Origin of the sequence: Acetobacterium malicum subsp. dehalogenans DSM 11527, assembly GCF_000472665.1 — a bacterium.
Lineage (GTDB): Bacteria > Bacillota > Clostridia > Eubacteriales > Eubacteriaceae > Acetobacterium > Acetobacterium malicum.
The window spans coordinates 1-115,343 of the sequence record NZ_AXAC01000007.1; the positions used below are offsets into that span (position 1 = coordinate 1).

Below are 115,343 nucleotides of genomic sequence, written 5' to 3' on the forward strand. Positions count from 1 at the left end.
TCAGGTACAGTACTTCCGAGGTTAAGTTGCTCCGCTTGTTGTTAAAACGACCATCTCAATATATATGACTCAGCTAATTTTCGGACGTCCCCACTTTTGGAAAGGTTATCCTTCATATATACCATCACTGGTTCACTTGCGTTCCGTTCCAACAACCGCCATCAGCTTCCTTCAGACCCTTCCGTCGCCGGAAACGCCCTTGCTTACAGCTTGTCTTCCCAATTAGCCAGGTGACAGGTCTTCTTTCAGACCATTAGCTCGGCAACATGCCTCGCAAACCAAAAAAGACAGCTATCACTAGCTGTCTTAACTATTTTTTAATGGTCGGAGTGAGAGGATTTGAACCTCCGGCCTCATGGTCCCGAACCATGCGCTCTACCAAGCTGAGCCACACCCCGTAATATGTTGCATTTCCGACTCAAATATTGTACACTATAATAGACAAAAATACAATCTCAAATATAAAATTTTTTCTATGTTAAGGAGGAACCCACCATGCACAAAAGAAATCCACTTTATCGTGTTGGCGCATTGGTTTTAGTCGCTGTTATTGTTCTGAGTCTTCTCGTTGTTTACAGTTTCTAATCTGAATGAACATTCGTATTATTGCTGTTGGAAAAATAAAGGAAAAATACTTGACCCAGGCTATCCTGGAATACACCAAACGATTAAATGCCTATTGCCGTCTGGAGATCATTGAGGTTAAGGATGAAAAAATTCCCGAAAACGCCAGTGAAGCTCAACGACGAAAAGCCGTCGAAATTGAGGGCGGTCGAATTCTTTCCTATTTAAAGGACGAGGAAATTCTGGCCACCCTGGAAATACAGGGCGATCAACTGGACTCACCGACTTTTGCCAGGAAAATCGAAAATTATGGAATCCAGGGAAAAAGCCAGATCACCTTTGTCATCGGCGGATCAATCGGCCTTTCCCCTGAGATTACCAGCCGCTCAAAATGGAAATGTTCCTTTTCTAAAATGACATTTCCCCACCAGTTATTTCGGGTTATGCTGCTAGAACAAATTTACCGTTCTTTTAAAATAATCCGTGGCGAAACGTATCATAAATAACAAATACAAATTATAAAATGGAGAGGTAAAACATGCCGGACTATGTACTAAAAGCCACCGCAGGAAACGGACAGATCCGGGTCTTTGCGGCGACAACACAAGGGCTCGCTGAAACTGCCCGGAGGCTTCATCAAACCAGCCCCGTCGTTACCCAGGCGCTGGGTCGATTACTCACAGCAGGTTCCCTGATGGGTTCAATGATGAAAAATGCCGATGAACTAATCACTTTAAAAATCGCTGGAGACGGACCTTTGAGCGGCTTATTGGTAACGGCAGATGCCAAGGGCAATGTCAAAGGCTATCCTTATGTCAATGATCTTCACGATACGATGGAATCTCCCCTTCCTGTTTCCGAAGCGATTGGTGGCGGTGCCTTAAATATCATGAAGGATATTGGCCTGAAAGAACCCTACGTTGGCTATTCACCACTTATCAGCGGGGAGCTTGCCGAAGATTTAACCTATTACTATGCTCAGTCTGAACAGATTCCCACCTCGGTATCACTGGGAGTTTTATTAAACAACGACGGCACCGTCCGACAGGCCGGCGGGTTTATCATTCAATTAATGCCTGACACCGATGATGAGGTTATCGACGCCCTGGAGGCCGCTCTGGCCGATACCCCTTCTTTAACCAAGCTGCTGGACGAAGGAAAATCCCTTGAAGCAATTATGGAAGACTTGTTTAGAAACCTGAGTTTAAAGGTTAATAAAACAGAAATCACCCGGTTTAGCTGTGATTGTTCCCGACAACGTATTACCAAAGCGCTGACATCGATCGGTAAAGAAGATCTCATTGACATGATCTCGGATCAGGAAGATATTGAAATCAATTGTGACTTCTGCAAAGAAAAATATCTTTTTTCGACCGCTGATCTCGAATCAATCCTGACGCGGATTGAAGAAAACGAGGGCTGATATGTCTTTAAAATCCCGTTCCAGTGGTGTTCTAATGCCCGTTTCCTCCTTACCGGGGGACTACGGCATTGGAACCTTAGGTGCAGAGGCCCGACATTTTGTCGATCTTCTCCAGTCGATGGGCTGCAGCTATTGGCAAATTCTGCCAATCGGGCCGGTAGATGACTATTTCTCTCCTTATAATAGCACCTCGGCTTTTGCCGGAAATCCGTTTTTTATTGACCTGGAACTGCTATTTAAATGGGGCTTATTAACAGCGGATGAATTGACTGCCAGCAAGTCAACAGATCCTCCCTATTCCATCAACTATACTAATCTCATCGACAATCGCAACGCTATCTTCAAAATCGCCTATTCCCGATTAACGACCTCATTAAAAAACGATATCCACCAATACTGCCTTGCCAACCATGAATGGCTGCCCGATTTTTCTTTATACACGGTACTGTCTCAGCACTTTTCAGAAAAAAACTGGACCAAATGGAATAACCCGGATCTGGTCAAGCGCCAGCCCGCTGCACTACAGTCAATTACCAGTGCCTATCAGGATGAAATCAATTTTCAGAATTTTCTGCAATATCTTTATGATAAACAGTGGACCGCTCTAAAGACCTACGCCAATGGGAAAGGCATCCGAATCATTGGCGACATGCCGATCTATTTGGCCCACACCAGTGCCGACGTGTGGTGTCATCCCGAACTTTTCCAGTTGGACGCCGATGGTTGTTGCATTGAAGTGGCTGGTGTACCGCCGGATTATTTTGCCAAAGATGGCCAGCTATGGGGCAATCCGTTGTATCACTGGGATATCATGAAAGCCGACAATTACAGCTGGTGGATGCGGCGAATCAAGCGCGCGTTGGAAAGTTTTGATACCGTCAGGATTGATCATTTTCGGGCCTTTTCGGCTTATTGTTCGATTCCGGCAACGGAGGAAACCGCCCGAAATGGCCGCTGGATTCCCGGCCCGGCGATGGATTTTTTTGCGCAATTGCAAAAAACCTTTCCCGAACCCAACATCATTGCCGAAGATCTGGGTCTGCAGGATGAAGACCTGGTCAAACTGTTAAAAGACACCGGCTTCCCCGGCATGCGGATTATGGAGTTCGCCTTCATCGACGACCAGAACAATATTCATCTGCCCCATAACTACAGCGCCAATACCGTGGCCTACTCGGGGACCCATGACAATAATACGCTGCTGGGGACTTTTTTTGACTACACCCCAGAACATCGTCGTTATGCTTTTGACTACTGCGGCTACACAGATGCCTGGGAAAACCAATGGCAGATCGGTGGCCACCAGAGCCCTTCCTGTCGGGCCTTTATTCGCACGCTTTTTCAAAGCGCCGCCAATTTAGTGATCCTGCCGATTCAGGATGTTTGTGGTTATGGCAGCGATACCCGCATGAACGAACCCGGTACGAAAGAACGCAATTGGATTTTTCGCATGACCCGGGAAGGTTTATCTCAAATTGATGTCAATTGGTATAATCACATCAATCAGCTTTATCAACGAAAAGACTCATCTGTCATCTAATCACGGACGATTGTGCTCCGCAGTCGCTACTTTAATTTATCACTTTAGCGTACTGATGCGTTCTTTTCATAATTTGCCAATCAGCGTAATTAAAACAAGTGTCCGTAACATTCAAACATTTCTTAATATAAACTTGCAATAAAAGCTTAACCTTTGGTATAATAAGCCCAGGTAAAAATTAGGAAAAAAAGAAAAAGGAGGACTTTACCTTGAAAAAAACTCTAGCATTATTGTTGTCTTTGGCGATGGTTGTTACCATGGTCGCTGGCTGTTCCAGTGGATCAACTACATCTTCCGCTGACAGCGACGTCATTAAAATTGGCGTGTTCGAACCATTAACCGGTGCCAATGCGGCCGGCGGTGAACTGGAAGTTGAAGGGGTTGAATTGGCTAACCAATTACGTCCCGAAGTATTAGGCAAAAAAGTTGAGCTGGTTATTGCTGATAACAAATCAGACAAAGCTGAAGCAACAACTGCTGCCGCTCGTTTAATTGAAAAAGATAAGGTTGTTGCAATCTTAGGTTCCTGGGGATCTTCACTCTCCATCGCTGCTGGTGACGTTGTTAAAACCAACCAGATTCCTGCTGTGGCTCTTTCTGCCACCAACCCACAGGTAACTGCCGGAAATGATTACTACTTCCGTGTTTGTTTCCTTGATCCTTTCCAGGGTACAGTAATGGCTAACTATGCATCCAAAAAACTGAATGCTAAAAAAGTTGCCATCATTCAGGAAGTATCCAATGACTACTCAGTTGGTCTGGCTAAATTCTTCACTGATTCATTTGTCAAGTTAACTGGCGATCCAAATGCTATCGTTGCAACTGGTAACTACAACACTGGTGACCAGGATTTCAATGGTATCTTAACAAATATCAAAGCGGCTAACCCCGATGTAATTTTTGCCCCAGGTAACTTTACTGAGTCGGCATTAATCATCAAACAAGCTCGTGCCCTTGGTATTACTGCTCCATTTATTGGTGGCGATACCTGGGAAACCAATGAATTTATTACCGTTGGTGGTGCTGACGTCGAAGGCGCTGTTATGTCAACATTCTTTGATGACACCAACCCACTGACTGAAGCTGGTAAAACATTTGTTGCTGAATACAAAAAAGCCTACCCAGACCGTGAAAACATTGCTGCTGTAACCGCTCTTGGTTATGACGGTTACATGATGACCCTGGATGCCATCGAACGTGCTGGATCTGCTGATCCTGTTGCTATTCGTGACGCATTGGCAGCTACCAAAGATTTTGAAGGCGCTACCGGCATGATCACCATTGATGCCAACGGCGATGCCACCAAGAACGAAGCAATCATCAAAACAGTAAAAGATGGTAAATTCACTTACCTTGATTCTGTAACGATTGACTAGTTTATTACAATAGTTTTACATAAAGAGGCCGTTGTTCAGTATGACGCTCTTTTATACGCAAGGGTGCGTAACTAAATACAGTTTAGTTTGCGTACCCGTCTAAAACAAACATTGAGGGTATTTGTTATCAGATACCCTCAATTTAAATTAAATGATATAACGAGGTTTTAATTATGGTCGTTGGAATGACAATGGAAACATTCTTACAGCAACTTATCAATGGTTTATCAGTCGGGAGTTTGTATGCCTTGATTGCCATAGGCTATACCATGGTTTATGGTATCCTGAGACTGATCAACTTTGCTCATGGCGATATCTTTATGATGGCTGCCTATTTCACATATTTTGGGATTGCCGTATTTTTTCTTCCCTGGTATGTCACATTTATTATCACGATTGGTTTAACCATGCTACTGGGTGTCACAATCGAACGGGTCGCCTATCGTCCCCTGCGGGATGCGCCCAAGACATCGCTTCTGATTTCAGCAATCGGGGTTTCGTTCTTACTGGAAAATGTTGCCACCTATTTATTTTCGGGAAAACCACAAGCATTCCCAGAATTTCCACTGATGACAACACCTTTCTTTATTGGCGGACTGTCTTTTCAGCCGGTTTCTATTGTTATTCCAATTGTTGCATTTATCCTGATGTCCGCACTCCTTTTTATCATTAATAAAACTAAAATAGGGATGGCCATGCGGGCTGTGGCTGTTGATTATGACACTGCCAAACTCATGGGAATTAAGATCAATGGGGTTATTTCTTCAACCTTCGCCATCGGCTCGGCGCTGGCCGCAGTTGGCGCTATTTTATGGTGTATGAAATACCCATCGGTGTTACCCCTCATGGGCGTTGTTCCAGGACTTAAGTGCTTTATCGCTGCTGTTATCGGCGGAATCGGCAACGTTAAGGGCGCCGTTCTCGGTGGTCTGATCCTGGGCTTTTCCGAAGTACTGATGGTCGCCTTCTTCCCAGCACTGACCGGATACCGCGACGCTATTGCATTTGTCATCTTGATTATAATCCTGCTGTTTCTTCCCAATGGACTCCTTGGTAAGAAACAAGTGGAAAAGGTTTAGGGGAGGTACCAGAAATGAAAGAAACTCAAAACAGTATCGGTGCCTACTTAAAACTCCACTGGAAAACAGCCGTATTCTTAGTTGTTCTCCTCATTGGGATCGGTTTAGCCGACATTTTTGTTGATTCCTATATGCGCCGGCTTTTAAATTTGTGCGCTATTTATGTTATTGTCAGTCTGGCAATGAATCTGGTCAACGGTTTTACCGGCCAGTTTTCTTTAGGACAGGCTGGTTTTATGGCTATTGGTGCCTATACCGTAGCGGTTTTCACCGTTCCTATCGAATCCCGGGCCGCTATTTTCTACCTGGAACCAATGGCGCCTTTTTTAGCCAATATTCAATTGCCCTTTATTGTGGCATTAATTCTCGGTGGACTGGCTTCGGTAGTCGTGGCCTTTTTTATCGGATCGCCCTGTTTACGGCTCCGAGGGGATTATCTGGCGATTGCCACCCTTGGTTTTTCCGAAATTATCCGAATTGTCTTCACCAATACCCAGTCGATCACCAATGGTGCCCTGGGCATTAAAAGCATTCCCACCATCAGCAGTCTCTGGTGGACCTACGGAACGGCCCTGCTAATCATCATCGCAACCGTCCTGCTGATTAACTCCACTTATGGACGGGCCTTTAAATCCATCCGTGAAGACGAAATCGCAGCTGAAGCGATGGGGGTCGGACTGTTTAAGACAAAGATGACCTCATTCCTGATTGGTGCCTTTTTCACCGGTATCGGCGGCGGTTTATTTGCCGCTTTATTGGGAACTGTTGACCCCAAACAATTCTATTTTACCCTGACCTATAACTTTTTACTGATCATTGTGCTTGGTGGTATGGGCAGTATTTCTGGTACCATCATTGCCAGCTTTGTCGTCACATTGGGTCAGGAAGCTCTACGTTTTCTGGATGAACCAATGGCCTTCGGCCTGGATCTGCCAATCTTCAGACCTGGTCTGAGAATGGTTGTCTTCTCCTTCCTGCTGATGGTCATTGTCCTCTTCTATCGAAAGGGCTTAATGGGTACCAATGAGCTCACCTGGGACTTCATCGCTCAGAAATACCGCTCTATCAAGAAGAAGCTGAGCGGAAAAAAGACATCAACTGAAGGAGGTGGCAATTAATGAGTCTTCTGCGAACAGAGAATGTCATCATGCAGTTTGGCGGTGTTGTTGCCGTCAACGATTTAAATATCGATATTAAAAAAGGTGAGCTGGCCGCTCTGATCGGACCGAATGGCGCCGGTAAAACCACCGCCTTTAATGTCATCACCGGAGTCTATACACCCACCAGCGGAAAGGTACTTTTTACCCCGACCGATAAAAATGGTGCCACTACCGAGATCGATATTACCGGGAAGAAACCAGATAAAATAACCGGAATGGGCGTTGCCCGAACCTTTCAGAACATCCGACTGTTTAAGGAACTTACGGTTCTTGAAAATGTTCTGGTAGCCACTCACCTGAATGCCGATTATAGTTTTCTGTCAGCCATGCTGCGCGCACCAAAAGCCCGCAAAGGCGAACGTCAGGCTAAAATGGATTGCGAATTCTTATTGGAACGGCTGGGCCTCATCGATCTGAAAAATGAAAAAGCCTCATCCCTCCCCTATGGACAGCAACGCCATCTGGAGATCGCCCGGGCCCTGGCAACCAAGCCGCAGTTGCTATTGCTTGATGAACCGGCGGCGGGGATGAATCCTCAGGAAACAGATGAATTAACAGATCTGATTTTTAAACTGAAAACTGATTTTGATCTGACTATTTTTATGATTGAACATCATATGGATCTGGTTATGGAAATTTCTGATCATATTTATGTATTGGATTTTGGATGTACCATCGCAAAAGGAACCCCGGATGAGGTTCAGAATAATCCAAAGGTTATTGAAGCATATTTGGGGGTAGACGCTGATGTTGAAGATTAGTAATTTACAGGTCGCCTATGGTGGTATTGAAGCCGTCAAAGGGATTGATCTGGAAGTGCCGGAAGGCAAAATTGTAACCCTGATCGGAGCTAACGGGGCCGGAAAAAGTACCACCCTCCGGGCTATTGTCAATCTGGTTAAATCAAAAGCTGGAAGCATTACCTATCACGGCGACGAACTCCTGGGCCTGGACACCACAAAGGTTGTCGATAAGGGTATCACCCTGGTTCCCGAAGGACGACATGTATTTCCGGATCTGACAGTGCTGGAAAATCTGAAAATTGGCGCTTATATGCGTAAGGATAATCTGGATGAAGATATTCAAAAGATTTACGGACTCTTCCCTCGTCTGGAAGAACGCTCCTGGCAACAAGCTGGAACCTTATCCGGTGGTGAGCAGCAAATGCTGGCGGTAGGCCGGGCAATGATGAGCCGACCAAAACTGCTGATGATGGATGAACCTTCCCTGGGTTTGGCCCCACTGGTCGTTCAGGGTATATTTGATATCATCGAAACCCTCAATAAAGAAGGGATGACCATTCTTCTGATTGAACAAAATGCCAACATGGCTCTCCGGGTTGCCGATTATGCCTATGTGCTGGAAACTGGAAAAATTACCAAAGAAGGAACTGGCCGGGAATTACTGGCTGATGATAGTATTAAAGAAGCATATCTGGGCAAAAGCCACAGAAACAAATAAGAAAAACTCCAATTATTCATTTTCGAATAATTGGAGTTTTTTTATCGCCGGGAAATAATAACCTTATTATTAATCGTCAGGGTTTTGTTAAAGACTCGCTTGAATTTTTTGCCACATTCGTTGATGATCATGTTATCAAATACTGAATGCCCCGTCGTCAGGACATTAAGCTGGACTTCTTTTTCCATAATCACGCAATTCACATCTTTGACGACGCCATCCATGCTGCGGTCCAGATACTCGGATATTTGCAGGAACAGACTCAGCTGATCAATGAGCTGCCGTTCTTCATTCTGAAGCAGTCCCATGTACTCTTCAGAAATATGGATTTTCTTGTTGGTCCGATGGTTAAGGGCAATAAAGGCGCTCATTAACAGCTCTTTCTGCTCAATACCCAATAGTCCCGAGTTTAAAATAATATAAAAGCTATGTTCATGATGATTGCCAAACTGGAGTTTGATACCGACATCATGGAGCATGGCCGCGGCGCGAATCATTTTCCGGACATCCTCTTTTATGCCATGCAGCGGTTTCAGCTGTTCAAACAGGTTTTCGGTCAGCTTAAGTACATGGTAAGCATGAGGAATGTTCACATTAAAGTTAAGCATGATATTCACCAGTGACAGCTCAAAAATATCATAAACCAGATTATCCTCATTGTAACCAAAGTAGTCATAAATAATACCATCTCGCAAGCCGGCGTTGCTGATAATCAGTTCTGGTGAATCGATGTGCTTCATCACCCGTTCCAGGGTATGACTGGACCCGACAAAAATATCAATTCGTCCTTTTGACAAACCTTTGAGATTTGAGCGTTCCGCTAAATTCATACTGGCAGCCATTTCACAGATCCGTTTAACATCATTTGAACCCATCTTGTAATTATGGGCAATCTCCATCGGGTAATCATTGAAGCTGCGGTGGATCCGTCCGACGTTTCGAATGGTTCCGCCCACACCAATCACTGGCAGACCAACGGCCTTTTTTAGGATTGGGGTTTCATTAAAGGCTTCCTTCAAAAACTCATCCAGCGCCTTCAGTTTTTTTTCTGAAACCTCGTCGGTTAAATCAAACTTTTCTGCCAAATCAATGGACCCAAAGGGCAGACTGACAACCTCCACTTTTTTGCGGTCTTTGATGAGTACAAATTCCGTACTCCCACCGCCGATATCCATCAGCAGTGCATCCCTGATATCGAGGGTGTTGATGGCACCGAGGTAGTCCATTGAGGCCTCCACTTCCCCGGGGATCACAGTGACGTCCAGACCCACTTCAGCTTTGATTCGAGCGACATAGTCTGTTCCGTTTGATGCTTTTCGAACCGCTGCTGTTGCCACGGCAATAACCTTTTCAATGCCATAGGCATCACACATACTGACAAACATGGCCAGGGTTTCGATCCCGAAATCCATCCGATCCTGCTGCAGTTTTCCAGTTTCTGCCAGTCCGTCGTTTAAACGGACATTTACTTTCACGTCATCTATAATCTGAAAATACTCATTGTTATAATATTCGCCGATAACCAGATGCACACTATTCGAGCCAATATCAATGACCCCGATATTTCGTCTTTCCACGTCTATTCTCCCTCAATATTATGTTTTAAAACGGCTTTCTTAGCCTGTTCAAATTCTGCTTCAGCTTCTTTGCAGAAGTAGTCCTGACAGGAAAGCAGTTCTTTGCCACGTTTGTCAATACGGATGTATTCTCCGGTTTCGGTCATTAACCGGGTTTTTATGGTATCTTTCAAGGTAAGATCCAAAATATGTTTCAATTTCTTCTTGAGGCTCTCTTCTTCAATCGGAAACAAGGTTTCAATTCGCCGGTTCAGATTTCGTTCCATCCAGTCCGCGCTGGAAAGAAAAATATCTTCCTTGCCCTGATTGTAGAAATAATAGATCCGGCTGTGTTCCAGAAAAGTTCCGACAATGCTGTGAACAGTGATGTGTTCGCTGACGCCTGGTAAACCAGGTTTCAGTGAGCACATCCCTCGGACAATCAATTGAATTTCGACTCCTGCCTGGGATGCTTCATACAATTTATTGATGATCCCTTCATCCACCAGGGCATTCATCTTCCCAATTATTCTGCCTTTTTCACCCATTCTGACATTCTCAATTTCCCGGTCAATGGCAATGTAAAAGGCATTTCTCATGGTTTTGGGGGCGACTTCAATTTTTTTCCACAAGGTGTAATGGCTGTAACCAGATAATAAATTAAATAGGGTTGAAACGTCAGAACCATAATTCTCTTTGGCGGTAAACATTCCCAAATCGGTGTAGAGACCAGCGGTGACATCATTGTAGTTACCGGTTCCCAGGTGGACATAACGCCTGATTCCATCGGACTCTTTTCGCACTACCAGGATCATTTTACAGTGAATCTTGAGACCCACCAGGCCATAAATGACATGGCAACCAGCCTGTTCCAGCTTTTTCGCCCAGACAATATTATTGGCTTCATCAAAACGCGCCTTCAATTCAACCAGAACGGTGACCTGTTTACCATTCTGAGCGGCCTGGATCAATGCTTCAATGATGGGTGAATCGCCGCTGACCCGGTAAAGCGTTTGCTTGATGGCCAGTACGTCCGGATCTTTTGATGCAGCTCTGACAAAGTCAACCACTGTCTGAAAGGACTGGTAGGGGTGATGAAGCAGCCGGTCTTTTTCGCGGATGACTTCAAATATATCCTCGACCTCATAAAATTCATTAGAGATTAGAGGGGTATAGCGGGGTTCACGGAGTTCATTAAATTCACTGCGATTCTGAAACTTCATAAAACAGGTCAGATCCAGATTACCCTTGAGCTCATAAAGTTCGCTTTCAACAATTTCCAATTCATGCATTAACCATTTTTTCATTTTTTTGCTCATGTCTCTGGTAACTTCCAGTTTGATACTGGCGCCCCATTTACGCTGTTGAATTGATTTCTCAATTTCAATCAGTAAATCCTCGGCTTCATCTTCGTCAATAGCCAGGTCACCGTTACGGGTAATGCGAAATTCATTAACCTGTTTGACGTCATAACCAGTAAAGAGCTCATTGACAAAGGGGCTGATCAGATCCTCGACAAAAATATAGTTAAGCACCTCGGAATCTTTAGCCTTTGGCAACGCAATGATCCGATCCAGAACCTTGGGAATCTCAAGGATGGCTATATAATCTTTTTCATCTTTTACCTTGGCTTCGGTATCATGGAGCATGATACACAGATAAACCTGATTATTTTTCACCAGTGGAAATGGCCGGCTGTTGTCAATGGCCTGCGGAGTCAGAACCGGGTAACACTCGTGCCTGAAATAATGCAGGGCAAAGTCTTTGCCTTCTTCATCCAGCTCATCATAACGCAAAAAAAAGATGTTATTCTGATTAAGCTCCGGAATGATGGATTTTGACAAACAGGTATACTGCCTGGACATCATTTCCTGGGTTATGCTGTTGAGGGTTGCCAACTGTTCAATCGGGGTTAATCCATCCACCGATTTTTTATTGTAACCAACATTTATCTGATCCATGATCCCAGCCACCCGAACCATAAAAAATTCATCCAGGTTAGAAGCCGTAATCGCCAAAAATTTCAGGCGATCCATAACCAGATTGCATTTATCATAGGCCTCATCCAGGACCCGGTAATTGAAATCCAACCAGCTGATCTCTCGATTTATAAATAAATTACTTTTCATGATTCAACCCTCTTAATCTTTAGTATCGGTTTAATGCCATAGACGTTTTCCATGGTTGTCCGACTTGCTTTGAAAAAATATTCTTCCAATTGAAAATTTTTCCCCGTTGTCACATCAATAATCAGTTTCTCATCTTTGACATGACAGGAAAGATTTTGGATTTTTTGCTGATAACTTTTATCCAGCGCAATGGCCAGTTTCAGGATCGCCGCCAGTTTGGCAACCAGTAACTGTTCTTTTTCATCACTTGAATGAATTTTTTCTTCGCTTTTGATAAAATTCGTTTTAACCGCTTCAGCCACCTTACCCATCACCGCTTTTTCTTCCTGATTTACGCCGATGATGTCGGTGGTTTCAATAATATAATGACTTTGAACCCAAAAATTTTTATGATCGATAAAGCTTCCTACTTCCATCAGATAACAGAGCATCGATAAAAGCTGCCGCTCTCTTTTCCCCAGTTGATGATACTTTTTTAAGGAGTCGAAAATTTTCAGGCTGATCTTTTCCACAAATTCTGAATGCCTGAGGCTGGTATGATATTTTTTTCCAATGGTTTTGGCCGAAAGATAACTGCCTTCTTCGATCCAATCGATGAGCTGCTGTTTTTTGGTAATCTGAAATTCAAAATCCAGAAAAGCATCCCCGATGATCATCGGAATCAGTATAAATGTTTCAACCCCAGTTTCAGCCAACAGCTTTAAATAGAGCATCAGGGTATGGTTCAGGGTTTCTGCTTCACTTTGATCCAGAAGCGGGTACTTTTTCAACAATTGGTTAACTGTGAGATCTCCAGCTACCTTGCATAGCTTGCCAAAGTCCTCGGCATTGATAACATAATAATCCTGCCGCTCTGTATAACCACAAAGCTGGGCAATCACATCCACTTCATGGGAAGATACAAACAGTCTTTTGATACGTCGTTTTCTGATATTTTCGACGATGTCCTGGGTATTGATCGAAATGAACTCCATCAGCAGGGTTTCGAATCGTTCCGAATTCTCTTCGATGGATTTCAGGATTTCCTTCATTTTGAGATAGCCCAGTTCGGCTGTCTGATGATAGTCGATAACTCCATTTTTCAGCAAAGCAACCGACACATTTCCACTGGAAATAGAAGCCAGCATCTGATCTTCTTTGGTTTCATTCAGAATATTAAATTCAGGATCACATTTTAATACCATATGGCGGTAAATAAGATGGGTTTCTTCTTCCTTATCCAGAATTTCAACCTCATAGCCGCCGGTATTAATTTTTATTTGTTCAAGAATATAAAGCCGGTTTCGCGCTTCCCGGAGGGCTGTTGTTCCGAAAATCTTAATCGATTCAACCCCATATGTTTTAGACATTTCGATATATTCGTTAATCGTCTGACACAATGCATAAACAGATTTAAATGAAATCTCACCTTTAGTAAAACTCTGACTCCCAAAATTTATAGGAAACATGGCTCGATCTAATATTTTAATGCATCCTTTTCCCCTTTGTCCCACAATCAGTTCGCATCGGATTGAGCCAATATAAATAACTGAAAACCGCTTTATCATAAACGTCACCTCACATTCTTTTTTCTATTCTATCACAATTTTAAAAAAAATTATGTTAAAACTCATCGAAACTCTGATTTTTTTTCAATAAATCAGCTTGTCAGGGCAGTTATGATTTCAGCTCTTTCGCTTTTATGTTACAATAGTTAAAGATATCACTTCAGGAGGAAAAATCTTTGCTTGGAACCATTATTAATGCCGCCGCCATCGTTGTTTGCGGCTTGATCGGACTTTTATTTAAACGGGCTTTACCCCAGCGTCTCTGTGAAACCATCACCCAGGGCCTGGGCCTGGGTGTCGTGGTCATTGGTATCACCATGACCATCGAAACTGACAACATCATGCTGATGCTGCTGAGCCTATTGTTTGGCGGAATCCTGGGTGAACTGGTTAATATTGAAAAACAGTTAAAACGGGTCGGCGACAGCCTGGAATCAAAGATGAAAAACAATAACAATAATATCTCTCAGGGCTTTGTCAGTGCCTCCCTACTTTTCTGCACCGGCTCCATGGCCATAATGGGTGCTCTGGAAAACGGACTGACCGGAACCTTCAGTATTCTTCTGAGCAAGTCGCTTTTGGATGGGATTTTTTCAATGATTCTGTCCTCGACTTTAGGCCTCGGAGTTGTCTTGTCGGCTATTCCGGTACTTCTCTATCAGGGCAGTATTTCGCTTTTGGCCGGCTCAGTCAAAACCCTGCTCTCGCCACAGATGATCACCGAAATGAACGCCGTCGGCGGCGTTCTGATTATGGCCATTGGCATTAATATGCTAAAAATCAAAGAACTCAAGGTTGGCAATCTGCTGCCGGCGGTTTTTATGCCAATACTATTTATCTGGCTGATGGGGTTACTGGGAATTTAATGCAAACAAAAGCCGGCAATAACGCCGGCTTGAGGTTGTCAATAACTACCGTACCGACCAATTGTTAATCTGTTGTTCGCCGCGGAATCGGACAGGCTCTACCGTGTCCGCTCCGATGCGTACAACATGATGTAACAATTGTCGGTACTGGGTTATCTTTTTGACAGTCTGAAGCCGGCAATAATGCCGGCTTTTGTTTTGCAAAAATTGGAGTTAATAAATAGATGTTAAATATTAACCAAGCAGACCGCTACGATGGGCTTTGATGTAGCCGCCACAGTAATTATCCATGCCCAGCAAGGCCCGGGAGGTGACAATATCCGCCATAGTTTTATTGTTGGTTGGGTCCAGAACATATCCATCCATACCCAGGGTCATGGTCTCAACAACGAAGAGCCGATTCAGAATCGCCCGATTGGGCAGTCCGTAAGAAATATTACTGAGTCCACACATGAAATGCACATCTGGATAATCGGTTTTTATTTTCTTGATCGTTTCCAGCACTTCAATCCCAGCCGTACCCACACTGCTTACCGGTTTCACCAGTGGATCAAAATACATATCGTCATCTTTGACCCCTTCGCTGGCTAATTTATCGTGGAGAGTATGGACAACCTTCATACGATCATCGGATGTAACCGGCATTCCGGTACTGTCCATGCAAAGCACGACAATTTTGGCGTTGTATTTTTTGATCAGCGGCAGCACCGAATCATAGCGCTCATCTTCGTCCGAAATGGAATTAATCATCGGACGGCCATACTTACAGAGACTCAGCCCCATATCCAGCGCGGTGGCGCTGGGACTGTCGATACATAATGGCACTTCGACCTCACTTTGAATGGTATTTACCAGCCATTCCATGGTTTCTTCCTCGTTATTGATCATGTTGCCACAATTTACATCGATAAATGTAGCCCCAGCCTTGGCCTGACGGATGGCAAGATCAATGATCATATCTCTATCCCGATTCATAGCCGCTTCTTTGACAGCGGGTCGGCTGGTATTGATTAATTCACCTACAATTGTTAGCATCGCTATCGTCTCCTCCCGTTCTTTTTAATTTTATGCACTCAATTCTTCTGGACGGCTTTGGTCACACATCATCTGATCACATAATTCGACTGCGGTGGATGCATCCTCAGAGTAGCCATCGGCCCCGATATCATCTGCGAATTCCTGAGTAACCGGGGCACCGCCGATTATAATTTTCACCTGATTTCTTACTCCATCAGCAACCAGTTGTTTAATCGTTGATTCAATCTTCATCATCGTTGTAGTCAACAGTGAGGACATTCCGACAATATTTGGCTTATGTTCTTTAACGGCTGCCGAAAATACTTCTTCCTTAACATCCACGCCCAGATCGATGACTGTATATCCCCGGCTTTCCATCATCATCACCAGCAGATTTTTGCCGATGTCATGCAAGTCACCATTTACCGTACCAATGATTATTTTTCCTTTGCTGGGAATGTCATCATCAGTTATCAGCGGTTTTACCAGCTTCATCCCTTCGTTCATGGTATCAGCTGATTCCATGACTTCCGGTACAAACATTTCACCGCTTTTAAACAGGGGCGCGACAATGTTCATTCCAGCAATCAAACCATCATTGATAATTACTATGGGGTCTGTTCCATCATCAATCAGCGCCTGGACCAATACTTTGATTCCATCTAAATCACCATCCAAAACACACTGGGATACATCATTCAAAGTTGCCATCGTAAACCTCCTAAGTTTTATCTCATTTTCTTATTGCTTATTTCCATTTATTTAATCATCATCTCAAATTTTCAGTTTTATCCTTGGCTTATAAGCCGTACTCGCTGGGAATGAATTTGTCCATATCCAATTCCGATTTCATCTGATGGTAGAATTCGTTGGGATCATCAGGAATCGATTCAATCGCTTTTTCCATTTTATCCAGCCACTTCATGTCCCGCTTATCGCTTTTTACCTTGCCTTCGACAATTGCTTTTTTGAGTTCAGCTACCGTCAGTTGGGCCGCTAACCTGGTTCTCAGGAAATTATCCTGGATTTTAACAAGCTCGGCACTGATTCGCATCACCACATCGGGGCGGAGCACATAGGCCTGAACATCAAGAGCTGAATCAGACTGAACCAATAGATCGCGAAACATCAGTTGCTGTCCATTTAAGGTGGCTGCGTTCATCAGTCGACAATCATAGATCAATTGTTCCATTGCCACTACCGGGGCCATTTCAGATAATAGCTTCACTTGCTGAATCGATTCATTACTCCAGGTATCGGCAACGGCTGCGGCAATATTGCCAACCGGGCTCAAATGGGCACCAGCTGCAGTTTTTCCTTCCATCGAAATAGGACTACCGGTAATCGCTTTAAGGTACGGTCCTTCATAAGCACAATCTTTACTCGGTCCCACGGCGCCCTGTTCAAACGCTACCAAGGCCCGGGGAACCGCGGTTACCCGAATAACCGCAGCAAATACATGGGGGATAAAGCCTTTTTCGGCCAGGACCATGGCAGTATTGGCAAACCCGCAGGCTGAATCACCAGCGGCAAAACAACAGTTGGCATTGGCTAAATCGACCAGGTGTTTCCATAAGAATTCCATGTCATTGACACCCAAAACACCCAGGGCAAAAATCGCTTTGCGGATATCCGCTTTGACCAGCGCAGTATCATGGATTTCCTTCCCTCCGGTTGATTCAATCGAGAAGAAATCAGAGCCATCTTTGGCACATTGTTCATACAGTTCCAGCATCGTTTCCCAATATTTTCCACTGCGCATAATGGGTGGCCGGCTGAACTCCCGCAAATCGTTGGGAGTTGTTCGAATCGCTGTTTTTAAGCCATATTTTTCAGCGGCTTCTTTCATGCCATTCAACAGAATCCGATTAATCTCAATCCCATATTTGGGATGCTCAGTAAAGTCAGGCAAGGTTTCAAATTCAACTAAAACCCCAGGTGCATAGAGTTCCGCCGCCCGTTTGAGAACCCCTTCGATAATATTGGAATAAATCGTGGCTGCTTTTGGCATCGTCACATCATTAATATCCATACCGGGTAATGTGAAGTTGATTTCCGGATACACCACTCCTCCGCCGATCACCATACCACTTTTCGTAGTTACCGGATTGGGACAGGAACCGTATACAAAATCATCCAAGTTTGTGTATGCTAATTGATTAAACTTCTTCGCCATTTTTTCCTCCTCTTTTTTTTGATTTCAGCACCTGCAGGATTGCTAAAATTTATTCTATGCTCTAATCATACGCCTGCTTTGTCAATGTGTCTTTAGACGATTTTTGTGATATTTGGTATTATATTGCTTTTTAGTCTTTATAAAAGAATTAAACAAGCACAATATGTATTATTTATTGTATAAAATACATATTGTGCTTGTTTAATTCCGAATACTCAATGATGATGGCCATGACAGATTGGACAATCATTTCCGTCGCCATGATGGTGATGGTTGCTCTGCCGATCGTGCTTTGCATTGATTTGAATCTTGATCTCAGAATCCCGTTTTATCATCGTCTGGCATGATCGTTCAAGAAAAACATGGCTTTCTTTCTCACTGATATTGGAAACCAGCGAGTTAATAATTACATTTATATCGAAAAGATCCTGATGATTACCATGAAAGTTGCTATTAATGGCATTTGAATTGCCGACACAACTGAATTTTATAAAATCCTTTTCATCAATCTGTGCCAGCGCTTTGATATGACCAATCATCCGATTATCGTCTTTGCAAATTTGATTCACATAAAGATGCAATACATCTTGAATCCGGGAGCGCCATTTTTCAACAGGCAAAGCCTGGTTCGATGAAAACCGGATATTGAAAACAACCGGCAGAAATTCTTCCTGATACATTCATTTTACCTACTTTCTCACAAATATTGATGAAGCTCCTGACTCAGCGCTTCGTTTAAATTCATTTTATATGTTTTTAAGCCTGGTCTTATGGTCTCCACCATCTTCACTGCTGTTTCAATTTCACTCTGGTTAACCTGATCAAGCTTATTGATTACCACACATTTCGCCAGATTGATCGAATCATTAAACAACTGGTTCATCCGTTTTTGATATAAAGCAATCCGGGTTGGATCAAAAACAAACACATTTTGAATCTCTTCTTCCCGGTATCCACAATTCATAATGGCTGGATACAGCGACAATGGATTGGCCATTCCCGACGGTTCAAAGAGAATATAATCCAGATCCTCATAGTCTTCCAGCAGATGATTGACGGTCGCTTCCAGTGTCACCTTCATGGTGCAGCAGACACAGCCGCCAAATAAATCCAGCACGTCATAGCCCATCATCCGCATCTGCCGATTATCAATTCCCACTTCCCCGATTTCGTTAATGATAATCGCACATTTTTTATCAGCCGCTGACAGCATTTCTATGGTTTTAAGCAGCATGGTTGTTTTACCCGAACCCAGAAATCCAGAGAACAGTATAACTGGCGGCCGATCGCTTAATAATTCGCGATTTTTATTACACATTAAAATACCCCGCTTTGTTCCCCAGCAATTGATTGACAATTTCAATGGCTCCGAAAACGTCTTTGCCATAGCCATTTGCACCAATTTCATCAACATAATCCTGGGTGACTGGACCACCACCAACAACAATTTTAACCCGATCCCGGATCCCTTCGTTGACAATTGCTTGAATCACATGTTTCAATTCGCCAATGGTTGTGGTCAAAAGTGCTGACATCGCCAGAATATCCGGTTTATAGCGCTGTATAGCCGAAATAAATGATGAGGATGGCACATCGATTCCCAGGTCAATGACCTCATAACCGTCACCTTGAAGGGTCATTGATACCATATTCTTGCCAATATCATGAAGATCTCCGGCAACGGTTCCAATAACGATTAGTCCTTTTTTTCGTTTGAGGTTGGATTCAACAAGCAGTGGCTTTAACACATATAGGCTTGCATGCATGGCACGGGAAGACATTAGTACATCCGGAATAAAGATATTGCCGTTTCTAAACTCTTTACCGATTTGTTCCATCATCGGAATCAGGGCGGTGGCAATAATCACATCGGCTGAAATTCCCATCTTCAGCGCCTGCTCTGTTGAATTTTTGACTACTTCGGCGTCACCATCATTTAAGCCGTCTTGAATTTCTTTTATATAACCATCCATTGTGACCCTCCTTTTAGAGATTTTGCCTGAATTGTGTTGGGGTCATTCCCTCGTTGCGACGAAAGACCTTGGAAAAATAGGAACCGTCGCTATAACCCAACGACATGGCAATTTCTTCAATCTTATAACGGGGATTGCTGAGCATTTTTTTCGCTTCATCCAACTTTACCTTGGTGACATAATCCATCACCGTCATGTTTTGACTTTCTTTAAAAATTCTACTGACATAAAAAGGGCTCAGATAAACCGAATCCGCGATTTCTTCGAGTGAGCTGTTGTTTGCATAATTATTGCGGATAAAGCCTTTAATACCTTCAACCGCAGCCCGATTTTTTGATTTACTGTGATGGTGAATTTCATCCAAGTATCGTTCCAGCAGCGAATTAGCAACAATATTAATTTCCCGAATGCTATAACAGTTATTCAGTTCCTGCAATAAATTGGCATTGAATCCCATTGATTTTTCTATGTCAACCCCAGCTTCGACACAAGCCCGGGACATGACCACCACCAATTCGAAAACCCGTCCCTTCATAATCAAGAGCTTTTCTCCGTCACAAGAGAAAATATCGGCCAGCATAACCTTAAAGAGCTTACGGCACTCATCGAGATCACTGAGTTTGATTTTTCCGATCAGGGCTTTTTCTTTTTCTAAAAAAAAGTTTAGGCTCTGACTATTGAGTTTTTCTTCCAGATTCTTACGGGTTTGAATTTCTTCATTCAACAGGAGTTGCTGCAATTCAATTTCTTTTTTCTGGTGCAAGCTTTCGCCACCGGTTTTGATAATGTAGTTGGCAATCACATGAAGCAGCGATGCCGCCCCCTGCACCTTTTCCCCTGACACTACCTGAAGCTTCTTGGCGGCTTCAAATAGTGCTTTAAAATCGTCGGTCAAAAAACGATTCATTTCTTCCAACTCAATCCAGAAAAACTCTTCCGGTTCCCACATCAAAACCTGTCCACAAATGATCGTTCCCAAATGCTCTTCATCAAAAATAATCGGTGCTGCCCACTCAATCAACCCGGCCGGACAACGGAAAATATAGGGTTCATCAAAAATAGCCGCCTGTTTTCCGGCCCGAGCATATGCTCCCACACAACGACTGATCCCCTTTTGTTTTTCCATTTTCCAGATCATGTGGCAAAATTCACAATTCTTTTGGGCATCTTTCCTGGAAAAGATCGAGTGTCCTTCCACATCAACGATATTTGCAGTCAATCCCGTTACATTGGTAAATGCATCTAATATTTTGATAATAATTTCTTTGTCCACAAGTTGGATTAAATGCGCCCGGCTGGATACATTTCCGCATTTTTTATTAGCAAACGTTTCGTTCACCATTCTCCCCCCTTTACGCAGCAGATTGTAATCGTATAAACACTTCTATAATTAAGAGTATAACATTTTATAAATAAATAATAGGTACAATATTGCTATTTTAGGTATTTTTCTGTATGGAGTACCAAGTAAATAAAATAAAATAATTTGAGCAAAAAAAAGTGTAAAATTCAAACCTCAATTGGTTTAAATTTTACACTTATGGAGCTACTTTTAAACGCGCAGCTTCTTTTCGCTAAAATTTATTAACTTTGATCAAACTTCTGAAAATGAGCTTTTATCAACACCACATTCTGGACATACCCAATCTTCCGGAATATCCGCAAAAGCAGTTCCTGCTGCTACCCCGTTGTCTGGATCACCTAATTCCGGGTCATATACATAACCACAGATATCACATTCATATTTTTGCATTGTATTTCTCCTTTATTTATAGTATGACTTATTTCTATTATAATCATTCTAACCAGTATTACAATGTTTTTTTTTTATTATCCAATCATTTCATGATTTAAATCTCTGAAAAACGAACCCATTAAATAAAATGGCAAAGATTGGCCGCACCAATCATCCCCGCTTCATTTCTAAAAGTGGCCAGGACAATTTCGGGCATCGCAGTTGCGGGATAGGTTAGACGGCTTTTGGTCTCAGCTTTGACCCGCTCCAGCAAAAATTCTCCAGCACCGGATAAACCGCCACCAATGGTGAAAATTTCAGGATCAATCAGATCACTGATATTGGCAATCGCCCAGCCCAGATATCGGGCCAGCCGATTAACCGCGGCTAAGGCCAGTGAATCCCCGGCTTTAGCCGCCTCAAAAATACGTCTGGCATCAAAATTTTCAGCTGCTTTTAAATCTGATTCGACACCCTCAGCAAGCTGCTTACGACAGTAGCGGATCAGTGCTGTTGCTGAAGCAAAGGTCTCCAGACAACCGTTTTTTCCGCAGTTGCAGTTATAAAAATTTTCGGCCATGATCATATGGCCAATTTCTGAGGCCACCCCATGAGCACCCGAAATAACCCGATCATTGATGATCACGCCACCGCCCACCCCAGTGCCGAGGGTCAACATCACCGAGCTGCTCCGGCCCCGGGTGCTTCCGAAAGCGGCCTCCGCAATACAGGCAGCGGTAGCATCATTAACCAGCAGTACTTCAAGCGTCAGCAATCTTTCGAGATCCTGCTTTAATGCCCTGTTTTGCCAATTGAGGTTGGGACAGGAAACAACCGTTGTACCATCTCCCGAGAGGATTCCGGGAATACCGATGCCCACCGCTGTTTCTGCGGGCGATAGTTGCTGCAGTTCTTTAATTAATAAAACCAGATCGTCCAGCACCTGGGCATAACCCAATTGACTTTGGGTTCTTAACATCCGCTCTTCCTGAATGACGCCCAGCTGATCAACGATACCGCCTTTGATGGCAGTGCCGCCTAAATCGATGCCAATTCCCATCCTTGTCCTCCTATTTCCTAGCTGATCGCCGTGGTGGATAAGCCAGCCATGGAATTAAGGCTGATCAATGATACCCCCAGGCTGAGTCCGGCTGCCACCACTTCCAGTCCAATCACGGGAATAGCGGTTTTTTTGTAGCTCACTCCGTAGACAATGGCCAGACCAATAATGGTCAGGACAAGCTGCCAGATGTTGAAGACACTGAAGATCCCTCCCAGAAAGGCTACCCAATCCATTTCATAAACCTTGGTCATATCGATTGGTTTTTGAAAGAAAATATTGAGGATGTTCTGAAAGATTTTAGGAAAATAACTAAGCCCTACCACGTATACGGCGGTTTTAAAGGAACCTTCGCCCCCCATTTTCTTTAACACCAGGTTAAAGATGGCGGCCTTCACCACCATGGCAACCGCCACACTGATGATTCCGGAGATAATCCCGGTGACAATACTGATGGTTTTAACCATACCCATCTGGTCAGCGGGAAGATCCATGCTGCCCACCACGTTTCCGGCAATGACACCGGTTAAGCACCCAATAATGGCAATAATCAAAATCGGGATTAACAGCGATACTTTTTCTTTTTCTGCAACCTGCTTAAAAAATTTAACAGGATTAATTAATAGGTATAAATAGCTCATCCTTACTCCTTCGCGTTTTAATTTTTGGTACTGTTTCGGCAACTGATCATTCACACACTTAAAATCGCCTCCACTGTTATTGTTTTTCTCATTTGATTTTTTAATTAAATAACCGGATTTGTCACGCCGTTTCATTATTCACTGCGGATCGCATCCAATGAGCTGAGATTGGCAGCTTTGATGGCCGGACGAACCCCGGATAAAAGCCCCACCAAAGCCGAAAACACCAGCGCAAAAATTACCAGCCCCGGGGTAATAAAGGAAATCGTCACACCACCTTCGCCACCGATAAAAAAGCCGGCAACCAGGTTGATCAGAACCGAAAGCACCAGGCTGATGACAATCCCCACCAGACCACCGATCAGTCCAATCATCGTCGACTCAGCAATAAACATGTTCCTAATATCCGAAATCGAAGCCCCAATGACCTTCATGATCCCGATTTCCTTGGTGCGTTCATAAATAGACATGGTCATCGTATTGACAATGCCGATACAGGCAACCAGCAGGGCTACCCCGCCGATACCACCCAGCAGAATCTGCAGCATCTGGAACACCGAGCCCATGGAATCAAGAATCTGCTGCATTGAAAAGACCGTAAACTGCATCGCTTCAACTTCTGTAGTAACGGCATTAACCACTGAGGAATCCTCGACGGTCACCAATGCCTGGGTATAGCCCTGCTTCTTGACATTGGCTTTCCTGCCGGTCTGCCATTCGTTAAGCTCTGTCACCAGATTATAGTCGGCGATGATCGAATAATCCTCATTGCCGCCGGTAGCTTCCAGCACGCCGGTCACCTTCAGCTTCTGCGTCTTCATCTCTTCTTCGCCATTGGCATTAGTTCGTTTGATCGTCATGGTAATGTTCTGGCCAATCAGATCTTCCGGTTTCACCTCACTTTCGGTAAGCTGGGTTGAAGCACCGGTATAGGTTATGCTGGTTAAAACATCCTTGCCAAGGATGACACTGTTTTCATCATTGGCCCCGGGCTTTTTACCACTGGTCGTGACATACCGCATGTCTTCCAACACGGCATAGTCGACTCCCATCAGGGAAACCCCATACTGCTCGCGATCAACCTCAATTTCGCCACCATTGAGATTCACCACGGGAGTGACCGCTACAACCCCATCGATTTTTTTCAGATCTTTAATGGCATCATCATTAAGGATCGCTTTATCATCGGTTTTTCCACCACCCATGGAGGTCATGCCCATCGATGAAAGATCCTGATAGACCTGCAGGGTAGTCACTGAACCAATCCCGGACAGTTCATCCGTAATACTTTTCTGAGCCCCATTTCCGATTGAAACCATCACAATAATCGAGGAAGTTCCAATGACTACGCCGATGATGGTGAGAATGGTCCGAAATTTCATGCGCCAGAGATTCTCCCATGATAATCGCAGGAGTTCTTGCTTATTCACACCCGCACCTCGCTAAGCGCCAATGCCAAAGACGACTCTGAGAAATTTCTGGAAAAAGTTTTCTTCTCCGGACTCGGTAGATTGCGAAGTCGCTTCCTCAGACACAATGGTGATGGCTTTTTCAATCATGCGTTCGTTATTGAAACTGTCCATATATTTCACCGTTATTTTTCCCGGAAATTCACCAGTTTCTGGGGTGGTGACATCGGCTGAAAAATCATCGTTATCATCTTTTTCAAAGGTGCCGTAATACTGATAGTCTTTGGTGAAGTCAACCCCATCGGCGGACATACTAACCTGCACCCCACGCACCGGATTGGAACCAAAATTGGCTATTTCAAACTCAACGGGCGTCACGCCCTTGTCATTTTCGGTTAAGACAAAACGATCCGGAGCAATAATCGACATCGAATCACTTTCATTAATCACGATACCAACGGTTTCAGTAAAATTATAGACACTCCCGCCACTGGTTTCACAATTAATCTGGAGATTTAAGTTGTAATTTTTTGCCTCAGCATTAGGAGAAGTAACCATAGGAATTTCAATGGTCGCGCTTTCTGCTGAAGGAATCTCTTCCCGATAAAAATGGCTGCCGCTGCCGACCATCGAAAAGACCCCCAGATCGGTGGCGCCAGATTGAGATAAGACATCCAAAGTCACGTTATGGGCATCGTAGTCACCGTGATTGGTCAAGGTAACCACCATCTTGAATTCCTTACCGGGTGACACTGTTGCCGGATTGAAGGCGACTGAACTGATCTGCAGTAAAGGTTGTTCCGGTGCCGCCAGTGCGGTTGGTGTAAAACATAATAATAGCAGTATAACCACCAGGAGGACCGAAAGCAGGGATTTAGTCTTCATTTCGGTTTTTGTTCTTTCTTTCATAATTTCTCCATTTCTTTGAGTTTTGATTCTGATCAATGTTTATTGATTGACTTCGGATTCAATCAGGCCATCGCGCATATGAATAACCTTGGTACAATATTTGGTGGTATCTGGATCGTGGGTGACAATGACAAAGGTCTGATTCTCTTCCCGGTTGAGGCGATAGATCATTTCCATGATGTCCGCACTTGTTTTTGAATCCAGATTCCCAGTGGGCTCATCGGCGAGAATAATTTCCGGATGGTTCACCAGTGCCCTGGCAATGCTCACCCGTTGCTGCTGTCCTCCTGATAGTTCACTGGGCTTATGCCCCATCCGATCCACCAGTCCCACCACTTCCAGGGCTTCGATTGCCCGTTCTTTGCGGATTTCTTTTTTGACACCAGCAAAGGTCAGGGCCAGGGCGACATTTTCCATAGCGGTCATGGTTGATATTAAATTGTAGGACTGGAAAATAAAGCCAAGGTGCTCCCGTCTGAACAGACATAGTTCATTTTCCGTCATTTCGCTGATCCGATAATCCCGAATCATGATATCTCCGGAGGTGGGCGGAACTAACCCCCCCAGCACGTTCAAAAAGGTGGATTTGCCTGATCCCGAAGGACCAAGCAGGGCCACCATTTCCCCTTGTTCAATATCCAGATTGATGCCTTTGAGGATGTTGATATCTTCTTTCCCCAACTTGAAATCTTTGTGCAAATCTCTGACTTGAATAAAAATTTAGATCGACCCTCTTTCTTTTTTTTCTCTGATTTCAACCAATCAATTGCTGATTATTATAACACAAATCAACACAAATTATTCCAGATTTAGACGTTTTTTCATAATTGTATGAGTCACGTAATAGAAACCAATGCCCAGCACCACATTGAGTACCGTTGACCCATTAATAAGCCATTGAACGGTTGTCATGGCCTCACTGCCATTTAGCACCATGTTTTCCAGATTGCCGATGGCAAAAACCGCCATCGCAATCGACATAATAATCTGCATCGCAATGGTTATGACAATATAGGCACCAAAGGCTGCTACGATCCGGTGTTGATTGAAAAGCTGACCAATCGCAATGGAAACATAAATCATCAGGATCGAAGCAACGGTTTGAACCAGGATAAATAATATCATTTCAGCCATAAAGAGATTAAGCTCCATCCCCGTTTGCAGGTAAAACATCGAATAGGCCGAGCGGATCGTCTGCGACAATTCCATCATCGAAAAAGCACCCAGCGAAAAAATGAAAAAGGTCAGAACAATCATTACGGTGCAGACTGCCGACCAGATCATCCCCACCAGTAGTTTGGATAAAACCAGTTCCCAGGTTTTAACCGGCAGACTGAACATCAGATAGCCCTCATCGGTGAAGAGATTTTTATAAAAACGCTGAATGATCATCACCAGGGTCATCACGCAAATACCAACGATCAGCACAAAATAGAGGGTAAAACTGATCCCCAGAATAATTTCAGCAATATTGTTGTTATTTGACGCTGCCTCGGAAAAGAAATCCGGTGCGCCGATCGCCATCACCAATTTAGTAAAAATTGTTAAAATCAGCAGGGCACCGTAAAGGGGCAGAAAAATTCGACTGGTGGCCCTGGTTTCATGTTTGATCAGTTTTCCTAACATTTAAACACCTCCCTGAATAATCCATCCACCGACTTGTTATGAGTTTCCCGTATTTCATCGACACTGGAACTCAGCACCAGTTCACCCTGATTAATAAAAATAATGTCATCCAGAATCTGTTCAATATCAGCAATCAGATGGGTGGAAATAATGACTGATGCCTCTTCTTTGTAATTAGTGATAATGGTATTTAAAATATAATCCCGGGCCGCCGGATCTACCCCGCCAATGGGCTCATCAAGGAGATACAGCTGGGCTTGACGACTCATCACCAGAATTAGCTGGACCTTTTCTTTAGTTCCCTTGGACATGGTTTTCAGCCGATCATCAGGATTGATATTCAAATCCTTCAACATGTTTTCCGCTTTAATCCGATTGAAATCGGTATAAAAATCTTCAAAAAAGGCAATGATCTCACTGACCCGCATCCAGTCATTGAGATAGGTGCGCTCAGACAGATAGGAAACCTTCGCTTTAGTATCGACTCCCGGGGCATCACCATCGATGGTAATCTCCCCTGCTGTTGGCACCAGCAAACCGGCAGCCAACTTGATAAAGGTACTTTTGCCGCTGCCGTTGGGCCCCAGTAAGCCAATGATCCGGCCCCGGGGTATTTCCATATTGATGTTGGCTAGGGCTGTTTTTTTTCCATAGCTTTTAGTCAGATTCTTAGTGCTTAATATGGTCATCGTCTTTTTCCCCCTCCTCTATCTTTTCCATTAATACCAATATTTCATTTCGGCCCATGCCCAACTTTTTCATTTTTTCTAGAAATGCGCCAATTTCCTGGACTGCCAAGTTTTTTTTCGCTTCTTCTATCACTTTCAAATCCTCCGTAATAAATCTGCCGCTGGTTCTTTGTGCAAAAACGAGTTCCATTCTTTCCAGTTCTGCCAATGCTTTCTGCATGGTATTGGGATTCACTCCAGCATCCATTGCCATCTCTCTCACTGATTCAAGTTTATCGCCCGGTGCATATACACCGGAGATGATTCTGAGCTCTATCTGTTCCACCAACTGTTTATAGATGGGGCGATCGGAATCGATGTACCATTTCATCGCGGTCCTCCTTTGTATTATTGTATTACTTGATTAATACAATAATACTATTTCATTTAATTGTCAAGCGTTATTAATGAAATCACAAAAAAAAGAACCTCGAAAGGTTCCGTTTCATGGTAAACGACCGTACTGTCACCATTTTTGCCTAATTACACTGCGCGAATCTCAAAGGCACATACCATTTGTTTAAGTAGTTGCGCCTGTCCCGAAAGTTCTTCGCTGGCGGCAGCACTTTGTTCGGCTGTGGCCGAATTAGTCTGCACCACCATCGACACTTCTTCGATACCCCGGTTGATCTGAGCAATCGAAAGTGCCTGATCGTTAGATGCCACGGCTATGTCACCCACCAGAGCAGCCACCTTTTCGATCTCATCGAGAATTCCTTTGAGGCTGAGTGACGTTTGATTGGCGATCGCTGTGCCAGCTTCCACCTTTTCCAGCGATCCTGCAATCAGTTGGGTCGTCTCTTTTACTGCCTGACTGCTACGAATCGCCAAACTTCTGACTTCCTGCGCTACCACGGCAAAGCCTTTGCCGTGTTCCCCGGCTCTAGCCGCTTCCACAGCCGCATTTAAGGCCAGAATATTAGTCTGGAAAGCAATATCATCTATGACCTTGATAATCTGTGAGATCCCATTGGAGGCTTTACTGATCTCAGTCATGGCTTTCGTCATGGTTTCCATCTGAGCATTCCCAACTCTGGCATTTTCGCCGACTGCCACCGCCCGCTGATTGGCTTCGTCGGCTCTGATCGCATTTTGTCTGGTTTCATCGGCTACTTCTTCGATCGAGGCCGTCAGTTCCTGGATCGAGCTGGCTTGTTCGGTTGTTCCCTGGGCCAGCGCCTGGCCACTATCAGATATTTGGATAGCCCCCGACTCTACCTGAGCAGAAACCCCATCGATATCTGAAAGGGTCGTACTAAGCTGCCTATTAATATCATTTAATGACTTTTTAATGGCTGAAAAATCGCCTCTGAATTCTGAAGTAATATCCTGATTAAGATTCCCGCGTCCCATTTCCTCAAGCGTACCAGTAATTTCCCCCACATAGGCTTCCAGCGAAACAATGGTCTGGTTAAGATCTTCTTTTATTTTAGCGTGATCGCCTTTGTATTCCCCCATAACCTTAACATGAAGATTGCCCTGGGCTAATTCCTGAAGTACCTTTGATGCTTCCCTGATTGGTTCAATAACGGCATCCAGGGTATGATTAAAACCGTCAATGACTGTCGCATATTCACCGCTGAATTTGCTGCTGTTGCCGCGATGACTTAAATCCCCTTCCACCGCAATCTGGGCCATGGTTTCGGTTTCGGCCACCAACAGATAAATATTCTCCATCATCGCCACCAGAGTTGGCATCAGGCGATCATTTTCACTGCGTTTCCTCTCCTGTTGCAGGTTCGGCAAATCACTGAGATTGCCCTGACTGATATTTCCGGCAATCTTTGTAATCGTCAGGAGCAGTCTGCGAATACCATTAATGGATTCGGCAATTTCCGCGTAAATGCCCAGATAATCACCCTGAATCGACTGGCTAAAATCATTCTGATTCATCAGTCCCAAAACATGGTTTCCTTCTTTCAGCGCCGTCAAACCATCAATACAGGCATTAATACTGTTCTTAAAGGTTTCAAAATCACCATAGTAGGTGTCCTCAATTTTTTCCGGGATAATCCCGCAGCCGATCTGACTGACACACTCAGCCGCCGCATGCAATGGCACGACCAGGGCATCCAGGGTATGATTAAAGCCAACCAGAATTTCTCTGAAGCCGCCTTCAAAATCATCGGTGTTGCCGCGGATTTCCAATCGACCTTCAACGGCGGCTTGAGACAACAAAACGGATTCGGCAATCAGTCCGCGAATGGTTTCAATGGTCTGCTTTAACGCCGGCATTATTTCATCCTGATCATCCTTGGGTTCAATGTCTGCCGACACATTCCCGGCTGAAATCTGATGCATGGTTTCAATGACCACATGTTGCAGATCATCGGCAAAGTGATCCATTGCCACCGCCATTTCGCCAACTTCATCCTGGTAATCCATGTTTAATCGCATCCCCAGATGGCCCAAACTCATTTCTTTGATCATCTTATTGATTCTGGCAATGGGTTTGGTGATGGTTGAGGCAATCATAAAACCCAGCAACAGCGAGAGAATGAGTCCCACCACCAGTAAGACAATCATCATCATCGTTGATGATGCCGCAATGGCCTGATTACTTTTGCCGGTATCCTTAACAATTACCAGTTTCAACTCCATCATTTCCCGGTAATTAGTCTCTATTTGACTGTGAATCGCATCAAACTCGCTGCTTCTTGCTAAAACAGCCGCTTCGGCTGATTTCCCCTGATGAACCAAATCAACCATTTCGGTAACCATCACATCAAATTGATCTTTCAGCAAATAGGTCTCATCCGCAATTTTAATGGCTTCCGGGTCCATCAGGGTCGTTTGAAAGGTTTTAAGGTTGGAGTCAAAACGGGAATTCTTTTTAAGGATTTCCTTCTCAATGGCATCAATGTCTTCTGGCGTCGTTGCCAGGATTAAATCATCAATACTGCCGATAATGCCCTGAAAAGAGTCGACGATATTAACCAGTTCTCCCAACGGTTTAGCCATTTTCTCATAAAGATAAATATCTTGCTGACTGATTTTTTGAATACCCACCAACCCCATGGCTCCAATCCCTCCAGCTATGGCGGCAATGATCAGATATCCCAGAATTATTTTTCGGCCTATTTTTAAATTATAAAACCATTTCATTTACTTTTCTCCCCATCTGCTAACTGATTTATATCATTAAAGCTCATACAAACTAAATAACAGCGATTGAGATATAGGTTTCCCTATTATCTTCATCGCTGTTAAAGTCTAACATGCTCTGCAGTACCATATGTTAACGGCCTGGAAAGATTATATTAAGAGTCTGTTAATTTATCGTCATAATTATTTTAATTAAGGATCGTTCCGATTGTCAAAATAATAATTATCGGAACTAATGAGATCACCAGGTTTTGCACACTCAGTGGAAATGTCTTTGTCTTGGACTGCTGTTTTCTGAATTTTGAAATATTTTTATGAATAGGGATTAAACCCACAATTGCAATTAATCCATAAATTGGCACTAATCCAAGCATTACCATTATTATAGTGGCAGCAAACCCCAAGTAATAAAGCGCTGCAAAAATATTCAGGGCATTTTTTACACCAGTGTAATAAGGCAGGGTAAAGCGGTTTACTTTAACATCATCGTCAAGATCACAGATGTTATTTGCCAACATAATATTGGCAATCCCTGTGATCGCCGGGATTGTAACAACGCCCAATTTCAGTAGGTCCAGGATGTTAAATGACACTTGCAGAAGCCAGTTCGTAAAGGTAAAATAAATTAGACTAGCTTCAGGGGCATTAATAAAAACCACTAAGAAGGGAATAAACAAGCCCATAAATAATCCCGAGAATATTTCGCCTAACGGCATCCGGGAAATCGGTACTGGACCGAAGGTATAGAAAATCCCCACGCCAAAACAGAGGGCGCCCAATACTAGAACAATCACTCCGGTATAAAATACCAGGGCCAGCCCCAATAATATCGCCAGAATCAAAAGGAAATACAATATCTGCTTCGCAGTTCTTTTAGAAAATTCCAAAATCTTGCCATTTGCTTTCACATCGATGTAATTATTTAAGGCGGTTGTTGCCATATCAAAGCTCAGCATTGATGTGAAAAATAGCAGTGTATTGCGAATATCAACCTGTTTATAGGTATACAAAACATAAGTCAAGCCCAGTAAAAATGGCAACAAACTGGCTATTTTTGTCCGAATTTCGACATAATTTAAAAACCGTTGGATCATCCGTTAATTCTCAACTTTCCAAATTCGCCCCAAAATCTTACCCATTAATTGTCGCTGATGCTTATTCGGCAGGGTATTGATCATTTTTTTTGTCTTGCGATAATATTTTTCGGCCACATCATGGGCCATTGAAACGCCACCAACATCGACCACCTCAGCAATGATTTCGTTAATCTCTGCCACACTCAATTGTTGCTGTCGGATTCGCTGTTTGAGTTCCGGTTTTTTCAGAAAAGCAAAAATTAACGGCAAGGTGATGACTTCTTCGGCCAGGTCATGCTTAACCGATTTTTTAGTTTCCACTACATCAGCTTCATAATCTGCACAATCATCGAGGATCTGAAAAGCCAAACCCATATTGTGACCAATCCGCCCCATAAAACGGGCTTCTTTATCACTGCTTCCATTGATGATGGCCCCGGAATACATCGCCAGCGCAAAGAGTGCCGACGTTTTACCAGCAATTATTTTCAGGTAATTTAAAACACTTAGATCGGTGTCTGAGTTATGTTTAAATTGACGCAGTTCGCCTAAACATATTTTTGTCATGGCCTGGGTAAATTCTTTCAGCTTTTCGGGATAGTGATTGGAAATCTCAGCCACCATGGCAATCGCAATGCAGAAGAGGTAATCACCACAGATTACCGCTTCTTTTTTGCCAAACTTTTTTTGCAGACTGGCTTGTCCCCGACGGATATCAGCCTCATCAATGATGTCATCGTGAACCAGGGTGGCAAGGTGCAGAATTTCCACTGCTGCTCCGGCAATAACAGCATCCTGTCGGACAAGCCCTTCTTCATCCATTGCCGACCCCAACAATAACATCGCTCTCAAATTTTTTCCAGTTCCCAATGTCAGGTGTTGCATCATCGCCTGGATTAATTCATCAGTATCCAACAAGGTCTCATCGATCAATCGTCTAACTGCTTCAAGAGCAGATTGGTGGTCCAGTCGTGGTGATAATTCACTCTTAATCATGATAAATATATAGTTTTCGGACGATTTTGATATTCTTATAGTGCTCTTTTAACCAGGGTATTGCATAGTAATCAAGTCCGAATACGCTCCCTCCGCCAAAAATAACTGCCACTGCCGCAAAAATCATCCACCATGTACTCAGATAAAGCCCGGTAGTTGTCACAAACATCCCCTGGAGAACGATTGAATATAGGGCGGAAATGGTGGTGAACAGACCTAGAATCAACAAGACTCCGACAAGTATTTCAGAATAGACGATCACCGACTGAAAAAACACTTCTGAGCTCCCACTACTAAGAATCACAGTGTTGGTAAACCAATCCATAAGACCCATTTGTAATTTAATGGCAATATCCGATGTCTGAATTACAATAATTTTAAACAACCCTAAGATATTCCAATTGATGAGCAGATTTCCGGCCGCTTCAGCACCCGCTCCGGCTGCAGTAGCACTTGATACCGCATCGCCGCCACCAGTACCAGCCTGGAGAATCGAGTAATACAAATCATTTGCGCCTTTAAAAAACGGTGTCAGCATCGGCTTTTGGAGCCAACCTTCATTGACTTTCTTGATTCCCTCATAGACCCAGAAGGCGCCCAGAAAAACCCGTAGGGGCACCAATAAGAAACTGGGGGTTCGATTTGAAAAATGGCCGCCAACGAAACTCCGGCAATTTCGGATCGTAAAAAACTCATGTCGCATATAACTAAAGACCTTATTCCATCCCAAAATTTGGATAAAGTAAATAATATTAATAAAATGTTTTACAAACTGAGAGAGAAACGAAGGTAAGGCAAATTTCTTTTTGTCGGTGCCGACATAAGAAATCCCATAACGCCCGCCGATACTAACCATTACCCCATGGAACTTGGGCGCATATTTCTCCATTTTTCCAGTTCCGGTAATGACACTGGTTAGATTATGGGCGACAGTAGCTGCGGATTGTTCACAGTTTTCGACCATTTGTGGTACTGGCGTTGATTCACCCTCAGGAATATAGAAAATATTATCCCCGGCGATAAAAACATCATCTTTTCCTTCCGCTCTGAGAAATTCATCGGTTTTAATGCGGCCACGACCAACCTGGGTAAGTTGAACGGCCTGGTTGGCAATATCTGAACTCTCAATGCCAGCCGCCCAGACAACCGTGTTGGTAGGCAGTTCCTGATGCTGATCAGCCTGTTTGAGGCCAATGAAGTCGGCGCCAATACAATCAACAGCTGTTTTTAACCTTACTTCCACGCCCATTTTTTCCAATCGTCTTTTTGCTTTTTCTGAAAGTTCCTCTGACAAATTAGGGACGACTCTGTCCATCATATCAACCAGCGTAATTTTTACCATCTCGCGCTCAATTTCAAATTGCTTGCAGAGTATCGGTACCCATTCCGCCAGTTCTCCGGCCATTTCGACGCCGGTAAACCCGGCCCCTAAAACATAGAAGCTTAGTAATTTCTGTTTTGCTGCTTGATCCGTTTCCTGCAAAGCTCTGGTGAACATTTCAAAAATATGTCCCTTCAGCTTGATTGCATCTTCATAAGACCAAAGTTTATAAGTATAGTCTTCCGCACCACAAATACCAAAAAACGACGGCTGTGAACCCGAAGCCATTACCAGATAGTCGTAGCTATAGCTGGATTTTTTTCCCGTTAATTGTTTTTTTTCATAATCAATCGCAGTGATCGTGTCCACTTCCACATCAACATTTCGACCTTCAAAAATACGTTTGATACTGATTCGGATACTATCTTCTTCAACGCGATTTGCGGCTACCTCGTGCAGCTCCGTGAGCATGGTATGATAGCTTTCTTTGTTGATTAAGGTAATTTTAACATCCGTCTGACTTTTCAAACGTTTGGCAAGCTTCTTTGCAATCAGAATACCCGAATATCCGGCACCTAATATAATAATATTCTTTTCCATAATGCACCTCCGGATTTTAACTTTTTATTTCACAACTTTTTTTCACTATTCTCATCATTTACTTTTTGCCTAAATAAATAAAAGCCTCTAAATTGATGTATTTCACACTTCAATTTAGAGGCTCCCAAAATTTTTATTGTGAAATGTCAAACAATTACTTCTATTGCTTTAATTCCTGAACGCCAGTAACTGAACTTGTTGCATCCATTTTAAAGGTAGCCTGGGCTTCGGGATTTGTAAAATACAAATTCCCTTCGATTTTTTGATCTTTAAGCTGGAAATCTGTGGCGGTTACGTAAACATCGCCGACAAAAGTTCCATGCTCAATGCTGGCTTTGGGACTATTAATGGTGATCTTTGGTGCCGTCAGGGTGAATCTGGCCGTGACATTTCGGGCTTCATCCTGAGTATAGAGGCCAATCTTTCGCTGAACAATGTCATTTCCGGCGTCATCTTTCTTACCATTGACAAACTCACCATCCAGAACCAGGTCGGAATCAATTTTTAAATCACCAAGGGTGGCAATGATCCAGGTACCATCCTTACTGATGGCTTTAATAAAAGCATCTTCAGTATTGACAAGTGAAGCCGTGGTGACAACATCTGTTGTCTCTGCATCTTTTTTGTCTGTGGTTGCCGGTGCTTGCGTACAACCAGAAATCAGTATAGCTAGTATCAGCAGCATTCCCAAAATTACATTTCTTTTCATTTCTTTCTCCTTTTCATAGAAAATATTTTAGCTTAAACGAAGCTTACTATAATTATACCCAAAAGAAATCATTCTAATCTAAAACAATTAAAAAATTATCTCAAGCTAACGTTTCCTTTTCTTACGGTGAATGGAAATCATCAATCCCAGACTTAAAATAATTGCAGTGAAATAGCCCAGCGCCCCCAAAGCCGGGATTCCCATGAACAGCGGTGTCATATCAGTGGTGGCAATGAAACTGGAGCTGATCAGAAGTGCGGCTAGAATGATGCAGATCACAATCTTATTGACCATCTGATCGATTTCGGCCAGGGGTTCGTCCGATCCCATTACTTCCAGGTTAACTTTCAATTGCCCTTTATTGGCCAGACTTAAAAAATCAGAAATCTGCCCCGGTACACTAATAGCTTTTTCACCGGAGATTAGTATTTTCCGTCGATTGGTTTCCATAAAATTATTCAGATCAAAATTGGCGACTTGCTGACCGGCCATATGGTTGGCCATGATCCGGACAAAATTGGCATCGGGAGATATTTCTGCGATCACCCCTTCAATGGTGATCATACCGCGGCTGAGCATACTGATGCCCCGGGGCATACCAATGTGATTTTCGGCAGCAATCCGCAAGATTTCTTCCAGGAATCGTCCCATATTAATGTTACTGAGTTCTTCGGTGCCATAAACATCCAGCATCCGATCAATCGCTTCATATAAAAGTGAATGGTTGATGCGCTTGCCCTTGTGGACCCCCAGGGAAAGAATCGCACCTTCCAGGCTTTCCACATCCCGGGTAGCCACGGCCTTGACACTTCGCCTTAACAGTCCCATCTCCCGTTTGGACAGTTTTCCCATCATTCCCAGATCAATCCAAACAATTTGGCCATCCCGGATAAACATGTTTCCCGGATGAGGGTCGGCATGGAAAAAACCATCATCAATGATCTGTTTGACATAGTTTTCGGCCAGCTTGACACCAATTTCCTGGAGATCATAGCCGGCCTCCTGCAATGCTTTCTTCTCATCAATTTCAATACCGACAATGTCTTCCATAACCAGAACCTTGGCGGTGGTAAACTGATTGTAAATTCGGGGACAGCCAATGTATTTGATTTCGGCATTGAGTTCATTAAATAACTGGGCATTTTTGGCCTCGAAGAGAAAGTCCATTTCCTGCTGGGCGGTGCTCCACATTTCATCAACGATCATTTTAAAATCCACCACGTCGCCAATACCACTGGCAATATTGAGAATCCCGGTGGCCCGGTTCAAGAGTACGACATCCTGGGCCATGACCTTGTAGATCCCCGGACGCTGGACTTTAATCACAACCTTAGCGCCATCAAGCAAATTGGCGGCGTGCACCTGCGCGATGGAAGCTGAACCCAGTGGCTCTTGATTAATTGTGCGAAACACTTCGTTGACTGGGCATTCATACTCCTCTTCAATAATTCGGATGAACTCATCAAAGGGCATGGGCGTCACCTGAGACCGCAGTTTTTCCAGTTCAATACAGTAGTCACTGGGAAAGATATCCCGACGCATCGACATAATCTGACCGATTTTAATAAAGGTCGGCCCCAGGTCTTCGATAATAAGTCGAAGTTTTTCTGGGGTCAACCCTTTGGTAATTTCGTGTTTTACCAGTATGGACACAATTTTTTTCAGCCGTTTTCCATTTGTATCCATTGGACTTTTTGGTATATCTTTTACTCTTATGCCAGAATCACTTAAGTTCATCGATTTCCTTTTCACTGACATTTTCTTCCAAGTCGGAAACCTCGACAATCTCTTTTTCCGCAGTCATCGCATCCAACTTATCCTTAATCTTTTGAATTTCATCCGGGGTCATCTTATCAAGCCCCGCCACCACAGTGTCAGCAGAAGGTGGTGTTTCAGATTTAACCACATTGACCGTCACCGTATCTTTGATGGTTTCTTTGATATTATGTTTTAATTCTTCGTTGAGAATTTTCCCCTGTTGAACAGTGAGGTCACCTTTTTCCACCAGTTCATCAATGAGAACCTTTGATTTCTCGGCTGTAACAGCCACCGCTCCGACACCAAACAGAAATATCTTTTTTAAATCTTCACTAATATTGGTTAACATTTTTCTCCTCCTGTTTTAAACATATAAACAATTTTTTATTGCTACGCTCCGATTAGATTTATCTCAGTGTGCTCTTTTTCAAAAGATTCCCGATTGATTCAAAAGCACACCACGATAAACAGATGTTAAACACTTATCGGTTGAATTATACCCCTTTTTTCTATAATCAATCAATAGTAGCACACAATTTTCATTTTAATTCTGTAATTTAAATCCGCCCTGGACCAGGCCTTCCCTAATTTCGCGAATGTGTTCATAATTTCTTGTTTCCAGCTCAATTCGCAGAAAACAACCATTGATATCAGAGCCTTCATTGCTCCGTTCATGGTGGATCGAGATGACATTCCCACCCAGATCGGCAATAATCTGAGACACCTTCTTCAACTGCCCCGGCTTATCCAGCAGCTCAATATTAAAGGAACAAGTCCGGCCAGAGGTTAACAGACCGCGTTTGATGATCCGGGATAAGATCGTCACATCAATATTACCACCGGATACGATGCAAACCGTCTTTTTACCTTTAATCGGTAATTTGCCAAACATCGCAGCCGCCACCGCCACCGCCCCAGCCCCTTCAGCAATGAGTTTTTGCTGTTCAATCAAAGTCAGGATAGCAGTGGATATTTCGTCTTCGGTGACGGCGACGATCTCATCGACAAAATCACTGCACAGGCTGAAGGTCAGCTCTCCTGGCTCTTTCACGGCAATTCCATCGGCAATGGTTGATACTTGAGGCAATCGGCAGATTTTTTTCTCCAGAATAGACTGTTGCATACTGGGTGCGCCACAGGCCTGGACCCCATAAACTTTCACATCGGGTTTTAAGGACTTGAGCACATAGGCAATGCCCGAAATCAGCCCGCCACCGCCAATCGGAACGATCACTGCATCCAGATCCGGCAGACTTTCAAGCAGTTCCAGGCCAATGGTGCCCTGACCGGCGATGACAAACTCATCGTCGAAGGGATGGATAAAGGTATAACCTTTCTCGGCCTGAAGCGCCAATGCTTTTGCATAGGCCTCGTCATAGCCGCCTTCAACCAGACAGACCTCGGCACCATAGGCTTTGGTCGCTTCCACTTTGGAGATCGGGGCTCCGTCTGGCAAGCAGATTAGGGCTTTGATATGGTTAATCGCCGCGGCCATGGCCACCCCCTGGGCATGATTACCAGCTGAGCAGGCAATCACCCCCTTCGCTTTTTCAGCTTCACTGAGCTGAGAAATCTTATAACAGGCCCCCCGGACCTTAAAAGATCCGGTTATCTGCAAATTTTCTGTTTTTAAATAAATATCGCTGTCCAGACATATTTTAGGGGCATGGATCAAATCCGTAGGCCGAATATATTTTTTCAGTGTAAATGATGCGTGGTATATTTTATCCAGTGTTAACATTTTAGCTCCTATTTTGAATCCATGGTGTCACAACAAAAATTTTCTGAAGTTCCTATTTCGGTTTAGCCATCTCGCTGGGATGCCATTTTAAAAACCAGAGTGAAAACACAAAGGTCGGTATGCTCAATATGATCGGCAGTATTGCCGCAAAATTGATCAGTAACGTCGTATTAAGCCATAAAGTCAGTCCCGCCTGAGCCAGAAAGACCAGTGACCAGACATAACATAACAATCGATTGGTCCTCAAGAACAAAACGTTTTTCAGGGCATTACGACCATTGAAATAGTGGGTGTAGTCGGCTGTCAGAGGAATCGTTTTTAAGGTGGAGATCGCCCAGATTAAGGCCAGGGCAAAATACCCGATGATCGCAAAGGTGTTTCCCGGATAATCCGATCCAAAGGTCACCACCATTAAACCGAGCAACGAAAAAGTCAACAGCGTCGCTCGTTCAAAATAAACCAGATCGGTACCGCGCTTGATGCCGCACAAGATGCCACTGATCATCAACGGGATCACTACCCCAATCAGAGGACTGTAATCGGCAAATAAAAAACAGAAAATCCAGGGACACAAGGCCAGAAAAAACCAATAAGGAGTATTTTTAAAACTGATTGGTACCAGTCTTTTTTTCTTATCCGGATTCAGATTAACCGGACCAAATAGGCCATCCAAAAAGGCGTTGAACAACCGCATATCGCCAACAACAGAATATTTTTTCTCCAGCAACGATTGGGCGGCGTCAATTTTCCCTTCCAGAATCCGCTCCAGAGTGGTGAGATTGATATTGATGGTCGCTGTTTCTCTGGCAAAATCATTACGCAGCAGCGTGCAGGTTTCATCCTTGATCACAAACTGATAGCGTTCTTTAATATCAGTGAAATCAATTTGCAGAACCGCATTCATTTTAGGCCGCACCTTAGGGTTGAAGGCCGCCTGAACTTCTTTCATGTAATTCCAGGCAATCAGCCCACCGTCGGAATCCTTCATCCGGGTATCATCGACTCCCCAGCTCAGGTTTGTCGTCTGGAGATAGGTTGGCGTTTCAACGAATGGTTTAGACAGCCCTTCCCGGACTTTTGGCGTAATGCTCAGGTTTTCACCATATTCCTGGCCAGCAATTTTAACCAAATCCAGATATGGACCAGTCAGGTTATCCAGCTGATGAATACCCAGAAGCTCACCTTCGACACAGATGATCTTTTCCCACTTATCTTTTCCGAAGAGATTATTAAACTGTTCTTCGACTCCTTCATAATTGTTTTTTGTTGACGGAAAGCCACAGGTGCTGATCAGTACATGCTTTTTTGTCAGCATTTTTTCAGGATTCCGGAACGGATGTCCGTAGGTTCCCCCGCCTTCATTGTCAATAAATGGCAATAGCGCCGGTTGGGTTCGTTCCATGAATTTTTTCATGGCGCTTGAGATCCCATAATGATAGAGCGGAGTAGCCCAGATGACGATATCAGCATCTTCATATTGATGGAAGAGTTCTGTCATGTCATCCTGAAAAACACATTCCCCTGGTGTGGTGGTCCAGCAGGTATGGCACCCCGTACATGCGTTAATATTCTTCTGGATTAAATCAACAGTTTCAATCACGGTTTCCGGATCATGCTCAACCAGACCTGATGCAAATTGCTCGGCTATGATCATGGTATAACTTTTACCAGATTTATGACTACCGTTTAATAATAAAACTTTACGCATATTATCCTCACTTTCTTTATTTTAAACAAACTACTAAAGTATTATGAACCAAATGCTAAACTTTCGCATCGGTAGTTTTTTCTATCTTATATATAATACCTCATCTCATAAGATTATAACAAAAAACATTCTCATCGAATACCACTAATTTGAAACTCAGTTTACCAAAGTTTTTTAGATTAAGGCTTAAATCATGTGTCACGTGTTATAATGACACACCATCTTGTCTCATTTTGACACATGACACACTTAATAATACCTCAAGAATCTCAATTTTGGGTTTTTCAGGGATATATTGTTTTGGCATGATTATTGCGGGTATATAACTGTACGTCCATGCTTATGGACAAATATATGGTGACTATACCAAAAGGAGATTATCATGAGTAAAACAAAAGTATCTGTTGTAAAGGTTGCACAACCAGAAGGCAATGCCTCATTCATGGGCGGCAAATATGTTCGTATCGAAGAAGATGTTAGAAAAATTGAAGCCGCAGTTGCCGAAGCAGTTGAATTAGCAATTGGTTCCCTTGATACCATCATCAAAGAAGGCGATACCGTCTTAATTAAACCAAACCTTGCTTTCCAGGCACCGCCAGAAAGCCACGCCGTCGTTGATCCACGAACCATTGAAGCTGTTGTTTCTTATGTTAAGAAAAACTCCAAAGCCGGAAAAGTAGTCGTTGGTGATAATCCATCATTAGGGATGCATGTTGGCCGGGCCAAACCTGCCTTCAAAGATTCCAAAATGGAAGAAGCAGCCAAACTTGGCGGTGCTGATGAAGTTATCTATTTTGACGAACATGACGTTGTTGCGGTAGAAATTGAAGGGGCCAAATTATTTAAACATGCCACCGTCTTTAAACCGTTCATGGATGCTGACGTTGTCATCAACTTACCAAAAATGAAAGTGCATTTAGCTGGAACCGTTACCTTAGGTCTTAAAAACTGGAATGGGATCATCCCCAACTGTCATCCCAACGATCAGCAACAGGGTGCTCACCGAATTGAATTGGGCCAGAAAATGGCTGATATGTATAGAATCCGTCATGCTGACCTGACCATTGTCGACTCCGTTATTGGGATGGAAGGCCAGGGACCTCACGCCGGTTCGCCCATTGAAATGAACTTGATGATCGCAGGAACTGATACTGTTGCTGTTGACTCGGTTGCCTGTTCCATTATGGGCTTTGAACCGATGGAAATTCCCGCCATCCGCTGTGCCGGAACCGAAGGCCAGGGCGAAATCGATTTAGCAAAAATCGATGTTGTCGGTAATTCCATTGAATCCGTTATGAAACACTTCAAACGTCCCGGTGGCGACCCGATCGGTATGTATGCCGGTTTAACCTGTGTGATGCAGCAAACCTGTCCCGGCTGTTTTGTTAATGTTCGTGGGGCTCTCGATTCATTTGCTTTAAGTGGCATCGACATGAACAAATTCCTGGAAAAATCTGGTGAAGTTGTCGTTATCGCTGGAGGTGTACCAGATTTCGATCCGCAAATCTGTGTTGACAAAAACGTCTTTATTTGCGGCGATTGCTGGGAGCTCTTCCCATCTGTGGATAAGGTAAAAGAAGGGGCGGCACTGGCCAAATCAGTGACTTACTACCCCGGCTGTGCACCCGTTTATATTTTCGCCCAACTCAACGCGGATCTGCAGAAATTGGCTGCTGGTAAATAGATTTTCCATCCGGCATCAGGGGTTACTCCCCCTGATGCCGATTAATTATCTTTTTAGCAACAGCAATCAGCTTCTGAAAAATCAACTCTAAAAGGAGCGTGAACGCTTTGAAAATGTCTGCTGACTTTGATTTAATCAAAAGAACCTGGGAAGATTTTGTATTTTCCGGAAATATTGGCACGCATGTCCGCAAACCGATCATTGATTCCTGGCTGCGTTGTCAGAAAGCTGGCCTTGATCCCCGGGCTTTGAATCGAACGCCAACCGTCAGTGAAGAAAATTTTCGTAAACGTCTGGAACAAAATCAGATTCTTCTGGACGTCAGCATTCCCTTTATGGTTGAGTTACAGGAATTTGTGAACAAATCTGGTTTTTCAACCACCCTGACCGATCCCAATGGGGTTATTCTGGAACTGATTTGTGATCAGGCCATACTCAAAGAAGCCTTCACCAAAAATCTGGTCAGGGGCAGTATCTGGAATGAACACATGGCCGGAACCAATGCCACCGGTTTAGCCATCGATCTCCTTCAGCCGATTCAGGTTATTGGAGCTGAGCACTACTATGAATGTTATCACGAACTGACCTGTTCTGCCGCACCTATTCTTGATGCCAACGGCAAACTGCTGGGTGTCATGGATATGGCCGGACCTAAAGAAATGGCCTATCCTCACACGCTGGGAATGGTAGTTGCCGCCACTAAAGCAATCTCCCGACAATTATGTATTGCCGAATCCCATCGTCAGGTTGATTTAACCAATCACTATCTGAGCACGGTGATCGACTCCATGACCGATGGCGTGGTCGCGGTGGATGTCAAGGGCAAAATCATCGGCATTAACTCTCAGGGGGCCAAGATTTTGAAAACCACTACCTTTGAGTCTTATGGAAAGAACATTCTGGAAATTATGGATGGCGAAACGATCCTGGATCATAACGGTAATGTTCCGCCTTCACTTGAAGAAAAAGATAAGCATATTATTACTAAAAGCAAAAAAATTAATTGCCTTATTAACAGTAAGTTGATCCTTCATGACAATGGTACCATTGCTGGTGCCGTAGCCACCCTGAAAGATCTGGATAAAACCATTCAGGTTTCCGATAAGGCCAAACGAAAAGGGACCCGCTTTACCTTTGACGACATCATTGGCGAAAGCTCAGATCTGCTGCGGTCACTCCATCTTTCTCAAATTGCTGCTAAGGGCAGTGCTACTGTTCTTTTAGAAGGCGAAAGTGGAACTGGTAAAGAGATGTTTGCCCAGGCGATACACAACGCTTATCAATCCGATCAACCATTTATTGCCATTAATTGTGCCGGGATTCCTGAAAGTCTGATTGAAAGTGTGCTTTTTGGCTACGAAGAAGGGTCTTTCACCGGCGCCAGCAAACACGGGAAAATCGGAAAATTTGAACTGGCCAGGGGCGGCACCATTTTTCTCGATGAAATCGGTGAAATGCCCATCAACACCCAAACCATTCTGCTGCGGGTCTTACAGGAACGATACATTCAACGCATTGGCGGAGATAAGGATATTCCCATCGACGTGCGGGTGATTGCGGCCACTAATAAAAATCTTGCCGAAGAAGTAAAAAAGGGGCGGTTTCGACAAGATCTTTACTATCGACTAAATGTTTTGCAGATCAATATCCCACCGCTACGAAAACGAAAGAAGGACATTCCGATTCTGGCTGAGTTTTTTCTCAATGACATTACCCAGGCCTGCGGCAAATACATTGAACCGCTCCACCCCTCCACCATCGCAATCATGCAGGAATATGAATGGCCGGGCAATGTCCGACAGTTTAAGAATGCCATCGAACAGGCGGTCAACTTCACAGAAACCAATCGTATTGATAACTATTTTATTTCCAGTTATCTGCCCAATCTCAATGCCGAACTGACCCCGAAAGAAGAGCCCCCACCACTGCCCAAAATTATGGAGACAAAAACGGAGCAACCCAATGTGGATTTAAAAGACTTGGAACTCACCACCATCAGAAAAGCCCTGGCGCTTTTTTCCGAACGCAAGAAAGCCGCTGAATACCTGGGTATTTCCCGAAGTACCCTGTACCGCAAAATGAAACAGTATCATCTGGAGGATTAAGCATGAAAAAGGACCTCACCTGGATTGACCTGGGACTGATTTCCTATGAAGATGCCTTTGTCATCCAGGAACAGCTCCACAAAAAATGTGTGGCGGAATCCTGGCCAGACACCCTGCTTTTTCAGGAAAATTTCCCCGTAATTACCCTGGGTCGGGGAACCCACGAAAAGAACCTGCTCCTGACCGCTGCTGAACTTCTGGAGCTGGGCATTGCCCTGACCGCGGTTAGCCGGGGTGGTGATATTTCCTATCATGGCAACGGTCAATTCATCGTTTCACCGATTCTGCACTTTGACCAGTATGTTAAGGGCGCTCACCAGTATGTAAGGTGCCTGGAGCAAGTGGTGATTAATCTGCTGGCCCATTATCAGCTAAAAGGCAAACGCATTAAAGGGCGCAGCGGTGTCTGGGTTACTGAACCCGGAACCGGTGAGGATAAAAAAATATCAGCTTTAGGCATCGCGGTATCCCATGGGGTTACCCTCCACGGCATGTCTATTAATGTTAACCCCAACCTCGAACATTTTAAGGCCATCATCCCGTGCGGAATTGAAGATAAGGGCGTAACATCCATGGAAGTCTGCGGATGCCCCCCCGTTACCCTGTCCGATCTTCGGGATCAGTTTATTCTGACCTTTGATGAGATGTTTGGCACCCAAACAACCAGAAGAACCATTTCCGAAATTGAAAGTCGTTAACGATCAACTACCCATCAAAATAGTTGGTTTGTTGTAAATACTGAAAAAATAAAACTAAAATTGAAGGAGAACCAAAATGAAATACGAAATAGCTATCCCCGAATTTGCTGAAGGCGCCGAAGAAATCAATTTAAGACAATGGCTTGTCGCTATCGGCGATACCGTTAAAAAAGGCGACAACATTGCCGAAGCCGCCACCGATAAAATTTCTATCTATATTGAATCACCAGCCGACGGCGTTCTTTCTGCCACGTTGGCCGCCGAAGATGACCGGGTTCTGGTCGGCCAAATCATCGGCGAAATTGAGGGCTAAGACGATGGCAGGTATTCATCAGGATAAGGTTATTATCATCACCGGGTCGTCCCGGGGTATTGGTTATTCATTTGCCGAATATCTCAGTAATGAAGGAGCCAATATCGTTATAATTGGTCGGAATATCGAAACCGCCAGAGCCGCTGCCGAAAAACTTCCCACCAAATGTATTGCCGTGCAATGCGATATATCTTCCGAAGATGATGCCATCAAAATGGTCGACATCGTTATGGAAACCTACGGCAAAATCGATGTTCTGATCAACAATGCCGGGATCTTCCCGGTAAAAACCTTCAGTGCCATGACCTTGGAAGACTGGAAAGCGGTGATCGATATCGATTTAACCGGAACCTTCATCGCCACCCATGCGGTTTACAAGGTCCTGGAAAAACAAAAACGTGGCAAGATTATTAATGTGGCTTCCATCGCCGGCCGGGTTGGCGGACTGGGGTTTACCCATTATTCAGCTGCTAAAGGTGGCGTTATTGCCTTTACTAAAGCTCTGGCCCGGGAAGCTGCCCGTCTCAACATTCAGGTTAATGCTATTGCACCGGGGGTTATTGAAACCGACATGGCTAATTCTAATTTCCCCAAATACGCCCTGACCGAGCACACCAAAAATACCCCGGCTGGCCGACTGGGAACTGAAGAAGACCTGCTGGGAATTATTTCCTTTCTTTGCTCATCGGGCAGTGATTATATCATCGGGCAGACCATTGCCATCGATGGTGGCTATACCATGATCTAATCTAAATCTGACAGAATTGTTGAGGAGACTTCCATGAATATACAAGACTCGTTTATCAAGCTCAAAAAAAGTGATGTGACCATCACTTATCTGGAGGCCGATGGCCAGGAGTTTACTCAGACCTACGCCACGCTTTTTGAAAATGCCATGAAAGTCCTCGGCGGTTACCAGTCTCATGGTCTTAAAAAAGGATCCCAACTGGTGTTTCAACTAAAAAGCATCCAGGCCCAGATCACCTGTTTCTGGGCGGGCATCCTGGGCGGCATGGTCCCCGCGATCCTGCCCCTGGCCCAAGATGAAAAATCCCGGGCCTACCTGCAAAGTGTGCTGAGCGCGCTGGACAATCCCATCATTATCAGTGATCTGGAAGGTGTAACCACCCTTTTCGAAAATAACCTGCTGATGTTTCGGACTTTGGCCGAATCATCCCCGGGAACCATCGCTTCTGTTAGCGACACTGACCCTGGGATGATTCAGTTTACCTCCGGCACCTCTTCGGATCCTAAAGGTGCTGTTCTGACTACCTGCAACCTCCTCGAAGGCGGCGTTGCCAGCAGTATCATCGTTCGGGAAAATGTTCAGGAACGCTATTTAAGCTGGCTGCCGCTATCTCATTGTTTTGGTTTTGTTGGTTATCATCTGGTTCCGATTGTCAACAACTTCCCCCAATATTTAATGAGTCCGCTACAGTTTGTCCAAAACCCCAACCGCTGGCTGGAAAAACTCTCGCAGTTTTCCGCCACCGTCACCGGAGCCGCCCTGTTTGGCATTGAACTATTGCTTAAGGTCGGCATTAAACAAAATCGGGCGGTGAATCTTGACACCGTTTATATCTGCTTTTGCGGTGGCGAAGATGTTAATCCCCTTTCCTTAACCGCTTTCGAGGAGCAGACAACCCCAATGGGTTGGGCCCGGGATACCTTAAAACCAGCCTATGGTCTTAGTGAAACCACCATGGGTGTCGCTTACACACCCTATGGTTCACCCTTCCGGATGGATTATTTTTTGGGCAGTGGGATTGCCATTGGCGAAAAACTATTCTTCTGCGATCCTGATGATGATACCATCGGTCGTATGTCAGTAGGTGTGCTAGATGAGTGTAACGAAGTCGTCATTAAAGATCTGGCTGGAAATATTCTGGAACCGGAATATTTGGGACTCATTCATATTCGCGGTACTAATGTCATGAAGGGTTATTTTTCTAAACACAAAAATGCTCCCACCGGAGTTGATCAAAACGGGTGGTTTAATACTGGCGATCTGGGCTTTTTCAGAAAGGGCTGGTTGAATATATTTGGCCGCTATAAAGATATTATTATCGTCAACGGTGAAAATTATCTGGTCTCGGATCTGGAAAAAACCGGCAAGCAGGTATTACCGGAAAATACCAACCTGATTGTTGTTCAGGTCAAAGACCGGAACACTCAGGACAACTGCCTGATTCTCTTCAGTGATTCTCAAAATCCGGAAACCTTAACCCTGGCCGGCCAGGCTATTTCTACCACCTGGCAGCTTCCCATCGCTTGGGGTGTGATCGTTGACGAAATTCCCAAGACTACCTCCGGTAAAATCAACCGGCTCGCTTTGGCTGTTGCCTGGGAAAACGGCGACTTCGGCGATTACGATCTGGCCATCCCGTTAGGCAGCATTTCTGAATCATCCCTGGATGGACCTTACAAAGAGATGGCTGATTACTGGTCTGCTATTCTAAAAATTTCGCCGGCAATGATTTCGTTGGACAGTCATTTCGTCTTTGATCTCGGCGGCGATTCGCTTGGACTGATCGATCTGATCCACCAACTGGAAAAGGCCTATGGGATAAAAATTAATCCCGATCAGCTCCGTTACCACCTGACCTTAACAGAAATGACCCATTTTATTCAAACACTATAACGCAAACACTATAACGATTTTTTAATATTCAGCTGACTCATCAGCAGTAATGGAGACAATTATGAATGTAGATCAATTAACGAAATTATTGGAAGACGTCAAAAATCAGGAATGCGAGGTCAATACCGCTCTGGAGTTGCTGAAAACACTGCCTTATGAAGATCTTTCCTATGCCAAGGTGGACCATCACCGGGAGCTGCGAAACGGTTATCCCGAGGTGATTTACAGTCCCGGAAAGTCACTGAATCAGATTAAGGGGATTGTCGAAAACATGTTGGCACGATCCACCGGCAACATCCTCGCTTCCCGGGCTGAACGGGATGTCTTCGACACCATTAAATCCATTACCCCAGATGCCATTTATTACGAAGAAGCCCGTTCCGTCGTCGTCAAACGGGAAGAATATAAAACCACTGATGATTACATTCTCGTGGTCACGGCCGGAACCTCAGATATTCCGGTTGCCGAGGAGGCAGCTGTTACTGCGATGGTGATGGGCAATCAGGTCAAACGGCTCTATGATGTCGGGGTCGCCGGTATCCATCGGTTACTTGGCAACGTTCCGATTATCAATCATGCCAAGGTGATTATTGTGGTGGCCGGCATGGAAGGGGCTCTGGCCTCAGTCGTCGGCGGACTCACAGATAAACCCATCGTCGCCGTTCCCACCAGTATCGGTTACGGTGCCAGCTTTGGTGGGATCTCGGCTTTACTGGGAATGCTGACCTCCTGCGCCAGCGGGATCGGCGTTGTCAATATCGACAATGGTTTTGGGGCCGCCTGTATGGCATCAAAAATTAACAAACTATAAACATAAGCGAAATTTCATCAGGGCGTGGCCCAAAGAAGGAGAATTGTCCATGAAGGTTTTATTTTTCGATTGTTTTTCCGGCATTAGTGGCGATATGGTTTTAGGTGCCTTTATTGATTTGGGTATTGATCCGGCATACCTTGACGCTGAGCTAAAAAAACTGAATCTCGGCGGATTTCGCATCAAAGCTGAATCCACCATGAAAAAGGGGATTTCCGGCACCCGCTGTCACGTCATCCTGGATGCTGACCGGCACCATCATCGACACTTTAACGACATTAAAGAAATCATCGAAAACTCAACCCTCCCGGACGAGGTAAAAACCACTGCACTGGCTATTTTTATGCGAGTGGCCGTAGCCGAAGGCAAGGTTCACAATGTTCCCGTTGAACGGGTTCATTTCCATGAGGTCGGCGCTCTTGATTCGATTGTTGATATCGTCGGGGCCGCCATCTGTTACCATGCGCTGAAGCCGGATCTGGTTTATGGTTCCAAAATAAATGTCGGCAGCGGCTGGGTCCGCTGTGCCCATGGTCTCCTGCCAGTGCCGGCACCAGCCACCGCTGAAATCCTCTGTGAATCGAATTTTGAAATGTATTCCAAGGCGATTGACGGCGAATCAGCCACTCCCACTGGGGTTGCCATTCTGGCTGAACTGGCCACCTTCTCCCCCACTACCCCCAGTTTTATCCCGGAAAAGACCGGTTACGGATTTGGCGGAAAGGATTTTGGGGTTTTAAATGCCCTGCGGATAATCCAGGGGCGAAAATCCGAATCCAACACCATTATGGTTGTCGAAACCAATGTTGATGATATGACCGGTGAAATGGCCGGCTATGTATTGGAAGTTTTACTACAAAAAGGGGCTCTGGATGCCTTCTACACCCCGGTATATATGAAGAAAAACCGCCCGGGCATCCACCTGACCGTTTTATGTAGCGAAGCCCGACTGCCGCTGATTGAAGAAATTATTTTAAAAGAAACCTCCACCATTGGCATCCGCAAATATCCAGTGGAGCGAACCTGCATGCACCGGCATTTTAAAAAAATAGCGACCCCGCTCGGTGAGGTCACCATCAAAATATCCCAGCAGGGTGATATTACCCGGGCCACCCCGGAATATGAGGATGTCAAAAAAATCGCTCAGCAATCGGGTAAATCACTTTGGGAAGTACTGGAAATGGTCGAAAAATTAAAATAGCGTTATTAAATCTCCAAAATAAAAGACTCAGCTGATTAAATCTCTGAGTCTCTTTTTTTATGTTTTGATAATTGTTCTATTGGAGTTTAAACTGGCTGGTCTGTTTTTTTAGTATTTCTGCCTGGTTGAAGAGCTCTTCACTGGCTGCTGCAGTCTGTTCCGAGGTTGCTGAATTGGTATGAACCACACCAGCAATAATGTTGATACCTGAATTAATTTCATGGATACTCTGGGTCTGCATCTCTGAAGCCTTGCCAACTGTCTCGATCCGATTTTTCACGGCTTTCATGCTGGACTTGATTTCTTCTAAAGCTTCTGACATCCGATTGGCCACTTCAATACCAATTTTTACATTTTTTCCCGATGCTTCAATTAAACTGCTGGTTTGCTTGACTGCATCAGTTGTTCGGATCGAAAGGTTTCTGACCTCTCCCGCAACAACGGCAAAACCCTTTCCATGTTCCCCGGCCCGGGCGGCTTCAACACTGGCATTCAAGGCCAACACATTGGTTTGAAAAGCAATTTCATCAATAACTTTAATAATTTTCCCAATATTTCGTGATGACTCATTGATATCGTCCATGCATAAAAGCATCTTTTGCATTTCCTGGTCACCGCTCGTAACTTTTATCTGGGCACTGCCAACCAAATCAATGGCATCTTCCACACTCTCACCATTGACTCGTGTCTGTTCGTAAATCTCGTTGATGGAAGCCGTTAACTCTTCAATTGAGCTGGCCTGTTCTGTTCCGCCAATTGACAGTGAGGTACTGGCCGTCGATATGTTTTGGGCGCCCATGGTTACCTCTTCAGAAGAGTTAGCGATTCGTGTTAATGATGACCGCATATTTCCGATCATCCGCTCAAAGGCCGATGCCAGAGCCCCAATTTCATCTTTGCTTTTGACGACTTCAACTTTTTGGGTCAAATCACCCTGAGCCACCTTATTCGTCACGTTTTCCAACATCACCAATGGTTTGGTCATCCGGTCTGTGATAATCCATATCACAATGCTTGCAAGCATCATTGCAACAACGGAAAATAAAATCAGCATATTTCTGAAGTCCGCTGCCAATCGATCATAAATCGTATTGGGTATCCCGACGTACCAGATGCCAATGACATCACCATCCGCATTTCGAATCGGTTGATAAACGGTTTGGTTCCAAATCCCCACTACATTTGCTTTTCCGATATAGGTTTTTCCGTTATTCAGGACCGTTTCCTTAACAATATCGGTGGCCTGAGTGTTTGTAGCGCGGGTGCCCTCTGCATCTTTAACATTAGTTGATACTCGGGTACTACCCTGAAAAATCGTCACTGTATCCCCGGTTAACTCGCCAATTTTATCAACAATTTCAAAATTATCGTTCATTTTGATGGAACCTTTGTATAAACTTCCATTATTTACCGACCAATCTCCCGGAAACTGCTGTTCGATCAGAGCATTTCCCAGCGCAGCATCACTTAACAGCTTCTCCTGAGCAGCCCCAAGAACTTTTTGCTGCATACTGTTAACTGCATAAACACCGATTCCCAGGTTGATAAAAACAATGGCCGTGACAAACAGGGCTACGATCTTATACTTGAACTTCATCAATCATTCTCCTTATCGGTAAGTCTAGTTGGCTTATCTTATCTTTTTAACCAATAAAAGCTCCGATAAACAAAAATTGCAAGTATCCTGTACATAACCACAGCAATAAGAAAATCTCAAATTTTTAATGAAGCTCGGATTTTTTTACATTTTGAGTTCTTAGGTTCCCATTTTTAAAACAAAAATCACACAATTCATTCCCACTCGCCAGTGTCCATTTTCGACGAAACTGAATTCTTGGGGCTAAAGGATCATAAGCGACATGATCTGAATTACAAAATACCGGACAAAGCTCCAGTGCATCTCTTTTTGCAAGTTCCTCGCAGTATAAACAGGTGGTAATGTGAAAATAGATTCGCTCCCGGCTGAATTCTTTCCAGTTAATGGTCCATCCTTCCTGCGGATATCCCCGTTTGATGATCGGTTTGATCACCAGTTTAAATATCGGATAAGCAAATGGCAACCCCCTTAGCAATTCGGAAATGGTTCCCATTCGCAGGGCTGCCGTTGCAATTTCTTCTTCAACTATGGCATAAGCCACTTCCCGGGAAACACCACCTTCGATAAGCCCACGATAACAGGCATAGCCGGGCAAAATAGATGTTCTTAAATGTTTATCAACAACAGCATTTCCTCTGTCTTCAATGCTTTTAAGTTCATTTTCTAAAATAATCGCAGCTTTTTTATAATAAAACCGTCCTTTAATTTCTCCAAATAGTACAATTAATGTATCCATGAGATTAGGGAGTCGCGTCTTTTTAAAAACATCTCTGTCTTTCTTGTCTCTCATCATTTTTTTCTCCACTAATTAGTTTTTATTTGCAGCCACTACATGGCATTGTACCCTTTTTAATCATCATTTTATTTTATCATACCTATCATATCCTTCAAGACTAAATGCAAAAGAACCTGTTACTTCGAACAGATTCTTCTGAAAACTATGACGATTTTTTCACTTATTTTATGATTCCCAGGCATTTATCAATTCTTGAATATCAAACTTTTTCATTTTCAGAAATGCCACCGTCACTTTGGCTAACTTGTCCGGGTCGTCGTCTTTCATCATCTCGGTCATGATGGTTGGAACAATCTGCCAGGAAAATCCATAACGGTCTTTTAGCCAGCCGCATTGTTCGGCTTCTGGTACGGCCGAAAGGGCATTCCAAAAATGATCGATTTCTTCCTGTGTTTCACAGTTGACAACAAATGAAATGGCTTCATTAAAGGTAAACTGATGATCATAGGCACTGTCCATGGCCGCAAATTTTTGCCCGGCAAGGGTAAATTCAACGTGTTGAATTGTTTCCGGTTTATCAAGCAGCGAAGCTTCACCATATCTTAAAATATCACTGACTTGAGAATCTTCAAATAGGGACACATAATAGTTTACGGCCTCCTCGGCCTTTCCGCATTGGTCTCCGACAAACATCAGAGTCGGGGTTATCTTCTGGGCTATTTCCTGCCCGACGACAGCCATAATTTGCCAGGACAAACCATAACGATCAGCTACCCAACCGTATTTTTCGCTGAATGGATAACGATCAAGGGGCATCAGCACTTCGCCCCCTGGACTTAATTTTTCCCATAACGCATCAACTTCTTCTTGGGAATCACATGCTATCAGAAAGGATACCGCCGGCGTGAATTTAAAAAAGGGACCTGCCGAAATCAGCATAAAATCTTGCCCTGCCAGCTCGATGGTGAGCATCGTTGCCGTTCCGGATGGCGTGCCATTCAGAACGGTTTTATCCTTAAGCTTTGATTCCTTAAATAAAGACATATAGAAGTCTGCCGCCTCTTCCGCCTCTTTGTCAAACCATAGGTGAGGAATAATCTTTTGTTTCATCTTACTTCTCCTTCCAATTTTAGTAATCAAATTTTTATTGGGCTTGAAAATTCATAATTGACTTTAATAGCTGGCTTTAATATCTGTCTATTTTCTTATATTTTAGCATAAGAATCCTCAGTATCAAGCAAAATAAAAACCGACAACTTGTTTTAAAACGAGTTGCCGGTTTTTTCTTGATTGCGTTTGATTTCAGACAGCTTCTTGATTTGCTTCTTCTGTAGCTTCTTCTGTGGTTTCTTCTTTTACTTCTTCCAATTTATTTTGGGCCGTGAATACTTTGCCTTCGCGATAACCTTGAGCATAAAGAGAGTAATGATCCTCATGGTTCTTCTCTTTATGTTGGGCATGTTCCATTGGTTTGAGAATTTCTTTAACTTCCGGCGGAACCGTCATCACAAGGCCCCATTCCTGATGTTCAAAATCCTGAGTTGTATAAGCATCATCCAGCCCCTCATAAAAACCCTTGCCATAGGTTTCACAAGCTTCGTTAATAATTGCATTTGGCTTTTCATCGAGTTTCATGACCTTTTTGATTGCCTTTAACTGAGAGCGTACACAATCAACCGCATAGGCAAAGATACTGCTACAGATTAGGGCATCCTCTTCATAGCCATGAAAAATAATGTAGTGCCGTTGGGTACCGGGCGGCGTGATCATATAGAAGACGCAACAATTGTTTTCTGAAATAACATCAGCCAGACCAGTCATCCAGTGCTCTCTCCGGGTAGTATAATAAATATTGCTATCAACCTTAATGGGTTTTTCGTCGTATCGTAATAAATCCCGTTCCGTAAATTTATACTCAACCATCAGCTTTTTTGCTTTTAGAATAGCGTAATTCGCTTCATTGGGGTTGGGACTTTTACCAAGGGCTAACAGTTTTTTAATTCGATCTTTTATATTGGCTTCCATTTTTCTTCCTCGTTTTGAACTTTCTGCTTTTTGCCAAAAACAAACACTTCAATATAGAATACATCTTAATTAAATATCATTTTATTCTATATCTCTTATTTTATTTGCTATGGCTCAAACTGTCAAGAATGAAGACGAATAAATTTATGAATTCTTAATTATTTAAGGATGGGATTTTCAAATCGACGCCACTTTAGCGTTTTCTTACTATACTGAATCGCTTCCTGAGGACAGCGGTTAATACAGGCTGAGCAGTGGGTACATTGTTTCGCCGTCCAAACCGGTTTGTTATTCGCCATTTCAATGGCAGAAACCGGACAAATTTTTTCGCATTTTCCACAGTCATTACACTTTTCATCAGCATAAAAAAGCCTCGTTTTTCGGCCATGCACATATAGCGGATAGGCAACTCTGGTCAAAAATGATTTTTTTCGCTTGCTGCCATCATCCTGCCTATTTTTCGAAATGGCTGCAATAATATCGGCTAATTTTTCATCTGTCGAGTTCAGAATTCTTTTCTGCAGGTCAGGACCCGTTGGCTGGTACATCATAATGTAGTTGCTGGCCATCTTGAGTTCAAACGCTGCAGTCAAAGGTAATCCCTGCTTTTCCAACAGCTCTTCCAGCATTCTCGGGGTTCCACCCATACCACCACCGCATGTCATCACGCCAAATACATAAGGTTTTAGTCCCGCTTCCAGATTTTGTTTAATTTTCAATTCAGCTACAAAGTCGACCACAATTGAAGGCACTCCATAAAAGTAAACGGGAAAAACAAAACCAATTTTTTCATTGCTTGAAAGCTTGTAAATAAATGATTTCTCTTTCATGGCTGCCGTTATGTCAATGAGGTCTTCTCCCAGCTCATCACCAATCTTCTTTGCTGCATACAATGAGTTACCTGTTCCTGTAAAATAAAATATCATCTTCTTCTCCTATATTGTTAAGTTTTTACGTAATTCTAATCTAATTGCATTGCTCCATTAAGTGCTCAATATGTTCCACCAATATTTTTAAATGAAGTAACCTACTTTTTTCTGGATCCAGATAATAAAAATTCATGGTTCCCTGTTTATTGACATTAACAATTTTTGCATCCATCAGAATTTTTATATGATGGGATACTGCCGGTCGGGATAGATTGACTTTCTTTGTAATTTCCCCCACCCTAATTCCAGGATAGCACCCACTTTCCATAATTGCTACAATAATGAGTTGTCGCGTTTCATCACCGATAGCGGTGAGCAGTGGTTGACAGTCTTTGAAATTTTCGATGAGTGATTCTTGCTCGTTACTCATTTCATACAAATTTTTTCCTCCGTTCAATGGTTTAATTCATTAAACCATTGCTAACAGTATACATGTTTAAATATTTTTTTCAACATCGGGAAAGAAATTCAAGACCATTCACATTGATTATCCCAAATAAGCCGCCTCCAAATGATACGAAAATGAACGAAGGCATCGATCAGTCCTCAGGAAATAAAGATAACCGTCTATTTTTGATCGACAGACACTCGTATTCATACTATAATTAACTCAACTTTACCAGCCGAATTGATCAAACATACCTTGTGATATGCACGGTTTGTATCTAATTTTATCAGATATTGGATGCATTTTTCTGTTAACTTCTGTTTTTCAAAAACCAGATATGGACAATGTCTCAGCTGAATTTTACAACCGGTAAAGTTAAGTCATTAAAAAAAGGTTAAATACCTAACGGGAGGCTAGCATGATCGATAATCAAAAGGAGCTCGCAAAATATCGGGATCATTTCTTTCAGACTGGTGTTATTCATCATTTGGTACGGAAGGAAATTGCTGAGGGATGGAAACGCTGTCGGGAAAATGGGGTCGATCGCATCTTTGGTTTGGGCGTTGAAGTTGACACTGAGACATTTGCAGAAATATTGGAATATAACCGTGAATTTATTCGGGTTTCTGAAATTGTATTGCAGCAAGCCTATCATTCTGTAGCGAATTCAGATGCCATCATTTTTATTACCGATGCAAAGGGCTGTATTCTTGCCCAGTATAAAGACTCGAGCACTTCAGTTCCAACCAATGAAACCTGCCTTTTACCCGGGTATATCTGGCGTGAAGACGTAAACGGAATGACCTCAATGGATTTAGCAATGCGGCTGGATAAACCAGTTCGGATTGTCGGCGCTGAACACTATTGTATAAATCAGGAAATTTGTGCGGGCTCGTCTGCCCCCATACACGATGAAACCGGAAAAATACTCGGCAGCTTAAATTTGATTACGCTTATCGGACAGTATAGTAAACACTCTTTGGGCATTGTGACAGCCGGAGCCGCATTAATTGAAAACCACCTGCAGCTTGAGCAAACGCTGCGGCTTTTTAAAACCACATTCAATACGATGTCAGAAGGTATGATTCTAATTGATCAGAATTATGAAATTGAGGAAATGAATGCCAGTGCAAAAAAAATATTGGATCTTTCTGATCAATCATTACACTATTTTGATATCCGAAAAGCACTCCGCTTCGATTCTTTTGATAACTTTTTACATAAAAAAGAAAAGGAACTGGTCTTTCATCTGGATCGTCGTACGGTATATTGTATCGGTGACGTAGATATCGTTGAATTGCGCCAGAACCGAATTTTTTACTCCATCGTTTTTAAAGCTGCAAAAACGGTCAACAAAATGATCAATAAAATGACCGGAAACGCCGCCATTTATGCATTTGAAGATATCATAACTGCGGATAAAAAAATGCTGGATCTGATCACTTATGCAAAGAAAATCGCACCGATCGACTGCAGTGTTTTAATCTTAGGTCCCAGCGGCACAGGCAAAGAGCTTTTTGCCCATGCCGTGCACAATAACAGCCCCCGTTCGAAGGGTCCTTTTATTGCAATTAACTGTGCTGCCTTGCCGCCCGACTTGGTCGAGAGTGAAATTTTCGGGTATGAGCCTGGTGCGTTTACCGGTGCTAAGCAGGGCGGACAAACTGGTAAGATTGAGCTTGCTGATGGCGGCACTCTGTTTTTAGATGAAGTTGGCGAACTACCGCTTAACATCCAGTCGAAGCTGTTGCGGGTTCTGGACAACCATCGGATTACCCGCCTTGGCGGCAAAATGGAAAAGGAAATCGATGTCCGAATCATTACGGCCACGAACCGAAATTTAGAGGACGAAATAAAAAATAAAAACTTCCGATTAGATTTGTTTTACCGGATCAATACCTTTACGCTGGTTATTCCTCCACTTTGTGAGCGAAAGGGTGATGTTGTTTTGCTGAGCCAGTATTTTTTACAAAAGCTTAACCGGGAAAGGGATAATCAGATCTATTCCATTGATCCAGCGGTTATTTCTGCTTTTCAGGATTTTGACTGGCCTGGAAATGTCCGCCAGCTTCAGAATGTGATGATGCGTTCCTTTTATGTGTGTGAAACCACCAAGCTGTCTTTAGAGGATTTGCCGGATACGGTAAAGGGTTTAAAGCATAGGGAAGTGACTAATCTTTTAGCGGTCAGCAGCACGATGCAGGATGCGGAAAGAGATATTATTTTAAAAGCAATTGAAAGCTGCGGTGGAAATATGACTGCCGCAGCTCAGCAGCTGAAAATTGCGAAATCCACACTATATCGTAAAATCAAGCGATATCATATAATTGTGGAAAAGACTTTCCGCAATCATTGATTGTATCAAAACGAAACGACCGTATCAAACAATCGACTCGAAATGAGACGGTTGTTTTTATTTTTTTGAAAAAAATGGCGTTTTTAGAAGGTTAAAAATTGGCATGAAAATTGCGTTAATAAGATATTAAAATCAAAAGAATGAGTTGAGGTGCTAAAATGGCATTTACAATTACTGAAAACTGTATTGGCTGTATGGCGTGTTCAAAAAAATGCCCAGTAATGGCCATTGACGGTGAAAAGAAGAAAATGCATATTATCAATGAAAAGCGCTGTGTGGCGTGTGGCGTATGTCAGCGTATTTGTCCCAAAGGTGCTGTTTTGGACAGTGTCGGAAGCGCTGGTGAAAGACTTCCAAAAAGCCAATGGCCAAAGCCCAAGGTGAATCAGAGCCTGTGCAGTGCCTGTGGAATCTGTATGGATGTTTGTATCTTTGAAGCAATCAAAATTTCTTATCCTAAGTTTAATGGGGATTTGAAGGTGTTTGCGTATCTGGATGAACCAGAGCATTGTGTTGGTTGCAGCCAATGTGAAAAAATGTGTCCGTTACAGGCGATTAAAATGGAGGTCGGTTGATGAAAGCAGCAAATTATTTGTATATTAATCTGAGCGATCAGAGAGTAAAAGCATTTCCAATAAAACAAGGGGCGCTTAAGAAATATCTGGGCGGAAAAATTCTGGCTGCAAAATTACTTTACGACCTGCTGCCAGTGGGTATCGATCCCCTATCCGAAAAGAGTATTCTAATCGTGAATACCGGACCCATGAACAATACGGGGGCACCCTCTTCCAGCCGTTTTAACATGACCTTTAAAAATGTTTTAACCGGCGGTATTGCTTCTTCAAACTGCGGTGGTCAGTTTGGTGTGATGTTAAAAAAAGCAGGCGTGGACGGCCTGATCATTACCGGACGAGCCGCGACACCCTGCAGCATGGCGATCCTGGACGGTGAGGTTATTTTTCAGGATGCGACACCTCTATGGGGTCTGGATGCTGAAGCGGTGCAGGAGGTCTTTCCCAAGGCCTTTGGCAAGCTGGTCATCGGACCAGCAGGTGAAAATATGGTACGCTATGCCTGTGCGGTTTCAGGTGAACGTGTTGCCGGAAGATGCGGTGCTGGAGCCGTTATGGGTTCAAAAAATCTAAAGGCTCTGGTGGCTTACGGATCTAAACATACCGAGGTTGACAACCCGGAAAAATATGATGCCTACGTCAAAAAATGGGTCGCTTTTTTAAAGAACCATCCATTGACAGGCAAAGCCCTGGGACTATACGGCAGCGCCGGGCTGGTGAACACGGCCAATGCTTCCAGTGTTTTACCAACACGCAACTTCAATCAGGGTAATTGGGAAAAAGCCGATGACATTTCCGGAGAAACCCTGGCCGAAACATTATTGGTACGTAACAGCGGCTGTATCAGCTGTCCCATCCGCTGTGAAAGACGGGTTAAGGTAAATAATAAAGAAGTAAAAGGGCCGGAGTTTGAAACCCTGGGGCTCTTTGGCTCAAATATTGAAAACAACGATTTACAGCTGATCAACGATATTAATTACGAAGCCGATATTCTGGGAATGGACACCATCTCACTGGCGGGAACCATGGCCTTTGCCATGGAGCTTTATGAAAAAGGCCTGGCCGATTTCAGGCTTCGCTTTGGCAAAACCGACAACCTGATCGATGTTATCCGAAAAATTGCACATCGGGAAAAACCTTATGATGAGCTGGCCGATGGCTCCATGCGCTTAAGTGAAAAATATGGAGGCAGTGACTATGCCATCCATGCCAAGGGTTTGGAGCTGGCATCTTACGAACCGCGTAAATCTGTTGGCATGGGTCTTGGCTACGCCACCTCCAACCGCGGCGGCTGTCATTTAAACGGCGGTTATTTGGCACTGATGGAGTCCATTGGCGTTATGAGTGTGGGTCAGACCAACAGTGAAGGAAAGCCGGAGCTGACCGTCTTTTTACAAAACGCCATGGAAAGTGCTTCAGCCGCAGGCTTTTGCCTTTTCACCCTCCAGACGATGCTGCCATCTGTATTGTTCAAACTGGGGCCGGGACATCCCCTTACCGGTGTTGCCGGTAAAGCCATGATTGCTTCACGACCGGTGCTTGGACACATCTGGCCACTGATGCCAAAGGCGCTGCCTTTTCATTCGATGTTTTTACTCCCCCACGCCAAAGCCGTGGAACTGGCAATGGGCATTCCCATGACCACCGGGCAGTTTCTGGAAATTGGCGAACGAGGCTATAACATTGAAAGATTATTCAACCTTCGGGAAGGGTTAACCAAAGAAAAAGATAACCTTCCCAAGCGTCTAACTGATGAACTTCAGGATCCCGATGACCCCAATTCCCGGGTCGATATTAAAAAAATGATGCCAATCTACTACACGATCCGAGGCTGGGACGAAAACGGCGTGCCAACCGAAAAAAATCTAAAACGGCTAGGACTTACCAATGATTTACGTCAAATATAAGGGCGAGCTTCGACGCTATACGAATACCTCAGCCGAAACCTTGGATTGTACATCGCTTAGAGGATTGCTGCGCTTATTTAAAAAAAACTATGGCCGCGATGCCCAGAAGGCCATGCGACAGTGTCATATTGTGGTTAACGGAAAACGGGCAAATCTGGAATTAACGCTACAGGAAAATGATGAAGTGGTTTTTATTCCGGTCTGCTGCGGTGGTTGAATAAATATTTTAGATAGGTAATTGCGAAACTAATTATAAAAACTGATGTAAATAAGCCATTCCAAACCAACTTTGGATAAATATAAGCTGATTTGGTGAGGGAATGTATAAATATACTATGTAAGAAATGGCTTATCCAAGGGAATTATTGAGTTTCGCAAACGCATAAATATTTTAGAAACAAGGAGGTTAAGAGCAATGAATCTAAAAAAAATACCTTATCGTGCTTCACATACTGTGATGAAAGGTGCCATGAAAATCCTGAAGATGCCAGTTCCCTCAACTCTTGTGGGACCAGGCATGGTCAAACGCTTTCCTGAAATCATTAAGGAGTGCAAGATTCGTAAAATTCTGGTAGTAACCGATAAACCCCTTATGAACCTGGGACTTTTAGACAGTTTTTTGAACGCCGTAAAAAATAACCAAATGGAATATGTAATTTATGATGGGGTTCAGCCAAACCCGACCTTTGAAAACATTAAAGAAGGGTTGCTTCTGTATAAACAATCTGACTGCGATGCTGTGGTGGCCTTTGGCGGTGGTTCCTCGCTGGACTGTGCTAAGATTATTGCGGCAAGAGTAACCAATGACAAGCCCATCGAAAAAATGAAAGGACTCTTTAAAATAGGTCATAAACTCCCTCCCTATTTTGCTATTCCGACAACTGCCGGTACTGGTTCCGAAGCTACCATTGCCGCCGTTATCACAAATTCGACCAATCATGAAAAATTTGCCATTAACGATCCCAAACTTGTACCGCTAGCAGCAGTTTTAGATCCAGAACTCACTTTGGGTCTGCCGCCATCATTAACGGCGCATACCGGTATGGACGCACTCACTCATGCCATTGAAGCTTACATCGGTTGGTATGATACCCCTTTTGTTAGAGAAAAAGCCCTCTCTGCCACACAAACAATCATAAATGATCTGGAGGCAGTTTGTAAAAACGGCAGTGATCTCGGGCTGCGCCGCAATATGCTAGTGGCCTCATATGAGGCAGGCGTCGCCTTTACCCGAGCCTACGTCGGCTATGTTCACGCCATTGCCCATAATTTGGGCGGCTTTTATGGCGTCCCTCATGGTTTTGCCAACGCCGTTACCCTTCCTCATGTTCTGGAATTCTCAAAGAAAAACGCCGCAAAGAAGTTGGCCGATCTGGCAAGATTCGCCGGTGTTGGTGATCCGGCGGAAAGTGACAATATCTTAACAATGCATTTTATCCAGAAGATTAAAGAAATGAACAAGAATATGGGCATTCCGAGTACCATCGACGCACTCCAGATAAAGGATATCCCCGAACTGTCCGCGCGTATCCTCAAAGAGGCCAATCCGACCTATCCGGTTCCCCGCATTATGGATTACAACGATTGTGTGAATCTTCTGTCCAATTTGATAACACCCCAGCATTTATAGTCACCTAAACAAAGAGAGGATAAAAAAATGAAAGATACCAAAGTAATCGCCTTCTCAGGTAAAGGCGGGGTGGGAAAAACAAGTCTGGCGGCACTGACCGTTCGGCTGCTCATTGATGCCTTCCCCGAGGCCAGAATTCTGGCCATTGATGCCGATCCGGCTGTAGGTCTGTCCACGGCCCTTGGTGTGGTCGTAACCCATACCGTCGACGATGTCAGGAAGAAGTTTGTCGAAACGGTGGAAAAAGGAAAGAAACAAGAGGCCATCACGTTTTTGAATGAAGCACACTACGAAATTACTGACAGTATAGTCGAAACGGAGAACTTTGCGTTTTTAGCCATTGGCAGACCAGAAAATGCCGGCTGTTACTGCTCGGTAAACAGCTTTTTGAAGGAAACCATCAGTGCTTTAACTGAGGATTTTGATTATGTGGTCATTGACGGTGAAGCGGGAGTTGAACAGGTGAACCGGCGGGTTATGGAAAAAGTCACTCATCTGATTTTGGTGAGCGATGCCAGCAAAAAAGGGATTGGTGTGATCCACACCATCCGGGACGTAGCTAAACATCTGGGAATGTACAATCAAACGGGTGCCATCATCAACCGAATAAAAAACGAAACCATTAAACAACTGGTTGATACCGGTGATATCGATGTCCTGAATTATATTCCAGAAGACGAAGCATTGAGCCTGATGGACGTACAGGGGCAATGCCTTCTGAAACTGAATGCTACCACACCTGCCATCCAAGGACTCCGGGAAGCATTGATTCAAATTAACGTTATTTAAAAAATAAGAGGAGGACAGATATGAAAGATCTCAAGCATATTCATTATTTTACAGCCCTGCTTGAAGATGCCAACAATGAGTTGGTTCGAGCAGCAAAAAAAGATGGTGGCATAGCCGTTGGCTATACCTGTTATTATATTCCGGAGGCATTACTTAATGTGGGCAATGCCTTCTCGGTCAGACTACGAGCCCCCAAAACAGGCAGTCTGGATATTTCCCAATATTATATGGGCAGTATGAATTGCAGCTATGTCCGGGCCTTGCTCGAGCGAGCCTTTGAAGGCGGTTACCACTTTTTAGATGCATTCTTTTCAAGTGAAACCTGCCAGCAGATGAACCGGCTTGTGGAGAATATCTACGAATTAAAACTGATCGATAACGGAACCTTTTATCATAGCATCATCGATGCACCATTAAAGATATCCCCACATGGTATCAAACATTACACCAATCAAATCCGTACGCATTTTCTTGAGCCACTACGCGATCAGTTCGGAATTGATATCTCAGAAACAGCCCTTCGTAACGCAGTAGCTGAGCACAATCGGATGTGTGCGATTTTTGAAGAAATATCCGAGCTGCGAAAAGCAGATAACCCCGGCATTACTGCTACCGAGTTTCATATTCTCAATCTGGTCAGTTATTCCTGTCCTACCGGGTTGATTCTGCCATATCTGGAGGAAACCCTTGTTGAACTCAAAAAGCGAAAACTGGATCCTAAAATACCATATCGTGCCCGGGTGGTCGTAGTCGGTTCAGAAATGGATGATTATGGTTTTACTGAACTGATTGAGTACTGTGGTGCATATGTGGTAGCGGATCGGTATTGCTTTGGCTCAATGCCCGGGCGTCAGCAGATTCCAATTAATGACGATGAGGATATTGTCGAGGTGGTTTGCCGTTTTTATCTGGAAACCAACCAGTGTCCCCGCTTTATGTCGCAGGAGAAGGTTCAAGAACGCCGAGACGTGGTAAAAGCGCTGTATGATGAGTACAATGCGGACGGAATTATTTATGAACAGATGAAATTTTGTGACTATTGGGGCTATGAGCGGGCTGTGGCTTCGTTTGTCCTCCATGAAGAAATGGGCATTCCCACCGTTGCCCTGGATCGTGAGTATACCGTGCAAGCCTCCGGGCAACTGCGAACCCGGGTTCAGGCCTTCGTTGAAAGTCTGGAAATCAAAAAAATTCAAAAAGCAAAAAATCAAAATGAAGGGGAAAAGAAATGACCGTTACAAGTAATAATCTCAAAGACAATGCCAAGCTTTTCGGCGATATCTTCACTGAAGCCATCAAGCTGGAACTGGCTAACTATGACCATAAAACAATTTTAATGGATCTAAAAAAGAAGTTTGAGCCCGGAAAGCTGACACCATTGCTGACGGGTCAAGTTTCAATCAAGGCTGCTGTAAACCAGTATCTGACCGGGAACGGGTTACAGGACACCATTGAAGATAAAACCGGTATCTATAAGCACCGCGAGTGGCGGGGACCAGTCGATACGCTCTATGATTATGTCAAATGGTTGGAGCTCTGGGGAATTCTGGGCAAATGGTTGTTAAAACACCCTGTCACCAATGTATCTGCCCTCCTGCGTTATCGTTGGATGGCCGCCTATCTGACGACACCGTCCTTTTTCGATCATAATGTTCCGGGTTTTCGGGGAACGATGCTGCGAGCTGGCCGGATGAATCTGAATACGATTGCCAAACTTTTGACGGCGAATATGGAGGACATTTTTTCCGCTGATCTGAATATTAATCCTGAAAATGAAAATGCGAAAAAATATATCTGCATTGATGCTTACATGCCAAAACTGATTACCGCCGGTTTTTCTGAACATCAAGGCATATTGGCTCATCTGGTTCCCCATTACCTGCCCTCGATCATTAATCATCATTTGCCCGAGCATTATCTCGATGTAACCGAAAGCTACGGGGTTCCGGCAGATGTTTGCGGTCTGCCATCGATGGAATCCGGAGTCGCCATTGAGGATGACTTTCCCAAAATCGGCTGTTGCTATATCTCGACCAATATGCCTTGTGACGGCAGTATTATGTCAAGCAGTATTTTAGATCGCCGTTTCCAGTTACCAACCTATGTATTAAATACGCCCATGCGTCATACCCGTGAAGATACTCAGGAATACGCCATTGAGGAATTAAAAGAATGTATTAAGTTTATGGAAAAACATACTGGTGAAACGTATGATTATAATCTCCTCCGCGAAGCCTGTGAACGCTGGAACGAACAAAACGCCTTAAGGCTTGAAAAATGGGAAATGAATGCAACTGATACCCCGCCACACTACGGAGCTTCTAATTGGATGTATCGGATCTTTACCTACCAGGATGCATGCGGGAGTCAAGTGGCTATCAAAAATGACCGTAAGGTCAATAAAGTCATGCGCAAAAGCTTGGGCAAATTGCGAAAATATCCACAACAAACCCGCCATCGCGCCGTTGTTTGGAATACCGTTGCCAATATGTACAGTGCTCTGGACGAATGGCTGCTGAACTGCTGGGGGATTGAAGCAGTGTTTGAGTTTATTGAGCATCAGGGTCACCGCCCCATTGATACCGCTACCGTGGATTCCATGCTGGCAGGTGTGGCTAAAGTCATTCAGGAAGCGACCATGCGGGTTCACAGCAAAGGTGGATATAATGCATATACGGATGATCTCTGGCTGCTAGTCGAGCAGTATGACTGTGACATGATTGTCATGTTTGATCAGATCTCTTGTAAAGGTCCGGCAGCTATCACAGGTTTACTGGAAGAAGAGGCTCGTCGAAGAGGGATAAAAATGGTCTGGTTAAAACAGGATCTGGTCGATGCCAGAACCATCAGCCGTCGGGATATGCGTGACCAGATCAACAAATACATGGAAGCGGTCATGAATGAAACGCCTCTGGATCCGACGCTGAGAGATTTCGATGATGGCGAAAGCTGGTAAACTACTAAATTTAAAAAGGACAGGTGAAGATAAATGAGTAAATATTTTGGTGGATGTGATGTAGGTTCAACCTACGGAAAGTGTGTTATTTTAAATCAAAACGGAGATATCTGCGGACACTCCATTGTGCGCAGTAAAATTAATCCGGTTGAGACAGCTAACTTTGCATTGGCAGAAGCGATGGCTGAAATAAAAGATCTCAAGAACGCTGAAGCATTAAGTTATCTGGTAGGTACCGGTTATGGTCGCAACAAGGTTCCTTTTGCTGACGAAAATATTTCAGAAATAAGCTGCCACGCCATGGGTGTTCATATAACCAATGCCGAAGTAACCGGAATTATTGATGTCGGCGGGCAGGATGTTAAAGGCATTGCCATTGATACCGACGGTACGGTTAAAAACTTTGCGATGAACGATAAATGTGCGGCTGGAACCGGCAAATTCTATGAAGCCATGGCACGCGCGTTTGAAATGACGCTGGAAGACTTTTCCAAGCTGTCACTAACAGCTGAAAACGTCATTCCAATTACAGCCCAATGTACAGTTTTTGCAGAATCTGAAGTCATTTCTCTGGTCGGCGATGGCAAACCCCGGGATGAGATTGCGGCCGGACTGCAGATGTCGATTGCTAAGCGGTGCTTTGTTATGGCCAAGAAAGCCGGAACAGATGGACTCATTACCATGACCGGCGGCTGTGCCAAGAACGATGGTCTCAAACAGGCCATCGAACATGTGCTCAAGCTCAAAATTGCCGAACTGAAAACCGATCCTCAGTTGATGGGGGCTTTAGGTGCAGCAGAATTTGCCCGCCAGAAGGGAATGGTTCAAGTAGGTTAAAAACATGAAAAATAAGATGAAAATTATAAAAATGATCTTAAAAATATTCGGCTGTTTTTTTGGTGTCACATTTATCGTATACTGGTTTAATCTGGACAGTAAACTAATCCGTAAACTATTTCCAATTTTTACCGCCTATTACGACCGCCTGCCCAGAAATAGAAGGCTGTAATCGAAAATGGATATTTTCGATCAATATGCCGAAACGATTGAACAACAGCTAAAATGTGAAACAATACAACGTCTATTAAATGAGAAAAGTAGTTGGCCAGTCGCAGAAAAAAACCCTTTCCTCATGGAAAGGGATACCGCATTGGAGCTGGGTGGTTACCCCAAAGAGAGCCTTAATCTTACATTGAGTTCAACAAACTTTGATTTTGGGAACCAGAGCGGCGTCTATCTGATTGGCGATCCAGAGCTACGGAAGGGTAAGAATAACCACCTATCTTTTGGAAAGATCGTCCTAATAAAAAATAAAGACGTTGAAAAAGATGATATCTATAACTATCTGAAGTCTGTGGAATTTGCAGATATCCGGCAGCACTTTTCTGATATCATGGTCCGGATGTCATCTCAGAAGCTGTTTACCAACCTACGCATCGGAAAAAAAGCCATGAAAAAGGGATTTACGATTGAAAAGCTTGGATGGGCGATGTATCGTTGTTTTTTGGCGCAACCGCAAATAGAACAGGTAAAGATTATTATGATTGTGGGAGACAGTCCTTTATATAAAAAGCTGCTCCCCGTTGCCGAAAAAATAAAAGATGCTACATCAGCCCTCAATACAATGTTCGACGGTATGGATCTCGATTGCCAAAGCTGTAAGCTCAGCGAAATATGCGATGAGGTCGAGGGCTTAAAAAAAATGCATCAGCAGGCAAGAACAGCGGAATGAACATCAAATATAAGTTCTTGTTAGAATACGCGCCTTAAGGTTTTGGTGATCCCTTAACAAAGAAGATTGTGTCAGATAAATTCACTTATATCGCCGTAAAAGCCCCTCAGGATTACGGCGGTATAGGTTATATCATTCCGTCACGATTCCATTCGTATGCATGAACGTAACAAGCTACAAAAAAAGCACCGTTAAATTGAGATCAATAAAAAAAGCACTTTCATTCATTACGTTTGAAGATGCTTTTTTGTTATTCTTATTAATCATTATTGAATCGTTAACTATTTTTTATTTCATTCTCCGTTATTTTGCTTTCATTTAAACGTGTTACATCGGAATTACTCATCGCTAATTCATAAAAACGCCTGAGTAAAGCCATGCCATATGTTTTATGTTCCACTGTATTACAAAATACATCTCCAACACATTCCGGATGGAACTGAACGCCCCATACATTATCCTTAAATCTCAAGGCATGGGTTGATTCAAAATCATTTTGAGCTAATATCACCGCATTTTGAGGTAATCTGGTAACGGTCTGAAAGTGAGATGCATAGGCACTGAAATGTTCCGGTAATACTCCCAGTAATGGGTCTTTCTTGCCTTCTTCGGTAAGACGAATCTCAACCTCTCCCTTTTCTTCTCCCAGTTCATGATAGTCAACCGAACCACCAAAGGTATGGGCAAGCAATTGATGTCCAAAACAGATACCTAAAACAGGGATATTCATTTTAACAACCTGCTTTAGCCATTGAGCAGTGGCAACTCCCCAAGGTTCCAAAGCAGTTACCATTGAAGGGGAACCGGTAATAATAATGCCGGCAATATCATCAGGCAGGATCGGTACTGCATTTTCATAAACCGAAATTACACGGATATCATCATACGGTATCCCAACACATTGAGCAATACGCATGTCGCAATCTCCACATTTGTTGATCACATGCTGATCCGATGATCCTGTTTTTATAATGAGTAGTTTTTTCATAATCGTTCCTCCTCCAATCAAGCGCTTTTTATTTCATACTTTTCATATATGTTTTTATTTTAAGTAAAAATCAGACAATTGTCAATAGCAATATCTTTAAAAGTTATTTATTTTTATTCATATTATTTTTATATGTTTTGTGTGTTTTTTCTATTGCAATCGCCATCGCATGCTGCTATAATAAAACACGTTAATCATATATTATTACTATGTTTTAAAAGGAGGTAGCCCCATGATGAAATCCAGATGTTGTCTTATTCGCTAATTTTATGTAGTAGATAAATCAAACGACTGTAAATTTTATGATTAGAAAAGAGAGGATAACAAATGAAATCTAAACGAATTATCGGATTTATTACAATTATCAGCATTTTGCTTATGGCCCTCACTGGTTGTGCTTCATCAAGTGCTGCCACCACTGAACCAGAAAAGGTCTTGAAAGTGGGCGTGTGTGCCGGACCATATGGCGATATGTTAGCCGAAGCAATTCAGCCGTCCTTAGAAGAAAAAGGCTACACCGTTGAAATCGTCGAATTCTCGGACTACGTTCAGCCAAACAAAGCTTTAGCCGCTGGTGAAATTGATCTCAACCTGTTTCAGCATTCTACCTACTTAACCAATTTTGCTAAAGAAAATAGCTTAGACCTAACCTTTATCAAAGAAGTGCCAACCGCCGCAATGGGAATTTTCTCTGCAAAGTACAAAACCATTAATGATATCGAAAATGGTGCTACCGTTGCGATACCAAATGATGCAACTAACTTATCCCGAGCTATTCGAGTCTTGGCGCAAACCAATATTATTACCATCGACCCTGCTGTTGATCCTAAAACAGCCACTCAAAACACCCTTTCCAGCAATCCTAAAAACCTTCAATTTGTCGAAATCGAAGCGCCCCAATTACCAAGAAGCCTAGACAGTGTCGGCATTGCCGTGATTAACGGTAATTATGCACTCAGTTCTGGACTCAACCTTTCTGATGCCCTTTATAATGAAAAACTGTCTGAAGGCTACATTAATGGTGTCGCTGTCCGAACTGAAGATAAAGATTCAGATTTTGCGAAAGATGTCATTGCTGTGATTGAGTCCGATGCCTTTAAGCAAGTAATTGAAGACCCGAGCAAACAGTATGTTTCTTTCCAAAGACCATCTGACTATTAAAATTTTGTCAAAAGCTCAGTTAATTTAAAGAACTGAGCTTTTGCCTTAAATCCTACAGAAAAAGGTAACTATTATGATTGAATTCAAGCATGTCTCCGTCAACTTTAAACAGCATAAACAGATTTTTGAGGCTGTCAATGATGCACATTTTAAAATTGAAAAGGGTGAGATCTTTGGCATCGCCGGTTCTAGTGGTGCCGGCAAAAGTACCCTACTCCGTACCATTAATTTATTACAAACTGTTTCATCCGGAGAAATATTGGTGGATGGCGAAAATATCACCAATTATCGGAGAAACCAGTTGCGAATACTCCGCCGCAATATCGGGATGATTTTTCAGCACTTTAATCTGGCTCGAAATTTAACCGTCTATCAAAATATTGCCTTTGTTTTAAAGGCTGCAGGAAAATCTAAATCAGAAACTGAAACCCGGGTCAATGAATTACTGAAACTAGTCAATTTATCTGATAAGGCAAATTCCTATCCGGCCAACCTTTCGGGCGGTGAAAAACAGCGGGTTGCGATTGCCCGGGCGCTAGCTAATGATGCCAAGATTCTGCTCTGTGATGAGCCGACATCCGCCCTTGATTTGGAAACAACCTCATCCATATTAAGTTTATTAAAAGACCTGAATAAGAAATTTGGTATTACTATTGTCATCATTACCCACGAACTGGATGTTATTAAAAGTATTTGCAACCGATGTGCGGTGATGAATAAGGGATCGGTCATCGAGATTGGCGATGTTTATGATATTTTCACAAAACCCAGAGTAGACTTCACCAGACAGTTGTTAAGTCATACCAATCATTTCAGTTTGCCCGAGGAAATTATCAGTAAGATGCAAGGTCCAATCATCCGTCTCACTTTTAAGGGTGACAATGCCAACAACCCGATTCTCTCTTACGCTGCCAATACGTTTCAAATTGGTTTTAATATTTTATTGGGAAAGATCGAATACATCAACGGTTTACCCCTCGGGATACTCTATGTTGAGCTAATTGGCGAAGTGGATACCATTAAACTGGCAATTGAATATCTTGCCGCAAATACAGCCGATTTGGAGGTAATTAATCATGGCCTTTGATTTAAAAGCAGCACTGCTTCTGACCTTTGGTCAAACCATGCAGATGGTCATTTCATCCCTTTTGGCCGCAATCATCATCGGTGGCAGTATTGGGCTACTATTGTTTTTAACATCCAATACTCTTTTTCTCAAAAACCGGGCCATCAATCAAATTGTCGGCGTCATTATTAATATCACCCGTTCAATCCCCTTTCTGATCTTGCTTGTTTTGATGATTCCCGTTTCAAAGGCGATTGTCCATACGTCCATTGGTCCCAATGCCGTGGTGATTCCCCTGGCAGTAGCGGCCATCGCCTTTTTTGGCCGACTTTCGGAAGCGTCTTTTTCCGATGTTGACAATGGGGTGCTGGAAGCCGCAATTGCTTCTGGAGCCAGCAAATTGTCAATTGTGCTAAAGATTCTGCTGCCGGAAGCCTTGCCATCGCTGATTAAGAATATCACCGTGACCGCCGTGTCATTAATCGGGTTTTCGGCCATGGCCGGAACTGTAGGCGGTGGCGGAATTGGAGATCTGGCCATTCGCTACGGCTATCAGCGCTATGAACCCGAAGTGATGTTCATTTGTGTGATCGTTCTGGTGCTGCTAGTGCAGATCTTCCAGATCATTGGCGATTCATCTGCAAAAAAACTGGATAAGACCAGTAAATAATAACATAAGAATCGAGGAAACATTATGATTGAAATACGATGGCACGGACGCGGCGGACAGGGGGCCTTCACCGCTGCTAAAATTTTGGGGGCTGCTTCATTAATCGACAATAAATTCTCATTGGCTTTTCCTTCCTTTGGTCCGGAACGCCGCGGCGCGCCCATTCAGGCCTTTAATAAAATTGATGGTAAAGCGATTATCGATCGAAGTGAAATCAAAAGTTGTGATTATTTGATTTTTCTGGATGATACGTTGTTCTCTGATGACTATTTAAAGGATCTTAAAGACGATGGCATCGCCCTGATTAATACCGCAACCCCAGATAAATTCAGCAATTTTTCACAGATCCAGACGATTGATGCAAATCAGATTGCCCTCAAAATCATCAAAAAGCCCATCAGTAACACGGCAATGCTCGGTGCCCTGGCCTGTATCTCAGACGATATTTCGCTGTCATCATTACAGCAAGCCAGCGATTTGTATTTATCAGCTTCCCAAGCAGCCAAAAATAAATTGATACTTAAAGAGTCCTTTGAGCATTTTAAGGAGGTTCACTGACATGAGCAAACCCTATTTACGACCCTATCAAAAACCCCAAAAATTGTCGGATTATCCCTTAGGTACCGCCAGTGAAGCCGGATATCTGGTCACCAAAAATAGTGGCTGGCGAAACGAACGGCCGATTATAACGGATGAATGTATAAACTGCCTGCAATGTTATCTGTACTGTCCTGATGGCGTTATTTTTAAGACCGAAGACGGTTTGGACATTGACTATGACTTTTGCAAAGGCTGCGGAATCTGTGAAAAAATCTGCCCTAAACAAGCCATTAAAATGGAGGTGGAATAGCATGGCTAAAGCATTTTTATCGGGTAATGATGCCTTTGCCGAAGGGGTTAGGCTGGCGCGCCCTCAAGTTATTTCGATTTACCCCATCACCCCCCAGACAACGGTAGTCGAAAGAATTTCGGAAATGGTCGAAGACAGCAGTCTAAAAAGTGAACTGATCCACGTTGAGTCGGAACACTCGGCTTTGTCCTGTGCCATTGGTGCCAGTGCCATGGGTGCCCGGACCTTTACGGCCACCTCCTCCCAGGGACTATTATATATGGCAGAATGTCTGCAGTATGCCAGCGGCGGCCGATTTCCGATCGTGATGATGAATGCCAACCGCTCCACCGCCTTACCCTGGAATATTTATGGTGACCAGCGGGATTCGCTTTCGCAGCTTGACTGTGGCTGGATCCAGGTATATGTAGAGGATGCCCAGGAAAGCCTGGACATGGCACTGCAAGGCTACCATATTGCCGAAAACCCGCTGGTTTCAACCCCCGTTATGGTCAATCTGGATGGGTTTGTCCTTACCCATACCTACGAAACCGTAGAAATTCCAAGTCAGACGGACGCTGACCGCTTTTTGCCACCATTTCAAACCGAAAATAAAATGAGTTTGGACAACCCGAAAAACCTGGCATTCAGCGTTGGTCCGGACAATAATATGGAATTTAAATATATCCAACACAAAGCGATGCTGGACAGCAGACGAGTTATCGAAGAAACCGATGCAAAATTTGCCGAAATTTTTGGCCGCAGTTATGGCGGACTGACCCAGGGTTACCGTATTGACGATGCCGATTATATCCTGATTACCCTGGGCAGCATCACCGGCCTGTGCCGGGAGGTGGTTGATGAACTGCGAGAACGCGGCGAAAAGGTCGGCCTGCTGAAGCTTCGCTTTATACGGCCCTTTCCCAGTGATGATCTGGTTGCGGCACTGGAATCAGCCAAAGCCATTGGGGTGTTGGAAAAAGATATTTCCTTTGGTTATGAAGGCACCGTTTATACCAATGTCAACTCGGTTATTGCAAAGAATGGCCTCTGTTTGGAAACTTATAATTTCATTGCCGGTCTCGGCGGCCGTGATATCAGCCGGGAAAACATCACAGCAATCTTTCGCCATCTTCAAACCGGTGGCCAACATGTTAATTTTATCGGACTGGGGGTGACCATCGATGAGTAATAAAATAACTGCAAAAACGATCACCGACAGTGAATTTTTTTATGGCCATAAGGCCTGCGCCGGTTGCGGCGGCAGTCTAGCCGTGCGAATCGCCCTTAAAGTTCTGGGCGAGGGGGCTATCTCGGTGCTCCCGGCCGGCTGTATGTCGGCGGTTGGATTTAATTATCCGCATTTGTGTTTTAGCAATAATTCGATCATTTCCACCTTTGCCGGAACCGCTTCGATGCTAACTGGAGTTGAGGCCGGCGCCCGGGCGGTTGGGATTAAGAATTTCAAAGCTGTTGGGTTGGCCGGGGATGGTGGCACTGCCGATATCGGCATTCAGGCCTTATCCGGCGCCATTGATCGCAACGATGATATTCTTTATATCTGCTACGATAATGAAGCGTATATGAATACCGGCATCCAAAAGAGCGGTTTAACTCCTTTTGGTGCCAAGACAACCACGACCCCCAGCGGTGAAAACATTCACGGTAATCTCCGACCCAAGAAAAATCTCTTTGAGATTGTGGCTGCCCATGATATACCCTACGCTGCCACCGCCAGTATCGGGAATCTTCCCGATTTTATAAATAAGATTGAAAAAGCTTCGAAAATAAAGGGCACAGCCTATATCCATGTTGTCGCCCCCTGCCCCATTGGTTGGGGCATACCCGTCAATGAAACCATTGAGATCGCCAGAAAAATGATGGATTGCGGTTTGTGGTACCTGGCCGAATATGAAAATGGAAAGTTTAAATTAAACAAAAATCCCAGCGACTTTTCATCAATTGAAGATTACCTACTTGCTCAGGGACGCTTTAAACATTTAGAAGCTGCAGATATTGAAATACTGGCCTTACAACGGGATACCAAGTGGGCAACGATCCGAAAAAATTGGAATAACATACAGGAGGAATTATGAGCGAGAAAAAATATTGGGACGAAAAAATCGAGACCCTGCCACGAGCAGAACTGGAAGAATTGCAGCGTCGCGAATTAAAGGAAATGCTGGAATTTGCCTACAATAATTCGACTTATTATAAAGAATCCTTTGACCAGGCCGGACTGACCCCAGCGGATTTTAATCAGCTCGATGATCTTCAGAAATTCCCGTTTACCAATAAGGCCACCCAACGGGAACGGCAGGCCAAGGGCGGTCTTTTAGGCGATATGATTGCCGTTAGTGAAGATGATGTGGTTTTTGTGTCGGCTTCCAGCGGGTCAACCGGGGTGCCGACCCTCAGCCCCTTTACCAAACAAGATTTTGACGAATGGCAGGATGTCGAGAGCCGCCTGTTTTATAGTGCCGGGATGCGCAAACATGATCGTTATGTTCATGCCCTGAACTTTTCACTATTTGTCGGCGGACCTGATGTTATTGGGGCCCAAAATTTGGGAGCTCTTTGTATCTGGGCCGGAACTGTACCATCAGAACGGCTGCTTTTTATTTTAAAAGAATTCCAACCGACGATCATCTGGACAACTCCATCTTATGCTTTGTATCTTGGCGAAACAGCCCTTAAAATGGGCATTGATCCAGCTAAAGATCTGGCCATTCGCACCATTATCGTAGCTGGCGAACCCGGTGGCTCGATCGGAACCACCCGGGAAACCATTGAAAAAGTCTGGAACGCGGAATTATATGATTTCTTTGGATTATCAGACATCTTCGGGGCCTGCGCCGGGATGTGCGAAGCCAAAGATGGCCTTCACATCGTCGAAGATCATATCCTGGTTGAAGTTCTTGATGTTGAAACCGGTAGGCCAGTGGCCGACGGTGAACGGGGAGAACTTGTCTACACTACCCTGCGTAAAAAAGCCCGACCACTAATCCGTTTCAGAACCGGGGATATTGGTTCAGTTAATCGCGAACCCTGCAGTTGCGGCCGAACCCACGCCCGGATTAAAATTCATGGCCGGCTGGATGATATGTTTATCATTTCGGGGGTTAATGTTTTCCCCAGTGATATTGAGTTTGTCATCCGCGGAACTGAAGGGATTACCGGCGAATACCTGATCCGTTTATACGAGCAGAACCACGCGGTTAAATATCGGATTGAAATTGAAAAATCGGATGACAGCAATGAACCGGACGAAGTTTTAAGAGAACGGGTTGCTGCTGCTCTTAAAACACGGCTAGGAGTAAAACCCGGTGACGTCACGATCTTAAAAGATGGTGATTTGGAGCGTGCTACTCATAAAGCCAAACGCTTAATTGATGAGCGAACCTTAATCTATGAAATTTAAAGAAGGTGCACGATGAAACCACTTAGTAACCGAACTGCTGACTTTACTGATTCGGTGATCCGACGGATGACCCGAATTTCCAATCAATATAATGCGGTCAACCTGTCCCAGGGATTCCCTGACTTTGATCCACCAAAACCAATTCTTGAAGCCCTGGAAAAAGCTTCCCATCAGGGGCCTCATCAATATTCGATTACCTGCGGAGCGCAAAATTTCCGGGAGGCCCTGGCGCAAAAACAATCCCGGTTAATGGGCCGATCAATAAATCCGGAAACCGAAATTGTGGTGACCTGTGGAAGCACCGAGGCGATGATGGCCGCGATGATGACCGTCGCCAATCCCGGTGATAAGGTCATCGTTTTCTCGCCTTTTTATGAGAACTATGGCGCTGATACCATTTTATCCGGTGCTGTTCCGATCTATGTACCCCTTCATCCGCCGGCGTTTAACTTCAATGCCGATGAATTGGAAGCCGCCTTTAAAAAAGACCCCAAAGCGCTGATTCTTTGTAACCCGTCTAACCCCACCGGCAAGGTCTTTAACCGGGAAGAACTGACAATCATTGCTGATTTGGCTAAAAAATATGATACCTATGTGATCACCGATGAAGTCTATGAACATATTGTTTACCAGCCCCATGAACATATTTATCTGGCCTCTTTGCCTAGTATGTTTGAACGCACCATTTCCTGCAGCTCTTTATCGAAGACCTATTCCATTACTGGCTGGCGGTTAGGCTATATCATCGCCCCGGAACCAATTATTGATGTGGCTAAAAAGGTTCATGACTTCTTAACCGTCGGTGCCGCGGCGCCGCTCCAGGAAGCCGCCACCGTTGGACTGCAATTTGGTGATGATTACTACACTGATCTGCAAAAAAAATACACCGAAAAAAGAGCGCTGTTTTTAGCTGGTCTTGACGACATTGGGCTTACCTACAGTACTCCCCAGGGTGCTTATTATGTGATGATTGATATTTCAAAATACAAATCCGATAACGATCTGGCCTTTTGTACCTGGCTGGCTGAGCATGTCGGGGTTGGTGCCGTTCCTGGATCAACTTTTTTCAGAGAAAACGTCAACCACTTAATCCGTCTACATTTTGCTAAAAAAGAAGATACCCTTTATGAAGCATTAAATCGGTTATCTGAAATAGACAAAAAATGGCAAAGTACTTCTTTTTAAGAAGTGCTTTGCCTTATTGCATTAATGATTTATTTTTCATTGATGGCCCGCTCCAGCTGGGTCAACGCCTGCTCCAGTATCAATCTTGGCGCGGCAATATTAATCCGCTGAAAACCATCGCCACCAGCGCCAAACATGGTGCCGGCATCCAGCCAGAGCCCAGCTTGATTAATAATTAAATCTTCTAATTGTTCCTCACTTAATCTCAGTTCGCTAAAATCCAGCCAGATCAGGTAGGTTCCTTCCGGTTCGATGAGCTTAACCTGGGGGAGCTGTTCGTTTAAAAAGGCTCGGATGAAATCCAGATTTTCGCCAAGATAGGTTTTTAATTCCTCCAACCACTTTCGCCCTTTTGAATAGGCAGCCATACAGGCGACAATGCCCATAATATTAATCTCATTATAGCCGCCTTTTTTCATTTCTATTTTGAACTTTCTTTTTATTTCTTTATTTTCAATGAAAATATTAGAAACCTGAAGTCCAGCCAGGTTAAAGGTTTTACTGGGCGCTGTGCAGGTAATGGTGATCCCTAAAAACTCTGGCTTCAAATCTGCAAACACCAGATGTTTATGTCCCGGATAAATAAAATCCTGATGGATCTCATCAGCTATCACCGTTACCCCATGTTTGAGGCAAATATCACCAAGGCGAACCAGTTCTTCGCGAGTCCAAACCCGGCCAACCGGGTTGTGAGGATTGCAGAGAATAAAAATTTTGACCCCGTTATCAATGATTTTATTTTCAAAATCAGCAAAATCGATCGAATACCGACCATTATCATAGACCAGTTGATTCACAACCAGCTTGCGCTCGTTAATGGTGATGGTATCAGCAAAGGGATAATATACCGGTTGTTGTATAATAATACTATCACCGACCTGTGTTAGACCGCGGATTGCCGTGGCAATGGCATAAACCACCCCCGGGGTGGTAACCAGCCATTCCGGCTGGATATTCCAGTCAAAACGGGTTTTAAACCAATCCTTTAGCGTAAAAAAATAATCCTGTCCACCTTCAGAATAGCCAAAGATGCCATGTTTACTTTTTTCCACTAGGGCCTCCACCACCGGCGCCGGGGTTTTAAAATCCATATCCGCCACCCATAGCGGCAGTAACCCCTCCGGTTTTCCCCGTCGGTTGGCAAAATCGTATTTGATGGAATTGGTGTTATCCCGCTGTACAATTTCATTAAAATTATATTTCAAGTCTTATTCCCCCTTTATTACCCTAGCTAATTCAGCAATTAAATCCTGCGCGCTTTCAATTCCGACCGATAATCTCAGCAAACGGTTGTTGATCCCCTTTGCTTCCCGTTCTTCTTCAGGGATATCCCCATGGGTCTGCAACATCGGATAGGTTATCAGCGTTTCCACCCCACCAAGGCTTTCAGCATATTGGATAATTGAAACCCCTTCTAAAATATGTTTAGCCGTTTCTTCACTGTCCACCTCAAAAGAAATCATCCCGCCAGAACCGGTGGCCTGGCGTTTAGAGATTTCATAACCTTCATGAGTCGGAAGTCCGACATAGTGGACTGCGGTGATTTTCTCCTGCTCACATAGCCAATTGGCAATTTTTTCGGCATTTTCCTGTTGTTTGTCCATCCGGATCGGCAAGGTTTTTATTCCTCGGATTAACAGCCAACTGTCAAAAGGCGATAGACAAGCCCCGGTAGTCTTATATATAAATCGTAGCCGTTCAGCGATTTCCTCATCGTTCACAACTGTAAAGCCTGCCAGGGTATCATTATGGCCCCCCAAATACTTGGTGCCGCTATGGATCACAATGTCTGCCCCCAATTTAAGCGGTTGCTGATAGTAGGGGGTTAGGAAGGTGTTATCGACAATTAATAAAAGCTGATGTTTTTTTGCAATTTCCGCCACAGCGGCGATATCAGTTACTTGCATCATCGGGTTGGTTGGCGTTTCAACAAAGAGCGCTTTGGTATTGGGCCGGATGAGACCTTCAAGCAAAGAAAGCTCCGATGTATTGACCAGATCAAAACCGATTCCGTTTTTCATCGAAATATGATGAAATAAACGGTGTGAGCCCCCATAAAGATCGTCAGAGGCAATGATATGATCACCTGGTGAAAACAGCTCCATGACAGCACTGATAGCCGCCATACCGGTGGCAAAGGCAATCGCATCGACACCACCCTCAAGTTTTTTGATAACGTTCTCCAGGTGCTCCCGGGTCGGGTTTTGCTGTCGGGTATAATCAAAACCGGTACTTTCGCCCACCCCCGGGTGAGCAAAGGTTGCTGACTGAAAAATCGGCACGCTGACAGCTCCGGTATTATCGTATTTTTCTATATTTCCATGTATGCAAAGGGTACTAAAATCCATAATCTTTCTCCATTCCTGTGTTATATTCATAGTCGTTTAGTATGTTTAATAAATACTACCTGAACGCAGTTTTTTTGTCAAGTTTCAGATTATTTATCAGTCTATTATAACATATCTATTGTCATTAATTCCGCCTGCCATACCAGTTAATATAAATCTTAAAATTTCTAATCCTGGTTGTATTTCATATTAATTCCATAGTATAATTATGTTATCTTATATGGAGGTACCCTATGTACAATGATACAGTACTCGACCATTTTGCCAACCCCCGAAATGTTGGCAGTATCCCTGATGCTGACGGCCTCGGGATATCCGGGAATCCAGTTGATGGCGATAAAATAACGATTTATATAAAAGTTCAGCAAAATGTTTTAACCGCTGTTAAATTTAAAACCTTTGGCTGTGGTGCCGCCATCGCAGCCAGCAGTATGCTGACAGTCCTTGCCACTGGCAAAACGTTGAGCGAAGCTCTAAAAATTACCAATGCTGATGTAGCTGAAGCATTAGGTGGTCTCCCCGAGCAGAAACTGCTTTGTTCAAATATCGCCGCTGATGCCTTGCATGCTGCTATTAATGATTATACCAATAAAAATACAAATCTAACTGATTCTAAAGCTACTGCCGCGATTTTATTTGAAACTGAAAATGCTGAGCCTGCTCTTTCAGAAAAAATTGAAGGTCTAACCGATGCCAATCAAATTAAACGCTATTTGCGTCATATCATCATGCCGGATATTGGCGGCCGGGGACAAAAGAAGCTTCTTGATACCCGAATGCTTGTCTGTGCCGCCGATGTTGAAAGCTGTGATCTGTTGCTCCGTTATCTTACCGCCATTGGCATTGGTCATATCCACTGCCATTTTGAAAGTAATAATGGCTGGGATGAGGCCCTTAAAACGTTGAATGATCTCAATCCTGATGTGACCTTTCAGTTCGCAGATGACTTTGTTACTGATGCAGACTTGACGATTATAATCGGGAATTCCGACTATGCGACTCGCACGACAGGGCTGTTTCTTAATTCATCAAGGCCACAAATTTCGCCCACCTTTATTTCAGTAAACGAAGCTTGGCAGGGTTGTTTCGGCCTGTGTCAGAACCGCAATGAATTAACTGTATTTCTCAATGATATCGAGAAGAAAGGCTTCTCTGCGCAAAACGACTGCAACGATAAACATTTTTCTGATCAACTGGGTTTGCTTCTGAGTTCTTGTTTTGTGGGGACATTATTGGCAATTGAAGCCGTCAAATCCCGTATTAATATCGGTGTTCCACTGACCGATATTTTCTATTTCGATTTAGTAAACCACTCGTTTGACAATCATTTTTCAACAAGTGATCAGGTTTTTGTCGAATTTGACTTATCGTCTTATGAAAGCGAAATTAATAATAAATTAACGGACGCAAACATCTTAACCATCGGCGCTGGTGGTCTTGGTTGTCCGGCCAATTTAGTATTGGCTAAAGCGGGTGTCAATAAACTGAGTCTGATCGACTTTGATCATGTCGAAATCAGCAATTTGAACCGTCAGATTCTCCATTCTACCGCTACCATCGGGCTATTGAAAGTTGAGTCTGCTAAACAGGCTCTGGAAGCCATGAATCCGGATCTTGAGGTAACCACCTACTCCGGCGCTTTTTCAAAAGAAAATGCCCGGGAAATCATCAAAAAACATGATCTTGTCATTGACGGTCTGGACAATTTACCGACCCGATACCTGTTAAATGACGCCTGCTATTTTGAAAAAAAGCCGCTGGTAGAAGCTGGTGCTTTAACTTACTATGGGCAAGTGACTACCCTTGTCCCTGATGAAGGACCATGTTTTCGATGCCTGTTTCCTGAAACCAATAATCAGACTGCCGGTAGTTGTTCTGAAACCGGTGTTTTAGGACCTGTCCCGGGCGTAATGGGCGTGCTGGAAGCCATCGAAGCAATTAAACTGATTATCGGAATCCCGGCAACTTTAAAGGGTAGTCTCTTGATGATTGATGCCCTGGAGACATCTTTTGACCGCTTCACCTTTAGAAAAGATGAGGACTGCCCGCTTTGCGGCAAACACCCTACCATCCATGAACTTGGCGATTTCACTTTTGTATGCGAGACGGCCAAAAATGAATGATAAAATAAACGATGCCGGAATCAGGCGCGTCTTCAGCGATTCTTTTGAATATCTCCCTACTGCGTTACTTTAGCTCTTTTTTTATCCATGTATTAATTTATTTAATTTAAACTATATTTAACTTAAATAAGACGCCTCAGTTAAACTTTTATCTGAGACGTCTTATTTTTTATGATCAGGTTATTATCAAAATCCGTTTGGTTTAATAGTCACTTCTAATCATAAATATTTTTGCTGAAATAGCGATCGCCCCGATCAGAGAAAATGGTAACAATATTTCCCCGGTCAATTTTTTCAGCCAGTTTAAGTGCTCCATATAGGGCAGCACCCGAGGAAGTTCCGGCGATGATTCCTTCTTTTTTCGCCAGTAACCGTACCAGATCAAATGCCGTTTTATCGTCAACCTTTATAACTTCATCAACTAGTGACATATCCATTGTTTTGGCAATAAAGTCGTTGCCGATCCCTTCAATATCATAGCAACCCGCCGTACCACCACCCATAATAGATCCATATGGATCGGTCAGAACCCCTTTGATATTAGGGTTTTTCTCTTTTAAATAACGAACAACTCCAGAATAGGTTCCCCCGCTGCCAGCTCCGGCTACCAGGTAGTCAATGTTTCCACCGAGATCGGCATAAATTTCCGGACCAGTTGTTTGATAATGAACAGTTGGGTTTGAGGGATTATCAAACTGCTGCAGTGAGATGGCATTCGGAATGGTTTTTAGTAACTCCTGCGCTTTTGCCGTTGCCCCCAGCATCCCCAATTCTCTAGGGGTATTGACAATTTCTCCGCCATAGGCCCGCATCAGGGTTTGTTTTTCAATGGAGAATTTTGTCGGCACCACAAAGATAACCCGGTATCCCCGGTTAATAGCGGCCAGCGCCACACCTAGCCCAGTATTTCCGGCCGTCCCTTCGATAATCGTCCCGCCAGGTTTTAATAAACCTGATTTTTCAGCATCTTCTATCATTGAAATGCCAATGCGATCTTTGACACTACCGCCGGGATTCCAGAGTTCCAGCTTGGCAAAAATATTCACCTGATCTTTGACCTGAAACTGATTGAGCTTAATCATCGGTGTATTGCCAATCAATTCTCTGATATCATTATAATAAGCCATCTTATACCTCTAAACTCTTTTTAAATGCCTGTTCTAAATCCGCTAAGAGATCATTTTTATCTTCAATCCCCACCGAAATGCGGATCAGATTTTCAACGATTCCGACCTTTTGTCGTATTTCATAGGGGATCGACGCATGAGTCATACTGGATGGATGACAAATCAGTGACTCGACCCCACCCAAACTTTCTGCCAGAGTAATCAGCTCCAGGGATTCCACAAATTTATGGAGATCGTATTTTTCGTCCAGTTCAAATGAGAACATCCCCCCGGGACCGTCTGCCTGACGTCTATTGATCTCGTAGCCCTGACTGTCCGGCAAACCAGGATAATAAATCGCTTTGACGCCAGGATTGCTTTTTAGCGCCTCAGCAATAAATGTTGCATTTTCAATGTGGCGGTCCATCCGAACACCCAGGGTTTTAATCCCCCGGATTAACAGGAATGAGTCGAAGGGTTGCAATACGCCACCGGTGGCATTCTGAATAAACCAGAGTCGTTCTGCCAGTTCTTTGCTGTTGACAACCGCCAAACCGGCAATCAGATCACTGTGTCCGCCCAAGTATTTGGTGGCACTGTGAACGACAATATCAACTCCCAGTGAAATGGGCCGTTGAAGATATGGTGTCATAAAGGTATTATCGACGATACTTAAAACGCCGTGTTTTCTGGCTATATCTGCCACCGCCTTAATATCGGTAATGGTCAGAATCGGATTGGCCGGGCTTTCGATGAAAATAGCCTTGACATCATCGGTCAGACTGTCCTCCAGAAGCTTGAGATCTGACGTTTCAACAATTTCATAGGTCAGACCAAAGTTATTGAAGACCTTGTCGAGCACCCGAAAGGTACCACCATAAACATTGCTGGAAATGATTACCTTGTCTCCCGTTTTAAAAAGACTCAGAACCGCAGTGGTTGCTGCCATACCAGAAGCAAAGGCAAACCCGGCGATTCCGCCTTCCAATTCGGCAATTAATGCTTCCAAGGCTTCCCGAGTCGGATTGCCGGATCGGGAATACTCATAGCCCCGGTCTTTACCCAGACCATCCTGTTTATAAGTGGAGGTCTGAAAAATGGGAACATTGACTGCTCCGGTTTTTTCATCCCCATCAATACCACCGTGAATCAATTGCGAATTTAAATTGCTGTACTTACTCATGCTATACTCCTTCAAAATCTATATTATTTCATTAACATCAAAATGATGTGCCGTGTGAATCATCGTTTGGACATTCTCCAATTTTGTTTTCGGGGCAATATCACAACCGGGTATTAAAACGAAACCCGGTGTTCCGCCCGCTCTGATGCAGGCCAGCGATTCGGCCTCAATTTCAGCGGTCGTCCCTTCCAGCAAAACACTGATCGGATCTAATTGTCCACCATAAGCAACCTTGCCAGAAAGTGTTTCTCTGGCAATATTCAAATCAACCTTGTAGTCCATTGAAAAAAGATTTGTCTCCGATTCCGCAATTAAATCCAGGATCTTGGTGGTATTTCCGCAAATGTGTAACGATTTAGTTTTAATCCGCCTGGCTATTACCTGGTTGGCCGACTTAATTCGTGGAAAGGACATCTCTTTAAACAGCTTAGCTGAAATGACATCCCCTGATGAAAGGGGCTCTGCCTGATTGACCATTTCGACTCCGGCATCTATGAACAAATTCCAATATTTTAAAAGGAGTCTCTCCGTAAATTCCATGATATGATTTAGTCCCGGTTTGTCCTTAATGGCGATCTTCATCATATTATCCATTCCCAATAGCTGCCCTGCCATGGTGAATGCCCCCCACTGACTGACAGCCACAAGATACTCTGCGCCGATCCGTTTTGTCACGAGACTTGCCGTTTGTAAAAGATTGGCAATCTCTTTTGAATTTTCCAAATCTTCAACCTTTAGCCGATCGACATCCTCCGGTCGTGTGATCAGCGTTTCATCGACGGTTGATGCCTCTCCCGGCAGATTAAAGGTGCATTTTCCACCAATGGCTTTAACAATAATATTGCTGCAATCCGCTCCGACCCAGACAACATCCGACTCCACTTTTTGATTATCACTAATAATGATTTCGGCTATCTTCTCCGGGGCATCCTCCAGGACGTTCTGAAGGGTTAATCCATTGCGATAATCTGTCCAAACCCCGCTTGAAAGAATCATAACTGGGACTCTGGGGGTTTTCTTCAGTGCAATTCCCGAAAGTATTATTTCTTTATTTGTCAAGAACTCAACTCCTTTAAGTAATAGGGTGTTTGTTGATAAACGTAATAATTCAGCCAATTTGCAAACAACAGCGATGCATGGCTACTCCAACTGGTTTGATCTGACAAACTGATTTCACCCTTAAGTTTATAATTGTGGGGGAGTTCTGGCTTTAATCCCAGCAAATAGTCACGAACGTATTCGTTCTTCAAGGTTATCCGATCAAATTCACAATGCCCGGTAACAAATAATTGTCGCTTGTTGGTATCTGAAACCAGATAGACTCCCGCTTCAGGGGATTCAGCCAGCAACTCCAGTTCTGGCACCGTTAACACATCATCACGAGAGATCGCTGTATAGCGCGAGTGCGGTGCAAAAAAGATATCATCGAAACCTCTGACGATGGGATGTTGCCGATTATTGACGAGGTGCGAATATACCCCGGACACCTTGGACTGTAGGGCCGCTTTTTGCACGCCATAGTAATAATATAGTGCTGCCTGAGCACCCCAGCAGATGTATAAGGATGAAAACACGTGGGACTTGGTCCACTCCATTATTCGGCATAAATCCTGCCAGTAATTCACATCTTCAAATTCATTTTGTTCAACCGGTGCTCCGGTAATTATAACGCCATCATAGTATTTATCTTTGATCGCATCAAAGGTTTGATAAAATTGCTTAAAGTGATTTGTTGTATTCTCCTGGTTTGTATGATTGGAAATATTTAAAAATTCGACATTTAACTGCAACGCAGTGTTACTAAGCAGTCGTAATAATTGGGTTTCAGTTGCAATCACTGTTGGCATCAGGTTGACAATCAGTATTTGCAGCGTTCGCATATCCTGATGTTTTGCCCGATTTTCAGTCATTATAAATATATTTTCATTGGCAAGGGTCTCAATCGCTGGCAAACCTTCTTTTACACAGATTGGCATAGTGACACCTCTAATTCATAAAAGTTAAAATCAATTTTTGACTGAGTTTAGAATGATTCTTCGTCATCTTGTCAGCCCGAAAAGAAAACATCTGCTGCTTTGTCACGAACAGCAGATGTCTTTCTAAGTATCCATACAATATTAGGGGGCTGGTATTAAAGTGCTTTTTCCAGGGCTTGTTCGATATCGTAAATCAAATCATTAGCATCCTCAACCCCAATTGATAAACGAATCACATCCGGAGCAAATCCAACCGCCGCCTGTTCTTCAGGACTTAACTGCTGGTGAGTAGTGGATGCCGGATGAATAACAAGGGATTTCGCATCGGCAACATTCGCCAATAGCGAGAAGATTTCCAGGCTGTCAATGAACTTTTTGGCTTGATCAATTGTACCATCAATGGAAAATGTAAAGATGGAACCGGCTCCCAATGGCAGATATTTTTGACCCAGCTCATAATACTTATTGGACTTGAGTCCAGGATAATTTACTTTTTTGACCTTGGGATGATTTTCAAGGAATTCCACGATTTTTTTGGTATTATCAACGTGCTTTTGCACTCTTAAGGATAAAGACTCCAGCCCCTGCAAAAACAGGAAGGAATTAAATGGCGATAATGAGGCTCCGGTATCTCTTAATAATTGGGCACGAATCTTTACCGCATAGGCAATCGGTCCTAAATCAGAAAATTTTATACCATTGTAGCTTTTGTCCGGTGTGGTGAAATCCGGGAATTTTCCGCTGGTCCAGTCAAAGTTACCACCATCAACAATAATTCCACCGATGGATGTTCCGTGACCGCCGATGAACTTGGTCGCAGAATGCACAACCACGTTAGCACCATGTTCCAGTGGTTTGAATAAATATGGGGTTGCAAAAGTATTATCAACTATTAAAGGAATCTTATTTTCTGCTGCGATTTTACCGACTGCATCAAAATCAATGACGTTAATGCCGGGATTTCCGAGGGTTTCAATAAACAATGCTTTGGTTTTATCGGTGATGGCTTTTCTGAAATTTTCTGGATCATCAGGATCGACAAAGATTGTATTGATACCAAACTTAGGCAGGGTTTCGGCAAAAAGATGATAGGTTCCGCCATAAAGGGTACTGGCCGAGACAATTTCATCTCCTGCCCGGGCTACGTTTTGAATGGCGTAAGTAATGGCTGCTGCACCGGATGCTGTGGCCAGACCCGCTGATCCACCTTCTAAAGCAGCTACCCGCTGCTCAAATGCATCAGTAGTCGGGTTAGTCAAACGACTGTAGATATTACCAGCGTCCGTTAATGCAAAACGACCTTCTGCTTGAGCAGTGTCTTTAAATACATATGAAGTTGTCTGATAAATAGGAACAGCTCTTGCTCCGGTTACTGGGTCTGGGGTCTGTCCTGCATGGACCTGTAAAGTATCGAATCCTAATTTTCTTTCGCTCACGTTTGTCAACCTCTCTTTTCTTTCTAAATTATCTTTATTTTGATCTACTGATTTTTTTGTTGGTCATTTTTTTCATTATTTTTGAATATTCTTTTGAAAATACTCTTTTTTGATCTACTCAATGATGATCTCCTTTCTTAAGAAATATCCTTTTGCCATTAGTTTCGAATGACAAATGCAATATCTCATCATGCCTAACAATAGTCCCGAAATTCCGTTCTACTGCAACACATGCAAAAGTGTCTCTCATCTAAAGTGCATAATTCATTGTTCAACATATTGCTTTGCCTCTTAAAAAATGTTATCATATATATCCTATATGATTTGTATGATAACTGATCGCTATTTGTTTGTCAATAACTTTTTATGCATTTTTTGTTCTTATATAAAGCACGAAACAAGCAGTTCTCTGCTTTGAATTCAGGCCAATACAGCAACCATCACTCTAATCGGTCTGCAAAGTAGATCTCCAGCTGTGAGTGAATCTTGCCCCGTCCCTACGACTCTGGGACCATTTCAAAATTATCGTTATACCGTCCGATTTCACTATGCCGTTTTCTTATGCTTGTCGAAAGACAGACAGTCAACAAAAATCCGATCAAAGTTTTCACCATTGGACAATTCAATGACATCAATCTCATTGACCAGGCTTTCCATCTCATCGCGATATTTCTGATTGAGTAAAAAAGCCAGTCCGCCGGATTTTGAAGTATTGCCGACAAAGTCAATTTTGCCTTCAAATTCTTTTGGTAGCAGCCCGATATTTATTAGGCTCTTGGCCCGCAGATGAAAGCCGAAAGAACCAGCAATTTGAATCTCGTCAACATCCTCAGGCCGCAGTTCTTTGGCATCCATTAAAAACTCAATGCCTGCCCGTACCGCTCCCTTTGCCAACTGCACCTGCCGGATATCTTTTTGCGAGAGGTATACCCCACTGGCAACTTCAAAGGCTATCTTCCCATCGATTTTCACCAGTCTGTTTCTCAGGTTCTGTTTCAAGTCGGCGTTATCCGGAGCTGCCAGTCGGCCCCGTTTGTCGATAACCTTATGGACCACCAGTTCCCCCACAATGTCCAACAGACCGCTACCACAGATCCCAATGGCTTCGCCATCTTCAATGGTCCGGATGTCAATCTCACCGTGATCGTCAATTTCGAAATACTCGATCGCGCCTTTTTCGGCCCGCATTCCATAAGAAATATTCATCCCCTCAAATGCCGGTCCGGCGGCGGTTGAGGTCGCCGTTAATGCGCCATGATCAGACAAAACCATCTCACCGTTGGTGCCGATATCGACAAATAAAGTAACCTGTTCTTTATCCTGAAGCCGGGTCGCTAAAACACCGGAGGTGATATCTGGCCCCACAAAGGAAGAAATAATCGGCGGCAGATAAATTGATCCCAGTGTGGAAATATCAAGGAGATGTTCTTCGTAACTTAAGCTACTTCCCCCTGTAATGGCTGGAGTATAGGGGTATTTACCCAGTGAATAAGGATTCACGTTAGCAGCCAGATGAATCATGCAGGTATTTCCGCTGAAAATTACTTCATAGATATGCTTTTGTAAAACACCGGTATGGCTGGCCGCTTTTTCAATCAGTATATTCAGTTCTTTAATAATCATTGAGTACATCGTGTCCAGCCCTTTTTCATCAGAGGCAAATTTAATCCGTGATAAAACATCCTGGGCATGCTGGCTTTGGGGGTTTAGTGCTGAGACGGAGTGCAGTTCTTCACCGGTGTTAATATTGACCAGTGTTGCCACCAGCGTGGTGGTTCCGATGTCAACAACGACGCCATAATTCTGGGCTGCAGTATCCCCTTCTTCCTCACCTAAAATCTGGCCGCCGGCAGTTACAATAGTCTTGCCATTGCCGGTATATTCTTTTTTAATAAAGCTATTTATGTCAATATCAAAACTCTGGCCATGGTTTAATATTTGTAGTGTTTTGTTACGGTTTTTAGCAACGGCCTTAACATCCACATGACCAGTCACCCTGGTCTGACATGAAAGCACAAATCCCTGTTCTTTTTCCTCTTCTGGTAGTTGGTGTTTTCCGTATTCTTCCACATTTTTCAGGCTCGCTGCGGAAATCTTAACCTTGCATTTACCGCAAACCCCTTCAGAATTACAGGGTGATTCAATAATAATCCCCAACTCTTGGGCGGCTGCTAAAATCGTCGTGCCTTTTTCCACCAGAATGGCTTTGTTTTCGCCGATAAAATTTACTTTTACCATAATTCGTTACGCCCCCTTTACCCGATTCGTCATTGCTGTTATATTTGCCAGTGGTGTGGAGGTACTGAGTCCACAAGCTGGCGCAATAATATCAATGCCATCCAATTTAAGCTTTTCGGTTTGCTTAGCAACCTTTTCGGCTTCACCAAATTCCAGCAGATAGGTACTTAGGTTCCCCATGGTGGTTAATTCAGGATAGTCTTCTTTCAATTTTCGCAAGCTAATCGAAGAATCAGTACTGATCGCATCGGACTTAATTGCTGGCACAAATTTTCTAACCGCATTCATTTTTCCGCAAATGTGAACAATAACCGGGGTATTGGTTTCATGAATCGCATCGATGATTTTGTTGAGATAACGCACCGCATATTCATCAAACATCGCCGGTCCCAAGATTTCTCCGGTGGCAGTGGGATCAGCAATGGTAATCACACTGGCGCCGCCTTCCACCATCAGCTTAGCCAATTCAATGATATGATTGGTGGCATAATCAACCACCCGATGGGCTTCGGCAGGATTCTTCCGGAGTTCTTTTAAAAATGGAATCGGGTCAACCAGTGATGCGGCGGTACTAAGCGGCCCGGTGATACTACCAAATACCGGTATGTCTGAATATTCTTTTGATAACTGATAGGTTGCTTCAATAATCGCATTAACCCGCTTATTTTTTGCCATCGCGCCTAAGTCCTGATAAAGGACTTCTTTAACCGATGGAAACACTTCTTTTTGTATTTTTGGTTCACAGGCCAGGGTTCCATAATTAATTTCACTACCCAGTACCTCTGCTTCTACGGTCATGCAAAAGGGAATACCGAAGTTCTCAAAACCGGTGTTTTCCTGAACATCATTGGCAATCTCTGCCATTAATTGACTATCGTGATGGCCATCCGGTAAGGTGTGGCCAGTTTTATTCATTACATCAACGATGGCTGAATTCATCATCCCACCGGGACAGATAACCGGTGCCCGATCAACAGATTCTTTATTTAAGGAACGGATGATCCGTTCCTTTGGGGTTAAATCATTCATCTAAAATTCCTCATTTCTTTTTATTTTCAGGCTTCTATAGTCTTTTGAAATTTCACGTTCTTCCAGCATTTTTTGAAAAATACGCTTCTCTAATTTCCTGCCTTGGGAGCAGCGTTATGAAATTGGCTTCATCCCAGGGACCGGTTATAATTTTTTCAATAAAGCCGATTTCACCTTTAACTGTCTGATATTCGGCTTCAAACAGCTTTGCAATTTCTCGGGATTGCTCAATTACCTCTTCCTTGGGTTCTGCCGATGTTTCAATAAACAAAACTTTTTTATAGCCATCATACATTTTTTCCAGCATCCGCTTGGCTTTTTTTTCGCCCAAACGATCATAAATTCGGCGATAGTCTGCGAGAATGCTCTTTTCGGTAATCATCCAGCCATTGCTGAGATAAAAGGTTCCAATTTCACTCTGAAAATCGCAGGCTCTACAGGTATCTGAGCACATAAAGATCGAAATACAATCATGTACTCTGGGAATAATCAGTTGACTGGCTTTAGAAATCAAACCATTAGCTGCCCCACCACACAAACCAAAAGCCAGGATGATTTTTTGATAATTCTGGGAAGCATCAATAAGCCGTTGGAGCTCGACCTTTAGTTTCTGGGGGTATAAATGAAAGTCCATCGAGACAAATTCAAAATCCCGCTCCGGAATGGGCATCAATTTCTCTATTTCCGCCTGCATGACCTCACAGGCAATCACTTTGACGTTCATATCAGAAAACGGTGTCCAGAATGGCCTGATTCAGATCATGGCCAATTACGGTAATACGCCCGATTTCATCAGGTTCAGATGCCCTTATTTCCAGGGCATTGGGGACAAAATCAAACTCCACCCAATTGACCCCATCAATCTGAACCTTGCCCTTTGACCGGACTACTTTTCCAAAAATCGCCTCATCCTTCAAACTTTCAAAGATACTTTCTAATTGAGTTACCGGAAATATCTTTGGCGTTTCGATGCCCCAGCTTGTAAAAATATCATGATTATGATCGTCATCATCGTGATCGTGGTCATCATCGTCAAACTCCAGATCAAACGCACTTAAATCCTCGTCCCGGGAAATTTGTTGCCCATCCGCTTCAGAAAGCCCAATCAGTTCAATGCCACTCAAATCATCCCAGGGCGTGGTCACAATCGATGCCGTATCATTGATTTCCCGTATTTTCGAAACCACCTTGCCTAACTCCTCATCATCGACGTTCTGGGTACGACTTAAGAGAATGGTACTGGCGTGAATGATCTGATCCCCATAAAATTCACTGAACAGCTCGGTGAATTCCTCATACATGGTCACATCGACGGCGGCAATCACCAGATTGAGATGAATGTCATTATCTTCCTCAAGTATCTTGACAATTTTGACGATTTCCGACAGTTTACCGACCCCCGATGGTTCAATGATGATTCTTTCTGTTTCTTTCGATTTAATGATTTCTCGCAAAGTATTGGTAAAATCAATCACGGTAGAACAGCAGATACACCCGGCCTTGATTTCCTTTATTTCAATGTTGTATTTTTTTAGAAATGCCCCATCGATTGGAATTTCGCCAAACTCATTTTCAATCAGCGTTATTTTTTTTGAATACACATTTTCATCGATCAGCTTCTTTATTAATGTGGTTTTACCGGCACCAAAAAAACCAGAAAAAATATCAATTTGTATTGTCATACGATCACTTTCCTATCTGTTAATCATTGAACTAGTCATTTATAAACTCAATGACAACAATCTTGGTTAAATTGTTGTCATTGATCACTTGGATTTAATTCATTTTTATTGTTCTGTTGAATTTATTTTACTTCGACCTATTGTTTGGAAATTACTTTATCGACCAACGCCCGTATCGTCTGGAAGCTTCCACCATTGCTGCTGCATTTAGTAAATTACCATTGGGCGGGAACTCACAGCCAGAAGAAAGGATAAAGCCGGCATTGTGTTTTTTAAATAAATCCAGTTGCCTTTTGACATCTTCCAATACCTCATCGGCAGTAAATACGAGACCGGTTTCGGCGGGATCGGAATATCCGATGGTGATAATCTTATCACCCCAGGTTTTGGCATGTTCTTCCCAATCTTTGGCACCATGGGCCGGGTGAGCAACCGAGATCGCCACCGGATCAGACCACTTGATCACTTCTTCAAAATAAACACCACCACCGCAATTGTGGATGGCCACTGCTGAACCGGCCGCTCGAATCGCATCGGCAAGGCGTTTTAGATATGGGCCTTCGAATTTTTCCCAGGTTGTGTTTCTCAAAACAGTTCCTGATGAATACAGGGGATCTATAACAATGGAATGGGCCCCCGCTTCAATCTGAGCAACAGCATACTCAATAAGAACATCGGTGATAACATCAACTGCCCCCAGAACTTCTTCTGGGTGTTTGATCAGATCCACAAACAGCTCCTTATGACCTCTAATTTGCGACAAAACCCCCAGCGGGCCATAGACAAATCCGAAGATGGCAACTTCATTGCCTTTTGCTTCTGATAAACCTCTGACCGTATCGACAACCTGCTTCATCCGTGTGGTCTCTCTCGGGTTAATTTTTTTGATCTTGTCGTATTCCCCAGCTGTTTTTATATACTGGTTGTTAAAATCAGGATAGGCGGTACTGAATTTAGGAAAAATTAGTTCCTGGCCGAAGTCAGCCGCTTCAACAGAAAGGTCGACCAGCAGCAAAAAGGCATCCTGACCGATTAGTTCCTGGGCTGCCAGGAGACTTTGGGTCGCAATTTCGGCATCCTGAGACCATTTATCATAACGTGATCCGATCACCCGATAGGAAGCGCCGCAGACCAGGGGAATCGCCGGAATCCGGTCAACTTCTTTTCGTTGCAGAGTCAGAACAACGCGTTCCAGTGATGTTATTTCTTCATTTCTTTGTATCAATGACATCGATGATTTCCTCCAATTTAATCGTCTTTGCGTATTTTTGTGAATTTTTTCTTAGAGCTCATTTCCATATGCGGCAACAATGTTGTTCGCCAATTTTACCGCTTCGGCAGCATTCTCTGCATAGCCATCGGCACCAATCTTGTCAGCATAGGATTGGGAAACCGGACCACCACCGATTAAGACCTTATAGTCTTCTCTTATTTTTTCTTCGACTAAAATTTCGACGACCTCGTTCATACCTTCCATGGTCGTTGTCATTAATGTTGAAATGAAAATGAATTCAGCTTGTTCTTCTTTAGCTCGTTCCACAAAAGTAGTTGGAGAAACATCACGTCCCAGATCCACAATATCATAGCCGCCGGTTTCCAGCATAATCTTTACCAGATTCTTTCCGATATCGTGGGTATCCCCTTCAATTACGCCAATGACGGCTTTTCGTTTGGTTTCGTGTGAGTTAATCTTAATATGGGGTTTTAGGATATTTAGACCCGAATACATGGCGTCCGAGCACATTAATAATTCGGGTACAAAGTATTCTTCTTCATCAAATAATTTTCCTGCCTGATTCATCCCAACGGTCAGTCCATTGACGATAGCTTCATAGGCATCAATTCCTTCAGCGATCACCTGATTACTGAGTTCAATGGTTAAATCCTCATCCATGTCTACAATTGACGCTGCCAGTTTGTCGAATAATTCCTGTTTGTTTAAAGACATTTAATAACTTCCTCCTTGATTAACATACATCTCCTATATGTTTGGTAGGATTATTATATTAGATGCTTTTTCATTTGTCAATATTTTTTTACACTAAACTGATATGATTAATTCCATACATAAAAAGGCATGATTTGAAGCAGCTGCTTCAAATCATGCCTTTTTTAATAATATCTATACATCAGTTCGACTGCCTGAATCCTTTCAAATTACCCCGAAATAAACCAAAAGCAAGCTGAATCAGATGTAATACTCGCAATTACCTTTTTCGTGATAGCGTCTCACTAGCTCAGCCAGGGTAATATTATCCACCACCTGATCAATGGCATCTTTGATTTCCTGCCAGACATCTGCGGTGACGTGGCGATCTGCTTGCTCGTAAACTCCTGCTTCATCACTCAAAATAACTGGTGACAACTCACCTTCCAGTAACCGCACAATCATCCCGACGGTATAATCTTCCGGGGGACTGGCCAACTGATAACCGCCCTGAGAACCACGAACGCTGCGAACAAAGCCAGCTCGTGAAATCTGGGTAATGATCTGTTCCAAATATTTTTCTGAAATCTCCTGGCGCTCAGCAATCCGCTTAATGGGAATGTATTCCCCGGTGTTATTAATCGCCAGGTCCAGCATTAAACGCAAGGCATACCTGCCCTTAGTGGAAATTTTCATTACTGAAATAAGCCCGTTGACAGATAACGTTCACCGGTGTCTGGCAATAGAACCACAATCGTTTTGCCTTTATTTTCTGGTCGTTTTGCCAATTCGGTAGCTGCGTAGATGGCTGCCCCGGAAGAAATTCCCACTAACAGTCCTTCGCGCCGGCCCACTTCCTTGGATGTCAGGAAAGCATTTTCATTGCTGACCTTAATGATTTCATCATATATCGCGGTATTAAGGACTCCAGGAACAAACCCGGCACCAATTCCCTGGATTTTATGTGGGCCAGGATTTCCGCCTGATAACACGGGAGAAGCCTCCGGCTCAACAGCAACGATTTTTACCCCGGGCTTCTTTTCTTTTAAAACTTCACCGACCCCGGTAATGGTTCCGCCGGTTCCGATTCCGGAGACAAAGATGTCCACTTCACCATCGGTGTCATTCCAGATTTCCACAGCCGTGGTTTTCCGATGAATTTCGGGATTAGCCGGATTCTCGAACTGTTGCGGTACAAACGCATTAGGGGTGCTTTCAGCCAACTCCTGAGCCTTGGCAATGGCGCCCTTCATTCCCAGTGAACCGGGAGTTAAAACCAGTTTCGCCCCTAAAGCAGAAACCAGGTTACGGCGTTCAATACTCATTGTTTCGGGCATCGTTAAGATTAAGCGGTACCCTTTTGCAGCGGCTACAAACGCCAGACCAACACCGGTATTACCACTGGTCGGCTCAATAATCACCGAATCTTGATTGATCAGACCAGCTTTTTCGGCCGCATCAATCATGGCAAAACCGATTCGATCTTTAACAGAGGATAAAGGGTTAAAATACTCAAGTTTTGCAATTACTTTTGCTTCCAGGTTCAGATTTTTTTCATAGTTTACCAGTTCCAGAAGGGGGGTGTTTCCAATTAAGTCGGTCAGATTTTTTGCTATTTTTGACATCGTGATACCTCATTTCTTATATCATTTCATATTATTTCTATATGATTTATTATATTATCCATTCTTTTGCTTGTCAACTCTTTTTTCTTTTTTAACGCATTAGCTACTTTACTTAATACCCAAAGCAATCCTTAAAATTTGAAATCTTCATTTTATTACAAGTAATTCTATAGTATAATTAGGATATCAGCCTGGCGATTTCGCAATGATCTCCTGGGTATTTTTTATGAACCGCTACGTCATTATCACATGATTCGGTTTAGAACGGAGATAACACGTGATATATTTGGATTACGCCGCCGATACCCCAGTGGATGCCCAGGTCCTGGATCTGTTTTGTCGTATCAGCCAGGACGCTTTCGGCAACGCCAACGGCGCACATCTTTTGGGCAAAAATGGGAAACAGCTCATTGAAAAAGCGACCATCAAAATAAAGAATCAATTAAACTGCTTAAATATGGCAGTCATCTATACCTCTGGCGCTACCGAAGCTAATAACCTGGCTATTAAGGGTGTGGCCAGGAATTATCGTGAGAATGGTCGCCACCTCATCTCAACCTGTCTGGAGCATGCTTCGGTTAGCGGCAGCCTCAAGCAGCTTCAATCGATCGGCTATGAAATTGATCTGGTAGCCATCAAAAAAGACGGCACCGTCGACCTTGATCATCTCAAAGAATTAATCCGGGCGGATACAATTCTGGTTTCGATCAACTATGTGGACAGTGAATTGGGGGTCTGTCAGCCAATTGAATCAATTTCGGCGATTGTTGCTGCTTATCCCAATTGTTTTTTTCATGTGGATGCCACTCAGGCTGTCGGGAAAATACCCGTTCATTTAGACCAGATCGATCTGGTTACCTTTTCACCCCACAAATTTTTCGGTCTGAATGGCATGGGCGTACTCCTAAAAAGCGACAGCCTGATCCTTGAACCACAGATCCATGGCGGCACCAGCACCAGTTATTATCGCAGCGGCACGCCTTTTACGGCAGGGGCCGGGGCAACAGCGCTGGCCCTTGAACTGTGCCTGGCTGAACTGGAAGAACGGCTAGCCCAAGTTGCCTTAAAAAACGCCTGGTTAAAAAAGCAGTTATCTGCTTACCCGCTGGTTTCTTTCAACAGTACTGGGCATTCCATTCCCCACATTCTTAATCTCAGTGTTAAAGGCGTCAAGGCGCAAGCCTTTCAGGCTGCACTGAGTGATCAGGAAGTCTGCGTATCGACCAAATCAGCCTGTTCTACCGATAACACCCCCTCCCGCTCAGTTCTCGCGGTCACCGGAAGCCGGGATCTGGCCAGAACTTCCTGGCGGATCAGCCTCTGTCATTTAACCACTGACAGCGAATTGCAGGAGTTTATGGAAATATTTGATTGTTGTTATAAAAGTTTAACTAAAAAGTAGGAGTTATCATGGAACGTTATGAAGAAATAGAAAAAAGTTTAAAAAATAAGTATCGCAGCAGTATCTGGTGCCGTTTTACCAGTGGCATCAATGAATATCAGCTGGTCAAGGAAGGGGATAAAATTGCGGTGTGCATCTCTGGAGGAAAAGACTCCATGCTGATGGCAAAGCTGTTTCAGGAACTGAAGAAACATAATAAATTCGAATTTGAATTGGTTTTTCTGGTAATGGATCCGGGCTATAACCCGATCAACCGGGAAATGATCAAAAAAAATCTGAAGCTGTTGAATATTGAAGCCACTATTTTCGAGTCGCAGATTTTTGATTCAGTGGCCGATATTGAAAAATCTCCCTGCTATCTCTGTGCCCGGATGCGTCGGGGCCATCTGTATCATCACGCCAAAGAATTGGGATGCAATAAAATCGCCCTGGGGCATCATTATGACGATGTCATCGAAACCATCCTGATGGGGATGCTTTACGGCGGCCAGATACAAACCATGATGCCCAAGCTAAAAAGCAGCAATTTTGAGAATATGGAATTAATCCGGCCGATGTATCTGATCCGCGAAGAAGCTATCATCAGCTGGAAATTACATAACGACCTGCAATTTATTCAGTGTGCCTGCCGATTTACCGAAAATTGTATGATTTCAGACAATGAAGGCGGAGCCTCCAAGCGCCAGGAAATGAAAACCCTGCTGAAAAAATTTCGCCAAACCAGCCCTTATATCGAAAGTAATATTTTCAAAAGCGTGGAAAACATCAATCTCAATACCATTATTTCATATAAGCAAGACGGAATTAAACATCATTTTTTAGATGCTTATGATAAAGACTCTCTAAATAAAACTAAAAAAATCTGAACGGAGAATTTTTAATGTTGAACCAATTTTCACGAACTGAATTATTACTTGGTAGGGATGCCATGGAAAAAATGGCGCAGGCAAGCGTTGCCATCTTTGGCATTGGCGGCGTCGGTAGTTATACTGCCGAAGCCCTTGCCCGCAGCGGCATTGGCTCATTTGATCTCATTGATGACGATAAGGTCTGTTTGACAAATATCAACCGCCAGCTGATCGCCACCCGAAAAACCGTGGGCCAAAACAAGGTCGAGGTGATGAAACAACGGATTCTGGATATCAATCCCAATGCTCAGGTCAATACACATCAATGCTTCTTTTTACCTGAAAACGCTGATAAATTTGACTTCTCTTCCTACTCATATGTGGTTGATGCCATCGATACCATTTCGGCCAAAATTGAGTTGGTGCTCCAAACTGAAAACACAAAAACACCCATCATCAGCTGTATGGGTGCTGGAAACAAATTAGATCCGACGCTTTTTAAGGTTGCCGATATCTACAAAACCAGTATGTGTCCGGTCGCCAAAATCATGCGAAAAGAACTCAAAAAACGAAGGATTAAGCATTTAAAAGTTGTGTTTTCAACGGAAGAACCGATTAAACAAATTGAAAACTTAGCCAATAGCTGTCAATCCAATTGTATTTGTCCACCGGGAACTGAACGAAAATGTACCGATCGACGATCCATTCCCGGCAGCATTTCCTTTGTTCCGTCGGTAGCGGGTCTGATTTTAGCAGGCGAAGTGATCAAGGATCTCGCTTTCCAAATTAATCACAGTGGCGAGGGGAAACTTCGTTAATAGCCTATGTTTCGGGGGTTTCACCCCCGAATTTATAACCAATCCCGTAAATAGTCATCACATACAACGGATTTTTGGGATCCTTTTCTATTTTTTGACGCAGGTTCTTAATATGGCTATCCACGGCCCGATCATACCCTTCAAATTCATCACCCAATGCTATTCTGATTAGATCCTCCCGAGTAAAAACCTTACTGGGATATTTTATTAACGCCGCCAGTAATTTATACTCATTTGGAGTAAGATTAATTTCCACCTGATTCTTTTTGATCATATGGCTTTCGAAATCAACTTCCAAATCACCGCCATTGAAAGAGGCTTTATTATAAAGTGGCACCAGATCATCGCTTGATCTGCGCAGAACTGCTTCAATTCTGGCATATAGGGCTTTCAAGCTGAATGGTTTCGTAATATAGTCATCGGCTCCAATATTTAGCCCTTTAAGCATATCCGACTCCTCAATTTTTGCGGTAAGCATAATAATCGGTACCCGGGATTTTTTTCTGATCTGGATACAAATTTCTTCACCTGTCATGTCAGGAAGCATCAGGTCTAAGACGATGAGCGCAATGTTTTCCTGTTCAAATAAATCGAGGGCTTGTTTGCCATTTTCCGCCGTAAAGACGGCGAAGCCTTTACTTTCCAGAAAAGACTTTACCACCTCAATTATTTTAGGTTCATCATCAATAACAAGTACTTTTTTAAATTGATTGTTCATTATTACCAACCTCTATCCTTCCCAGGTGCTCAATTAAACGTCAACGACTTCTATAATCACTAGTCCGAAATCTTCTTGTGACACTTTTCTCATTATACTACCAGGTAACTAATATGGATAGCATTAATCCCGCTTTTTTAGACTTAAACCTTCGACTTGGATCGTTGCCCCAATCAGATTTTTTTTAAGCATAAAATGCAGTGTCGTCGCTATCACCCTTGCATTCTTGCTGATATATAGGGTAACATCATTCTGTTGGAATATATCAAATGCGTCCAATCGATCTGGCTTTACAAGTGAAACTTCAGAAACTTCAAAAGTTGGACAACAACCACCGCCTGTAGAACTGATCGTAAGTGTTAAATTACTCTTTCTTTTTTTTCGCATGTAGTCTAAAACCGTATTATCTATTTTAACTTTAAATGATCTGTCCATCATTTTCACTCCTATTCCATTTTATTTTTCGGTAACTTGACAACAAAACGACTGCCTTCGTTTAAGTGACTATCGGCCTCAACCATTCCCCCATGGGCTGTTACAATTGACTTAACAATGGCCAGACCAATTCCGGAACCACCGGTCATACGGTTTCTGGATTTGTCGGCGCGATAAAAGCGCTCAAAAACATAGGGGAGTTCATCTTCAGGGATCCCAATCCCATTATCACTGACACTTAATCGAACAAACTGCTTATCCTCAGAAATAAAAATCTTTATGATTCCATGCTCCGGCGTATATTTTACCGCATTAGAAACTAGATTAATGATAACCTGGCTGACTCTATTTTGGTCAGCATATGTGTCTGAACTTTCCCCATAAATCGATACGTTTAACTTCTTTTTATCGATTTCTGCGGCAAAATTCCCCACTGCTTTTTCTGATAACTCATTCAGATTGATCTGTGTTTTATCAAGCTTTAAATTATCACTTTCAACTTTTGCCAAGTTCTCTAAATCCTGTATGATTTTACCAATGCGCAATATTTCATCATGGCAACTTTTCAAGCGTTCGCCTGTAGGTTCCCATACCCCTTCAATCATGGCCTCAATATGGGTTCCAATCGATGTAAGAGGGGTTCGTAATTCATGAGCTACGTCAGCCGTCAACTGTTTTCTTAATGACTCCTGTTTTCCCAATGAATCAGCTAAATGATTGACTGCAACAATAAGTTCATTTAATTCCCTGGTATTTGAAACTTCTGTGATTCGCACATCATAGTCTCCATCAGAAATTTGTTTTGTGACAGTGACCGTATTTAAGATCGGACTACTTAATCGTTTAGCCAGGATTGACCCGACGATAACTGAAAAAATAAGTGAGAAAATTCCAATTCCGATTAAAACTGTATTGAGTGCATTCAAAAACTGAAAATCATCTGCGCTTAAAAAGTATGGTCCAAAATAGCTGACCTGTGCGGTTCCAATGACCTTGCCATCTTTAGTAATTGAGATGGTCTTTGACATAAATTCACCATTCATTTGCGGGTATTTTGTGTTCATTCGATGTGAAATATCATCCATCACTGCTGTGCATAAGGACATATCACAGGTCTCCGCATCCCAGATCGTCTGATTCTGCAAATCATAAACCTTGACAATATACCCGTCATAAAGGGCATACATCCCGATGGTATGGACGAAATCTGCGTCCCAGGTTTTGGTTTCCATATCATATTGCTGACTCAGACTGTCTGTTATTTCCTGAGTTCTTTTCTCTTGTTGAATGGTAAGATAATTAGTAAATTCTTTTTCAATTAAAATGTTCGATAAAAAGCTGATCGAGGCCACAGTAAGTAACATAATCAGGGCAATGGTCAGCGATAATTTTGTTCTTAAGCTATGTTTCATAGCAATCTCCTAGTTCATAACTAATTACGAATTATTTATACTTTTCCTGACACATGGTATCCTTCTTCTTCAATTACAGTTTTAAAGCTCTCAAAGGTTAACATGCCAGGTTCATATTCGATTGCCACAGTTTTTCCAGGAAGATCGACAATGACACTCTCAACGCCGTCGAGTTCGCCAACTGCATTTTTTATAGCTCTTTCACAGTGAGCACACGACATACCTTCAACATTTAAAATCATTCTTTCCATTTCTTACGCCTCCTTGAATTATAGTTTATTTTTTTAAACTACTCATTTAATACTAAACGGTTTTAAAAATTTATCCACTTCAATTGGTTTTTTATCTTCATCTTCGGTGCTGACCTTGGCAAAAACCCAGCCTTCAACTTTTTCTGGATCAACGCCGGCATCAATAAAGATTTGCGGATTTAAAACAAAGACAATGTCTTTGTCATTGGTATTCAGGTCTTTCGCCCATTCAAACATATTCCCATCACCAAGGTCAACACCATAATGATCAAGGGCGGTGTGGTATTTAATATGATCACGTTTCAGATTGACAATCTGTTGAAAGGACGCCAGCGGCGTCACTTCGCCATCATAGATTAATTTTTCATCCCCTAACATTGTTCCGACCATAATTTTATCATTAATAACCATCCCTGTGGGAAGTTTTGTGACATCAAGTCCGGCTTCAATGAATGGTTTGGCAGTCACTTCCAGCATTACATCGTGCGGTGTTCCGCTACTGTAATCTTTACTCCAGATAAAGCGAGCGGTTCCATCGGGTGCCGACAGGGCCCAGCCACCATTTATCTCATCTTCGACAATTTGGTTGGGGATTGCCTGAAGCACTGCATCAAAGGATGTGATTGAGGTCTTTCCGACGACATCTGTTTGCTGACAACCAGCTAGGACAACTAAAAACAATAGGGCTGTCCCGGCTATAATAATTTTCTTTTTCATAATCTCTACTCCTTTTTCAACTTAATTTTTATGGCTTAAAACCTTTTAATCTGAGTGCGTTGGTGAGCACCGAAACCGAGCTCAGTGACATGGCCGCGGCGGCAAAAATAGGATTCAGCAGTGGCCCGCCAAACAGATAGAGCAGTCCGGCGGCGATGGGAATTCCGGCGACATTATAACCAAATGCCCAGATCAAATTTTGTTTAATGTTACGAATCGTGCTTTTGCTGAGTTTAATGGCAGTGGGAACGTCCATCAGATCACTTCGCATCAGCACAATATCGGCGGATTCCATCGCGACATCGGTACCGGAGCCAATCGCAATACCAATATCGGCCTGAACCAATGCCGGCGCGTCGTTGATGCCATCCCCAACCATCGCCACTTTTCGGCCTTCTGACTGGAGCTTTTTAACCTCATTTGATTTATCCTGAGGCAATACTTCGGCCAGAACCCGATCAATGCCAACCAGTCTGGCAATGGCTGCCGCGGTTTTTTTATTGTCACCAGTGATCATCGCCACTTCGATCCCCATTTCATGGAGTTTGGCAATAGCGGCTTTACTGCTGGCTTTAACAACATCTGCCACGGCAATAATCCCGGACAATTGGCCATTCATGGCAATGTACATGGGGGTTTTGCCTTCTTCTGCCAGTCGATCTGATTCTGCTTCCAGAGTGTTCAAGGAAATACTGTTCTGATCCATCATTTTCCGGTTGCCCAGCAACAAACGGGAACCGTCAACTTCTACTTCGATCCCATATCCAGGAATTGCGTTGAACGTATCGATTGTAAGTATTTCCAGGCTTTCTTTTTCAGCGCCTCGGATAATCGCTTCACCCAGGGGGTGTTCTGATCCTTTTTCCGCGGATGCGGCAATTTGAAGCAGCCAATTCCGGTCAACCCCGGCCGTTGTGACAATGTCAGTTACTTCAGGCTTCCCTTCGGTGATGGTGCCGGTTTTATCAAAAACAATGGTGTTAATGAGATGGGTGGTTTCCAGGGCTTCCCCGCCTTTAATTAAAATGCCATACTCGGCACCCTTGCCGGTCCCAACCATAATCGCGGTTGGGGTTGCCAGGCCAAGTGCGCAGGGGCAGGCGATGACCAGAACCGAAATAAATATGGTCATCGCAAAGACAAAGGTATGGCCGGTGAAATACCAACCCGCGAAGGCCAGAACCGCGATGACAAACACGATCGGAACAAAATAGCTGGATACTATATCGGCCAGCTGAGCAATCGGTGCCTTTGAGCCCTGGGCATCTTCCACCAGTTTGATGATTTGAGCGAGGGCTGTGTCGCCGCCAATTTTTGTCGCTCTGAATTGGACCACACCATTTTTATTGATGCTGGCTGCATACACCATATCCCCTGATTTCTTATCGATGGGCATACTTTCTCCGGTGAGCATTGATTCATCGATGGCGGTATTTCCTTCAATGACGATCCCATCAACCGGAATTTTACCCCCGGGTTTGACCAGGATCACATCATCAATTTCGACCTCATCAATGGGTGTTTCAATTTCGGCGCCATCCCGGATGACAATGGCCGTTTTAGGCGCAAGGCCCATGAGTTTTTTAATCGCTTCGGAAGTTTTTCCTTTGGATACCGCTTCCAGATATTTCCCTAACAGAATCAAGGTAATGATAACCCCGGCGGTTTCAAAATACAGATCTTCAACTGCCCCGAAATTGCCTGAACCGATCTGATAAACAGAATAGAGGCTATAGAGAATCGCTGCCGAAGTTCCCATTGCGATCAATGAATCCATATTGGGACTGCGCTGGATAATGGCTTTGAAACCGACACTGTAAAAACGGTGGCCGGCGATGATAATCGGGATTACCAGAATAATTTGCGCGATGGCGTAGGTCAGCGGATATTGCATCGGTTCCAGAAAGCTGGGAATCGGCAGCCGCAACCACCAGATCATCGCCCCCATGGCCAGATATAACAGCGGAATCCCGAAGCTGGCCGATACGATTAACTTGGTCTTAAGCGTCCGGATTTCCTTTTCCTTCCGCAGTTTATCTTCATCAACGGCCGTTTTTTTCTCTATTTCCAGCGCCTGATATCCAGCTTTTTCAATTGCCTGCCTAATCGTCGCGAGTTTTACTTGCTGAGGATCATAGTGAACCGTGGCTTTTTCAGTGGCCAGATTAACAGTTGCAGTGGTGACCCCTTCAAGTTTATTCAGCACCTTTTCAACCCGAGCCGAACAGGCGGCACAGGTCATCCCGCCAATGGGGATGGTCACTTCATTTATTGTGGTAATCTCTACCGTTCCGTATCCGGCTTTTTCAATCGCTTCATCGATTTTTTGCCGCGATGTCTCCGCTTCGTCGTATTCAACCGACAGATTTTCGGTGGCAAAATTCACCGAAGCATCAGATATTCCGGCCATCTTACTGACAACTTTTTCAACTCTGGCCGCACAGGCCGCACAGGTCATTCCTGTTATTTTAATGGTTTCTTTTTTCATTAATTTTCCCTCCTCTTACTCATTCAAATGTTTAATCTTTTATTATTGATTTTTACTGGTTGATATCATCAACGACGGTAATGGTACTTCCCACCATCCCCATCCAGCAGGAATAATTGATGGTTCCGGCCTTGGTCGGTGTAAATTCGACAACATTTTCTCCGACAAGCAGTTTTTGTTCCACCCCATAGCTTCTGATCAACATTTTATTGTTACAACTATTCAAATCGCCGTCATTGGCTGTGATGGTCCATTTAACTGGTATTCCGGTTTGCACAATAACGGGATCATAAATCCCCCGATCCAGGGTTGTCGACACGATTTGGATACCATCGTTGACGATTGCTTTGGCTGCTGAACTGCTGGTGCTCGGTTGCGCTGTTACGGTTTGATCGGTACTGCTCGATTGGCTCTGTGACAAATTTGAATTAATTGCACTTCCCCCGGTTGATCCAGAACTTCTGGTACAGCCTGAAAATAAGACAGTCGCCAGCAAGACAACCGCCAGCACGGTTCCCAGTAAATAATATGTTTTTTTCATTTTTTTAAAGCCTCCTTTTAATATTACCCGTTATTATCTTTTAATCAACAATTGTTATACTGCTCTTAATCATCCCCATCCAACAGCTATAGGGCACCGTTCCTGTTTCCGTGGGGGTAAATTCAATGATATTGTCACCGGCCACCAATTTCTTTTCAATATTATATTCGGGGATCAGTACTTGATTGTTGCATCCATTTATGTCACTGGTATCGGCCTGGATGGTCCATTTGACGGGCACCCTCACTTGGACGGTGATGGGTTCATAACTATTCGGTGAAAGCTTCGTTGTGATTGTTTGAACACCTTGATGAACTGTCGCCGAATTACTTTGCTGAGCTTCGTTAGCCGCTGTAACACCGCCTGATCGCGTAGGCAGAGCGATTCCGGATAAACTGATGCCGTTACTGAACATAAATACACCCAAGATCAGAACGAGTATGGCACTGGCAGTTATCATTTTACTGGTAAATTTTTTACTGAGAAATGAACTGATTGCTCCCAGTCCAAACATCAGTGGCACCGTTCCTAAACTAAATGCCAGCATCGACATCGCCCCCTGTACCGGATCACCGGTGGAAAGGGCATAAAGCTGCATCGCCTGGAGTGGACCGCAGGGCATTAAGCCATTTAAAAGTCCGATATAGAGGGGGCTGTTGCTTTTTTTCTGTTCATTGATCTTTCTGGCAAAAATTTTAGGCATTCTGGGATTAAGCTGACGCAGCCAGGGAAAAAGATTTAACATATTCAATCCCATGATTACCATGAAAATCCCGGCTACAACAGCAACAATTCCTTTGGCGGTACCAGAAAAGCTGATGACCGATCCCAGTGCACCGACGATCCCGCCAACGATGGTGTAAGAAATCACCCGTCCGGCGTTATATAAAATGCCAGGTCTGAGACTTGTCGTTTTCTTTTCATTTATTATCCTTGCATTCGGAACACACTGGGATAAATTAATTCCGCCGCACATGGCAACACAATGGATGGAGGTGAGTAAGCCGATTAAAAATAATGCCCCATAACCCACTCCCAGTTTTGCCTCCGGAAATGAGTTGAAGATGTTAAAACCGCCCAAATAATTAATAATTATAAAAGCAACTATTATGATAATGGCAATTCCTAGAACTTCTGTGATTCTGTTTTTCTTTTCGTTTTTTTCAGTTATCCGCTTATTTTTATTTTCTCCACTTCGCTTCACGTGATAATCCATCGTCTCAATGGTACCCAATATCGTTGCCAGTTTCACCTGATCCGGATCATAGGTAAAACTGACCTGTGACCGCCTATAGCTGGCTATGACGCTGAATACACCGGTCAGCTCACTAAGTTTGTTCTCAATCTGATTTTCACAGTTAACGCAGGTCATCCCGGCAACCGGGAATGTTTTTGTTATCCGCTTTTCTTCCATTAGTCACTCTCCTTGTCACTTCTTCTCTGACCCTATCTTAACAGTAACTTTTGTAGAACTTATGGAGAAGCATCGTTTCAGCTAATGATCTTAAACCAAAAGCAATAAAAAAAAGCTCTCGATGCTACTCATCGAGAACCTTTTTGACAAAAATATTTTTTAGCTTATCATTTCGTTATTTCATGGACGGGTACACTTCAATCAGCACATCCATAATCCCGCCACAAACCATGCCTTCGTCTTCAGCAACGGAACCCGTCATATCGACTTTCATCGTGAGATATCCACTTCCAGCCTGGAGCAGATCCCGGGCCGCTAAACTGACCTCTGCTTCACTACAGCCACCGCCAATGCTTCCCAGACTGCGTCCATCGGACCATATGATCATTTTGGCACCGGGACCCCTGGGCACTGATCCTTTTTTTGATACCACCGTAATAATTGCCCGTTTTTCAGTGTTATCCTTGGCCAGATTTTCCAGCACCTCATAGTCAAAATCGGATTGGTTGGTTTGCCTTCTTTTCGGGCCTTCCGAAGCCGATTGACTCAGTCTTTTTTTACTGATGATTTCAGCCATGATAGATATGGCAATTTCTTCTGGTGTAACGGCACCTATTTTTAAACCAATGGGAGAATAAACCTGGTTAAGTTTTCCTTCATCAAATCCCTCACCAACCAGCAATTCCATCAAATTTTTAACCCGACGCTTTGAGCCAATCATACCCAAATACTCGGGATCAGAATCCAATACCTGTCGCAGGCATACCGCATCATGACGATGACCCCGGGTGACGATCACGACATAATCGGAAGCGTTAACCTGGAGATGATCAAAACAGCTTTCAAAACTTTCGCAGAGCACCTGGCTCGCTTCCGGAAATCTGCCTTCATTGGCAAAAGCAGGGCGATCATCCACAACGGTTACCTTAAAACCAATATCCGCACCATATTTTGCCAAAGGTTTGGCAATATGTCCCCCACCAAGAATAATCAGCCGACCTTCTGCGTAAAAAGGCTCGCAGAGCACTGTTTCATTATCGGCAGTGATGATCAACTCCGGCAAACCTTTGATCAGGATATTTTCGATGGTTTTTTGCAACTTTTTATCAACAGTCTCCAGCTCATCCTTACTGATAAGACTCTTTTCAATGATTGTTTTATCTGCTGCGGTGACGGTTTTAAATCGCGTCAGCATCACAACCTGATTTTTTTGCTGGAGATCTTCGATTAATTTGGCATATTGATTATCCATTTTTATGTCCCTTTCTGTTTCTTTCCCACAACTGGTAAGTTTTTAATTGATTGCGGAATTCACACCTGAATTTCATACTTATTTATTTTACTGTACAGGGTATTTCGCTGAATTCCCAGGGCACAGGCAGCTTGACTGATATTGCCTTTGTATAGTTTTAAAACCCGTTTGATGTGCTCTTTTTCGACATAGGTCATATCCAACACCGCCGGATCCAACTCTTCCAGTCTTTCTTCTGTCACTATCAGTGGTCTTTTTTCGATAAAATTAATGTCATAAGGCTGGCTTTCCTCAGAATTCTTAATGAAATACTTTGTCGGGAAAGATTCAGTATTGATGATCAGCTCCACCACATTTTCAAGTTCCCGGACATTTCCCGGCCAGCTATAATCTTCTAAAATCCTCATTGATTCATCAAAAATCTGAAATTCTTTTTTCTCATATTTGGCTGACAGATTTTTCATAAAATATCGATATAAAACGGGAATATCACTTTTTCTTTCTCTCAGCGGCGGCAGATATAAAGGTAAAACATTCAGGCGATAAAACAAATCCTTTCTGAACCGTCCCAGTTCCACTTCTTTCTTTAAATCTTTATTGGTCGCGGCAATAATCCGCACATCAATGGGAATCGACCGCTGACTGCCGATTTTTGTGATGACGTTCTCCTGCAAAACTCTCAGCAACCGCGTCTGCATATCGAGGGGCATCTCGCCAATTTCATCCAGCATAATGGTACCATTGTTGGCTTGTTCAAATTTTCCGATGTTGCCACCTTTTTTGGCACCAGTATAAGCACCTTCCTCATAACCAAACAGCTCGGATTCAATTAACTGGTTGGGGATGGCGCCGCAATTAAGGGCCACAAAAGGTTCATCCATCCGTTTGCTATGGTTGTGGATCGCCTGAGCAAAGACTTCCTTGCCGCAGCCACTTTCCCCCAGAATCAAAATCGTTGAACGATTGTTGGAAATCTTTTTGGCGTACTCAATGGTACTGACAAAATGCTTGTCCGCCCCCATTATTTTATCAAAGGTGTAATAGGGTTGCTCCGATTTGACGATTTTTTTCGACTGATCTTCCTTGAGAACAAAGACAATCTCAATACTGTCGTCCTGGGGATTATAAATCGGGCTGGCGGTCATTTGGCAATGAAAATGATTTCGAAGTGCTTTAATGTTGATGATCCGATTGACGTGTTTTTCCGAATGGATCGCTTCCTTAATATTATCCCATTCTTCAATAATCTCTGAGACATTGGTAGCCGATAATTGTTTATATTTATTACCGAATAAATCCATCGCTCGCTGATTATATATCTTTATCCGACCATCCAGATCCGAGGTGAGGATGGCTACCGGCATTGAATTAAAAATAGTCTTAATATGTTTATTGGTCATATTCTGGAGCCGATTATATTCTTTTACCCGGAGCATTTCTTCAATAGCGTTGGAAGCCGCAATCACCATTCCCAGGGTATGGGGGTGAACAGAGTCGGAATAGCCGGTCAGATCCAGAGCGCCAATCAGGTTTCCATTGGGATCTTTAATCGGTGCTCCTGAGCAGGTCCAGCGATGATAAGCCTTGATAAAATGATCTTTCCCTGACAATTGCACCGGTTCTCCCGATTTTATGACCAGTGACATGGCATTGGTCCCGATACACTCTTCATTCATATAGGCGCCGGCGACCATTTTAAGTTCAAACGCTTCTGTCAATATTTTTTCATCGCCGATTGCGTTAAGGATACAGCCATCTTTATCAGTCAACAGCACAAAAAAATTATTTCCCCGGACAATACTCATCAGATGTTCCATATATGGTGAAGCCGTTAGAATCAGATCTCTGTTTTCCGAAAATTTAGTCTGGAGTTTTGAATGGTCGATCATTTTTTTACTGAAAACCTGATCCTCGGTGATACCATATCCGGCACAACGATCCTTTGATTGTTTGATAAGGTTTTGATAAATATTTTCATTCATGGTTAAAGTCTCTTTTCATTGATTTTTACAAATCCACTTTTCTTTTTCCTGATTATAACATAAGTCAAAGATGCCGGCATAAGGGATCTTCCAATTAAATACTTCTTTGATTGACAATCCAAACAGATCAGCCAAAATAACCCGGATGACGCCAGCATGGGCAAGGATCAAAATTGACTTTGATGATTTTTCTTTGACAATTTCTGCAAACGCCGGTAGAACCCGCTGCCGTAAGTCAATAAAACTTTCACCAGCCGGTGGTGCAAAGATGTCGAGCTCCCGGCCTCTCTGCTCATAGATCTCCGGGCAACTATTTTTAATTTCGGAAAAGGTCTTCCCGTCCCACTCACCCATATCAATTTCTTTTAAAGCATCAATCTTTAACCTTGGTACGGGCCGCTCTGCCAGTAAAATGTCCAGGGTATTGACACAGCGGCTAAGGGGACTGGTATAGGCTTGATCCAAAGGGATTGTTTCAAAATGTGCCCTGAGTTTTTCTGACTGCTGAATCCCTTCTGGTGATAAGGGAACATCCAATTGGCCGATATAAGCTTTTTCATTTTTCCATGCTATTTTACCATGCCGGACTAAGTATATCTGTATTCCCATTACGGTACCTTTCTTAATCTGATAAGATTATGTTAATCTGCTTTAAGTAACGCTTTTGTGTCGGCTGACTCTGTTTATTTTATGCGATCATTCTGTTTATTTTATGCAAAATGAGTTCAGCATTCTGATATCGTTTTGTTATTTTTGCATTTACAATCGGGTTATCTTTATAGAAGTTCAGGGTCTGAATTTTTCTCGTTTCCAGGTCCATCATCTGATCGTTTTTAACAAGCTTATCGGCCAGATAGAGGATTTCACTTTCAGTAATGGCTTGATCCGGTCCCACGACAATATCCATGTGGTTAGCAATAATATCGCCCACTGTTGGGTAACCCATTTCCCTTAAAAGTTCCCCGCCGTGATGAGCATGGTTTTTTTTTGTTTTGGCAAGATCATGGAGCAGGGCTGCCGCCCGAAGAACCGCCAGGTCAAGACTTACGCCTTTTTCTATTAATTGTGATGCCAGCCTCATAGCCGTCTGTTTGACTTTGGCGCAGTGCCTGCGAATATTTTCCGGTAGCTTAAATTTATCCCAAATGGCGTAACATTCGCATAAATTAGGTGCTCTCAGATCATCATAGGTTAACAGCGCTTCGTAATCGGACCGGGTGTCCATATCCATCAGAATGGCTTCGTCAGTCAGTGGGAGATCAACAGCATCCGCTTCATATAAGGCCAGTAAGCGTTTCAGGCCGCCGTCCATCTTATTTTTCTGAATCAGATTCTGATATTTTTTTTGGATTAGCGGTGGGTGTCCCCGTTCACCTAAAAAGCAGGGATAGATAATGCCTCTATTTGTTTTTTCTGAGGCCTCCATCAGATATTTAACGGTTTCCGGTTTCACCAGAGGAATATCCACCGGGTGAATAAAAAAAGCATCGACCGCTTCGTCTAATTGGGTGATGCCTTTTACAATCGAGGTATACATCCCTTCAGCAAACTTCTCATTGATCACCAAATCCAGTGGTTTATTCTTAATATAAGGACTTATTTCATCCGCCCGATGTCCCAGTACCAGGATGATCTGATCCACGCCGGCCAGTTGATGAGTCGCAATCACCCGCTCGATAGCCGTTTGATTTCCCAATTTCAGCAGCGGCTTAAACCCATCCATCCGTGAAGAATAGCCAGCGGCAATAATAATAACGCCAATCTTATTCTTTTTCAATTTGGTTGCCGCCTGACTTGAATCATTTCCGCCACAATACTCACCGCAATTTCCTCCGGGGTATCGGCAAAAATATTAAGACCGATGGGACTATGCACCCGTTCCAGATCACTAAAAGAAAAACCATCTTCTAAAAGGGCCTGATAAACATGATTGCGTTTGTTTTTACTGCCAATCATCCCGATGTATTTAGCCTCCGTTTGCAGTATTTGAGCGAGAACGTCCTTGTCATCAGAATGACCTCTGGTTACGATGACCACAAAGGAATATTGGTCGATTTTAACGTAGTCTTCAATGTTTTCAAAGGCCGGGATCACAACCACTTCTTCCACCCCATTAAAACGCTGAGCATTTGCAAATTCCTCCCGGTCATCTACTACAGTGACATAGAATCCAACAAGCTTGCACAATTCTGCCAAAACTTTACCAATATGCCCGCCGCCGATAATACAGACATTTTCTTTATTAAAAAATGTTTCCACATAAAACCCTTCTCTTTCCAGAAAAGCTTCTTTATATTTTAAATGATAGAAATTCTCTCTGATCTCTTTAACCAGGCTGAAAACTTCATCACTTTCGGATCCAAAAAAACCAGTTTCAGTACAGACCCATTTTTCCAGACTACCATTTTCATTGCTTATTTGAGGTATTTTTGTAATGGTTACAAAGTCGGTTTTATTTTCAATCAATTGGACGGCTTCACTATAAAAAACCTGAGTCTGAGGATTCCACCAATCAATATACTCTAATAAAACTTTCAAGTCGCCACCACATACCATTCGCTGAGAAACTTCATCTTTGCTGTTAAGGATAAATTCCTCAATCTGAAAATACTTGTCCTTATGAACCTTAGCCGCTGCTCGTATCACCATCGCTTCAACCAGACCGCCGCCGATGGTTCCTTCAACCGTCAGATCCGGTTTGATGATCATCTTGGCACCTTCGCTACGGGGAGCTGATCCTGATTTTTTCAGAATGGTTGCCATAACAAAATTCTCGCTTTGCTCTTGGGCGTCTTTTATTATTTTTAACAAATCATTCATTGCTCTTCTCCCTTCGCAGGTCCACTATTTTTCGTTTGACCATGCTGTTAACCAATTGATCCGGTTTTTGCAGCTGATTTTTCACAGCTTCCACTTGAATAGGCAACTCACAGTTTTTGTCAAAATATTCCTGAACCATCATTTTAACGCGATTTTCTTTTTCAGCTGACTGCTCTTCATTATAGAAGGAAACGTCAATTCTCAATGAGTGTTTATCACTAACGATTAATTGATAATCTACCAGATCTTCAATGGCCAGCAGTATTTCTTCCAACGCTTTCAGATCAAAGTAAATACCGTCTTCAAAGTAAACACGGTTATTAATCCGACCTTCCACTTTTTTCATTGTTCGCAAAAAAGTTCCACATTGACAGGTTGCCTGAGAGAATGCCCCGATATCTCCGGTTCGGTAGCGAATCAGCGGCATCGCCTCCCGATCAAAACTGGTAAAGACGACCTCACCATAAACTCCGTCGGCCACTGGTTTTCCGGAAACAGGGTCAATTATTTCAACATATAAGTCGCCTTCCCTGAGATGATAGCCGTTTAGGGCCTGACAATCCACCCCACCACCGTATCCCATTTCGGTCATCCCGTAATGATTGAACACCTGACAACCAAACTTCCTTTTGAACTCTGCTACCATGGCCTGTGGAACATAGTCCGTACTAAGCAAAACTTTTTCCATGCTCTTGAATCCTTCTTGTTTCATGCGGCTGAGATATAAAACCTGAATCGGAATGCCGACAATACAGTTAATCTTATTTTCTATCATGATCTTTTCGACCGCATCCAGGTCGGTAAGGAGCCCGTAAACAACACAGGCCGTTTTGGTTCGCTCAAGAGCTTTTTTTAACAGGTTTCCAATTGTACCATAGGCTTGTCCCGGCAGCAAGACCATCACCCGGTCGGTGCTGTCAACTAACGAACGCATCCCATAATCAAAAAAATCCACTGTTTTTTGGAGATCTGCATCAGTAAAAAAAATCCGTTTTTTCTTGCCGCTGGTACCGGATGTATTCAAGGTAACAATCCGGTCAATCTGGGATTGCGGCACACATAAAAACGCAAAAGGATCGTTTTTGATGTCTTTGGCACTGGTAAAGGAGAGCTGATAAAAATCTTCCCATGATTTGATCTGTTCCGGGTCGATGCCCTCCAATTGTTTTTGATAAAACGCACTGTTTTTTTTTGCATAGTTCAGGGTTTCAACGATTTTTTTGAGCTGATAGGTCTCTAGCTCTTTTGGGTTTGCCGGAGAGATCCCGGTTCTTTTGATGATCCATTCTTCCATTGGTGTCTTTTTCATAAAATCCTCACTACTTGCGATAAAGTGAATAACCATTCTGATCGGTCAGGTTATACATACAAAACGGAATCAACTGACCCTTGGGATTGACAACATGGATACAGCAATCTTTAACCCGGTTCAGATCAAGATTCCAGACATCCTGAAAGGCCATCGCCGACAAACTGAAAGAGTAGCGGTTGATCCGCTCCAAAATCTTATCCCATTGACATTTTTCCTGATCTCCCTGACTGAAGTCAGTTTTTTTTTCTACAGTCATGTCTTTTCCACTCCATTTGCGGGAGACATGGGCTTTGGTTTTGTTTGCCCCAGCTTCGGCCTTTTCAGTTCCACAGCAATTGGCGGGATTATTGACCGCTAACAGCTCATTATTTTCCTGAAGCATATAATTGCCATGAAAGGAACATCGGGCATTTTCACATCCCGGCGGCGCTAAGCTTTGTTTTTTGATTCGCCCTGCAGTCTGATCTTCAATCCTGTCCATGATATCCCCCAGTGTCAGCCGCTTTGCTTCCACCGGCAAATTGGGGATCCGGCCAAAATAGCTGGCCGGCTGCATATGAACCCCTTTGACAGTAGGAACCCAATCCAAACCAAAATTGATGATGTTCCCCAGGTCGTCATCATTGACTTCGCTGACCAGGGTTGGCACCAGGACGACTCCAATATTATAGCGCTGACAGTTTTCAATTGCCTTTATCTTGGTTGCCAGTAATGGCTTACCTCTGAGTTTTTTATAAATCTCGTCATTGGTGCCATCAAATTGCAGAAAAACAGAGTTGAGTCCCGACGCTTTTAGTTGTTTGACAAAAGCTTCATCCTCGCCCAAACGAATCCCATTGGTGTTAATTTGGATAAAGGAAAAACCCAGCTGATGTCCCAAT

Annotated in this window: 104 protein-coding genes, 1 tRNA gene and 1 pseudogene (1 of these 106 running past the window's edge); 40 read left to right on the top strand and 66 right to left on the bottom strand. The window is 43.5% G+C overall.

Annotated elements, in window-relative coordinates; genetic code table 11:
* Positions 1–321: 321 nt before the first annotated feature.
* A tRNA-Pro gene (locus tag A3KS_RS0103730) sits at positions 322–398 on the bottom strand.
* Between the two features lie 192 nt (positions 399–590).
* On the opposite strand from A3KS_RS0103730, the gene rlmH reads away from it, so the two are divergent.
* From rlmH to A3KS_RS0103775, 8 genes are all read left to right on the top strand, one after another.
* Positions 591–1,070 carry a 23S rRNA (pseudouridine(1915)-N(3))-methyltransferase RlmH gene (gene rlmH, locus A3KS_RS0103740; protein WP_026393779.1) on the top strand — a complete coding sequence of 160 codons (480 nt, stop codon included), beginning with the start codon at positions 591–593 and terminating at the stop codon, positions 1,068–1,070.
* A gap of 32 nt (positions 1,071–1,102) precedes the next feature.
* Positions 1,103–1,987 (top strand): Hsp33 family molecular chaperone HslO, encoded by an 885-nt coding sequence (hslO, locus tag A3KS_RS0103745; RefSeq protein ID WP_026393780.1) that lies wholly within the window; start codon positions 1,103–1,105, stop codon positions 1,985–1,987.
* 1 nt (position 1,988) lies between these two features.
* Complete coding sequence (gene malQ / locus A3KS_RS0103750; RefSeq protein WP_026393781.1) at positions 1,989–3,527, top strand: 4-alpha-glucanotransferase; 1,539 nt, start codon at positions 1,989–1,991, stop codon at positions 3,525–3,527.
* A 209-nt stretch (positions 3,528–3,736) separates the two neighbouring features.
* On the top strand, positions 3,737–4,903 hold the full coding sequence (locus A3KS_RS0103755; RefSeq protein ID WP_026393782.1) for an ABC transporter substrate-binding protein: 1,167 nt from the start codon (positions 3,737–3,739) through the stop codon (positions 4,901–4,903).
* A gap of 185 nt (positions 4,904–5,088) precedes the next feature.
* On the top strand, positions 5,089–5,982 hold the full coding sequence (locus tag A3KS_RS0103760; protein ID WP_026393783.1) for a branched-chain amino acid ABC transporter permease: 894 nt from the start codon (positions 5,089–5,091) through the stop codon (positions 5,980–5,982).
* Between the two features lie 14 nt (positions 5,983–5,996).
* Entirely contained in the window at positions 5,997–7,100 is a 1,104-nt protein-coding gene (locus A3KS_RS0103765) for a branched-chain amino acid ABC transporter permease (protein WP_026393784.1), read from the top strand.
* Positions 7,100–7,903: an ABC transporter ATP-binding protein gene (locus A3KS_RS0103770; protein ID WP_026393785.1), complete on the top strand. Its 804-nt coding sequence runs from the start codon at positions 7,100–7,102 to the stop codon at positions 7,901–7,903. The genes A3KS_RS0103765 and A3KS_RS0103770 overlap by 1 nt, the downstream gene beginning before the upstream one ends.
* The gene (locus A3KS_RS0103775) at positions 7,890–8,603 is read left to right on the top strand and encodes an ABC transporter ATP-binding protein (RefSeq protein ID WP_026393786.1); all 714 of its coding nucleotides are present in this window, start codon (positions 7,890–7,892) and stop codon (positions 8,601–8,603) included. The genes A3KS_RS0103770 and A3KS_RS0103775 overlap by 14 nt, the downstream gene beginning before the upstream one ends.
* Before the next feature lie 41 nt (positions 8,604–8,644).
* Here the strand turns inward: A3KS_RS0103775 and A3KS_RS0103780 are convergent, their stop codons facing one another.
* From A3KS_RS0103780 to A3KS_RS19915, 3 genes are read right to left on the bottom strand one after another with little or no spacing between them, the layout of a single operon-like run.
* Positions 8,645–10,180, bottom strand: a complete 1,536-nt coding sequence (locus A3KS_RS0103780; RefSeq protein ID WP_026393787.1) for a Ppx/GppA phosphatase family protein — start codon at positions 10,178–10,180, stop codon at positions 8,645–8,647.
* A gap of 2 nt (positions 10,181–10,182) precedes the next feature.
* Positions 10,183–12,288, bottom strand: a complete 2,106-nt coding sequence (locus tag A3KS_RS0103785) for an RNA degradosome polyphosphate kinase (protein ID WP_026393788.1) — start codon at positions 12,286–12,288, stop codon at positions 10,183–10,185.
* Positions 12,285–13,835, bottom strand: a complete 1,551-nt coding sequence (locus tag A3KS_RS19915; RefSeq protein WP_051355635.1) for a Ppx/GppA phosphatase family protein — start codon at positions 13,833–13,835, stop codon at positions 12,285–12,287. The genes A3KS_RS0103785 and A3KS_RS19915 overlap by 4 nt, the downstream gene beginning before the upstream one ends.
* 176 nt (positions 13,836–14,011) lie before the next feature.
* On the opposite strand from A3KS_RS19915, the gene A3KS_RS0103795 reads away from it, so the two are divergent.
* Positions 14,012–14,701, top strand: coding sequence for a DUF554 domain-containing protein (locus A3KS_RS0103795; RefSeq protein WP_026393789.1), 690 nt, complete (start codon positions 14,012–14,014; stop codon positions 14,699–14,701).
* Between the two features lie 234 nt (positions 14,702–14,935).
* Here A3KS_RS0103795 and A3KS_RS0103800 read toward each other — a convergent pair whose 3' ends face one another.
* The 25 genes from A3KS_RS0103800 to A3KS_RS0103920 all read right to left on the bottom strand — a co-directional run bounded on the left by A3KS_RS0103800 (position 14,936) and on the right by A3KS_RS0103920 (position 40,989).
* On the bottom strand, positions 14,936–15,736 hold the full coding sequence (locus tag A3KS_RS0103800; protein WP_026393790.1) for a methyltetrahydrofolate cobalamin methyltransferase: 801 nt from the start codon (positions 15,734–15,736) through the stop codon (positions 14,936–14,938).
* Positions 15,737–15,766: 30 nt separating this feature from the next.
* Entirely contained in the window at positions 15,767–16,429 is a 663-nt protein-coding gene (locus tag A3KS_RS19920; RefSeq protein ID WP_051355636.1) for a cobalamin B12-binding domain-containing protein, read from the bottom strand.
* Between the two features lie 88 nt (positions 16,430–16,517).
* Positions 16,518–17,894 (bottom strand): methanol--corrinoid methyltransferase, encoded by a 1,377-nt coding sequence (locus tag A3KS_RS0103810; RefSeq protein WP_026393791.1) that lies wholly within the window; start codon positions 17,892–17,894, stop codon positions 16,518–16,520.
* Positions 17,895–18,109: 215 nt separating this feature from the next.
* Positions 18,110–18,574, bottom strand: a complete 465-nt coding sequence (locus tag A3KS_RS0103815) for a hypothetical protein (RefSeq protein WP_026393792.1) — start codon at positions 18,572–18,574, stop codon at positions 18,110–18,112.
* Positions 18,575–18,591: 17 nt separating this feature from the next.
* Positions 18,592–19,212, bottom strand: a complete 621-nt coding sequence (locus tag A3KS_RS0103820; protein WP_035355181.1) for a GTP-binding protein — start codon at positions 19,210–19,212, stop codon at positions 18,592–18,594.
* Entirely contained in the window at positions 19,205–19,867 is a 663-nt protein-coding gene (locus tag A3KS_RS0103825; protein ID WP_026393794.1) for a cobalamin B12-binding domain-containing protein, read from the bottom strand. Before A3KS_RS0103825 ends, A3KS_RS0103820 begins: the two co-directional genes overlap by 8 nt.
* A 13-nt stretch (positions 19,868–19,880) precedes the next feature.
* Positions 19,881–21,209: a PocR ligand-binding domain-containing protein gene (locus A3KS_RS0103830; RefSeq protein WP_026393795.1), complete on the bottom strand. Its 1,329-nt coding sequence runs from the start codon at positions 21,207–21,209 to the stop codon at positions 19,881–19,883.
* A gap of 252 nt (positions 21,210–21,461) precedes the next feature.
* The gene (rd, locus tag A3KS_RS0103835) at positions 21,462–21,620 is read right to left on the bottom strand and encodes a rubredoxin (protein WP_026393796.1); all 159 of its coding nucleotides are present in this window, start codon (positions 21,618–21,620) and stop codon (positions 21,462–21,464) included.
* Positions 21,621–21,741: 121 nt separating this feature from the next.
* Complete coding sequence (locus A3KS_RS0103840; protein WP_026393797.1) at positions 21,742–22,662, bottom strand: ROK family protein; 921 nt, start codon at positions 22,660–22,662, stop codon at positions 21,742–21,744.
* 17 nt (positions 22,663–22,679) lie between these two features.
* The gene (locus A3KS_RS0103845; RefSeq protein ID WP_169727690.1) at positions 22,680–23,303 is read right to left on the bottom strand and encodes a Yip1 family protein; all 624 of its coding nucleotides are present in this window, start codon (positions 23,301–23,303) and stop codon (positions 22,680–22,682) included.
* Between the two features lie 134 nt (positions 23,304–23,437).
* Positions 23,438–24,733, bottom strand: coding sequence for an ABC transporter permease (locus A3KS_RS22290; protein WP_156913194.1), 1,296 nt, complete (start codon positions 24,731–24,733; stop codon positions 23,438–23,440).
* A 12-nt stretch (positions 24,734–24,745) separates the two neighbouring features.
* On the bottom strand, positions 24,746–25,621 hold the full coding sequence (locus A3KS_RS0103855; protein WP_026393799.1) for a COG1361 S-layer family protein: 876 nt from the start codon (positions 25,619–25,621) through the stop codon (positions 24,746–24,748).
* 39 nt (positions 25,622–25,660) lie between these two features.
* Positions 25,661–26,341 (bottom strand): ABC transporter ATP-binding protein, encoded by a 681-nt coding sequence (locus A3KS_RS0103860; RefSeq protein ID WP_026393800.1) that lies wholly within the window; start codon positions 26,339–26,341, stop codon positions 25,661–25,663.
* Between the two features lie 78 nt (positions 26,342–26,419).
* Entirely contained in the window at positions 26,420–27,247 is an 828-nt protein-coding gene (locus tag A3KS_RS0103865; RefSeq protein WP_026393801.1) for a hypothetical protein, read from the bottom strand.
* Complete coding sequence (locus A3KS_RS0103870) at positions 27,241–27,936, bottom strand: ABC transporter ATP-binding protein (RefSeq protein WP_026393802.1); 696 nt, start codon at positions 27,934–27,936, stop codon at positions 27,241–27,243. The genes A3KS_RS0103865 and A3KS_RS0103870 overlap by 7 nt, the downstream gene beginning before the upstream one ends.
* Positions 27,917–28,306, bottom strand: a complete 390-nt coding sequence (locus A3KS_RS0103875; RefSeq protein ID WP_026393803.1) for a GntR family transcriptional regulator — start codon at positions 28,304–28,306, stop codon at positions 27,917–27,919. The genes A3KS_RS0103870 and A3KS_RS0103875 overlap by 20 nt, the downstream gene beginning before the upstream one ends.
* A gap of 152 nt (positions 28,307–28,458) precedes the next feature.
* A complete protein-coding gene (locus tag A3KS_RS22295; RefSeq protein ID WP_051355638.1) occupies positions 28,459–31,080 on the bottom strand; it encodes a methyl-accepting chemotaxis protein in 2,622 nt (873 codons plus the stop codon).
* A 188-nt stretch (positions 31,081–31,268) separates the two neighbouring features.
* Entirely contained in the window at positions 31,269–32,174 is a 906-nt protein-coding gene (locus tag A3KS_RS0103885) for a UbiA family prenyltransferase (protein WP_026393804.1), read from the bottom strand.
* 3 nt (positions 32,175–32,177) lie between these two features.
* The gene (locus A3KS_RS19935; RefSeq protein ID WP_084504876.1) at positions 32,178–33,152 is read right to left on the bottom strand and encodes a polyprenyl synthetase family protein; all 975 of its coding nucleotides are present in this window, start codon (positions 33,150–33,152) and stop codon (positions 32,178–32,180) included.
* Positions 33,145–35,073, bottom strand: coding sequence for an NAD(P)/FAD-dependent oxidoreductase (locus tag A3KS_RS0103895; protein ID WP_026393805.1), 1,929 nt, complete (start codon positions 35,071–35,073; stop codon positions 33,145–33,147). Before A3KS_RS0103895 ends, A3KS_RS19935 begins: the two co-directional genes overlap by 8 nt.
* Before the next feature lie 160 nt (positions 35,074–35,233).
* Complete coding sequence (locus A3KS_RS0103900) at positions 35,234–35,782, bottom strand: hypothetical protein (protein WP_026393806.1); 549 nt, start codon at positions 35,780–35,782, stop codon at positions 35,234–35,236.
* Positions 35,783–35,887: 105 nt separating this feature from the next.
* Positions 35,888–37,468: an ABC1 kinase family protein gene (locus A3KS_RS0103905; RefSeq protein WP_035355206.1), complete on the bottom strand. Its 1,581-nt coding sequence runs from the start codon at positions 37,466–37,468 to the stop codon at positions 35,888–35,890.
* Positions 37,469–37,505: 37 nt separating this feature from the next.
* Entirely contained in the window at positions 37,506–37,889 is a 384-nt protein-coding gene (locus A3KS_RS0103910) for a phasin family protein (protein ID WP_026393808.1), read from the bottom strand.
* A gap of 195 nt (positions 37,890–38,084) precedes the next feature.
* Complete coding sequence (ilvA, locus tag A3KS_RS0103915) at positions 38,085–39,281, bottom strand: threonine ammonia-lyase (protein ID WP_026393809.1); 1,197 nt, start codon at positions 39,279–39,281, stop codon at positions 38,085–38,087.
* 52 nt (positions 39,282–39,333) lie between these two features.
* A complete protein-coding gene (locus A3KS_RS0103920) occupies positions 39,334–40,989 on the bottom strand; it encodes an NAD(P)H-dependent oxidoreductase (RefSeq protein WP_026393810.1) in 1,656 nt (551 codons plus the stop codon).
* A 382-nt stretch (positions 40,990–41,371) separates the two neighbouring features.
* On the opposite strand from A3KS_RS0103920, the gene A3KS_RS0103925 reads away from it, so the two are divergent.
* The 8 genes from A3KS_RS0103925 to larC all read left to right on the top strand — a co-directional run bounded on the left by A3KS_RS0103925 (position 41,372) and on the right by larC (position 50,442).
* Entirely contained in the window at positions 41,372–42,673 is a 1,302-nt protein-coding gene (locus A3KS_RS0103925; RefSeq protein ID WP_026393811.1) for a DUF362 domain-containing protein, read from the top strand.
* A 113-nt stretch (positions 42,674–42,786) separates the two neighbouring features.
* Complete coding sequence (locus tag A3KS_RS0103930; protein WP_026393812.1) at positions 42,787–44,778, top strand: sigma-54-dependent Fis family transcriptional regulator; 1,992 nt, start codon at positions 42,787–42,789, stop codon at positions 44,776–44,778.
* A 2-nt stretch (positions 44,779–44,780) separates the two neighbouring features.
* Positions 44,781–45,476: a lipoyl(octanoyl) transferase LipB gene (lipB, locus tag A3KS_RS19940; RefSeq protein ID WP_035355184.1), complete on the top strand. Its 696-nt coding sequence runs from the start codon at positions 44,781–44,783 to the stop codon at positions 45,474–45,476.
* Positions 45,477–45,552: 76 nt separating this feature from the next.
* The gene (locus A3KS_RS0103940; protein ID WP_026393813.1) at positions 45,553–45,789 is read left to right on the top strand and encodes a biotin/lipoyl-containing protein; all 237 of its coding nucleotides are present in this window, start codon (positions 45,553–45,555) and stop codon (positions 45,787–45,789) included.
* A 4-nt stretch (positions 45,790–45,793) separates the two neighbouring features.
* Positions 45,794–46,537, top strand: a complete 744-nt coding sequence (locus tag A3KS_RS0103945; protein WP_026393814.1) for an SDR family NAD(P)-dependent oxidoreductase — start codon at positions 45,794–45,796, stop codon at positions 46,535–46,537.
* 33 nt (positions 46,538–46,570) lie between these two features.
* Positions 46,571–48,430 (top strand): non-ribosomal peptide synthetase, encoded by a 1,860-nt coding sequence (locus A3KS_RS0103950; RefSeq protein ID WP_026393815.1) that lies wholly within the window; start codon positions 46,571–46,573, stop codon positions 48,428–48,430.
* A gap of 61 nt (positions 48,431–48,491) precedes the next feature.
* The gene (larB, locus tag A3KS_RS0103955) at positions 48,492–49,241 is read left to right on the top strand and encodes a nickel pincer cofactor biosynthesis protein LarB (RefSeq protein WP_026393816.1); all 750 of its coding nucleotides are present in this window, start codon (positions 48,492–48,494) and stop codon (positions 49,239–49,241) included.
* A gap of 49 nt (positions 49,242–49,290) precedes the next feature.
* Positions 49,291–50,442 (top strand): nickel pincer cofactor biosynthesis protein LarC, encoded by a 1,152-nt coding sequence (gene larC / locus A3KS_RS0103960; RefSeq protein ID WP_026393817.1) that lies wholly within the window; start codon positions 49,291–49,293, stop codon positions 50,440–50,442.
* A 76-nt stretch (positions 50,443–50,518) separates the two neighbouring features.
* Here larC and A3KS_RS19945 read toward each other — a convergent pair whose 3' ends face one another.
* From A3KS_RS19945 to A3KS_RS0103990, 6 genes are all read right to left on the bottom strand, one after another.
* Positions 50,519–52,039 carry a methyl-accepting chemotaxis protein gene (locus A3KS_RS19945; protein WP_051355641.1) on the bottom strand — a complete coding sequence of 507 codons (1,521 nt, stop codon included), beginning with the start codon at positions 52,037–52,039 and terminating at the stop codon, positions 50,519–50,521.
* A 124-nt stretch (positions 52,040–52,163) separates the two neighbouring features.
* Positions 52,164–52,844, bottom strand: coding sequence for an L-2-amino-thiazoline-4-carboxylic acid hydrolase (locus A3KS_RS0103970; RefSeq protein ID WP_156913195.1), 681 nt, complete (start codon positions 52,842–52,844; stop codon positions 52,164–52,166).
* A gap of 156 nt (positions 52,845–53,000) precedes the next feature.
* The gene (locus A3KS_RS0103975; protein ID WP_035355188.1) at positions 53,001–53,885 is read right to left on the bottom strand and encodes a VOC family protein; all 885 of its coding nucleotides are present in this window, start codon (positions 53,883–53,885) and stop codon (positions 53,001–53,003) included.
* 192 nt (positions 53,886–54,077) lie between these two features.
* Complete coding sequence (locus tag A3KS_RS0103980) at positions 54,078–54,800, bottom strand: DUF2786 domain-containing protein (protein WP_026393820.1); 723 nt, start codon at positions 54,798–54,800, stop codon at positions 54,078–54,080.
* 158 nt (positions 54,801–54,958) lie between these two features.
* Positions 54,959–55,726, bottom strand: coding sequence for an EFR1 family ferrodoxin (locus A3KS_RS0103985; protein ID WP_026393821.1), 768 nt, complete (start codon positions 55,724–55,726; stop codon positions 54,959–54,961).
* Between the two features lie 40 nt (positions 55,727–55,766).
* A complete protein-coding gene (locus tag A3KS_RS0103990; protein WP_026393822.1) occupies positions 55,767–56,099 on the bottom strand; it encodes an ArsR/SmtB family transcription factor in 333 nt (110 codons plus the stop codon).
* A 436-nt stretch (positions 56,100–56,535) separates the two neighbouring features.
* Here A3KS_RS0103990 and A3KS_RS0103995 point away from each other — a divergent pair, with 436 nt between their 5' ends.
* From A3KS_RS0103995 to A3KS_RS0104045, 10 genes are all read left to right on the top strand, one after another.
* Positions 56,536–58,473 (top strand): sigma-54-dependent Fis family transcriptional regulator, encoded by a 1,938-nt coding sequence (locus A3KS_RS0103995; protein ID WP_026393823.1) that lies wholly within the window; start codon positions 56,536–56,538, stop codon positions 58,471–58,473.
* 158 nt (positions 58,474–58,631) lie between these two features.
* The gene (locus tag A3KS_RS0104000; RefSeq protein WP_026393824.1) at positions 58,632–59,048 is read left to right on the top strand and encodes a 4Fe-4S binding protein; all 417 of its coding nucleotides are present in this window, start codon (positions 58,632–58,634) and stop codon (positions 59,046–59,048) included.
* A complete protein-coding gene (locus A3KS_RS0104005; protein ID WP_026393825.1) occupies positions 59,048–60,952 on the top strand; it encodes an aldehyde ferredoxin oxidoreductase family protein in 1,905 nt (634 codons plus the stop codon). Before A3KS_RS0104000 ends, A3KS_RS0104005 begins: the two co-directional genes overlap by 1 nt.
* On the top strand, positions 60,933–61,169 hold the full coding sequence (locus tag A3KS_RS0104010; RefSeq protein ID WP_026393826.1) for a MoaD/ThiS family protein: 237 nt from the start codon (positions 60,933–60,935) through the stop codon (positions 61,167–61,169). Before A3KS_RS0104005 ends, A3KS_RS0104010 begins: the two co-directional genes overlap by 20 nt.
* Before the next feature lie 198 nt (positions 61,170–61,367).
* A complete protein-coding gene (locus A3KS_RS0104015; RefSeq protein ID WP_026393827.1) occupies positions 61,368–62,582 on the top strand; it encodes an iron-containing alcohol dehydrogenase in 1,215 nt (404 codons plus the stop codon).
* Positions 62,583–62,609: 27 nt separating this feature from the next.
* A complete protein-coding gene (locus tag A3KS_RS0104020; protein ID WP_026393828.1) occupies positions 62,610–63,371 on the top strand; it encodes an ATP-binding protein in 762 nt (253 codons plus the stop codon).
* Positions 63,372–63,391: 20 nt separating this feature from the next.
* On the top strand, positions 63,392–64,603 hold the full coding sequence (locus A3KS_RS0104025) for a 2-hydroxyacyl-CoA dehydratase family protein (RefSeq protein ID WP_026393829.1): 1,212 nt from the start codon (positions 63,392–63,394) through the stop codon (positions 64,601–64,603).
* Positions 64,600–66,327, top strand: a complete 1,728-nt coding sequence (locus A3KS_RS19950; RefSeq protein WP_051355642.1) for a 2-hydroxyacyl-CoA dehydratase family protein — start codon at positions 64,600–64,602, stop codon at positions 66,325–66,327. The genes A3KS_RS0104025 and A3KS_RS19950 overlap by 4 nt, the downstream gene beginning before the upstream one ends.
* Before the next feature lie 33 nt (positions 66,328–66,360).
* Positions 66,361–67,164 carry an acyl-CoA dehydratase activase gene (locus tag A3KS_RS0104035; protein WP_026393830.1) on the top strand — a complete coding sequence of 268 codons (804 nt, stop codon included), beginning with the start codon at positions 66,361–66,363 and terminating at the stop codon, positions 67,162–67,164.
* A gap of 178 nt (positions 67,165–67,342) precedes the next feature.
* Positions 67,343–68,059 carry a hypothetical protein gene (locus tag A3KS_RS0104045; protein ID WP_026393831.1) on the top strand — a complete coding sequence of 239 codons (717 nt, stop codon included), beginning with the start codon at positions 67,343–67,345 and terminating at the stop codon, positions 68,057–68,059.
* 277 nt (positions 68,060–68,336) lie between these two features.
* On the opposite strand, the gene A3KS_RS19955 is transcribed toward A3KS_RS0104045, so the two are convergent.
* Positions 68,337–69,047, bottom strand: a complete 711-nt coding sequence (locus tag A3KS_RS19955) for a glutamine amidotransferase (RefSeq protein WP_051355643.1) — start codon at positions 69,045–69,047, stop codon at positions 68,337–68,339.
* Positions 69,048–69,374: 327 nt separating this feature from the next.
* Here A3KS_RS19955 and A3KS_RS0104055 point away from each other — a divergent pair, with 327 nt between their 5' ends.
* From A3KS_RS0104055 to A3KS_RS0104095, 9 genes are all read left to right on the top strand, one after another.
* Complete coding sequence (locus A3KS_RS0104055; RefSeq protein WP_035355192.1) at positions 69,375–70,208, top strand: MetQ/NlpA family ABC transporter substrate-binding protein; 834 nt, start codon at positions 69,375–69,377, stop codon at positions 70,206–70,208.
* 73 nt (positions 70,209–70,281) lie between these two features.
* Positions 70,282–71,295 (top strand): methionine ABC transporter ATP-binding protein, encoded by a 1,014-nt coding sequence (locus A3KS_RS0104060; RefSeq protein ID WP_026393833.1) that lies wholly within the window; start codon positions 70,282–70,284, stop codon positions 71,293–71,295.
* Complete coding sequence (locus A3KS_RS0104065) at positions 71,285–71,944, top strand: methionine ABC transporter permease (protein WP_051355644.1); 660 nt, start codon at positions 71,285–71,287, stop codon at positions 71,942–71,944. Before A3KS_RS0104060 ends, A3KS_RS0104065 begins: the two co-directional genes overlap by 11 nt.
* 24 nt (positions 71,945–71,968) lie before the next feature.
* A complete protein-coding gene (locus A3KS_RS0104070) occupies positions 71,969–72,502 on the top strand; it encodes a 2-oxoacid:acceptor oxidoreductase family protein (protein WP_026393835.1) in 534 nt (177 codons plus the stop codon).
* 1 nt (position 72,503) lies between these two features.
* Complete coding sequence (locus A3KS_RS0104075) at positions 72,504–72,794, top strand: 4Fe-4S binding protein (RefSeq protein WP_026393836.1); 291 nt, start codon at positions 72,504–72,506, stop codon at positions 72,792–72,794.
* Between the two features lies 1 nt (position 72,795).
* On the top strand, positions 72,796–73,965 hold the full coding sequence (locus A3KS_RS0104080) for a transketolase C-terminal domain-containing protein (protein ID WP_026393837.1): 1,170 nt from the start codon (positions 72,796–72,798) through the stop codon (positions 73,963–73,965).
* Positions 73,958–74,869: a thiamine pyrophosphate-dependent enzyme gene (locus A3KS_RS0104085; RefSeq protein ID WP_026393838.1), complete on the top strand. Its 912-nt coding sequence runs from the start codon at positions 73,958–73,960 to the stop codon at positions 74,867–74,869. The genes A3KS_RS0104080 and A3KS_RS0104085 overlap by 8 nt, the downstream gene beginning before the upstream one ends.
* Positions 74,866–76,194, top strand: a complete 1,329-nt coding sequence (locus tag A3KS_RS0104090; protein ID WP_026393839.1) for a phenylacetate--CoA ligase family protein — start codon at positions 74,866–74,868, stop codon at positions 76,192–76,194. The genes A3KS_RS0104085 and A3KS_RS0104090 overlap by 4 nt, the downstream gene beginning before the upstream one ends.
* Before the next feature lie 12 nt (positions 76,195–76,206).
* Positions 76,207–77,379 carry a pyridoxal phosphate-dependent aminotransferase gene (locus A3KS_RS0104095; protein WP_026393840.1) on the top strand — a complete coding sequence of 391 codons (1,173 nt, stop codon included), beginning with the start codon at positions 76,207–76,209 and terminating at the stop codon, positions 77,377–77,379.
* A 29-nt stretch (positions 77,380–77,408) separates the two neighbouring features.
* On the opposite strand, the gene A3KS_RS0104100 is transcribed toward A3KS_RS0104095, so the two are convergent.
* Positions 77,409–78,584 (bottom strand): MalY/PatB family protein, encoded by a 1,176-nt coding sequence (locus tag A3KS_RS0104100; RefSeq protein ID WP_026393841.1) that lies wholly within the window; start codon positions 78,582–78,584, stop codon positions 77,409–77,411.
* 3 nt (positions 78,585–78,587) lie between these two features.
* Entirely contained in the window at positions 78,588–79,727 is a 1,140-nt protein-coding gene (locus A3KS_RS0104105) for a trans-sulfuration enzyme family protein (RefSeq protein ID WP_026393842.1), read from the bottom strand.
* Between the two features lie 233 nt (positions 79,728–79,960).
* Here A3KS_RS0104105 and A3KS_RS22300 point away from each other — a divergent pair, with 233 nt between their 5' ends.
* Positions 79,961–81,850 carry a ThiF family adenylyltransferase gene (locus A3KS_RS22300; RefSeq protein ID WP_051355645.1) on the top strand — a complete coding sequence of 630 codons (1,890 nt, stop codon included), beginning with the start codon at positions 79,961–79,963 and terminating at the stop codon, positions 81,848–81,850.
* Between the two features lie 215 nt (positions 81,851–82,065).
* Here the strand turns inward: A3KS_RS22300 and A3KS_RS0104115 are convergent, their stop codons facing one another.
* The 13 genes from A3KS_RS0104115 to cysK form a co-directional block, all read right to left on the bottom strand.
* Positions 82,066–82,977 (bottom strand): PLP-dependent cysteine synthase family protein, encoded by a 912-nt coding sequence (locus A3KS_RS0104115; protein WP_026393843.1) that lies wholly within the window; start codon positions 82,975–82,977, stop codon positions 82,066–82,068.
* A 1-nt stretch (position 82,978) separates the two neighbouring features.
* Positions 82,979–84,139: a trans-sulfuration enzyme family protein gene (locus tag A3KS_RS0104120; RefSeq protein ID WP_026393844.1), complete on the bottom strand. Its 1,161-nt coding sequence runs from the start codon at positions 84,137–84,139 to the stop codon at positions 82,979–82,981.
* Positions 84,140–84,157: 18 nt separating this feature from the next.
* Positions 84,158–85,198: a uroporphyrinogen decarboxylase family protein gene (locus A3KS_RS0104125; protein WP_026393845.1), complete on the bottom strand. Its 1,041-nt coding sequence runs from the start codon at positions 85,196–85,198 to the stop codon at positions 84,158–84,160.
* Positions 85,195–86,115 (bottom strand): homoserine O-succinyltransferase, encoded by a 921-nt coding sequence (locus tag A3KS_RS0104130; RefSeq protein ID WP_026393846.1) that lies wholly within the window; start codon positions 86,113–86,115, stop codon positions 85,195–85,197. Before A3KS_RS0104130 ends, A3KS_RS0104125 begins: the two co-directional genes overlap by 4 nt.
* A gap of 155 nt (positions 86,116–86,270) precedes the next feature.
* Positions 86,271–87,551, bottom strand: a complete 1,281-nt coding sequence (locus A3KS_RS0104135) for an O-acetylhomoserine aminocarboxypropyltransferase/cysteine synthase family protein (RefSeq protein ID WP_026393847.1) — start codon at positions 87,549–87,551, stop codon at positions 86,271–86,273.
* A gap of 546 nt (positions 87,552–88,097) precedes the next feature.
* A complete protein-coding gene (locus A3KS_RS0104140) occupies positions 88,098–89,789 on the bottom strand; it encodes an ASKHA domain-containing protein (protein ID WP_026393848.1) in 1,692 nt (563 codons plus the stop codon).
* 6 nt (positions 89,790–89,795) lie between these two features.
* Positions 89,796–90,818 carry a methylcobamide--CoM methyltransferase gene (locus tag A3KS_RS0104145; RefSeq protein ID WP_026393849.1) on the bottom strand — a complete coding sequence of 341 codons (1,023 nt, stop codon included), beginning with the start codon at positions 90,816–90,818 and terminating at the stop codon, positions 89,796–89,798.
* Between the two features lie 52 nt (positions 90,819–90,870).
* Positions 90,871–91,542: a DUF1638 domain-containing protein gene (locus A3KS_RS0104150; RefSeq protein WP_026393850.1), complete on the bottom strand. Its 672-nt coding sequence runs from the start codon at positions 91,540–91,542 to the stop codon at positions 90,871–90,873.
* Position 91,543: 1 nt separating this feature from the next.
* Positions 91,544–92,500, bottom strand: a complete 957-nt coding sequence (locus A3KS_RS0104155; RefSeq protein WP_026393851.1) for a CobW family GTP-binding protein — start codon at positions 92,498–92,500, stop codon at positions 91,544–91,546.
* Between the two features lie 151 nt (positions 92,501–92,651).
* Entirely contained in the window at positions 92,652–93,731 is a 1,080-nt protein-coding gene (locus tag A3KS_RS0104160) for a uroporphyrinogen decarboxylase family protein (protein WP_026393852.1), read from the bottom strand.
* Positions 93,732–93,782: 51 nt separating this feature from the next.
* Positions 93,783–94,448, bottom strand: coding sequence for a corrinoid protein (locus tag A3KS_RS0104165; protein WP_026393853.1), 666 nt, complete (start codon positions 94,446–94,448; stop codon positions 93,783–93,785).
* Positions 94,449–94,688: 240 nt separating this feature from the next.
* On the bottom strand, positions 94,689–95,123 hold the full coding sequence (locus A3KS_RS0104170) for an RrF2 family transcriptional regulator (protein WP_026393854.1): 435 nt from the start codon (positions 95,121–95,123) through the stop codon (positions 94,689–94,691).
* The gene (cysK, locus tag A3KS_RS0104175; RefSeq protein ID WP_026393855.1) at positions 95,123–96,052 is read right to left on the bottom strand and encodes a cysteine synthase A; all 930 of its coding nucleotides are present in this window, start codon (positions 96,050–96,052) and stop codon (positions 95,123–95,125) included. The genes A3KS_RS0104170 and cysK overlap by 1 nt, the downstream gene beginning before the upstream one ends.
* 277 nt (positions 96,053–96,329) lie before the next feature.
* Here cysK and A3KS_RS0104180 point away from each other — a divergent pair, with 277 nt between their 5' ends.
* From A3KS_RS0104180 to A3KS_RS0104190, 3 genes and pseudogenes are all read left to right on the top strand, one after another.
* A complete protein-coding gene (locus A3KS_RS0104180; RefSeq protein ID WP_026393856.1) occupies positions 96,330–97,454 on the top strand; it encodes a cysteine desulfurase family protein in 1,125 nt (374 codons plus the stop codon).
* 20 nt (positions 97,455–97,474) lie between these two features.
* A pseudogene (locus A3KS_RS0104185) lies at positions 97,475–98,320 on the top strand (tRNA 2-thiocytidine biosynthesis TtcA family protein); the annotation flags it as partial.
* Between the two features lie 14 nt (positions 98,321–98,334).
* Positions 98,335–99,120 carry a tRNA threonylcarbamoyladenosine dehydratase gene (locus tag A3KS_RS0104190; RefSeq protein ID WP_026393858.1) on the top strand — a complete coding sequence of 262 codons (786 nt, stop codon included), beginning with the start codon at positions 98,335–98,337 and terminating at the stop codon, positions 99,118–99,120.
* 4 nt (positions 99,121–99,124) lie between these two features.
* On the opposite strand, the gene A3KS_RS0104195 is transcribed toward A3KS_RS0104190, so the two are convergent.
* From A3KS_RS0104195 to trsS, 15 genes are all read right to left on the bottom strand, one after another.
* Positions 99,125–99,838: a response regulator transcription factor gene (locus tag A3KS_RS0104195; protein WP_026393859.1), complete on the bottom strand. Its 714-nt coding sequence runs from the start codon at positions 99,836–99,838 to the stop codon at positions 99,125–99,127.
* Positions 99,839–99,961: 123 nt separating this feature from the next.
* The gene (locus tag A3KS_RS0104200; protein ID WP_169727691.1) at positions 99,962–100,276 is read right to left on the bottom strand and encodes a CC/Se motif family (seleno)protein; all 315 of its coding nucleotides are present in this window, start codon (positions 100,274–100,276) and stop codon (positions 99,962–99,964) included.
* 8 nt (positions 100,277–100,284) lie between these two features.
* Positions 100,285–101,685, bottom strand: coding sequence for a sensor histidine kinase (locus A3KS_RS0104205; RefSeq protein WP_026393861.1), 1,401 nt, complete (start codon positions 101,683–101,685; stop codon positions 100,285–100,287).
* Between the two features lie 35 nt (positions 101,686–101,720).
* Entirely contained in the window at positions 101,721–101,936 is a 216-nt protein-coding gene (locus A3KS_RS0104210) for a cation transporter (protein ID WP_026393862.1), read from the bottom strand.
* Between the two features lie 42 nt (positions 101,937–101,978).
* Positions 101,979–102,653 carry a hypothetical protein gene (locus tag A3KS_RS0104215; protein WP_026393863.1) on the bottom strand — a complete coding sequence of 225 codons (675 nt, stop codon included), beginning with the start codon at positions 102,651–102,653 and terminating at the stop codon, positions 101,979–101,981.
* A 28-nt stretch (positions 102,654–102,681) separates the two neighbouring features.
* A complete protein-coding gene (locus A3KS_RS0104220) occupies positions 102,682–105,141 on the bottom strand; it encodes a heavy metal translocating P-type ATPase (RefSeq protein WP_026393864.1) in 2,460 nt (819 codons plus the stop codon).
* 52 nt (positions 105,142–105,193) lie between these two features.
* Positions 105,194–105,682 carry a hypothetical protein gene (locus A3KS_RS22305; protein ID WP_026393865.1) on the bottom strand — a complete coding sequence of 163 codons (489 nt, stop codon included), beginning with the start codon at positions 105,680–105,682 and terminating at the stop codon, positions 105,194–105,196.
* A gap of 40 nt (positions 105,683–105,722) precedes the next feature.
* Positions 105,723–107,096 (bottom strand): urease accessory protein UreH domain-containing protein, encoded by a 1,374-nt coding sequence (locus tag A3KS_RS0104230; RefSeq protein ID WP_026393866.1) that lies wholly within the window; start codon positions 107,094–107,096, stop codon positions 105,723–105,725.
* A gap of 175 nt (positions 107,097–107,271) precedes the next feature.
* Positions 107,272–108,348: an XdhC family protein gene (locus tag A3KS_RS0104235; protein WP_026393867.1), complete on the bottom strand. Its 1,077-nt coding sequence runs from the start codon at positions 108,346–108,348 to the stop codon at positions 107,272–107,274.
* A 59-nt stretch (positions 108,349–108,407) separates the two neighbouring features.
* Positions 108,408–110,330 carry a sigma-54-dependent Fis family transcriptional regulator gene (locus A3KS_RS0104240; RefSeq protein ID WP_026393868.1) on the bottom strand — a complete coding sequence of 641 codons (1,923 nt, stop codon included), beginning with the start codon at positions 110,328–110,330 and terminating at the stop codon, positions 108,408–108,410.
* 15 nt (positions 110,331–110,345) lie between these two features.
* Positions 110,346–110,939 (bottom strand): alpha-ribazole phosphatase, encoded by a 594-nt coding sequence (gene cobC, locus A3KS_RS0104245; protein WP_026393869.1) that lies wholly within the window; start codon positions 110,937–110,939, stop codon positions 110,346–110,348.
* A 79-nt stretch (positions 110,940–111,018) separates the two neighbouring features.
* Complete coding sequence (locus A3KS_RS0104250; RefSeq protein WP_026393870.1) at positions 111,019–112,107, bottom strand: DVU_1551 family NTP transferase; 1,089 nt, start codon at positions 112,105–112,107, stop codon at positions 111,019–111,021.
* On the bottom strand, positions 112,104–113,150 hold the full coding sequence (locus tag A3KS_RS0104255; RefSeq protein WP_026393871.1) for an XdhC family aldehyde oxidoreductase maturation factor: 1,047 nt from the start codon (positions 113,148–113,150) through the stop codon (positions 112,104–112,106). Before A3KS_RS0104255 ends, A3KS_RS0104250 begins: the two co-directional genes overlap by 4 nt.
* A complete protein-coding gene (locus A3KS_RS0104260) occupies positions 113,143–114,459 on the bottom strand; it encodes a DVU_1553 family AMP-dependent CoA ligase (protein WP_026393872.1) in 1,317 nt (438 codons plus the stop codon). The genes A3KS_RS0104255 and A3KS_RS0104260 overlap by 8 nt, the downstream gene beginning before the upstream one ends.
* Positions 114,460–114,469: 10 nt before the next feature.
* Positions 114,470–115,343, bottom strand: the 3' portion of a protein-coding gene (trsS, locus tag A3KS_RS0104265; protein ID WP_026393873.1) for a radical SAM (seleno)protein TrsS. It continues 476 nt past the right edge of the window; only the last 874 of its 1,350 coding nucleotides appear in the window; its start codon lies off the right edge, out of view — the gene reads right to left on this strand; the stop codon is at positions 114,470–114,472.

Coding starts and splice junctions, on each gene's coding strand:
- rlmH (WP_026393779.1), top strand. CDS start 591: ATGAACATTCGTATTATTGCTGTTGGAAAAATAAAGGAAAAATACTTG.
- hslO (WP_026393780.1), top strand. CDS start 1,103: ATGCCGGACTATGTACTAAAAGCCACCGCAGGAAACGGACAGATCCGG.
- malQ (WP_026393781.1), top strand. CDS start 1,989: ATGTCTTTAAAATCCCGTTCCAGTGGTGTTCTAATGCCCGTTTCCTCC.
- A3KS_RS0103760 (WP_026393783.1), top strand. CDS start 5,089: ATGACAATGGAAACATTCTTACAGCAACTTATCAATGGTTTATCAGTC.
- A3KS_RS0103765 (WP_026393784.1), top strand. CDS start 5,997: ATGAAAGAAACTCAAAACAGTATCGGTGCCTACTTAAAACTCCACTGG.
- A3KS_RS0103770 (WP_026393785.1), top strand. CDS start 7,100: ATGAGTCTTCTGCGAACAGAGAATGTCATCATGCAGTTTGGCGGTGTT.
- A3KS_RS0103775 (WP_026393786.1), top strand. CDS start 7,890: ATGTTGAAGATTAGTAATTTACAGGTCGCCTATGGTGGTATTGAAGCC.
- A3KS_RS0103785 (WP_026393788.1), bottom strand. CDS start 12,288: ATGAAAAGTAATTTATTTATAAATCGAGAGATCAGCTGGTTGGATTTC.
- A3KS_RS19915 (WP_051355635.1), bottom strand. CDS start 13,835: ATGATAAAGCGGTTTTCAGTTATTTATATTGGCTCAATCCGATGCGAA.
- A3KS_RS0103800 (WP_026393790.1), bottom strand. CDS start 15,736: ATGCTAACAATTGTAGGTGAATTAATCAATACCAGCCGACCCGCTGTC.
- A3KS_RS19920 (WP_051355636.1), bottom strand. CDS start 16,429: ATGGCAACTTTGAATGATGTATCCCAGTGTGTTTTGGATGGTGATTTA.
- A3KS_RS0103810 (WP_026393791.1), bottom strand. CDS start 17,894: ATGGCGAAGAAGTTTAATCAATTAGCATACACAAACTTGGATGATTTT.
- A3KS_RS0103815 (WP_026393792.1), bottom strand. CDS start 18,574: ATGTATCAGGAAGAATTTCTGCCGGTTGTTTTCAATATCCGGTTTTCA.
- A3KS_RS0103820 (WP_035355181.1), bottom strand. CDS start 19,212: ATGTGTAATAAAAATCGCGAATTATTAAGCGATCGGCCGCCAGTTATA.
- A3KS_RS0103825 (WP_026393794.1), bottom strand. CDS start 19,867: ATGGATGGTTATATAAAAGAAATTCAAGACGGCTTAAATGATGGTGAC.
- A3KS_RS0103830 (WP_026393795.1), bottom strand. CDS start 21,209: ATGGTGAACGAAACGTTTGCTAATAAAAAATGCGGAAATGTATCCAGC.
- rd (WP_026393796.1), bottom strand. CDS start 21,620: ATGCAAAAATATGAATGTGATATCTGTGGTTATGTATATGACCCGGAA.
- A3KS_RS0103840 (WP_026393797.1), bottom strand. CDS start 22,662: ATGGGAATTGGCATCGATTTAGGCGGCACTGCCATCAAAGGCGGTATC.
- A3KS_RS0103845 (WP_169727690.1), bottom strand. CDS start 23,303: ATGAGCTATTTATACCTATTAATTAATCCTGTTAAATTTTTTAAGCAG.
- A3KS_RS0103855 (WP_026393799.1), bottom strand. CDS start 25,621: ATGAAAGAAAGAACAAAAACCGAAATGAAGACTAAATCCCTGCTTTCG.
- A3KS_RS0103865 (WP_026393801.1), bottom strand. CDS start 27,247: ATGTTAGGAAAACTGATCAAACATGAAACCAGGGCCACCAGTCGAATT.
- A3KS_RS0103870 (WP_026393802.1), bottom strand. CDS start 27,936: ATGACCATATTAAGCACTAAGAATCTGACTAAAAGCTATGGAAAAAAA.
- A3KS_RS0103875 (WP_026393803.1), bottom strand. CDS start 28,306: ATGAAATGGTACATCGATTCCGATCGCCCCATCTATAAACAGTTGGTG.
- A3KS_RS22295 (WP_051355638.1), bottom strand. CDS start 31,080: ATGAAATGGTTTTATAATTTAAAAATAGGCCGAAAAATAATTCTGGGA.
- A3KS_RS0103885 (WP_026393804.1), bottom strand. CDS start 32,174: ATGATCCAACGGTTTTTAAATTATGTCGAAATTCGGACAAAAATAGCC.
- A3KS_RS19935 (WP_084504876.1), bottom strand. CDS start 33,152: ATGATTAAGAGTGAATTATCACCACGACTGGACCACCAATCTGCTCTT.
- A3KS_RS0103895 (WP_026393805.1), bottom strand. CDS start 35,073: ATGGAAAAGAATATTATTATATTAGGTGCCGGATATTCGGGTATTCTG.
- A3KS_RS0103900 (WP_026393806.1), bottom strand. CDS start 35,782: ATGAAAAGAAATGTAATTTTGGGAATGCTGCTGATACTAGCTATACTG.
- A3KS_RS0103905 (WP_035355206.1), bottom strand. CDS start 37,468: ATGGATACAAATGGAAAACGGCTGAAAAAAATTGTGTCCATACTGGTA.
- A3KS_RS0103910 (WP_026393808.1), bottom strand. CDS start 37,889: ATGTTAACCAATATTAGTGAAGATTTAAAAAAGATATTTCTGTTTGGT.
- ilvA (WP_026393809.1), bottom strand. CDS start 39,281: ATGTTAACACTGGATAAAATATACCACGCATCATTTACACTGAAAAAA.
- A3KS_RS0103920 (WP_026393810.1), bottom strand. CDS start 40,989: ATGCGTAAAGTTTTATTATTAAACGGTAGTCATAAATCTGGTAAAAGT.
- A3KS_RS0103925 (WP_026393811.1), top strand. CDS start 41,372: ATGAGTAAAACAAAAGTATCTGTTGTAAAGGTTGCACAACCAGAAGGC.
- A3KS_RS0103930 (WP_026393812.1), top strand. CDS start 42,787: ATGTCTGCTGACTTTGATTTAATCAAAAGAACCTGGGAAGATTTTGTA.
- lipB (WP_035355184.1), top strand. CDS start 44,781: ATGAAAAAGGACCTCACCTGGATTGACCTGGGACTGATTTCCTATGAA.
- A3KS_RS0103940 (WP_026393813.1), top strand. CDS start 45,553: ATGAAATACGAAATAGCTATCCCCGAATTTGCTGAAGGCGCCGAAGAA.
- A3KS_RS0103945 (WP_026393814.1), top strand. CDS start 45,794: ATGGCAGGTATTCATCAGGATAAGGTTATTATCATCACCGGGTCGTCC.
- A3KS_RS0103950 (WP_026393815.1), top strand. CDS start 46,571: ATGAATATACAAGACTCGTTTATCAAGCTCAAAAAAAGTGATGTGACC.
- larB (WP_026393816.1), top strand. CDS start 48,492: ATGAATGTAGATCAATTAACGAAATTATTGGAAGACGTCAAAAATCAG.
- larC (WP_026393817.1), top strand. CDS start 49,291: ATGAAGGTTTTATTTTTCGATTGTTTTTCCGGCATTAGTGGCGATATG.
- A3KS_RS19945 (WP_051355641.1), bottom strand. CDS start 52,039: ATGAAGTTCAAGTATAAGATCGTAGCCCTGTTTGTCACGGCCATTGTT.
- A3KS_RS0103975 (WP_035355188.1), bottom strand. CDS start 53,885: ATGAAACAAAAGATTATTCCTCACCTATGGTTTGACAAAGAGGCGGAA.
- A3KS_RS0103980 (WP_026393820.1), bottom strand. CDS start 54,800: ATGGAAGCCAATATAAAAGATCGAATTAAAAAACTGTTAGCCCTTGGT.
- A3KS_RS0103985 (WP_026393821.1), bottom strand. CDS start 55,726: ATGATATTTTATTTTACAGGAACAGGTAACTCATTGTATGCAGCAAAG.
- A3KS_RS0103990 (WP_026393822.1), bottom strand. CDS start 56,099: ATGAGTAACGAGCAAGAATCACTCATCGAAAATTTCAAAGACTGTCAA.
- A3KS_RS0103995 (WP_026393823.1), top strand. CDS start 56,536: ATGATCGATAATCAAAAGGAGCTCGCAAAATATCGGGATCATTTCTTT.
- A3KS_RS0104000 (WP_026393824.1), top strand. CDS start 58,632: ATGGCATTTACAATTACTGAAAACTGTATTGGCTGTATGGCGTGTTCA.
- A3KS_RS0104005 (WP_026393825.1), top strand. CDS start 59,048: ATGAAAGCAGCAAATTATTTGTATATTAATCTGAGCGATCAGAGAGTA.
- A3KS_RS0104010 (WP_026393826.1), top strand. CDS start 60,933: ATGATTTACGTCAAATATAAGGGCGAGCTTCGACGCTATACGAATACC.
- A3KS_RS0104015 (WP_026393827.1), top strand. CDS start 61,368: ATGAATCTAAAAAAAATACCTTATCGTGCTTCACATACTGTGATGAAA.
- A3KS_RS0104020 (WP_026393828.1), top strand. CDS start 62,610: ATGAAAGATACCAAAGTAATCGCCTTCTCAGGTAAAGGCGGGGTGGGA.
- A3KS_RS0104025 (WP_026393829.1), top strand. CDS start 63,392: ATGAAAGATCTCAAGCATATTCATTATTTTACAGCCCTGCTTGAAGAT.
- A3KS_RS19950 (WP_051355642.1), top strand. CDS start 64,600: ATGACCGTTACAAGTAATAATCTCAAAGACAATGCCAAGCTTTTCGGC.
- A3KS_RS0104035 (WP_026393830.1), top strand. CDS start 66,361: ATGAGTAAATATTTTGGTGGATGTGATGTAGGTTCAACCTACGGAAAG.
- A3KS_RS0104045 (WP_026393831.1), top strand. CDS start 67,343: ATGGATATTTTCGATCAATATGCCGAAACGATTGAACAACAGCTAAAA.
- A3KS_RS19955 (WP_051355643.1), bottom strand. CDS start 69,047: ATGAAAAAACTACTCATTATAAAAACAGGATCATCGGATCAGCATGTG.
- A3KS_RS0104055 (WP_035355192.1), top strand. CDS start 69,375: ATGAAATCTAAACGAATTATCGGATTTATTACAATTATCAGCATTTTG.
- A3KS_RS0104060 (WP_026393833.1), top strand. CDS start 70,282: ATGATTGAATTCAAGCATGTCTCCGTCAACTTTAAACAGCATAAACAG.
- A3KS_RS0104065 (WP_051355644.1), top strand. CDS start 71,285: ATGGCCTTTGATTTAAAAGCAGCACTGCTTCTGACCTTTGGTCAAACC.
- A3KS_RS0104070 (WP_026393835.1), top strand. CDS start 71,969: ATGATTGAAATACGATGGCACGGACGCGGCGGACAGGGGGCCTTCACC.
- A3KS_RS0104075 (WP_026393836.1), top strand. CDS start 72,504: ATGAGCAAACCCTATTTACGACCCTATCAAAAACCCCAAAAATTGTCG.
- A3KS_RS0104080 (WP_026393837.1), top strand. CDS start 72,796: ATGGCTAAAGCATTTTTATCGGGTAATGATGCCTTTGCCGAAGGGGTT.
- A3KS_RS0104085 (WP_026393838.1), top strand. CDS start 73,958: ATGAGTAATAAAATAACTGCAAAAACGATCACCGACAGTGAATTTTTT.
- A3KS_RS0104090 (WP_026393839.1), top strand. CDS start 74,866: ATGAGCGAGAAAAAATATTGGGACGAAAAAATCGAGACCCTGCCACGA.
- A3KS_RS0104095 (WP_026393840.1), top strand. CDS start 76,207: ATGAAACCACTTAGTAACCGAACTGCTGACTTTACTGATTCGGTGATC.
- A3KS_RS0104105 (WP_026393842.1), bottom strand. CDS start 79,727: ATGGATTTTAGTACCCTTTGCATACATGGAAATATAGAAAAATACGAT.
- A3KS_RS22300 (WP_051355645.1), top strand. CDS start 79,961: ATGTACAATGATACAGTACTCGACCATTTTGCCAACCCCCGAAATGTT.
- A3KS_RS0104115 (WP_026393843.1), bottom strand. CDS start 82,977: ATGGCTTATTATAATGATATCAGAGAATTGATTGGCAATACACCGATG.
- A3KS_RS0104120 (WP_026393844.1), bottom strand. CDS start 84,139: ATGAGTAAGTACAGCAATTTAAATTCGCAATTGATTCACGGTGGTATT.
- A3KS_RS0104130 (WP_026393846.1), bottom strand. CDS start 86,115: ATGCCAATCTGTGTAAAAGAAGGTTTGCCAGCGATTGAGACCCTTGCC.
- A3KS_RS0104140 (WP_026393848.1), bottom strand. CDS start 89,789: ATGGTAAAAGTAAATTTTATCGGCGAAAACAAAGCCATTCTGGTGGAA.
- A3KS_RS0104145 (WP_026393849.1), bottom strand. CDS start 90,818: ATGAATGATTTAACCCCAAAGGAACGGATCATCCGTTCCTTAAATAAA.
- A3KS_RS0104150 (WP_026393850.1), bottom strand. CDS start 91,542: ATGAACGTCAAAGTGATTGCCTGTGAGGTCATGCAGGCGGAAATAGAG.
- A3KS_RS0104155 (WP_026393851.1), bottom strand. CDS start 92,500: ATGACAATACAAATTGATATTTTTTCTGGTTTTTTTGGTGCCGGTAAA.
- A3KS_RS0104160 (WP_026393852.1), bottom strand. CDS start 93,731: ATGTCATTGATACAAAGAAATGAAGAAATAACATCACTGGAACGCGTT.
- A3KS_RS0104165 (WP_026393853.1), bottom strand. CDS start 94,448: ATGTCTTTAAACAAACAGGAATTATTCGACAAACTGGCAGCGTCAATT.
- A3KS_RS0104170 (WP_026393854.1), bottom strand. CDS start 95,123: ATGAAAATTTCCACTAAGGGCAGGTATGCCTTGCGTTTAATGCTGGAC.
- cysK (WP_026393855.1), bottom strand. CDS start 96,052: ATGTCAAAAATAGCAAAAAATCTGACCGACTTAATTGGAAACACCCCC.
- A3KS_RS0104190 (WP_026393858.1), top strand. CDS start 98,335: ATGTTGAACCAATTTTCACGAACTGAATTATTACTTGGTAGGGATGCC.
- A3KS_RS0104195 (WP_026393859.1), bottom strand. CDS start 99,838: ATGAACAATCAATTTAAAAAAGTACTTGTTATTGATGATGAACCTAAA.
- A3KS_RS0104200 (WP_169727691.1), bottom strand. CDS start 100,276: ATGATGGACAGATCATTTAAAGTTAAAATAGATAATACGGTTTTAGAC.
- A3KS_RS0104205 (WP_026393861.1), bottom strand. CDS start 101,685: ATGAAACATAGCTTAAGAACAAAATTATCGCTGACCATTGCCCTGATT.
- A3KS_RS0104210 (WP_026393862.1), bottom strand. CDS start 101,936: ATGGAAAGAATGATTTTAAATGTTGAAGGTATGTCGTGTGCTCACTGT.
- A3KS_RS0104215 (WP_026393863.1), bottom strand. CDS start 102,653: ATGAAAAAGAAAATTATTATAGCCGGGACAGCCCTATTGTTTTTAGTT.
- A3KS_RS0104220 (WP_026393864.1), bottom strand. CDS start 105,141: ATGAAAAAAGAAACCATTAAAATAACAGGAATGACCTGTGCGGCCTGT.
- A3KS_RS22305 (WP_026393865.1), bottom strand. CDS start 105,682: ATGAAAAAAACATATTATTTACTGGGAACCGTGCTGGCGGTTGTCTTG.
- A3KS_RS0104230 (WP_026393866.1), bottom strand. CDS start 107,096: ATGGAAGAAAAGCGGATAACAAAAACATTCCCGGTTGCCGGGATGACC.
- A3KS_RS0104235 (WP_026393867.1), bottom strand. CDS start 108,348: ATGGATAATCAATATGCCAAATTAATCGAAGATCTCCAGCAAAAAAAT.
- A3KS_RS0104240 (WP_026393868.1), bottom strand. CDS start 110,330: ATGAATGAAAATATTTATCAAAACCTTATCAAACAATCAAAGGATCGT.
- cobC (WP_026393869.1), bottom strand. CDS start 110,939: ATGGGAATACAGATATACTTAGTCCGGCATGGTAAAATAGCATGGAAA.
- A3KS_RS0104255 (WP_026393871.1), bottom strand. CDS start 113,150: ATGAATGATTTGTTAAAAATAATAAAAGACGCCCAAGAGCAAAGCGAG.
- A3KS_RS0104260 (WP_026393872.1), bottom strand. CDS start 114,459: ATGAAAAAGACACCAATGGAAGAATGGATCATCAAAAGAACCGGGATC.